Origin of the sequence: Devosia crocina (assembly GCF_900116545.1) — a bacterium.
Classification (GTDB): Bacteria; Pseudomonadota; Alphaproteobacteria; order Rhizobiales; family Devosiaceae; genus Devosia; species Devosia crocina.
This window is the reverse complement of the sequence record NZ_FPCK01000001.1, coordinates 625,048-740,390: the sequence shown is the minus strand read 5'-3', so window position 1 is coordinate 740,390 and position 115,343 is coordinate 625,048. Positions and strand designations below refer to the sequence as shown.

At 61.8% G+C, this 115,343-nt stretch carries 104 protein-coding genes, 1 pseudogene and 1 riboswitch (1 of these 106 running past the window's edge); of the genes and pseudogenes, 38 read left to right on the top strand and 67 right to left on the bottom strand.

From position 1 onward, the window contains the following. Positions 1 to 315 precede the first annotated feature (315 nt). The 4 genes from BM364_RS03395 to BM364_RS03385 all read left to right on the top strand — a co-directional run bounded on the left by BM364_RS03395 (position 316) and on the right by BM364_RS03385 (position 3,854). A complete protein-coding gene (locus BM364_RS03395) occupies positions 316 to 1,212 on the top strand; it encodes an aromatic ring-hydroxylating oxygenase subunit alpha (protein ID WP_092420912.1) in 897 nt (298 codons plus the stop codon). A gap of 160 nt (positions 1,213 to 1,372) precedes the next feature. After that, positions 1,373 to 3,082, top strand: a complete 1,710-nt coding sequence (locus BM364_RS03390; protein ID WP_092420909.1) for a Rieske 2Fe-2S domain-containing protein — start codon at positions 1,373 to 1,375, stop codon at positions 3,080 to 3,082. A 2-nt stretch (positions 3,083 to 3,084) separates the two neighbouring features. Beyond that, on the top strand, positions 3,085 to 3,216 hold the full coding sequence (locus tag BM364_RS18720; protein ID WP_280140615.1) for a hypothetical protein: 132 nt from the start codon (positions 3,085 to 3,087) through the stop codon (positions 3,214 to 3,216). Then, a complete protein-coding gene (locus tag BM364_RS03385; RefSeq protein WP_092423829.1) occupies positions 3,213 to 3,854 on the top strand; it encodes a glutathione S-transferase family protein in 642 nt (213 codons plus the stop codon). The genes BM364_RS18720 and BM364_RS03385 overlap by 4 nt, the downstream gene beginning before the upstream one ends. A gap of 216 nt (positions 3,855 to 4,070) precedes the next feature. Here BM364_RS03385 and BM364_RS03380 read toward each other — a convergent pair whose 3' ends face one another. From BM364_RS03380 to epmA, 3 genes are all read right to left on the bottom strand, one after another. Further along, on the bottom strand, positions 4,071 to 5,201 hold the full coding sequence (locus BM364_RS03380; protein ID WP_092420906.1) for a hypothetical protein: 1,131 nt from the start codon (positions 5,199 to 5,201) through the stop codon (positions 4,071 to 4,073). 104 nt (positions 5,202 to 5,305) lie between these two features. Then, a complete protein-coding gene (locus tag BM364_RS03375; RefSeq protein WP_244542756.1) occupies positions 5,306 to 6,346 on the bottom strand; it encodes a lysine-2,3-aminomutase-like protein in 1,041 nt (346 codons plus the stop codon). A gap of 167 nt (positions 6,347 to 6,513) precedes the next feature. After that, complete coding sequence (gene epmA / locus BM364_RS03370; RefSeq protein ID WP_092420900.1) at positions 6,514 to 7,572, bottom strand: EF-P lysine aminoacylase EpmA; 1,059 nt, start codon at positions 7,570 to 7,572, stop codon at positions 6,514 to 6,516. Positions 7,573 to 7,699: 127 nt separating this feature from the next. Between epmA and efp the strand changes: the two genes are divergently transcribed. Beyond that, the gene (gene efp, locus BM364_RS03365; protein ID WP_092420897.1) at positions 7,700 to 8,269 is read left to right on the top strand and encodes an elongation factor P; all 570 of its coding nucleotides are present in this window, start codon (positions 7,700 to 7,702) and stop codon (positions 8,267 to 8,269) included. 233 nt (positions 8,270 to 8,502) lie between these two features. Here efp and BM364_RS03360 read toward each other — a convergent pair whose 3' ends face one another. Both BM364_RS03360 and BM364_RS03355 read right to left on the bottom strand, forming a co-directional pair. Beyond that, positions 8,503 to 8,724, bottom strand: coding sequence for a DUF2934 domain-containing protein (locus tag BM364_RS03360; RefSeq protein WP_092420894.1), 222 nt, complete (start codon positions 8,722 to 8,724; stop codon positions 8,503 to 8,505). A 56-nt stretch (positions 8,725 to 8,780) separates the two neighbouring features. Continuing rightward, positions 8,781 to 9,269, bottom strand: coding sequence for a YciE/YciF ferroxidase family protein (locus BM364_RS03355; protein WP_092420892.1), 489 nt, complete (start codon positions 9,267 to 9,269; stop codon positions 8,781 to 8,783). 138 nt (positions 9,270 to 9,407) lie between these two features. On the opposite strand from BM364_RS03355, the gene BM364_RS03350 reads away from it, so the two are divergent. Then, positions 9,408 to 10,121, top strand: coding sequence for a class I SAM-dependent methyltransferase (locus BM364_RS03350; protein WP_092420889.1), 714 nt, complete (start codon positions 9,408 to 9,410; stop codon positions 10,119 to 10,121). A gap of 7 nt (positions 10,122 to 10,128) precedes the next feature. Here BM364_RS03350 and BM364_RS03345 read toward each other — a convergent pair whose 3' ends face one another. From BM364_RS03345 to BM364_RS03275, 15 genes are all read right to left on the bottom strand, one after another. Next, positions 10,129 to 10,776: a ThuA domain-containing protein gene (locus BM364_RS03345; RefSeq protein ID WP_092420886.1), complete on the bottom strand. Its 648-nt coding sequence runs from the start codon at positions 10,774 to 10,776 to the stop codon at positions 10,129 to 10,131. 149 nt (positions 10,777 to 10,925) lie between these two features. Further along, complete coding sequence (locus tag BM364_RS03340) at positions 10,926 to 12,560, bottom strand: acyltransferase (protein WP_092423827.1); 1,635 nt, start codon at positions 12,558 to 12,560, stop codon at positions 10,926 to 10,928. 86 nt (positions 12,561 to 12,646) lie between these two features. Then, the gene (locus BM364_RS03335) at positions 12,647 to 13,657 is read right to left on the bottom strand and encodes a hydroxyacid dehydrogenase (protein ID WP_092420883.1); all 1,011 of its coding nucleotides are present in this window, start codon (positions 13,655 to 13,657) and stop codon (positions 12,647 to 12,649) included. Beyond that, on the bottom strand, positions 13,654 to 15,504 hold the full coding sequence (locus BM364_RS03330; protein ID WP_092420880.1) for a DUF2264 domain-containing protein: 1,851 nt from the start codon (positions 15,502 to 15,504) through the stop codon (positions 13,654 to 13,656). The genes BM364_RS03335 and BM364_RS03330 overlap by 4 nt, the downstream gene beginning before the upstream one ends. After that, a complete protein-coding gene (locus BM364_RS03325) occupies positions 15,504 to 16,535 on the bottom strand; it encodes an ABC transporter ATP-binding protein (RefSeq protein ID WP_092420877.1) in 1,032 nt (343 codons plus the stop codon). The genes BM364_RS03330 and BM364_RS03325 overlap by 1 nt, the downstream gene beginning before the upstream one ends. Next, positions 16,532 to 17,548: an ABC transporter ATP-binding protein gene (locus BM364_RS03320; RefSeq protein WP_092420874.1), complete on the bottom strand. Its 1,017-nt coding sequence runs from the start codon at positions 17,546 to 17,548 to the stop codon at positions 16,532 to 16,534. Before BM364_RS03320 ends, BM364_RS03325 begins: the two co-directional genes overlap by 4 nt. Before the next feature lie 170 nt (positions 17,549 to 17,718). Beyond that, the gene (locus tag BM364_RS03315; protein WP_092420871.1) at positions 17,719 to 18,855 is read right to left on the bottom strand and encodes an ABC transporter permease; all 1,137 of its coding nucleotides are present in this window, start codon (positions 18,853 to 18,855) and stop codon (positions 17,719 to 17,721) included. Position 18,856: 1 nt separating this feature from the next. Beyond that, positions 18,857 to 19,849 (bottom strand): ABC transporter permease, encoded by a 993-nt coding sequence (locus tag BM364_RS03310; protein ID WP_092420868.1) that lies wholly within the window; start codon positions 19,847 to 19,849, stop codon positions 18,857 to 18,859. A gap of 223 nt (positions 19,850 to 20,072) precedes the next feature. After that, the gene (locus tag BM364_RS03305) at positions 20,073 to 21,980 is read right to left on the bottom strand and encodes an ABC transporter substrate-binding protein (RefSeq protein WP_175528442.1); all 1,908 of its coding nucleotides are present in this window, start codon (positions 21,978 to 21,980) and stop codon (positions 20,073 to 20,075) included. A 507-nt stretch (positions 21,981 to 22,487) separates the two neighbouring features. Beyond that, positions 22,488 to 23,489, bottom strand: coding sequence for a LacI family DNA-binding transcriptional regulator (locus tag BM364_RS03300; protein ID WP_092420862.1), 1,002 nt, complete (start codon positions 23,487 to 23,489; stop codon positions 22,488 to 22,490). Between the two features lie 136 nt (positions 23,490 to 23,625). Beyond that, complete coding sequence (locus BM364_RS03295) at positions 23,626 to 24,081, bottom strand: hypothetical protein (protein ID WP_092420859.1); 456 nt, start codon at positions 24,079 to 24,081, stop codon at positions 23,626 to 23,628. Positions 24,082 to 24,216: 135 nt separating this feature from the next. After that, positions 24,217 to 24,468, bottom strand: coding sequence for a GlsB/YeaQ/YmgE family stress response membrane protein (locus tag BM364_RS03290; protein ID WP_092420857.1), 252 nt, complete (start codon positions 24,466 to 24,468; stop codon positions 24,217 to 24,219). Positions 24,469 to 24,586: 118 nt separating this feature from the next. Next, positions 24,587 to 25,888, bottom strand: coding sequence for a TRAP transporter large permease (locus BM364_RS03285; RefSeq protein ID WP_092420855.1), 1,302 nt, complete (start codon positions 25,886 to 25,888; stop codon positions 24,587 to 24,589). Between the two features lie 18 nt (positions 25,889 to 25,906). Further along, positions 25,907 to 26,416, bottom strand: a complete 510-nt coding sequence (locus BM364_RS03280; RefSeq protein ID WP_210186382.1) for a TRAP transporter small permease — start codon at positions 26,414 to 26,416, stop codon at positions 25,907 to 25,909. Positions 26,417 to 26,419: 3 nt separating this feature from the next. After that, positions 26,420 to 27,415: a sialic acid TRAP transporter substrate-binding protein SiaP gene (locus BM364_RS03275; RefSeq protein ID WP_092420852.1), complete on the bottom strand. Its 996-nt coding sequence runs from the start codon at positions 27,413 to 27,415 to the stop codon at positions 26,420 to 26,422. Positions 27,416 to 27,577: 162 nt separating this feature from the next. On the opposite strand from BM364_RS03275, the gene BM364_RS03270 reads away from it, so the two are divergent. From BM364_RS03270 to BM364_RS03260, 3 genes are read left to right on the top strand one after another with little or no spacing between them, the layout of a single operon-like run. Further along, positions 27,578 to 28,477 carry a dihydrodipicolinate synthase family protein gene (locus BM364_RS03270; RefSeq protein ID WP_092420849.1) on the top strand — a complete coding sequence of 300 codons (900 nt, stop codon included), beginning with the start codon at positions 27,578 to 27,580 and terminating at the stop codon, positions 28,475 to 28,477. Positions 28,478 to 28,512: 35 nt separating this feature from the next. Beyond that, complete coding sequence (locus tag BM364_RS03265) at positions 28,513 to 29,196, top strand: GntR family transcriptional regulator (RefSeq protein ID WP_092423823.1); 684 nt, start codon at positions 28,513 to 28,515, stop codon at positions 29,194 to 29,196. 27 nt (positions 29,197 to 29,223) lie between these two features. Beyond that, a complete protein-coding gene (locus BM364_RS03260; RefSeq protein WP_092420846.1) occupies positions 29,224 to 31,872 on the top strand; it encodes an alpha-L-rhamnosidase in 2,649 nt (882 codons plus the stop codon). Between the two features lie 6 nt (positions 31,873 to 31,878). Here BM364_RS03260 and BM364_RS03255 read toward each other — a convergent pair whose 3' ends face one another. Beyond that, positions 31,879 to 32,196 (bottom strand): hypothetical protein, encoded by a 318-nt coding sequence (locus BM364_RS03255; RefSeq protein ID WP_139232465.1) that lies wholly within the window; start codon positions 32,194 to 32,196, stop codon positions 31,879 to 31,881. A 185-nt stretch (positions 32,197 to 32,381) separates the two neighbouring features. Here BM364_RS03255 and BM364_RS03250 point away from each other — a divergent pair, with 185 nt between their 5' ends. The 4 genes from BM364_RS03250 to BM364_RS03235 are packed head-to-tail and all read left to right on the top strand — an operon-like array spanning position 32,382 to position 36,145. Continuing rightward, positions 32,382 to 33,680 carry a PQQ-dependent sugar dehydrogenase gene (locus BM364_RS03250; RefSeq protein WP_092420840.1) on the top strand — a complete coding sequence of 433 codons (1,299 nt, stop codon included), beginning with the start codon at positions 32,382 to 32,384 and terminating at the stop codon, positions 33,678 to 33,680. Positions 33,681 to 33,690: 10 nt separating this feature from the next. Then, on the top strand, positions 33,691 to 34,671 hold the full coding sequence (locus BM364_RS03245; RefSeq protein WP_210186381.1) for an ABC transporter substrate-binding protein: 981 nt from the start codon (positions 33,691 to 33,693) through the stop codon (positions 34,669 to 34,671). 47 nt (positions 34,672 to 34,718) lie between these two features. Continuing rightward, positions 34,719 to 35,444: an ABC transporter permease gene (locus tag BM364_RS03240; protein WP_210186380.1), complete on the top strand. Its 726-nt coding sequence runs from the start codon at positions 34,719 to 34,721 to the stop codon at positions 35,442 to 35,444. Then, entirely contained in the window at positions 35,423 to 36,145 is a 723-nt protein-coding gene (locus BM364_RS03235) for an ABC transporter ATP-binding protein (protein ID WP_092420834.1), read from the top strand. Before BM364_RS03240 ends, BM364_RS03235 begins: the two co-directional genes overlap by 22 nt. Here BM364_RS03235 and BM364_RS18310 read toward each other — a convergent pair. From BM364_RS18310 to exbB, 3 genes are read right to left on the bottom strand one after another with little or no spacing between them, the layout of a single operon-like run. After that, the gene (locus BM364_RS18310; protein WP_175528441.1) at positions 36,133 to 37,221 is read right to left on the bottom strand and encodes an energy transducer TonB; all 1,089 of its coding nucleotides are present in this window, start codon (positions 37,219 to 37,221) and stop codon (positions 36,133 to 36,135) included. The genes BM364_RS03235 and BM364_RS18310 overlap by 13 nt on opposite strands. Next, positions 37,218 to 37,679, bottom strand: coding sequence for a TonB system transport protein ExbD (gene exbD / locus BM364_RS03220; protein WP_092420828.1), 462 nt, complete (start codon positions 37,677 to 37,679; stop codon positions 37,218 to 37,220). Before exbD ends, BM364_RS18310 begins: the two co-directional genes overlap by 4 nt. A gap of 3 nt (positions 37,680 to 37,682) precedes the next feature. After that, positions 37,683 to 38,600: a tonB-system energizer ExbB gene (exbB, locus tag BM364_RS03215; RefSeq protein ID WP_175528440.1), complete on the bottom strand. Its 918-nt coding sequence runs from the start codon at positions 38,598 to 38,600 to the stop codon at positions 37,683 to 37,685. A gap of 233 nt (positions 38,601 to 38,833) precedes the next feature. Between exbB and BM364_RS03210 the strand changes: the two genes are divergently transcribed. After that, entirely contained in the window at positions 38,834 to 39,367 is a 534-nt protein-coding gene (locus tag BM364_RS03210; protein WP_092420822.1) for a biliverdin-producing heme oxygenase, read from the top strand. Beyond that, positions 39,364 to 41,898 carry an HWE histidine kinase domain-containing protein gene (locus BM364_RS03205; RefSeq protein WP_092420819.1) on the top strand — a complete coding sequence of 845 codons (2,535 nt, stop codon included), beginning with the start codon at positions 39,364 to 39,366 and terminating at the stop codon, positions 41,896 to 41,898. The genes BM364_RS03210 and BM364_RS03205 overlap by 4 nt, the downstream gene beginning before the upstream one ends. Before the next feature lie 14 nt (positions 41,899 to 41,912). Here BM364_RS03205 and pbpC read toward each other — a convergent pair whose 3' ends face one another. The 9 genes from pbpC to BM364_RS03160 all read right to left on the bottom strand — a co-directional run bounded on the left by pbpC (position 41,913) and on the right by BM364_RS03160 (position 56,542). After that, positions 41,913 to 44,042, bottom strand: coding sequence for a penicillin-binding protein 1C (gene pbpC, locus BM364_RS03200; protein ID WP_092420816.1), 2,130 nt, complete (start codon positions 44,040 to 44,042; stop codon positions 41,913 to 41,915). Then, on the bottom strand, positions 44,039 to 49,531 hold the full coding sequence (locus BM364_RS03195; RefSeq protein WP_092420813.1) for an alpha-2-macroglobulin family protein: 5,493 nt from the start codon (positions 49,529 to 49,531) through the stop codon (positions 44,039 to 44,041). Before BM364_RS03195 ends, pbpC begins: the two co-directional genes overlap by 4 nt. A 113-nt stretch (positions 49,532 to 49,644) precedes the next feature. Further along, positions 49,645 to 50,586, bottom strand: a complete 942-nt coding sequence (locus tag BM364_RS03190; RefSeq protein ID WP_092420810.1) for an N-acetylglucosamine kinase — start codon at positions 50,584 to 50,586, stop codon at positions 49,645 to 49,647. Then, positions 50,583 to 51,254: an N-acetylmannosamine-6-phosphate 2-epimerase gene (locus BM364_RS03185; RefSeq protein ID WP_210186379.1), complete on the bottom strand. Its 672-nt coding sequence runs from the start codon at positions 51,252 to 51,254 to the stop codon at positions 50,583 to 50,585. The genes BM364_RS03190 and BM364_RS03185 overlap by 4 nt, the downstream gene beginning before the upstream one ends. Continuing rightward, positions 51,251 to 52,114: a carbohydrate ABC transporter permease gene (locus tag BM364_RS03180; protein ID WP_092420808.1), complete on the bottom strand. Its 864-nt coding sequence runs from the start codon at positions 52,112 to 52,114 to the stop codon at positions 51,251 to 51,253. Before BM364_RS03180 ends, BM364_RS03185 begins: the two co-directional genes overlap by 4 nt. Further along, positions 52,111 to 53,031: a carbohydrate ABC transporter permease gene (locus tag BM364_RS03175; RefSeq protein WP_244542755.1), complete on the bottom strand. Its 921-nt coding sequence runs from the start codon at positions 53,029 to 53,031 to the stop codon at positions 52,111 to 52,113. Before BM364_RS03175 ends, BM364_RS03180 begins: the two co-directional genes overlap by 4 nt. 172 nt (positions 53,032 to 53,203) lie before the next feature. Next, the gene (locus BM364_RS03170) at positions 53,204 to 54,445 is read right to left on the bottom strand and encodes an extracellular solute-binding protein (protein ID WP_092420802.1); all 1,242 of its coding nucleotides are present in this window, start codon (positions 54,443 to 54,445) and stop codon (positions 53,204 to 53,206) included. A 50-nt stretch (positions 54,446 to 54,495) separates the two neighbouring features. Then, on the bottom strand, positions 54,496 to 55,560 hold the full coding sequence (locus tag BM364_RS03165; protein ID WP_092420799.1) for an ABC transporter ATP-binding protein: 1,065 nt from the start codon (positions 55,558 to 55,560) through the stop codon (positions 54,496 to 54,498). Positions 55,561 to 55,690: 130 nt separating this feature from the next. Continuing rightward, positions 55,691 to 56,542 carry a MurR/RpiR family transcriptional regulator gene (locus BM364_RS03160; RefSeq protein WP_092420796.1) on the bottom strand — a complete coding sequence of 284 codons (852 nt, stop codon included), beginning with the start codon at positions 56,540 to 56,542 and terminating at the stop codon, positions 55,691 to 55,693. Between the two features lie 175 nt (positions 56,543 to 56,717). Here BM364_RS03160 and murQ point away from each other — a divergent pair, with 175 nt between their 5' ends. Further along, positions 56,718 to 57,653, top strand: coding sequence for an N-acetylmuramic acid 6-phosphate etherase (gene murQ / locus BM364_RS03155; RefSeq protein ID WP_092420793.1), 936 nt, complete (start codon positions 56,718 to 56,720; stop codon positions 57,651 to 57,653). Positions 57,654 to 57,681: 28 nt separating this feature from the next. Further along, a complete protein-coding gene (locus BM364_RS03150; protein ID WP_092420790.1) occupies positions 57,682 to 58,671 on the top strand; it encodes a serine hydrolase domain-containing protein in 990 nt (329 codons plus the stop codon). Between the two features lie 88 nt (positions 58,672 to 58,759). Here the strand turns inward: BM364_RS03150 and BM364_RS03145 are convergent, their stop codons facing one another. The 8 genes from BM364_RS03145 to BM364_RS03110 form a co-directional block, all read right to left on the bottom strand. Further along, positions 58,760 to 59,479 (bottom strand): Bax inhibitor-1/YccA family protein, encoded by a 720-nt coding sequence (locus BM364_RS03145; RefSeq protein ID WP_425284866.1) that lies wholly within the window; start codon positions 59,477 to 59,479, stop codon positions 58,760 to 58,762. An 11-nt stretch (positions 59,480 to 59,490) separates the two neighbouring features. Further along, on the bottom strand, positions 59,491 to 60,255 hold the full coding sequence (locus tag BM364_RS03140; protein ID WP_342028836.1) for an anti-sigma factor family protein: 765 nt from the start codon (positions 60,253 to 60,255) through the stop codon (positions 59,491 to 59,493). Then, positions 60,255 to 60,740: a sigma-70 family RNA polymerase sigma factor gene (locus tag BM364_RS03135; protein ID WP_244542754.1), complete on the bottom strand. Its 486-nt coding sequence runs from the start codon at positions 60,738 to 60,740 to the stop codon at positions 60,255 to 60,257. Before BM364_RS03135 ends, BM364_RS03140 begins: the two co-directional genes overlap by 1 nt. A 271-nt stretch (positions 60,741 to 61,011) precedes the next feature. Next, positions 61,012 to 61,620 carry a TetR/AcrR family transcriptional regulator gene (locus tag BM364_RS03130; protein WP_175528439.1) on the bottom strand — a complete coding sequence of 203 codons (609 nt, stop codon included), beginning with the start codon at positions 61,618 to 61,620 and terminating at the stop codon, positions 61,012 to 61,014. Positions 61,621 to 61,630: 10 nt separating this feature from the next. Next, positions 61,631 to 63,271, bottom strand: a complete 1,641-nt coding sequence (locus tag BM364_RS03125) for an ABC transporter ATP-binding protein (protein WP_092420778.1) — start codon at positions 63,269 to 63,271, stop codon at positions 61,631 to 61,633. Then, complete coding sequence (locus BM364_RS03120; RefSeq protein ID WP_092420775.1) at positions 63,271 to 64,230, bottom strand: ABC transporter permease; 960 nt, start codon at positions 64,228 to 64,230, stop codon at positions 63,271 to 63,273. Before BM364_RS03120 ends, BM364_RS03125 begins: the two co-directional genes overlap by 1 nt. 4 nt (positions 64,231 to 64,234) lie before the next feature. Then, a complete protein-coding gene (locus BM364_RS03115; protein WP_092420772.1) occupies positions 64,235 to 65,215 on the bottom strand; it encodes an ABC transporter permease in 981 nt (326 codons plus the stop codon). A 168-nt stretch (positions 65,216 to 65,383) separates the two neighbouring features. Beyond that, on the bottom strand, positions 65,384 to 66,961 hold the full coding sequence (locus BM364_RS03110) for an ABC transporter substrate-binding protein (protein ID WP_092420769.1): 1,578 nt from the start codon (positions 66,959 to 66,961) through the stop codon (positions 65,384 to 65,386). 390 nt (positions 66,962 to 67,351) lie between these two features. On the opposite strand from BM364_RS03110, the gene BM364_RS03105 reads away from it, so the two are divergent. The 4 genes from BM364_RS03105 (at position 67,352) to BM364_RS03090 (ending at position 72,943) form a co-directional block, all read left to right on the top strand. Continuing rightward, positions 67,352 to 68,413, top strand: coding sequence for a FecCD family ABC transporter permease (locus tag BM364_RS03105; RefSeq protein ID WP_092423815.1), 1,062 nt, complete (start codon positions 67,352 to 67,354; stop codon positions 68,411 to 68,413). Continuing rightward, on the top strand, positions 68,410 to 69,423 hold the full coding sequence (locus BM364_RS03100; RefSeq protein ID WP_092420766.1) for an ATP-binding cassette domain-containing protein: 1,014 nt from the start codon (positions 68,410 to 68,412) through the stop codon (positions 69,421 to 69,423). Before BM364_RS03105 ends, BM364_RS03100 begins: the two co-directional genes overlap by 4 nt. Beyond that, a complete protein-coding gene (locus BM364_RS03095; protein ID WP_092420763.1) occupies positions 69,420 to 70,604 on the top strand; it encodes an ABC transporter substrate-binding protein in 1,185 nt (394 codons plus the stop codon). The genes BM364_RS03100 and BM364_RS03095 overlap by 4 nt, the downstream gene beginning before the upstream one ends. 71 nt (positions 70,605 to 70,675) lie before the next feature. Then, positions 70,676 to 70,867, top strand: a riboswitch (cobalamin riboswitch). A gap of 165 nt (positions 70,868 to 71,032) precedes the next feature. Continuing rightward, positions 71,033 to 72,943: a TonB-dependent receptor plug domain-containing protein gene (locus BM364_RS03090; protein ID WP_092423813.1), complete on the top strand. Its 1,911-nt coding sequence runs from the start codon at positions 71,033 to 71,035 to the stop codon at positions 72,941 to 72,943. A 98-nt stretch (positions 72,944 to 73,041) separates the two neighbouring features. Here BM364_RS03090 and BM364_RS03085 read toward each other — a convergent pair whose 3' ends face one another. Further along, entirely contained in the window at positions 73,042 to 73,542 is a 501-nt protein-coding gene (locus BM364_RS03085; RefSeq protein ID WP_139232464.1) for a VOC family protein, read from the bottom strand. 3 nt (positions 73,543 to 73,545) lie between these two features. After that, positions 73,546 to 74,088: a TetR/AcrR family transcriptional regulator gene (locus BM364_RS03080; protein WP_244542753.1), complete on the bottom strand. Its 543-nt coding sequence runs from the start codon at positions 74,086 to 74,088 to the stop codon at positions 73,546 to 73,548. A gap of 116 nt (positions 74,089 to 74,204) precedes the next feature. On the opposite strand from BM364_RS03080, the gene BM364_RS03075 reads away from it, so the two are divergent. Beyond that, positions 74,205 to 74,618, top strand: coding sequence for a VOC family protein (locus BM364_RS03075; protein ID WP_092420754.1), 414 nt, complete (start codon positions 74,205 to 74,207; stop codon positions 74,616 to 74,618). A gap of 140 nt (positions 74,619 to 74,758) precedes the next feature. Further along, positions 74,759 to 78,486, top strand: a pseudogene (gene metH, locus BM364_RS03065) (methionine synthase). Here the strand turns inward: metH and BM364_RS03060 are convergent. From BM364_RS03060 to BM364_RS03045, 4 genes are all read right to left on the bottom strand, one after another. Further along, positions 78,467 to 79,006 carry a cob(I)yrinic acid a,c-diamide adenosyltransferase gene (locus BM364_RS03060; RefSeq protein WP_092423811.1) on the bottom strand — a complete coding sequence of 180 codons (540 nt, stop codon included), beginning with the start codon at positions 79,004 to 79,006 and terminating at the stop codon, positions 78,467 to 78,469. The pseudogene metH and the gene BM364_RS03060 overlap by 20 nt on opposite strands. Before the next feature lie 256 nt (positions 79,007 to 79,262). After that, positions 79,263 to 80,774 carry an arabinosylfuranosidase ArfA gene (arfA, locus tag BM364_RS03055; protein ID WP_092423809.1) on the bottom strand — a complete coding sequence of 504 codons (1,512 nt, stop codon included), beginning with the start codon at positions 80,772 to 80,774 and terminating at the stop codon, positions 79,263 to 79,265. 130 nt (positions 80,775 to 80,904) lie between these two features. Further along, positions 80,905 to 81,834 carry an ArsR/SmtB family transcription factor gene (locus tag BM364_RS03050; protein WP_092420745.1) on the bottom strand — a complete coding sequence of 310 codons (930 nt, stop codon included), beginning with the start codon at positions 81,832 to 81,834 and terminating at the stop codon, positions 80,905 to 80,907. A 48-nt stretch (positions 81,835 to 81,882) separates the two neighbouring features. Next, a complete protein-coding gene (locus BM364_RS03045; protein ID WP_139232463.1) occupies positions 81,883 to 82,893 on the bottom strand; it encodes a LacI family DNA-binding transcriptional regulator in 1,011 nt (336 codons plus the stop codon). 169 nt (positions 82,894 to 83,062) lie between these two features. On the opposite strand from BM364_RS03045, the gene BM364_RS03040 reads away from it, so the two are divergent. From BM364_RS03040 to BM364_RS03020, 5 genes are all read left to right on the top strand, one after another. Then, the gene (locus tag BM364_RS03040; protein WP_210186378.1) at positions 83,063 to 84,910 is read left to right on the top strand and encodes a glycoside hydrolase family 2 protein; all 1,848 of its coding nucleotides are present in this window, start codon (positions 83,063 to 83,065) and stop codon (positions 84,908 to 84,910) included. Between the two features lie 233 nt (positions 84,911 to 85,143). Beyond that, positions 85,144 to 86,226, top strand: a complete 1,083-nt coding sequence (locus BM364_RS03035; protein ID WP_092420737.1) for an ABC transporter ATP-binding protein — start codon at positions 85,144 to 85,146, stop codon at positions 86,224 to 86,226. A 123-nt stretch (positions 86,227 to 86,349) separates the two neighbouring features. After that, the gene (locus BM364_RS03030) at positions 86,350 to 87,633 is read left to right on the top strand and encodes an extracellular solute-binding protein (RefSeq protein ID WP_092420734.1); all 1,284 of its coding nucleotides are present in this window, start codon (positions 86,350 to 86,352) and stop codon (positions 87,631 to 87,633) included. A 59-nt stretch (positions 87,634 to 87,692) separates the two neighbouring features. Continuing rightward, positions 87,693 to 88,571 (top strand): carbohydrate ABC transporter permease, encoded by an 879-nt coding sequence (locus tag BM364_RS03025; protein ID WP_092420731.1) that lies wholly within the window; start codon positions 87,693 to 87,695, stop codon positions 88,569 to 88,571. Beyond that, positions 88,568 to 89,455: a carbohydrate ABC transporter permease gene (locus tag BM364_RS03020; RefSeq protein ID WP_092420728.1), complete on the top strand. Its 888-nt coding sequence runs from the start codon at positions 88,568 to 88,570 to the stop codon at positions 89,453 to 89,455. Before BM364_RS03025 ends, BM364_RS03020 begins: the two co-directional genes overlap by 4 nt. Before the next feature lie 54 nt (positions 89,456 to 89,509). On the opposite strand, the gene BM364_RS03015 is transcribed toward BM364_RS03020, so the two are convergent. The 6 genes from BM364_RS03015 to BM364_RS02990 form a co-directional block, all read right to left on the bottom strand. Then, the gene (locus BM364_RS03015; protein ID WP_092420725.1) at positions 89,510 to 90,850 is read right to left on the bottom strand and encodes a sensor histidine kinase; all 1,341 of its coding nucleotides are present in this window, start codon (positions 90,848 to 90,850) and stop codon (positions 89,510 to 89,512) included. Continuing rightward, positions 90,847 to 91,509: a response regulator transcription factor gene (locus tag BM364_RS03010; RefSeq protein WP_092420722.1), complete on the bottom strand. Its 663-nt coding sequence runs from the start codon at positions 91,507 to 91,509 to the stop codon at positions 90,847 to 90,849. Before BM364_RS03010 ends, BM364_RS03015 begins: the two co-directional genes overlap by 4 nt. Continuing rightward, positions 91,506 to 92,261, bottom strand: coding sequence for a PepSY domain-containing protein (locus tag BM364_RS18305; RefSeq protein ID WP_175528438.1), 756 nt, complete (start codon positions 92,259 to 92,261; stop codon positions 91,506 to 91,508). Before BM364_RS18305 ends, BM364_RS03010 begins: the two co-directional genes overlap by 4 nt. Positions 92,262 to 92,332: 71 nt before the next feature. Beyond that, positions 92,333 to 92,479: a hypothetical protein gene (locus tag BM364_RS18300; protein WP_175528437.1), complete on the bottom strand. Its 147-nt coding sequence runs from the start codon at positions 92,477 to 92,479 to the stop codon at positions 92,333 to 92,335. 10 nt (positions 92,480 to 92,489) lie between these two features. Then, a complete protein-coding gene (locus BM364_RS02995; RefSeq protein ID WP_092420711.1) occupies positions 92,490 to 92,648 on the bottom strand; it encodes a DUF3309 family protein in 159 nt (52 codons plus the stop codon). Between the two features lie 60 nt (positions 92,649 to 92,708). Further along, positions 92,709 to 93,302 (bottom strand): DUF1236 domain-containing protein, encoded by a 594-nt coding sequence (locus tag BM364_RS02990; RefSeq protein ID WP_244542752.1) that lies wholly within the window; start codon positions 93,300 to 93,302, stop codon positions 92,709 to 92,711. A 338-nt stretch (positions 93,303 to 93,640) separates the two neighbouring features. On the opposite strand from BM364_RS02990, the gene BM364_RS02985 reads away from it, so the two are divergent. Beyond that, positions 93,641 to 93,835, top strand: a complete 195-nt coding sequence (locus tag BM364_RS02985) for a hypothetical protein (RefSeq protein ID WP_092420705.1) — start codon at positions 93,641 to 93,643, stop codon at positions 93,833 to 93,835. A 5-nt stretch (positions 93,836 to 93,840) separates the two neighbouring features. Here BM364_RS02985 and BM364_RS02980 read toward each other — a convergent pair whose 3' ends face one another. Further along, a complete protein-coding gene (locus BM364_RS02980) occupies positions 93,841 to 94,296 on the bottom strand; it encodes a DUF305 domain-containing protein (RefSeq protein ID WP_175528436.1) in 456 nt (151 codons plus the stop codon). Positions 94,297 to 94,431: 135 nt separating this feature from the next. On the opposite strand from BM364_RS02980, the gene BM364_RS02975 reads away from it, so the two are divergent. After that, positions 94,432 to 95,613: a hypothetical protein gene (locus tag BM364_RS02975; RefSeq protein WP_244542751.1), complete on the top strand. Its 1,182-nt coding sequence runs from the start codon at positions 94,432 to 94,434 to the stop codon at positions 95,611 to 95,613. A gap of 44 nt (positions 95,614 to 95,657) precedes the next feature. Next, complete coding sequence (locus BM364_RS02970; RefSeq protein ID WP_092423806.1) at positions 95,658 to 96,065, top strand: RrF2 family transcriptional regulator; 408 nt, start codon at positions 95,658 to 95,660, stop codon at positions 96,063 to 96,065. Between the two features lie 9 nt (positions 96,066 to 96,074). On the opposite strand, the gene BM364_RS02965 is transcribed toward BM364_RS02970, so the two are convergent. The 5 genes from BM364_RS02965 to BM364_RS02945 form a co-directional block, all read right to left on the bottom strand. After that, positions 96,075 to 96,917 (bottom strand): ABC transporter ATP-binding protein, encoded by an 843-nt coding sequence (locus BM364_RS02965; protein ID WP_092420700.1) that lies wholly within the window; start codon positions 96,915 to 96,917, stop codon positions 96,075 to 96,077. Next, the gene (locus tag BM364_RS02960) at positions 96,914 to 97,903 is read right to left on the bottom strand and encodes an ABC transporter ATP-binding protein (protein WP_092420697.1); all 990 of its coding nucleotides are present in this window, start codon (positions 97,901 to 97,903) and stop codon (positions 96,914 to 96,916) included. Before BM364_RS02960 ends, BM364_RS02965 begins: the two co-directional genes overlap by 4 nt. A 163-nt stretch (positions 97,904 to 98,066) precedes the next feature. Further along, positions 98,067 to 98,924 carry an ABC transporter permease gene (locus BM364_RS02955; protein WP_092420694.1) on the bottom strand — a complete coding sequence of 286 codons (858 nt, stop codon included), beginning with the start codon at positions 98,922 to 98,924 and terminating at the stop codon, positions 98,067 to 98,069. Positions 98,925 to 98,926: 2 nt separating this feature from the next. Then, the gene (locus tag BM364_RS02950) at positions 98,927 to 99,931 is read right to left on the bottom strand and encodes an ABC transporter permease (RefSeq protein ID WP_092420691.1); all 1,005 of its coding nucleotides are present in this window, start codon (positions 99,929 to 99,931) and stop codon (positions 98,927 to 98,929) included. Between the two features lie 69 nt (positions 99,932 to 100,000). Then, positions 100,001 to 101,917 carry an ABC transporter substrate-binding protein gene (locus BM364_RS02945; RefSeq protein ID WP_092420688.1) on the bottom strand — a complete coding sequence of 639 codons (1,917 nt, stop codon included), beginning with the start codon at positions 101,915 to 101,917 and terminating at the stop codon, positions 100,001 to 100,003. A 326-nt stretch (positions 101,918 to 102,243) separates the two neighbouring features. Between BM364_RS02945 and BM364_RS02940 the strand changes: the two genes are divergently transcribed. Then, positions 102,244 to 103,845: a GH39 family glycosyl hydrolase gene (locus tag BM364_RS02940; protein WP_092420685.1), complete on the top strand. Its 1,602-nt coding sequence runs from the start codon at positions 102,244 to 102,246 to the stop codon at positions 103,843 to 103,845. Positions 103,846 to 103,937: 92 nt separating this feature from the next. On the opposite strand, the gene BM364_RS02935 is transcribed toward BM364_RS02940, so the two are convergent. From BM364_RS02935 to BM364_RS02925, 3 genes are all read right to left on the bottom strand, one after another. Next, complete coding sequence (locus BM364_RS02935) at positions 103,938 to 104,165, bottom strand: DUF3072 domain-containing protein (protein WP_092420682.1); 228 nt, start codon at positions 104,163 to 104,165, stop codon at positions 103,938 to 103,940. A 68-nt stretch (positions 104,166 to 104,233) separates the two neighbouring features. Beyond that, positions 104,234 to 104,890, bottom strand: a complete 657-nt coding sequence (locus BM364_RS02930) for a GntR family transcriptional regulator (protein WP_092420679.1) — start codon at positions 104,888 to 104,890, stop codon at positions 104,234 to 104,236. Between the two features lie 39 nt (positions 104,891 to 104,929). Further along, positions 104,930 to 105,931: a Gfo/Idh/MocA family protein gene (locus BM364_RS02925; protein ID WP_092420676.1), complete on the bottom strand. Its 1,002-nt coding sequence runs from the start codon at positions 105,929 to 105,931 to the stop codon at positions 104,930 to 104,932. 201 nt (positions 105,932 to 106,132) lie between these two features. On the opposite strand from BM364_RS02925, the gene BM364_RS02920 reads away from it, so the two are divergent. The 4 genes from BM364_RS02920 to BM364_RS02905 are packed head-to-tail and all read left to right on the top strand — an operon-like array spanning position 106,133 to position 110,413. Further along, the gene (locus tag BM364_RS02920; protein ID WP_092420672.1) at positions 106,133 to 107,830 is read left to right on the top strand and encodes an IlvD/Edd family dehydratase; all 1,698 of its coding nucleotides are present in this window, start codon (positions 106,133 to 106,135) and stop codon (positions 107,828 to 107,830) included. Further along, complete coding sequence (locus tag BM364_RS02915) at positions 107,823 to 108,683, top strand: amidohydrolase family protein (RefSeq protein ID WP_092420669.1); 861 nt, start codon at positions 107,823 to 107,825, stop codon at positions 108,681 to 108,683. The genes BM364_RS02920 and BM364_RS02915 overlap by 8 nt, the downstream gene beginning before the upstream one ends. Positions 108,684 to 108,704: 21 nt before the next feature. Next, positions 108,705 to 109,631, top strand: coding sequence for a dihydrodipicolinate synthase family protein (locus BM364_RS02910; protein WP_092420666.1), 927 nt, complete (start codon positions 108,705 to 108,707; stop codon positions 109,629 to 109,631). Next, positions 109,628 to 110,413, top strand: coding sequence for an SDR family oxidoreductase (locus tag BM364_RS02905; protein ID WP_092420662.1), 786 nt, complete (start codon positions 109,628 to 109,630; stop codon positions 110,411 to 110,413). Before BM364_RS02910 ends, BM364_RS02905 begins: the two co-directional genes overlap by 4 nt. A 10-nt stretch (positions 110,414 to 110,423) precedes the next feature. Here BM364_RS02905 and BM364_RS02900 read toward each other — a convergent pair whose 3' ends face one another. From BM364_RS02900 to BM364_RS02880, 5 genes are all read right to left on the bottom strand, one after another. Next, the gene (locus BM364_RS02900; protein ID WP_092420659.1) at positions 110,424 to 111,710 is read right to left on the bottom strand and encodes a glycosyltransferase; all 1,287 of its coding nucleotides are present in this window, start codon (positions 111,708 to 111,710) and stop codon (positions 110,424 to 110,426) included. 120 nt (positions 111,711 to 111,830) lie between these two features. Further along, positions 111,831 to 112,988 (bottom strand): glutathionylspermidine synthase family protein, encoded by a 1,158-nt coding sequence (locus tag BM364_RS02895; protein WP_092420657.1) that lies wholly within the window; start codon positions 112,986 to 112,988, stop codon positions 111,831 to 111,833. 3 nt (positions 112,989 to 112,991) lie between these two features. Continuing rightward, positions 112,992 to 113,573, bottom strand: coding sequence for a DUF1190 domain-containing protein (locus BM364_RS02890; RefSeq protein WP_092423804.1), 582 nt, complete (start codon positions 113,571 to 113,573; stop codon positions 112,992 to 112,994). An 11-nt stretch (positions 113,574 to 113,584) separates the two neighbouring features. Then, positions 113,585 to 113,986 (bottom strand): DUF350 domain-containing protein, encoded by a 402-nt coding sequence (locus BM364_RS02885; protein ID WP_092420654.1) that lies wholly within the window; start codon positions 113,984 to 113,986, stop codon positions 113,585 to 113,587. A gap of 43 nt (positions 113,987 to 114,029) precedes the next feature. Continuing rightward, positions 114,030 to 114,686: a DUF2491 family protein gene (locus BM364_RS02880; protein ID WP_092420651.1), complete on the bottom strand. Its 657-nt coding sequence runs from the start codon at positions 114,684 to 114,686 to the stop codon at positions 114,030 to 114,032. Between the two features lie 202 nt (positions 114,687 to 114,888). Between BM364_RS02880 and BM364_RS02875 the strand changes: the two genes are divergently transcribed. After that, complete coding sequence (locus tag BM364_RS02875) at positions 114,889 to 115,335, top strand: DUF2170 family protein (RefSeq protein WP_092423802.1); 447 nt, start codon at positions 114,889 to 114,891, stop codon at positions 115,333 to 115,335. Then, positions 115,332 to 115,343: the beginning of a PspA/IM30 family protein gene (locus BM364_RS02870; RefSeq protein ID WP_092420648.1), read on the top strand. It continues 717 nt past the right edge of the window; only the first 12 of its 729 coding nucleotides appear in the window; the start codon lies at positions 115,332 to 115,334; its stop codon lies off the right edge, out of view. Before BM364_RS02875 ends, BM364_RS02870 begins: the two co-directional genes overlap by 4 nt.

The following is a 115,343-nucleotide window of genomic DNA, read 5'->3' as shown; positions in this document are numbered from 1 at the left end:
GGGCCGTCCCGCACCAGAGACTGAGGAAAAAGCAGGATGCCTTGATCGCCCATGGGGTCCTCTCCTGACCAGTCCTGACACGGCGTCACGAGGCCGCTGAAATCTCCCCACCGTCATTGCCCCACTTGTTCGGGCAATCCATCTCTTTGCGCTCACCGGACTGCTGCATGGTTCACCAGGACAACCCCAGTGATGACGGCGTTGGGGAGAGCGGCATGCCCTGCCCATGCTTTGAGCGCGCACCACCCTTGCGCACTTTTTCTTGGCAGCGCGCAGGCGGCTCGTTATTCTTGAGCTCAAAGTTGAGACCGCCCCATGCCCAAAGCCCCCGATCCGATCACCCGCGACCTCTGGCACGTGGTAGCCGCCACCAATGAACTGCCCATCGGCCAGATCGAAACAACGCTCCTTCTCGACCGGCGCATAGCCCTGACGCGCGGCATTGATGGCGAGCCCGTCGCGTGGTTGGCGACCGGCGAAGAAAATGGCGACGAGATCGACAGCGAAACCGTGCTCGACCGGCTGCCGGTCCGCACAGCCTACGGCTATACCTGGACCTGTCTCGGCACGCCTTCGGCCGAGCTCTTCCCTATCCCCGAATTCGCCGAACCCGACCGCGTCAACATGAGTTGCGGCTCGATCGGCATCCACGTCTCGGCGCCCCGCGCCGTCGAGAATTTTCTCGACATGGGCCACTTCCCCTATGTCCACACCGACATTCTGGGCTCGGAACCGCATACCGAGGTCAAGGAATACGACGTCGAAGTCTCCGAAGAGCGCGACGAAGTTCTTGCCACCAAGTGCAAGTTCATGCAGCCGCGCGCCGCCAAGTCGGCGACCACGGCGATGGAAGTCGAATATGTCTATCGCGTGCCGCACCCCTTCTGCTCGGTGCTCTACAAGTCCTGCCCCGAGGACGAAAGCCGCCGCGACGTCATCGGCATCTTCCTTCAGCCCATGACCGAGGAAACCTGCCGGGCCCACCTCCTGCAGTCGATGATCGATTCCACCTCGACCATCACCGACCTCCGCCGCTTCCAGCAGACCATCTTCGGCCAGGACAAGCCGATCTTGGAAAACCAGTATCCCAAGAAACTGCCGCTCGACCCCCGTTCGGAAACCCCGATCCGCGCCGACAAGAGCGCCATCGCCTATCGCCGCTGGCTGAGCCAGAAGGGCATCACATACGGCGTGATCCCGCAGGCCTCGTAGTTTTTCACGGCGAGCCAGAGACGGACTGCCCCGTACGCCAGGGCAATTCGTGACTAAAAATTCGATCGTGGCGCGATCCCTCATAGCGTTTCCAGCAAAAGTGGCCTTCCGGTTTTGCGGTTCGGAAACGCGGCATAAAGAGAACAGGATCTGATCGACCATGCCCCTCAGTCTGTCCGACCCCACCTGGTACCCCATTGCTTCCAGCGAGGACCTGCCCTTCCGCCACGTCTATCAGGGCCAGCTGCTCGGCCGCGAACTCGCCGTCTGGCGCGCCGACGATGGCAATGTCAACGTCTGGGAAAACCGCTGTCTTCATCGCGGCGTCCGCCTTTCCATCGGCATCAACGAGGGCCAGGAGCTCAAGTGCCAGTATCACGGCTGGCGCTATGCCAATCAGTCCGCCGGCTGCACCTATATTCCGGCTCACCCCGCTGACGCCCCGTCCCGGCGCATCGAAAATCGCAAATACCCGGTGCGGGAAGCCTTTGGCCTTATCTGGTCCGCCGCCAATGACGATCAGCCTTTCGCTCCTTTTGACGGGGCCCAGGGCGAAGACTGGTTCCCGCTCCGACCAATGCCCGTCGATGCCGCGCCCGAAGACGTCGTGGCCGGCCTTGCGCGCCTCGCGCCCGATGATCAGCCCGCCGATCTCTTGCCCGGCATGGCCGTTCGCCTCGGCGCCGCTGTCTTTTTCGTCCAGCCGGTCGATGCCGGCCGTGCGGTCATCCGGGGCCTCCTGGCCGGCCAGCCTCACGACGCCATGGCCGCCCTGCGCCACCACAACGAGACCCTAACTAAGCTGCGCGACCGCCTCGAGCGCGCCGCCGCGAGAAAGCCCGCCCCCGAGCCGCTGCAGCCGGTCTTCGAAAAAGTCTCGGCCGAGCTTTCGACCATGCCCGACATCGCCGTCCCGCGCGGCAACACCATCACCGTCGTCGTCAAGCGCAAGTGGAAGAGCGCCGAGGGCGTGATCGGCTTCGAGCTTGCCGATCGTGACGGCAGGTATCTGCCCACCTTCCAGCCCGGCGCCCATATCGACGTGCACCTGCCCAATGGCCTCGTGCGCCAATATTCGCTCACCAACGGCCCCGGCGACCTCAACTCCTACGTTATCGGCGTCAAGCAGGAGAGCGCCTCCAAGGGCGGCTCTAAAGTGCTGGTCGAAACGGTGCGCGAAGGCGACGTGCTCGCAATTTCCGAGCCGCGCAACAATTTCCCGCTGCGCCGCGACGCCACCCGCACGGTGCTGATCGCCGGCGGCATCGGCATCACGCCACTCCTCTCCATGGCACGCTTCCTCGACAAGTCGAGCCTCAAGTACGAGCTGCACTATTTCACGCGCCAGAGCGAGCGCCTTGCCTTTTCAAGCGAACTCGACGTGCTCCATGGCAGCATCGACCGGCATGTCGGCCTCGGGCGCGAAGCCATCACGGCCAAGGTCGCCGAAGTGCTCGGCCCCTACCAATTCGCCAATCACGTCTATATCTGCGGCCCCGGCACCATGCTCGAAATGGTGCAGCAAACCGCGTCCGCCCTCGGATGGCCCGATGAAGCCATCCATTTCGAATATTTCCAGAACGACAAGGTCATCGACGCCTCCTCCGCCTTCGACGTCGAACTCGCCCGCTCGGCCATGACGCTGCACGTCCCCGCCGGCAGGACGATTCTCGAAACCATGCGCGAAGCCGGGCTCACCGTCCCCTCCTCCTGCGAGCAGGGCGCTTGCGGCACCTGCCTCACCGGCGTCATCGAGGGCGAAGTGGACCACCAGGACGTCTATCTCAACAAGACCGAAAAAGCCTCCAACACCTGCATAATGACCTGCGTCAGCCGCGCCAAAGGGCCAAGGCTCGTATTGGATATCTGATCATGATCACGTCCCCAACCACCACCGTCATCACCCGGCTTGTCCGGGTGATCCACCCTTCGATTACCGCTGCGGCATGGATTGCCCGGTCAAGCCGGGCAATGATGGCCAACAGAATTTTGGTGAACCCATGATCACCCTTTACGACTTCGAACTCTCGGGCAACTGCTACAAGCTGCGGCTCCTGATGAACATTCTCGATGTCGCCTATGGGATTCATCCCGTTGATTTTTTCCCCGGCCGCGAACACAAATCGGACTGGTTCCTGCGCCTTAATCCCTTCGGCCAATTGCCGGTCTTGCAGGACGGCGAACTGACCCTTTCGGACTCCGGCGCCATCCTCGCCTACCTCGCGAAAAAATACGACACGAGCGGACAGTGGTTCCCTGATGACCCCGCTGTCACCGCCGAGATCCTGCGCTGGCATGCCGTTGCCGATGACATCACGGCCACCTCTTCGGCCGCCCGCCTGGCGCTGGGCTATGGATACAATTTCGATATCGAAAAATCGCGAAAAGGCGCCCATCGCATTTTCCGGCTGATGGACGAACATCTCTGGTTCGGTGAAAAGTCCGGCCGCGACTGGCTCTGCGCGCCAAGCCATCCGACCACCGCCGACATTGCCTGCTTCCCCTATGTCATGCTGTCCGAAGAAGGCGGCATCTCGCGGCAGGATTACCCGGCCCTACGCCGCTGGACCGACCGCGTCCGGCGCGTGCCGGGCTTTGTGGTCATGTCGGGGATTTTTCCGGCAGGGCCGGCGAAGACTTAGACTCAGTTTGGGCGAGTGCGAACAATCCCCTTCACCGACTCGGCTCTGCCGAGCCACCTCTCCCCGAGAGGGAGAGGAACACCGGATTCGCAGGCTAAATCGGGTGAGCTCCGGGCTGAGGGAGGGACCCCTTATTCTTCTCCCTCTCGGGGAGAAGGTGGCGCGCAGCGCCGGATGAGGGGGAGGCTCCAGCGATCTTCAGTCTGTGTGAGCTGACTAACTCTTCACCTTCGTCTTCTCCCCCGCCACCTTCCAGCTTACGTAATCATCACCCACGCACCCGAACGGCGCGCTTTCGTCGCCAAAGCGGGCATAAAGCTGCTCGCAGCCCCAGGTGTTGAGCGGCCCGGGCATGACGTTGTTGATCTCGATGCCGACGGGGTCGAACGCGTCTGGCGCGGCCAGAACATAGTAAAGCCAGAACCCAAAGAAGGCGACGACGGCGAGCAGCAAGACACCGCCACCAGCCAGCAGTCCGCGTGCCCAGTTTGGTCCCTGCTTCTTGGGCTTCGCTGCCTCCCCCGGCACGACCCCGCGCCTTTGTTGCTCGGCCTCGAAAGCCGCAAGCGCCTGCTGGCGTTCGCTCTCGGAAAGGTCGAGGCGCGTGAGGCCACGATCGAGGATGACCGGCATCGACAGATGCTCCGGCTTAACCGCTACGCCATACCAGCCGCCATCGGCGCCGATGGCCATCATCGGCTGTTCGCCGGCGCGAAAATGCGTGCGGATGATACTGCCCTTGCGCTTGCCATTGTCGAGGCGGTGATAGGCGACATATTTGTCCGCCCGCTTTTCGTCGACACCAGCGATCCGGACGGGCACCACGTCCATGCGCCCTGGAGCCTTTGCTGCGCCATTGGCCTGGTTCGCCTTGATCGCACCCCAGATCATGGCCATCGCACCACCGCCAAACAGCAACATGAAGACGGCAAAGACCGCCATCCTGTTCCACAGCATGTCGAGGCCGAGGCTGATCGTAGCGAGCTCCGGATCATCGGCCGAGATCACGAGATCAACCAGATAATCGCCGCTCGCGAAATCGAGAAAGGCGAGCGAGATGTGTGTCCCGTAGCTGGTGCCCTGATAGCTATAGGTCACATCGGCTTCGCAATCGGTCAATCCACGGCGTGACGAACACTCGCCCTCGACCATGTCCCAGTCGTCGAGCGTGAGCGGGTTTTGGCTGATCTGCCAGTCGCGCCACAGGCCCGGCCCCTGCCAGATGGCAAGCCCAATCGCCATGGCCGAGAGGATGACGACGGTAAAGAGAAACGCTGCCGGCATCGCAAATGGGCGCCCCGTGATCTCGATCGAGCGACTGGGAAGGGGAAGCGTGACCTGGGACATGGATGACCTCTGCGGGTTGTCAGTATCGGGCCCGAATCGACTTGGATTTGACAGGATCACGCTGGTGTGAACCAGACATGGCATTTCCCGCGCTGTGGAAATCCCTACTCGGCGGGCGGATAGGCGTGTTCGCGCCCCTGCCAGTCCCGCACGGTGAAACAACCGTCTCCACCTGCAACAGTCCCCGCGCCGATATCGGCCTTGCCATGCCCGCCGGGGATATCGAGCACATAGGTCGGCTGGCACAGTCCCGAGATCCGCCCGCGCAGAGCTGCGACGAGCTTTTGCCCCTCTTCTATGCCGATGCGGAAATGGCTCGTTCCCGGCGCAAGGTCCGGGTGATGGAGGTAGTAGGGCTTGATCCGGTTCTCGACAAAGCCCCGCATCAGGGCCGCGAGCGTGTCCACATCGTCATTGACCCCGCGCAGCAGCACCGATTGACTGATCAGCACGACCCCACCATCGACCAAGCGCCTGAACGCAAGCCGCGCGTCCGGCGAAAACTCGCGCGGATGGTTGGCGTGGACGGCGAGATAGGTCGTCTTGCCGCTCGCCAAGAGCGCCGCGACCATCTCGTCATTAACGCGTTCCGGCTCGACCACGGGCACCCGCGTATGAAAGCGCACGATCCTGACATGCTCGATCGCCGCCAGCCGCTCCATCAGACTTTTGAGCCGCCGCGGCGAAAGCACCAGCGGGTCGCCCCCGGTCAGGATGACCTCCCAGATTTCCTCGTGGCTGGCGATATAGTCCATTGCCGCATCGAGTTCCGACCCCGTCAGGGTGCCCAATCCCTGCGGCCCGACCATCTCGCGCCGGAAACAGAACCGGCAATAAACCGGACAAACATGCACCGCCTTGAGCAGCACCCGATCGGGATAGCGATGCACGATCCCTTCCACGGGGGAATGGCACAAATCTCCAATCGGATCAGCCCGCTCCTCTGGAGTCGTCTGGAGTTCAGCCACGGTCGGCACGAACTGGCGCGCAATCGGGTCTGCTGGATCCGACCGATCCATGAGGTCGAGCACGGCGGGAGTGATGCCAATGGCGTACTTTTCTGCGACAGGGTCAAGACCACTCTCGGCCGGAACCAGGTTCACTGCCTCGAGGTCGGCGACCGTCTTGAGCGCAGCGCCCCTCACCCTGACCCTCTCCCCAGAGGGGCGAGGGGACGCAGGAACTGAAACCGCGGCACAGGAGGAAGACTCAACTTTGGAACTGCCTCCAACCCCATCGTCCCCTCGCCCCCCTGGGGAGAGGGTCAGGGTGAGGGGCTCTTCAGCCCGCGCAAATGCCCTTTCACGCTTGCTCATTCCGCCACCGGCGCCCAAAGCACCGCCTCGATCCGTGGCGCACCTGTGGCCAGCATCACCAGCCGATCAAACCCCAACGCCACCCCGCTCGCCTCCGGCATCAATTCGAGCGCGGCCAAAAAATCCTCGTCGATCCGGTAGCGCTCGCCATAAATGCGCTCCTTCTCATCCATTTCCGCGACGAACCGCTCTCTCTGCTCGGCCGCATCAGTCAATTCGCCGAAACCATTGGCCAGCTCGACGCCTGAAGCATAAACCTCGAACCGTTCGGCAACCCGCCGGTCCCCCGGCACACGCCGCGCCAGCGCCGCTTCGCAAGCCGGGTAGCGATCGAGCACGGTGACCCGCCCATTGCCCAACTCCGGCTCGACTTTTTCAACAAGGATCCGGCTGAAAAGATAGCTCCAGCTGGTGTCCTCGGGCACGGCGAGCCCCTGCGCCGCCATCTGCCCGGCCAGTGCCGCGCCATCAGGCACGCCATCCGCATCCATGCTCGCGAGGAGATCGATCCCGGCATGAGCGAGGAAAGCCTCGGCAACGCTGATGCGTTCGGCTTCGAGGCGCGGGTCACAGTCGCGGTCGCGAAAGCTGAACCGCGCAATACCGGTTGTGTCGGCGGCAAGCCGGATGAACCCCAGCGTATCGGCGATCACCACATCATAAGGCGCTCCTGCCCGATACCATTCGAGCATGGTGAATTCGGGATGGTGCAGCGCCGAGCGCTCGCGGTTGCGCCAGACGTGCTGCAGGCTCGCGATACGCGTCTCCCCCGCTGCCAGCAGCTTTTTCATGGTGAACTCGGGCGAGGTATGGAAAAACATCGTGTCCCCCACACCGTCATTGCCGATCATCGTTGTTTGAAAAGCATGCAGGTGCGTCTCGTTGCCCGGCGAGCGCTGCAGCCCAGGCGGATCGACCAGGAGAAAATCGTTCTCCGCCAGCCAGTTGCGGATCCTCGAATCGATGCGATTGCGCGCCAGCAGGATCGGCCGCCGGTCCATATGGCGCTCGGGCGCCCACCAGGGCGAGGAATGGACGGGGTTGATCGAACTCATGCGGGTTTTCTGCCGTCTAGGCTGGCGAAAGGGCGCGGAATAGGGTATCGGGCGCTCGACAATAGCTTATCGGCGTGCGGACGGCCCTGCCTCTATTACGCGCCTAGTGATCGAACAAGGAAGAAAAATGGTCAAGGTCATCGCCTCGTCCCTGCGCAAGGGCCACGTGGTCGAGCAGGACGGCAACCTCCACGTCGTGCTCACCGCCGAAAACGTTCACCCCGGCAAGGGCAATTCGGTGACCAACGTCACCATGCGCCGCATTTCCGATGGCGTGAAGGTGCTCGGCCGCTGGCGCACTGTGGAAATGGTCGAAAAGGCCGACGTCGATGATCGCGTCTACGACTATCTCTATTCCGATGGCGAAGGCCACCACTTCATGGAGCCGGAGACCTACGAGCAGCTCGTCGTCTCCGACGACGTCATCGGCGACCAGAAGGCCTATCTCTCGGATGGCATGAAGGTGCACCTCATGACCCATGAAGGCATCGCGCTCTCCATGGAACTGCCCCAGCGCATGACCTTCGAGATCGTCGAGACCGAGCCGGTCGTCAAGGGCCAGACCGCTTCCTCTTCCTATAAGCCCGCCGTGCTCAACAATGGCCTGCGCGTCATGGTCCCGCCCCATATCGACGCCGGCACCCGCATCGTCATCCTGACCGAAGACAATTCCTACGTCGAACGCGCCAAGGACTGATCGTCGGCCGCCTCTGGCGGCAAAATCTCCCCAGTGGGGCGTTTTGAGCAGCTCAGGCTCGCAGAGCTATGCTTGAAGGGCAGCGGCCACATGCTTTGATCGTTTCCTCTTGCCGTCATTGCCGGGCTCGTCCCGGCAATCCATCTCCCTCGGCAAGGACTACAGGGACCTGCCCCGTAGTGACGGATTAGAGGCAATCCCCTGACGCAAAACGGGCCCCACCGGGCCCGATTTCATTTCTCCTCGATTTCGCGCCCTGCCTCATGCCAGTGCAGGTCCGACTGATCTGGGGGCGTTCCGTCCGCCAGCCACCGGTCATAGGCCATTTGCCGCTGCAACATCTGCTTGGCTTTCAGCCAATAGTCCATGGCGCGGCCCTCGGGCCTGCCGTCCTGCTCCCAGAGAAAATAAGCCGTGTCGCGAATACGCGTGGCGAGATCGGGATTTCTGTGCATGGCATCCGCAAAAAGAGGAGAGGGTGGACGCTTGCCCGTCCACCCTGGAAGAAGGCCTATGCGGCCTTCTGATTGACGGTCTTGAGCGCCACCTGGCTCAGCTTCTTGTCGGTGGCTTCTTCTTCCTTGAGCGTTTCGGAAAGAAGCTGGGCGATCTCGGTGTGGCCGAGCTGCTTGGCCCAGGTCACGAGCGTGCCGTAGCGGGCGATCTCATAGTGCTCCACAGCCTGTGCTGCAGCCACCAGACCGGCATCGAGCGCCTGGGTGCCCTTGTATTCGTCCATGATTTCCTTGCCTTCCTCGATAATGCCGAGGATGGCGTCGCAGGTCTTGCCGCGGGCCGGCTTGCCCAGATGCTCGAACACTTGCTGCAAGCGCTCGACCTGGCCTTCCGTTTCCTGCTGGTGCTGTTCGAAACCTGCCTTGAGTTCGGGCGAGGTCGCAGCCTTCGCCATTTTCGGCAGAGCCTTCAGGATTTGCCGTTCTGCGTAGTAGATGTCTTTGAGCGTATCGAGAAACAGATCGTCGAGTTGCTTTTCAGCCATTTATCGTCTCCAGAATTTCATGAAGGGTGACGCTGCCCGAGCAACGGGCTGCCTTGCACAAGGTTCCGACTCCACCCATCAGGAACTCGCTTTGCCTGGCGCCCCTGGGGTAAGCTTTCTGCAAGGAGACCGGGCCACATGACCACCGCGCTATACCCCGCCGATTTCTACGCCAACCGCCGCCTTCACACCGCTCATGCGGCACGCGCCATCTTTGCCATCCTGCCCCCGAACCTGCCGCGCCGCCACGTTGCTGATATCGGCTGCGGCACCGGCACCTTTCTGTCCGCTTCCGGCGCGGAAAGCCGCTTCGGCATCGAGGGCAGCTGGGTTACGCCCGCCATGCTCGATGACCAGGCGATCGCTTTTCAAAACCATGATCTTGAAACGCCCTTCGCAGGCCCCCGGGTCGATCTCGCGCTTTCGCTCGAAGTCGCCGAGCACCTGTCCCCTGCCCGCGCCCCCGGTTTCGTAGCCGATCTCTCCCTCATGGCGCCCGCGATCCTGTTTTCCGCCGCCATTCCCGGCCAGGGCGGCGTCGGCCATGTGAACGAGCAATGGCCGAGCTACTGGGCCGTGCTTTTCGCCGCCCACGGCAAAAAAGCCTATGACGTCCTGCGCCCAAGGATCTGGACCGACGAAGCCATTCCCGCCTGGTACCGCCAGAACGCCATCCTCTTTCTCGACGACGCGCTTGCCGCAACCCTGGCGCTCGCCCCGACCGCCCCTGCCCTTCTCGACAAGGTCCACCCCGCCTTCTGGGCGCGCGCCAATCGCGAACTTCAATACGCCAATGCCTTGCCCGAGTCCGAAGTCTTGCGCAGGCAGGCCGAGGCCGCGCAGCAGCAATAAGAACCCCTCATCCCCGCGCCGCCCACACCAATCCGCGCTGCAAAATCGTCCGCACCTGCGGAATCTCCAGCTCGTCCGCCGTGTGCCCGAGCGAAGAATAAAACACCCGCCCCCGGTCATGCGTGGTGGTGAACACGACCGGCATCACCACATCCTTGCGCCAGGGGTGAAACTCGCCCGAAAACGTCGTCGTCGCCAAAACTTCGACCGCCGGATCGTAGTTGAGATAATACTGCTCCGAGGTGTGCTCGAAACTCTCGATCCCAGCCATGATGGGATGATCGCTGCGCGTCACATCGACCTTGTACGTGATGATATTGCCAGGGTGCTGCACCCAGTACACGCTGGCCGCATAGCGAAACGGCACGCTTGCGCGAAACGTCGTAGCCAACCCCATGTGGTAGCCCGCAAGCCCCGTCCCTGCCCTGATCGCGGCGATCAGATTGTTCATCTTTTCGGGCGCGAGCACCCCGTCGGTGATCACCGGCACCACAAGGTCATTGCTGCCGACATCCTCGGCCCCCAACGCATCGTAATCGGGCGTCACGGTTACCGCAAAACCCTCCTCCTCCAGAAGGTCACGCACCACATGCGCCCCGCGCTCTGGCGTATGCAGCTCCATTCCCCCCCAAACGACGAGTGCTCTTTTTGTCATAGTCCGATCCTTTCTATTCCTCTCCCTCTGGGGGAGAGGTGGCTCGGCCGCAGGCCGAGTCGGTGAGGGGGGATCTCTTCGCTCACACCAAAACATCCCCTCGTCCGGCGCATTGCGCCACCTTCTCCCGAGGGGGAGAAGAATAAGAGCTAAACTCCCAGCCCCACAGCCTCCGTCCGATGCACCCCCTTCGGCACGAACGCGAAAGCATCCTCGAGCCCCAGCAGCTTTGCAGCCAGATGCACCACCGAGAGCCACATCTCCGTGCCCTGCAGCCCCGGCTCCTGGCCATCGGCAAAGGCAAAACCCCGGTCATCCACCCAGCGCTCGCCTGCCCGGGCAATGACCGCCCGCGCAATTTCCTCGGTCTCGCCCCGCCGATGATCGGTCTGCATCAGGCACAAAAGCAGCGGATGGATCGTGTCGAGCAGGTTGCAGGCTGTATAGGTCGGGCCCGAAAAGCCGCCGAAATTGCGATAGTTGAGCAGCACCGAGTCGATCGCCGCCTCCGGCCGCGGCACGGCGAGGCCGAACTGGGCATAGGTGCCGCGCGTCAGCCGGTAAAAGCCGTTGACCGGTTGCAACAGGCCGTCCTCGGCCCGCGGCGAACCCCACAGACCCGAAGCGCGATCCTGCCTCAGCGCCAGCCAGCCGAACAGCGTCTCCCGCGAGGTCCCGGTCGAAAAATAGCGCGCATTGAAATAGAGCGCCGTTCCGATCGCATCGACCACCGCCCCGGAGCCCCAGGCCCGGCGCCGCCAGGCAAGGCCATCGAGCCAGGCGCAAAGCTCGGCCGCCGGCACTTCGACCGCTGCCACGGGGTAGCGAAGATGCGTGCCCAGCGTTTCCAGCGCATAGCCGACCGCCAGCACATTATAGAGTGCGAGACCGTCATCGCGCAGCGCCACACCATCCCGAGGCGTCTGGAAAGGGTCGGGCAGGAGTCCGGTTTCGCGGTCCTGCACGCTTTTGAGCCGCTCGATAGCAGCGTCGATGTCGAGCCCATCCGGCAGCGCGTCGAAACCTGCCGCAATCTCGATGGCATCGCAAAGGTGACGAATGCTGCGCCTGCCTTCTCCGCTCGCATCGCGCGACAAATAATCACCGCCATCCCGGTTCCCGGCAAGGATCGTCTGGAACTGGCGCGCCGCCCGCTCGCCAAGCACGGTCAGACGCTGGCGTGTCTCCGCATACCGCCCATGCTGTCCCCTCCGTCGCAGCACCTTTGCCGGCACCCCGCCGACGATGGCCATGGATGGCACATCCTTGCTGACCACCGCCCCTGCCGCGATGACCGCTCCACGTCCCACCCTCACCCCATCGACCAGCACCGCATTGGCGCCGATCCAGACATCGTCCTCGACCACGATGCCGCGGCTTTCGTGCTTTTGCAGGTAAATGGGCACATCCGGATCGTCGAAACCGTGATTGAAGCCGACGAGCGAAGCGTGACTCGCGATCCGTACGCCATCACCGCAACGCACCTTGCCCGAAATCATTGCATAGGAATTGACCGTGCAATGAGCGCCGAATTCCACATCGCCCCGCACCAGCGCATGCCCGCCGATCCAGCTTTTCTCCCCCATCACGAGGTGGGTGGTGAAAACGGCCGCATCTGCCGCCACATAGGCGTCGGGCGCAAAACTCGCCCCCGCGCGCAGCGCGAGCTCAGCCTGCCGCCCACGATGTTCCTGGCTCTCGATGTCCTCGGGCGTTCGGTCCCAGGTGAGATATTGAAGGCGCGCCTGATGCCAGCCCTCCTCACCCCTATCCCCGGCAGGCATGGGATCAGAAGCGGCCACTGGTTCATTCTTCTCCCGCTCGGGGAGAAGGTGGCGCGCAGCACCGGATGAGCGGGAATGCTCGTCCATCACGCCAATCTCTCCAGCAATTCCGGCTGCACCTCATGCCTCATGGGCTCGCCGCGCACGAACCGCTCAATTTCCTCGGTCGCCATCAGCCCCAGCCGCAGGCGTTCCGTGCCGATCGCGCCGGCCACATGCGGGGTCAGAAACACGTTGGGCAAGCTAAAGAGCGGAGACCCTGCGGGGGGAATTTCGGGATCGGTCACATCGATCACCCCAAAAATCCGTTCCGTCTGCAGTTCCCTGATCAGCGCTGCCTCATCGATCAGCGCACCCCGCGCGGTATTGATAAACGTGGCGCCGTCCTTCATCAGCTTGAGTTGCCGTGCCCCGATCATGCCTCTGGTCGAGGGCAGCGAAGGGGCGTGGATCGAAACGACGTCTGACCGTGCCATCAGGGCATCGAGTTCCACCAGTTCAACCCCGGCAAGCCCGGCATCGTCGCTGCGCGCAAACGGATCATAAAGCAGGACATCGAAATCAAACTGGCGCAACAGTTGGATCACCCGCCGGCCGATCCGAGACGCACCCACGATCCCGACCGTCTTGCGGAAGTTCCCGATCTCGCCATCGCACATGGCATAGCTCGTGCGGCGGGTGCGGTCGGCCCGATAGAGATCGCGCAACGTAAAGATGTTCTTGGCCGAAAACAGGATCGCGGCAAGCGTGAACTCGGCCACCGGCACCGCATTGGCATCGGCCGAATGCGTCACCCGGATTCCGGCGGCATAGGCGGAAGGATCGACCGTGAACTTCACCGTGCCCGCCGCATGCGCGATCAGCCGCAGCCTGGGTGCTGCCCGCAGGATATCCGGGCTCAGCATCGGACACCCCCACCCGGTCACGAGGATTTCCGCCTCCCCAAGGAGACGCCCTGCCTCAGGCTCGGCAAATCCTTCCACCGGCTCGCGCCGCAGGATTTCGCAACTTTGAGCAAGCCTCTCGATCGTTGCCGCATCGAAGACATGCCTTGTCTTGTCCGCCGCCATCGCAAAAAGGAGTTTGGGCCGCATCAGAACCGCTCCGGCACCAGAATGGCGCTGACATCGGTGCCCTCTCGCCCGAAAAGCGCTTCAAGCGCTTCGAGGTCGGGAGCCTTCGGCGGATTGGCCAAGGCATCTTCTGCCTCGCTTCCTGCCGGCAACGCCATCGCCGCCGTCATCAGCACCGTCGTCCCCGCCGCGACCTCCCCACGCAGCTGCGGCACGATCGTCTTGGCAACGATCAGGTTGGTGTTGGGCAAGGCCCTGAAGGCGCGGCCCTGCCGCTGCCCGCCGAGATCAAGGATCGCAGCCACATCGGTCTCTCCCTTTGCAAGAGCGCGGCCCGTCTCGTCCGTGCAGGTGTCGGCATTGAAGTCGGCACGCGGAATGGCAAAGCCCCCTTCCGTGGTATGCAGCGCCCGTGGCGTCGTAATCCGGTGCACCCGGATATGCCAGTGGCCGGCCGGCACGAGCCAGGTTTCCACCGTCACATCGCCCCAGGGCTTCCAGACGGCGAAGAGGCAGTTTTCCGCAATCTGCGCGGTTTCGTTGCTTTCGCGCACCCGGTAGTGCCGGTTGTCGTCCGAGAGGGCCAGCATGCCGTCGAAACACCCGGCATTATAGGCGCGCTCATCGGTTTCGACCGAAAAGCCATAGCGGCTCGAATAAACGAACTTGGCATATTTTTCCGACCCGGCCCGCATCTGCCAGTTTTGCTGGCCGCTCGAAAGCGCCACCACATTGCCCTTGCTGTGCTGCATCACCATGCCGGGATGTTTGAGCGGCACAGGCTTGGCGTCGAAGTCGGCCTCTACCTCTTCTGCCGTCCAGAAGGGGTGCTCGGCCGGCAGCGCCAGCGGCAGGAAGGCTTTGAGCGCCCAATAGGGCGAGCCGCCCGAGTTATAGTTTTCGGACATAAAGAGGTTGGGATAGCCGAAACCCACCGACAGCACGCCATTGCCATGCGCGATCGGCTTGTCCGCCCACCAGCGCAAGTGGCGCATATAGTGGCCTTTGATCACCCCCCAGGGCAGCGCTTCGAGATCGGCATAGGCCAGCGCGGCCCAAAACCCGCCGCAGGCAAACCGATAGGTCAGGCTGCGCCCGAAAGCGAGCGTGCCCCCGTCTTCGTCGAACCAGTGCTGGATATCCCGGGCAAACAGCGCCGCCCGCTCGCGGTAGGCCTCGGCCCGTTTCCGGTCCTTGCCCAGCCGGGCATAGATCAGGCCGTAGAAGTGCATGGCGAAAGGAATGTAGTGGTCGATCCGCCGTACATTGCCGTCCCGGTACCAGCCATCACCAAGGTAGAACCCGTCGAGTTCGTCGAGGAACTTCTCCGTCAATGTTTCGTCGAAGGGCACCCCGCATTGCTCAAGGCCCATATCGAGCAGGATGCGGAAGAACTTCCAGTTATTGTCCGCATAGTCGAACTTGCGGGCATGGGTCAGATAGGCGGCGATATTGTCCTTGGCCCCTTGAGGCTGCGGATCCCACACCAGATGCGGCAGCACCTTGAGCGTGAACCCGATTGCGGCCAGCTCCACCTGGCGCTGGTCGATCCCGTTCACCGTTCCCCAATATTCGGGATGATCGGGGTCCATGCCATTGGCAAGGCCCTCGCGGAACAGCGCCCAGTGCTCGAACTCTCCGCCTCCGGCAGCCAGCGGCGTCAGTCCCCAGAGCGGCCGGGCAAAACCTTCGAGATCCGCAGCGGCGCGGTCGAAATGGGCGGCCGCCCCGTCGACGCGCACCCGCGCGCTGCCTTCCGAGAAATAGGGGAGCAGCGGCGCAAACAGGTCGCGCAGCGCCTTTTCGATGTCCTGGCGCGACCGGAGGGGATTGCCAAAGAGCGGATTGGCGGCAGCTGGGTTATACGTCATCAAGCAAAGACCTTCTGCGGCGCCTCGTAAGCGCCCTTCAGTTCGAGTGTTTCGGCGAAGTGGCAGGCCGCCATCTGGGCCGTGCCGTTGATCGGGCGCAGGGCCGGCTTTTCGGCCCGGCACTTGTCCTGGGCGTAGCGGCAGCGCGTGTGAAAGGGGCAGCCTATGGGGCGGTTGCCGAGATAGGGGATCTCGCCGCGCAGTTCCTTGTTCTGCCCCTTGCGCCGGGTCGGGTCGGCGATGGGCAAGGCCTCGAGCAGCATCTCCGAATAGGGATGGCGCGGCCGCTCGAACAACTGCTCGGTCGGCGCGGTTTCCACCACATGCCCGAGATACATCACCATGACCCGGTCGGCGATATAGTTGACCACCCCAAGATCGTGGCTGATGAAAATATAGGTCAGCCCGAACTCGCGCTTGAGATCGTCAAGCAGATTAAGCACCTGCGCCTGGATCGAAACATCGAGCGCTGACACCGCTTCGTCGGCGATCACCAGCTTGGGGTCGAGCACCAGGGCCCTTGCAATACCGATGCGCTGGCGCTGCCCGCCGGAAAAGGCGTGCGGATAACGCCCGATGGCGTCGGCCGGTATGCCGACCTTGCCAAGGGTCGAAATGACCCTGTCTTCGAGCTCGCGCCCCTTGCAGATCCGATGCACCCGCAATGGTTCGGCCACAAGATCGAAGACCCGCATATTGGGGTTGAGCGAACTCATGGGATCCTGGAAGATCATGCGGATGTCGCGCCGCCAGGGCTTGATGGCACGCTTGTCGAGTTCGGTGAGTTCCACCTTCTGCCCATCCTTGGGATGGTAGAAGACCTTGCCTTCGCTCACCGGCTGCGCCTTGATGATGCAGCGTCCCAGCGTGGTCTTGCCGCAACCGCTTTCGCCCACGATGGCGAGCGTTTCACCGGCTTCAACGGTGAGGCTGATATCGTTGAGCGCCACGAGTTCGCGCCCGGGCTTGAACAGTCCGCCGCCGAGCGTGAAGACCTTGGAAAGATGTTCGACGGAAAGCAGCGTCGTCATGCGAGCGCCTCCTCGCGTACGTGGGTAAGAAGGTGGCAGCGCGCCACATGGCCGGGGCTGACCGGCGTGCGTTCCGGCCGCTGGCCTGGGCACGGGGCAAAGGCATGCGGGCAGCGGCTGGTAAAGGCGCAGCCCACCGGCCGGTCCTTGGGCGAAGGCACCGTCCCTTTGATCGGGGTCAGCCGCGTCCGCTCGGCCTTGCGCTGCAGCCTCGGCACCGAGTTCATCAGCGCTTGCGTATAAGGATGCTTGGGCGCCCGAAACACTTCGAACACATCGCCCTGCTCCACCACATCGCCCAGATACATCACAGCGATATCGTCGGCGATCTCGGCGACCACACCCAGGTCATGGGTGATAAACAGCATCGCCATGCCGAAATCGGCCTGCAACTGCCGCAGGAGATCGAGGATCTGCGCCTGCGTCGTCACATCGAGCGCCGTGGTCGGCTCGTCCGCGATCAGCAGCTTGGGCGTGCAGGCCAGCGCCATGGCAATCATGGCTCGCTGACGCAATCCGCCCGAAAGCTCGAACGGATAGGCATTAGACCGGTCGCGCGCACCGGGAATGCCCACCTGGTCGAGCAGCGAAATGGTGCGTTCACGCGCCTTTTTCGGGCTCAACCGCTGATGAAGGATGATAATTTCGTCGATCTGGTCACCGATCGTGTGCACCGGGGAAAGCGAACTCATCGGCTCCTGGAAGATCATCGAGATCTGGTTGCCGCGGATGGCGCGCATCGCCGTGCTATCGGGGTGAAGCCTGGCGATATCCACCCTGCCTCCTTCGGCATCGTAGAGTATCTCGCCTTTGGGAATTCGCGCATTCTTGTCGAGCAGCCGCAGCACGGCCCGCGCGGTCACCGACTTGCCGCAGCCGCTTTCCCCCACAAGGGCCAGCGTTTTGCCGGGCGTGAGCACCAGATCCACCTGCCGCACCGCCTCGATATCGGCCTCGTCGGGCGAGGAAAAAGTGATCGACATGTCTTTGATCGAGAGGAGAGGCTGGTTCATGCCGCAAGCTCCACTGAGATTGAGAAAACCCGCCTCATCCGGCGCTGTGCGCCATCTTCCCCCGAAAGGGAGAAGAACAAGAGAGGGCCACCATTCCTCTCCCACTCGGGGAGAGGGTGGATCGGGCAAAGCCCGGGACGGGTGAGGTTGTGCCTTTATCGAACATCGAACTACCGCCCATGAGGATCGGCTGCATCGCGCAGCCCGTCGCCGAAGAAGTTGAGCGCCAGGATCACCACCACCACGCACACGCCCGGCGCCAGCAGCCATGGAGCCGTTGCCAGCGTGCGGATGTTCTGGGCGTCCTGCAGCAGCGTGCCCCAGGAAACGATGGGCGCCTGCAGCCCCAGCCCGAGAAAGCTCAGCGCCGTTTCCGCCAGGATCATGCCGGGAATGGCGAGCGTTGCTGCCGCAATGATGTGGCTGGTGAAACTGGGCACCATGTGCCGGGTGATGATGCGCCAGTCGCTGGCCCCGTCGAGCTGGGCGGCGGTGACGAAATCCTCCGTTCGCAAGCTCAGGAAACGCCCGCGCACCACGCGCGCCAGCTCCGTCCAGCCGATCAGGCTGAGAATGATGGTGATGGCAAAATAAGTCTGGACCGCATTCCAGTCCTTGGGCATCGCGGCTGCCAGGCCCAGCCAAAGCGGAATGGTGGGCAGGGATCGGATGAACTCGATGACGCGCATCACCGCGCTATCGAACCAGCCACCATAATACCCGGCGAAGCCTCCGATCACGATGCCGAAGAAAAGGCTCAGCCCCACCCCGGCAAGCCCGATGCTGAGCGAAATGCGCGTACCATGAATGAGCCGGCTCAGCAGATCCCGCCCGAGCCGGTCCGCTCCAAGGACGTAGAATGGATCCCGAGCATTCTCGACCCCCATCAACTTGACCGACATCGGGATGATGCCGGCCAGCCGGTAGGGTTCGGCGGGCGCAAAGAACTGCACCGGAATGATTTCTTCGGGATCGATCACGAAGGTGCGGCGCATGGCGGCCTGATCGACCTCCGAGCGGTAGCCGTTCACATGAGGCTGGAACGACCAGCCCCCGTCCTCGCCTTGCACGAAGAAGTTGATCCCCTGCGGCGGCGCATAGGTATAGCGCGCGCTATAGGCGCCGGGATCGCTGGGTGCGAGAAACTCGGCAAAGGCGGCAACGAGATAGAATGCCACCACGATCCAGAGACTGATCACGGCCAGCTGATGCTGGCGGAACCGCCGCCACATCAACCGCATCTGGGATTCGCGCTGCGGCTTGGCCGGTGCCATCGCTTCGGCGGGTGTCAGGGTTTCCACAGCCATCTTACTTGCTCCCATAGCGGATGCGCGGATCAATCCAGGCCAGCAACAGGTCCGAGATCAGCGTGCCGATCACCGTCAGGACGCCCAGCAGCATGATGATCGCACCGGCCAGGTACATGTCCTGGCTGGTCAGCGAGCGCAGCAGGAGGGGGCCCGCCGTTGGCAGGTTGAGCACCACCGAAACGATCACCGAGCTCGAAACCAGCGCCGGCAAAAGCCAGCCGATGGTCGACACCAGTGGATTGAGTGCCACGCGCACCGGATATTTGAGGATGACCTTCCATTCCGGCAGCCCCTTGGCCCGCGCCGTGGTCACATAGGGCTTCTTGAGTTCATCGAGCAGATTGGCGCGCAGGATGCGGATCAGCTCCGCGGTCCCCGCCGTTGCCAGCACCAGCACCGGCGCCCAGGCATGGCTGAGGAAGTCCCAGAGCCTGGGCAGGCTCCAATGCGCACTTTCATATTGGGGCGAGAAGAGTCCCCCGATGGTGGTGCCGAAATAAACAAAGCTGAGATACATCAGCAGCAGCGCCATCAGGAAGTTTGGGATGGCAAGGCCGATGAAACCGGCAACGGTCGCGAGATAATCGCCCAGCGAATACTTTTTGACCGCAACGAAAATACCGATGGGCAGTGCGATCAGCCACATGACCACGACCGCCAGGCCTTCGAGCAGGATGGAATTGGCAAGCCGGCCCCAGATCAGCGTCGTCACCGGCGCCTTCCATTCGAAGCTCTGGCCGAAATCGCCCCGCGTCAGGATGCCGGTGATCCATTTCCAGTACTGGACCACGTAGGGTTCGCCAAAGCCGTATTGCTGTCGCAGCGCTTCGATGGCGCGCGGATCGACCCGCTCGCCCTGTGCCGCCAGCGTCGCCATATAGGTCGTCAGATAGTCGCCCGGCGGCAGCTGGATGATGGCGAACGCCACAAAGCTCACCGCCCAAAGGGTCAGCACCATGGCAATGAGACGATTCAATATGAAACGCAGCATCAGCGTCTCCCCGGAAGGTGGTTTCGTCCGTCCCCTGCCCTGCGGCTGAGTTGGACTGCCCGCACGCGGCGGAAAAGGAGATAGGGATCTCGTTCGGCGCATCGCTGATGCGTCGGGACGGTTCGTCGAGCCCCCAGGTCATTGGGGACAAATGAGTGCGGCTATCTGGGTCTCAGCCCTCCCGCGGCCCTCGTGTCGAGGGTCGCGGGCGGCCGGGAGGGACCTATTCCTGGGCGAAATACCACTGGAACGGGTCATAGGGGCCCGGGGTCGGGAAGAGGTAGGCGTGCAGCATGGGCTCGGCCACATTGCGCAGATTGTTTTTGGCGATGTAGTAGCCATTGCCGGGCAGGCTGACGCCGATCACCGGGAAGTTTTCCTTGGCGATGGCCAGGATCTGCTTCATCAGCTCATCGCGCTTGGCCGCATCGCCTTCGCTCTGCAGCGTGCGCATCAGCTCCATCTGCTCCCTTGCCCAATCGGCGGGCTCTTCGGCGATTTCGGGACGTGCGCCCTGATACCATTGGGCCCAGCGATAGGCCCACACGGACTCATCGCCGCTCGGCATATAGTAGCGAGGCTCCTGCACCACATCGAGGCCACCATCGCCCTGCCAGATCTGGGCATCGAAGTCCCCGGCCGGGCGCTTTTCGTAATAAAGCGTGCGGTCGATATTGTTCAGTTCGATGTCGAGCCCACCGGCACCCAGCTGCAGCTGCAGCAGCTCCATCATGTCCACCCATTCGGTGCGGAAGGTGGAGATCATGTCGATAGTGATGTTGAGCGGGGTGCCATCGGCGAAGGTGTAGAACTCGCCATTGCGCACAAGCCCTGCCGCTTCGAACGCGGCTGCCGCGGCATCCGGATCGAACTCGGTATATTGCTTGGCCATTTCCTCGTCGTAATAGGGCGATTCCGGACGCGGCGCAGCCTGGAAGGGTTCGCCCTGCCCCGTAAAGACCACGTCGATGATCTCCTCGCGGTCGAGCAGATGGCTCACTCCGATACGGAAGTCCTTGTTGGCAAAGAGCTCGCGCCGCTTCTCGTCCACATGATTGAGGTTGAACTGCAGGATCAGCGTGTTCATGCTCGACGGAATGTTGGCGCCGAGCCGATAGTCGCCCTGTTCCTGACCGTCAAAGAAGATCGGCTGGTTGATCACCGTAGCGATGTGGCGATCCTGGAAGTCGATCTCGCCATTGAGCGCCATCAGGGTGATTTCTTCCACCGAGTCCGAAACGCGCATCGTCAGCCGGTCGATATAGGGCAGCTGGTTCCCCTCGGTGTCCACTTTCCAGTAATAGGGATTGCGCACGAAGGTGGCGCGCGTCGCGGTGCCGGTCAGCGGCTCCTCGATCATCCACGCATTCATGAACGGCAGTTCGGGATTGGCCCAGCGGATGGTTTCCGTGGCCCAGCCGCAGCGGTCTTCCATCCACAATTCCCAGGTCTGGAACCCGGCGGCCTGCGCTTCTTCTGCCGCGCTTTCGTTGTATTTGGGATAGAACTGGCTGCAATAGTCCTTGCTCAGGGAAACAAGGGTTAGCCCGCCCACCCCGGCCAGCTCGTCCAAAATCACGCCATTTGGCTTCTCGAACACGAGGCTAAATGTGGTGTCGTCGATGACCTCCACCGAAACCGGGTTCTGCTCGCTCTTGATGAAGCTGCCAACGCCGTAACCAGGCTCGGAGAACAGCTCCACCGCGAAGGCGATGTCTTCGCTGGTAAAGGGCGTGCCGTTGTTCCACTTCAGCCCTTCGCGCAGCTTGAACGTATAGGTGCGCGAATCCTCGCTGATTTCCCAGCTCTCGGCGAGATTGGGAATGATCTCGTCCCATTCGCGATTGTAGCGGACCAAACCGTCATAGGCGACGGTTCGCGCGATCCAGGCATTGTCGAGCCCTCCGCGCAAGGCAGAGCGCCAGGTTCCGCCATAGGTGCCGATGCTCTCGACCGGCTCCACCACCAGCGGATTGCTCGGCAAGCGCTCCTCGAGCGGCGGCAGATCCCCGCTCGCCACCAGATCATCGAGCATCGGCGCCTGCTGCTGGGCCAGTGCAGGTCCCGCTCCGATGATGACGGCAGCCAGAGCGGCCGTGCTGACCCAACCTTTGAATAGGCCTATTCTCATCAAGTCCTCCCTTGTCCGGCAGCTCCCCACCGGCATCTGCGTCCGGCCCCGGCTGTTCCTCCCATCCGGCGCCCAATCATGTCGCCCAAAGGGCGCTGCTCCCCGCTCAGCTGAGCGGCAAGATTACATAGGCATGCGCCACCGGCACGGACTGGCTCCGGCTCCTGCAGAACACGCCTCTGTTTCCATTAGGGCCTGGCACACGCTCATGGCACGAGGCGCAAGCGCGTTGCAAAAGCTGACATTGAGATCACTGACAACCACTCGACTCATCCCAAGTGCTAACCAGATGCTAACCAAACCACATCCAATTCCGGCTCATTCGCCGAAGACGATAAAAGAAGGCTAAGCGCAAAATTACGCAAACTCAAGCTTTTTGCACAAACTACGCAATTTATGCAAGAATCGTGAAAGCTGTCGCCATCCCAATGGCTTAGGGCGCTTCAGCTAGTGAATAACGGACGTCGAGGCTTCGATCAGCCGATTTTTTTCAAACGTAGTTTTCGCTTACCCCCAAGGGTGAACCGTCTCGCCCTCCACCAGCGTCAGCCCGATTTCGAGGTGCTGATTGGCCACTTCGCCATCGAGTTTGGCGGCGAGCAGCCGCACCACGCCACGCCCGATCGCCTCGCGATCGACGCGCACCGTGCTTAGGCGCGGACTGGCCATGCCGGCAATGGGCAGGTCGTCGAAGCCGATCAGGGAAAACCCCTCGGGCATAGATGCATCCTCGCCCACCAGCGGCTCGATCATGTTGACCGCCATGGCATCGTTCCAGCAGAAAACCGCGGAAACGTCGTATTTTCCGGCCAAGAGGTCCTCGACCAGCTTGTGGGTCGAATGCTCGTTGGAAACAACCACCACGGCCTCGGCATCGGGGCAGTTCGCCATCGCCGCCTCGAACCCGCGCCGCCGCTGCCGGATGGTGACCCGGTGCTGGTACGTATAGTGCAGAATCCGGCGATGCCCCCGGTCCAGCAGGTGCTGGGTCGCCATATAGGCGCCAAAAAAATTGGCAGGCGCGACGGAACTGAACCGCATCAACTGATCGCAACCATTGGCCAGCACCAGCGCAATTCCGGCCTCTTCCACCCATTGCACCAGCGCATCGTCCGGGTCCATTCCGGCCAGGATCAGGGCATTGACGCCAGACTTAGCGACCTGCCGCCGCACGAAGTCGGCAGTCACCATTTCTTCACTGACCAGCCGGACATCGATCTCCATGCCGATTTCGGCCGCCTGAGCGCGCATCCCCTCGACAATGCCATGGTAAAAGCTGGCGAGATTGCCGATAGCGCCGTTGAGTGGCACAAGCGCCAGCGCCCGCTTGTCGGTATTTCCCAGCACCGATGGATGTTTGCTCTTGTAGCCCAGCATGCGCGCCACGCGCTGCACTTCGCTGCGCACGCCATCGCTGATGCCGATTTCATTGGCCAGGGCTCGCGAGACCGTAGAAACGGAGACCCCTAGCTTCTCGGCAATATCGGCTTGGCTGGCGCGCTTGGGCATGGGGAAGTTCCTGCTGACCCCCAACGCAATATTTGCGTTTCTTGCGAAATGCAAGATTTTCCGCTTCCTGTGCCGTCAGGCGGGGATAAGGACGCCAATAAGCTCGGGGATATCTTACGGAGACAGCTGGAGACCATCACCCGCGGCTATAACGCGCCACCACCATGCGGTGAAACTGGAAGTGTCTCGACGCCGGGCGGAACAAGGGATCGCTCGGCAGAAAAAGCGCACGCCGTTCAATGACTTGCCCGGAGAGCTCATCGCCCAGCTCGGCCCGATCAGCGATCACGACCCGATAGCCGTCATCCACGCAGATCCACCCCTTGGCGAAAGCATGCGCGATCCTCGATTCGAGAACCAGAACATTGCTGATCTCCAGCGGGCCCTCGGCCTCCCGCGGATGGATCGGCACCACCTCCAATCGATCATGCAGCGCGCCTTCCGTTGCCGGAAACTGCAAACCGCTGACAGCGCAACGAAAATCATAGACGACGAGGGCGAAGCGATGAAAGGCGACGCGGGATTCCAGCGACGGTTCGAACCCGGTCACCGGACGCTCGCCAAACCCGCGCTGTTCTTCTTCCTCGATCATGAAAACCCCCGTACAAGCGCATCTTACGGAGTTTTTACGATAGTGAAAACCGCTAAGGGCGGAATGACTTAGCCAAAATCGGCGCAGCAAAAAGGGCCGGATCTCGCCGGCCCTTCCGCAATTCTACATGAAGCTCTAGCGCCTCAATGCCCGAACCAGCGCAATCAAGATACACGCACCGATCAGCCCGGCGATCAGGTAGCCGATCCAGCCACCGAACGAGATGCCGATAAGCCCGAACAGGAAGCTCGCGATAGCGGCACCGATGATCCCCAGGATGATGTTGAGAAAGATCCCGGTATTGGTTTTCATGATGCTCGAAGCGATCCAGCCGGCCAGGCCGCCGATGATGATGGCTGCCAACCAGCCAATGCCTGCGTCACCCATGTTGATACCCCAAAATGTTGAAGAAGCGGCCCGACCCGAGCCGCTGGGGTAAAACGTGAAGCAGGGCGAAAGGGTTGCTCCCAAAGAAAAGTGGCGGCCTTTCGGCCGCCACCAGGCATCACTGCATCGCGCCTGCCTGTCGCGGCAGCCACAAGACGAGATCTGGCACATAGGTGATCAGGAACAGCACCCCGACCAGCAACAGCAGGTGCGGCCAGAGTTCCTTGATCATGGCGCTGATCGGAATGCCGTTCACCGCCTTGATCACAAAGAGCAACATGCCCATGGGCGGCGTGATCAGCCCGATCATCATGTTGAGCACCAGCACCACCCCCAGATGCACAAGGTCGATACCAAGCGCCAGGGCGGTCGGGATGAACAGGGGAACGATCACGAGCTGGATGGTCGAAACGTCGAGGAAACAACCCAGCAGCAGAAACAGGATGTTGAGCAAAAGCAGGAACATCCAGGCTTCGAACTGATAATAGGCGAAGAACTCGTAGACCATCTGCGGAATACGCTCGATCGCGATCACATAGTTGAACACGAATGCGCCGCAAAGGACGATGCTGACCACTGCAGTGGTCTTGACCGTTGAATAGACTACTGCCTTAAAGGTCTGGAAGTTGAGCGTGCGATAGGCAAAAAGAGCCAGCATCAGCGCGTAAAAAGCCGAAACTGCAGCTGCTTCCGTGGGCGTGAATACGCCCGTATAGATGCCGCCCAGAAGGATCACCGGCATCAGCAGCGCCGGCAGGGCGCGCAGGAAGATCATCGGAAACAAACGCCACGGAATGGCTTGTTCGACTGGGAAACCCCGGCGCTTGGCGGTGATGAACGCGGCCACGAACTGAAAGGCGACGATGATCAGGGCCGGTACGACGCCGCCCAGAAACAGGGCGCCGATCGAGGCCGACGAGACAAGTGCATAGTAAACCATCGGGATGGACGGCGGGAAAATCGGTCCGACAACAGCCGTGGCCGCCGTCAGCGCTCCGGCATATCCCTTGGGATACCGTCCCTCGCGCGTCATCATGTCGTTGACGACCTTGCCGACGCCGGCAGCGTCCGAGATAGCGCTGCCGCTCATGCCGGAAAACACAAGGCTCGTCATGATGTTGACCTGCGCCATGCCGCCCGGCAGACGCCCGACAAGCGCAAGGCAGAAATTGAGCAGCTTGTCCGATATCTTGCCCGCGTCCATGATGTTTGCGGCAAAGATGAACAAGGGCACGGCGACGGCGGCGAAGTTGCCGAATATGCCGTTGAGCACCATTTCGGCGCCCAGACCGACATCGCGACCCGAGATGAACAGATAAAGAACGCTCGAGGAGATCATGGCGATCCCCATCGGCAGGCCGGCAATGGTCGTGATGACCAGCACCGCGATCATGATGGGTAGGGCGTATTCAGCCAACATATTGAACCTCGCTCGGCGCTAGATCTGCTTGGCCCAATCGGGCGTGAACAGGCGCCAAAGCCGCACCGCGGCCTGGATAGTGAAATTGACCACGAACAGCAGATAGCAGGCATAGATCCAGGTCATCGGGATCCGCAGCACGGGACTGCGCCGGCGCAGCAGGAATTCGAGATAGTCCCAGGTGGCCGGCATCAGCAGAAGAAAGGTTCCGATCAGCACCACCATCGAGAAGATCGCCATCATCCGCTTCATCTGCGGAGAGACAACCTCGTAAACCACGTCGAAACTGACATGCTCGCGCAGGTTCACGATAAAGGCCGCCGACCAGAACACGGTCCAGACAAAGGCGATCATCGTCACTTCTTCGGTCCACAGGATGGGCCGGTTGACGACATAGCGGAAAAAGATCTGGACGATGAAGCCGAGAAAGGCTGTGGTGAAGAGAAGGACGCCGATCAGATCGGCGCCCTCCTTGAGTATCCGCAGCCATGTCGGCATCCGCCTTTCGGATGCGGTCAGTTCGTTCATGTTTTACTCGGCGGCAAGCGCGTTGATCTGGTCGACCCAGCCTTCCGGCCATGAGGCTGCACGATCGGAAGTGAGGTAGAAGTCCTGCACATGGGTGCGGAAGGCTTCGACGTCCGGCGTGGTGACCTCAAGCCCCTGCTCTGCGAAGAACGACACGAGGCGTTCTTCATCGGCAATGCGTTCTGCATTGTTCCAGTCGCAGGAGGCCACGGCAGCCTCGGTCATGGCCGTCTTTTCCTCGTCCGTCAGCTGATCCCAGGTCTGGTTGTTGACGGCCACGTTGATGGCGTCAACGAGGTGGCTGGTCAGCACGATCTGCTGGGTCACTTCGTAGAATTTGGCAGCTTCCACAGATGGCAGCGGATTGTCCTGGCCATCGATCGTGCCGGCCTGAAGGCCGAGATAGACTTCGCCGAACGGCAGCGGCGTTGGATTGGCGCCGAGCGCCTGGCCCAGGAACAGCCATGCATCGGAAGAAGGCATCCGCAGCTTCACGCCGGCCAGATCGGCAGGCGTCTGGACATCGCGCGCAGTGCGCAGGTTGATCTGGCGCGTGCCGAGATAGCAGGCATCGAGCAGCTGGATGTCCATCTCGTCCGAAACGCGCTGCTTGAACTCGGCACCGATGTCGCTGGCAAGGAATGCGCGATAGTGCTCCGGGCTCTGGAACAGGTAGCCGGCGGTCAGCAGACCATATTCGGGGATAGAGTCGGCGATAAGCTGGTAGGACACATAGGTCATCTCGGCATTGCCGCGCTGCAACGCATCAAGATCCGCCCCCTGAGCAAACAGCGACCCCGAATCGTAAAGCTGGATGTCGAAACGGCCGGGTGCGAGCTCTTCGAGCTTTTCGGCAAACACCTTCATGGCCTGGGTGTGCAGGTCGGTGGGAACGCTCGGAACCGTGTATTTCAGTTCGAGCTTGTCCTGCGCCAGGGCGGCGCCGGTGAGGGCGAGAACGGAAACGGCTGCGAGGGCGAGCGAGGTTGTGCGGGTCATGGATCCCTCCTCCAAGGGCAAATTGGACCTATGGCACCACGCCTCCCCAGACGATGGCGCCTTGAATGGTAGTAACTTGCATAAAGCCGGCGGTCATGTAAACAGTGATTTATCGATTGATGCTCTGACTGATCATATCAGTAGTCCAATGAGGAGGACTTTGTGGCTGCTTCTGACCTTAAAGGCGTGATCGCCGCCTCGATCACACCCTTCACACCCGATCTCGATGTCGACGTGAAACGTCTTGCTCATCATTGCGCCGATCTGCTTTCGGCCAGCTGCAGCTTCGTCTCCACTTTCGGAACAACCGGAGAAGGCGCTTCGCTCTCGACCCGAGAAAAACTCTCCGCCCTCAAGGCTCTGAAAGCAGAAGGCGCAGACATGTCGCGCCAGATTCCGGGGGTCATGACGCCCACTCTCGACGATGCGGCCGAAATGGTCGTTGGCATCGCCGAAGCCGGCTGCCGCGCAGCGCTGGTGCTCCCGCCCTATTACTACGGCACCAGCGAAGAGGGGATCGCAAGCTGGTACGACGCGCTGATCGAGCGCACGCAATCGGCCACCAGCATCGACATCCTTCTCTACAACATCCCGCAGCTGAGCCGTATCCGTTTCACTGCCGATCTCATCAAGACGATCGTGAGCCGCCATGGTTCGCGCATCGTAGGGGTCAAGGATTCGACCGGCGATGCGGATAACGGCGTCATGCTCGCGCGCACGTTTCCCGAACTCGCCATCTTCACCGGCGATGATCGTGTGCTCCCGACGCTTCTGAACAATGGCGGGGCCGGGATGATCGGCGGCATGCCGAACGTCTTCGCCCGCGATCTCGTCTCGCTCTACAACAATCCAGCCGACGCCGACACGCTTGCCAAGCAGACCCAGCGTATTCTGGCGGTGGACAAGGGCGGTTCGCTTGTCGCGCTCAAGGCGGCGCTGGCGCACTATTCGGGCGATCCCGAGCTTGCCCGCGTCCTGCCGCCGCTCAAGATGCTTGAGGGCCAGGGGCTCACCGAGCTTCTCGCAAGCTTCAGTCAGAGCGGCTTCAACGCCGCCTCATGAGGGAAGCGGCGGCGGAGAGAGGGGAGGACTCGATCATGCCGGTCAGTGACACGACCACCATCGAAGCGCCGGCTGAACGCAGTTCGGTCAAGAGCGCCGCATACGAGCGTTTCCGGCAGGCTTTATTCGATGGAAGGCTGCGGCCGGGCCAGTTCGTTTCGCAACGCGAACTCGTTGCCCTGCTCGGGCTTTCCATCGGCGCACTGCGCGAACTCTTGCCGCGGCTGCAATTCGAAGGCCTCCTGGTGGTGATGCCGCAGCGCGGCATCCAGATCACCCAGATCGACCTTTCCATGATCCGCCAGGCCTTTCAGATGCGGATGGCCTTTGAGCGCGAGGCGGTGCTGACCGCCGTGCGCAAGCTCGATGACGCGGCTCTCGATCAGCAGGAAAACCTCCATCGCGCGATCATGGAAGAGGTCAAGGTCAATCCGACGCCCGACCTTTTCGAGCGCGGGCAGCAGGTAGATGACGGGTTTCACGCCCTTCTGATCGCCACCACGCAAAACGACCTTCTCACCCAGGCCTATGCGGTCAATGCCATCCGCATCCGCCTGATCAAGCTTGATCGCGTAACCCTGTCGGCCGGCGTGTTGCCCGCCGCCTTTGCCGATCATCTGGCGGTCATCGCCGCCATTCGCGCCCGGGATGCCCATGCCGCCATCGATGCGATGGACCGGCACATGATGAATGCCCGCGAGCGCGCCCTCGAACTCTAGATCCGGCTTCGGCCACGAGGTTATTCCATGCCCCATTTGCGGCCCATCGACCTTCGCTGCGAACATCTTGCCACCGTCTCTGGCCTCAATGGTCCTATCCCCCGTTTCGGCTGGGCGCTCGCCGGAGATGGCATGGGACAGCAGCAGTTGGCCTATCGGCTGCGCGTCACCGACCAAGGCTCGGGCGAAGCAATGTGGGATACGGGCAAGGTCCTTTCGGGCGAGACGCAGCTTGTTCCTTATGGCGGTGAGCCGCTTGGCAGCGACCGGGTTCTGTCCTGGACCGTGCAGGTTTGGGACGAAGCCGACCGCCCCAGCGAGATTTCCGACCCTGCCCTGATCTTCACTGGCCTTCGCTCCGACGATTGGCAGGCCGAGTGGATCGCCCGCTATTTCGTTCTCCCGGCCGGCCGCGAAGTACCGGCGGACAATGCCTATGACAATCGCTGGCAGGCGCGCCCGGCAGATTATCTGCGCCGCAGCTTTGCAACGCCCGGCGAACCTGTTCGCGCCACGCTCTATGTCACCGCGCTCGGCCTTTACGAAGCCTATCTCAATGGCAAGCGCATCGGCGACCATGTGATGGCGCCGGGCTGGACCGATTATCACCAGCGCATCGAATATCAGGTCCATGATGTGACCGAGCATGTTGTCGAGGGAGACAACGTGCTGGGCGCCATCTTGGGCGAAGGCTGGTATTCGGGCCGCGTTGGACACAATCAACGCCGCGCCGGCAACCATTATGGTGGGCGCCCTGCCCTTTTCTGCCAGCTGCATCTGCACTTTGCCGATGGCTCGAGCATGATCGTGCGCTCGGACGAACATTGGCAAACCCGTCAGGGCCCCATCTGCTATTCCGACTTCCTGATGGGCGAAATGTACGATGCCCGGCTCGAGCGGCCCGATTGGGCGACGGCGCCTGGGGTGCAGTCCGGATGGCAGCCGGTGGAAGTGTTTACGCCCGATCCTCGTGCACCGCAGGTGGACGCGGCCCGTGTGCAGCCCGCCCGCGAAGTTGCAACCCTGCCCGCGACCTTCCTTCACCGAGCCCGCTGTGGCGCTGCGATCTTCGATCTCAAGCAGAATATTGCTGGTTATTGTGCGCTCACGGCTACCGGAACGGAAGGCGCCCGCTTCACTCTGCGTCATGCCGAAGTGCTCGATGGCGATGGCGAACTCTATGTCGCCAATCTGCGCCACGCCGTTGCGACCGACATCTTTATTGCTTCGGGCCGCGGCACGGAGACGTTCAAGCCCCGCTTCACCTTCCATGGCTTCCGCTATGTCGAGGTCACCCTGCCCGAGGGCATTTCCCCTGCGGAGATCGAACTCACGGGCATCGCCATCCAGACCGACACGCCGGTCACCGGCTCCATCGAAACCGGCCACCCGCAGGTCAACCAGCTCCTCTCCAACATCTTCTGGAGCCAGCGCGATAACTTCCTGTCCGTGCCCACCGACTGTCCGCAGCGCGACGAGCGCTATGGCTGGTCCGCGGATGCCCAGGTCTTCTGGCGCACCGCCGGCTATTTCATGGATGTCTCTGCCTTCCTGACCAAATGGATGCTGGACTTGCGGGATGGACAATCTTCCGATGGCGCCTTTCCCGATGTCGCGCCCACCAAGCCGCTCAACCCCTATCGTCTGACCCCGCAGCCCGGCGCTCCCGCCTGGGGAGATGGTCCCATCATCATGGCCTGGGATCACTGGCTCCGCTACGCCGACCGCGATCTCGTCGAGCGCTTCTTCCCTGCCTTCGAGGCCTGGATGGACCATATTGGCCGGCCCAATCCCGACTTCATCCGCCGCAACGCGGTCTACAACAATTATGGCGACTGGCTGAGTGTCGGCCCGACGTCCGATCGAACGCTGGTGGCCACAGCCTACTGGTATCGCGTTGCTGACCTGATGGCACGACTGGCAGAGGTCCTCGGCCGTACGACCGACAGCGCGCGTTATGCACAACTCTCGCGCTCGATCGCGCAGGCCTTCCATGCCGAGTTTGTGGGCGAAGATGGCCGGCTGTCCGGCGACACCCAGACCGCCTATCTCCTGGCCCTCGATTTCGGCATTCTCCCTGAAGCTAATCGCCAACAGGCGGCAAAGTGGCTCGTCGAATTGATCGAGGCGGCCGGCGGTCACCTCCAGACCGGTTTCCTCGGCGTGCGCCATCTCTGTCCGGTGCTGACCGATATCGGGGCGACCGACCTCGCGCTGGAATTGCTGCTCAAGGACACCTATCCCAGCTGGGGCTTTTCCATCGCTCAGGGCGCCACGACCATCTGGGAGCGCTGGGACGGCTGGACTCCCGAGCGCGGCTTCCAGAGCGTCAACATGAACTCGTTCAATCACTATGCCTATGGCGCTGTGGGAGAATGGATCTGGGCGCGCATCGCGGGAATCGATTGGGACGAGCGGGAGCCGGGCTATAAAAAGGTGCGCCTGCGCCCGATCTTCGATCAGCGACTCGGGCATTGCAAAGCGGAATACCGCGCCCATAGAGGCACCTTCGCCAGCCATTGGACCATGCTCGATTCCGAAACCGTCGAATGGACCGCAACCATTCCGCCCAATTGTACGGCCAGCATCGAGTTGCCTCAAGGTTGGACAGCACCGTCAATGCCCGCTGCGCTGGCCTCTGGCATCCACGCCTTCACTCTCGTGCGGCAGGGTTGATCCCGCTTAAAAGTCGAAGCTCCAGGTGTCCTGAGCCTTGGTGAACCGCCCCACGCTTGGGGCGGACCACCCCCGGCCCAGCGAGTAGAGCCTTACGTGGCAGGTGACGACGCCATTGGGGTGGCGGGCGCAGTCGGTGGCGTCGAGCCTCACATGATCCTCATTGATTGCCTGGTTCAGGTCGAGGATGCGGATATCGTCGAGCATGGCATCGATCGCCTCGGTCGGCGTCGGCCCGCCCGCGATCAACGGCTGTTCGCCGGCGCTGCATCCAGCAAGCGACAGAAGTCCCGCACAAAGGGCGGCAGCCAATGGCCATATCATGGAACCTCCCCGCTCCAGAGGGCACCATCATGCGCATCAAGGGGTAAATCCAAGGTTTCACAGGCCGAAGCATCACCACTTATCGCCTCATGGCGCTGAAAAGCCGGATTGGGAGCTTTCCCCTGGTCCGCAGCGTGTTAAGAAGGTGCTCTGCTCGCTTCCATACCTGCCGCCGAGATGTTTCCATGAACGCCAATTCTCTTTTCGCCCAGTTCGTTGCTGCTGTCGGTGCAGTAGCCGTAGCTGTCCGTCACGGCGGCGAGAACAAGTCGCCAGTCTATGGCTCCGCCCCCGCCATTCCCGCCCCGAAGGCGCAGGGCAGCATTCCCACCTTGAAAATGCCGACGGCCAAGGGCTGGGAAGGCGACCACAAGCCCACCGCGGCAGCCGGCCTCAAGGTCAATGCCTTCGCCAAGGGGCTCGATCATCCCCGGCAGGTCTATGTGTTGCCCAATGGCGATGTGCTGGTTGCTGAATCCATGGGGGAATCGGGCAAGCCCTCAAGCCTTTTCGATCACGCCATGTCCGTGACCATGCAGCGCGCCCGCGCCTCCGGCACGAGCCCCAATCGCGTCACCCTGCTTCGGGATGCCGATGGCGACGGCGTTGCCGAACAGCGCTTTGCCTATATCGAAAACGTTCGCCAGCCCTATGGTATGGCCCTGATCGGCGACACGCTCTATGTCGGCGCCAGCGACGCTCTGCTCGCCTATCCCTATGATCCCGCAGCGACACGGATCACCGCACCAGGCCGCAAGCTGATGGACCTTGTTCCCGGTGGCCATTGGACGCGAAACCTCATCGCCAGCAAGGACGGCAGCAAGATCTATGTCGCTGTCGGCTCGCTCAGCAATATCGGCGATGCCGGCATGGCAGCCGAAGAAAACCGCGCCTGCATCCATGAATACGATATCGCCTCCGGCACATCGCGCATCTATGGCGCGGGCCTGCGCAATCCCGTGGGCATGGCCTGGGAGCCGGCTACCGATACGCTCTGGACCGTGATCAACGAGCGCGACGGCCTCGGTGACGAAACCCCGCCGGATTATCTGACCTCAGTTCGCGATGGCGGCTTTTATGGCTGGCCCTATTCTTATTGGGGCGTGGTCGATGATCGCGTCGAACAAAGTCCCGCGCATCCAGCAGCATCGCAGGACCACCCTGATTTCGCTCTGGGTGGCCACACCGCCTCGCTTGGGCTTGCCTGGGTTCCAGAAGGCACGCTTCCCGGCTTCCCCGCCGGCATGGCCATCGGCCAGCATGGCTCGTGGAACCGCAGCAAGCTGAGCGGCTATAAATTAACCTTTGTGGCGTTCGAGAACGGCAAGCCTGTCGGCCTTCCACGTGACATTCTCACCGGCTTCCTCTCGGAAGACGAGAAGCATTCCTACGGACGTCCGGTCGGCGTTGCCGTGGCAAGCGATGGTGCGTTGTTGATGGCCGATGACGTCGGCGATGTCATCTGGCGCGTCACCGGCGCCTGAGACCATGCAGTTGTCTAAACCACTTTCCGGAGCCGCCTTCATGGCGGCGCTGGGCTTCGCCCATGCCTTGGCGGAAGGCTCGCTATCCCTGACGGTCGGCGTCCAGGAAAGCGGCACCGTGCAGTGGGAGATAGAGACCATCAAGACACTCGGCCTCGACGGGGACCGTGACCTTTTCCTCGACATCCGCTATGTCGCCGATAGCCGGGCCGGGCAGATTGCGCTCCAGACCGGAGCGGTCGACGTGATCCTGTCCGATTTCGTCTGGGTTTCGGCCCAACGCAGCCTTGGGAATATGCTGACTCTCGTACCGCACTCGCTGACGGTCGGAGGACTCATGGTGCCTGCAGACTCAAACATTGAGACGGTCGAGGATCTCGAGGGCGAAACCATCGGCGTTGCCGGTGGGCCCGCGGACAAGAGCTGGATCATTCTCCAGGCCCTCTACGAAAGCCGCACGGGTAAGAGCCTGACCGAAGATGCCGAAGCGCGTTTCGGCGCTCCGCCTCTTATCAATGAACTGCTCGGCTCAGGCGGCGTCGCGGCAGGATTGAACTTCTGGCAGTGGAATGCGCGCGCCAAGGCCGCGGAAATGGCCGAGATCATCTCCGTCAAAACCATGCTCGATGAGCTTGGCATAGCCGAACAGCCACCGCTCCTGGGTTGGACCTTTACCGAGGACACCGCCTCCGGCAAGACCGAAGCCATCACCGCATTTCTCGACGCCTCTTTCGCAGCCAAATCCGTGCTGCTTAACGAGGATGATGTCTGGACCGGTCTGCAGGAGCTGATGGGTGCTGCAGGCGATCAGCCGCTCTTTGTGCAACTGCGCGATGACTACCGCGAGGGCATCGTCACCTCCTACGATCCCGACGATGTCAGCGCTGCCGCAAAGACCTTCGCTCTCCTCGGCCAATATGGCGGCAACGATGTCGTGGGCGAGAGCCCCCATTTGGCGCCCGGCACGTTCTGGAAAGGATACCGCAAATAGCGGTCCAGCAAGGTGAGCGCCGCGTTGGCCTTCAATGGCTCGAGGCTTTGTCCTTTCCGCTGCTTCTTGCCGTTTGGCAGGCTCTCGCAATGGTGCTGGCCCACCGGCTCTTCCCCACCCCTCTTGCAGTGGGAAGCGAAATCGTCGATCTGGCGCAGAATGCCAATCTCCTGCCGGATCTGGGCAAAACGCTCTTCCGTGCAGGCGCTGCCTTCCTCTGCGCCATGGCTCTGGGCACCGCATTGGGGATCTGTCTCGGCCGATTGCCGGCGCTCGACCGGCTGCTCTCGAGCTGGCTGCTCGTTGGCCTCAACCTGCCGGCCATCGTCGTGGCCATTGTGCTCTATATCTGGCTCGGCCTCACCGAGATCGCACTCATATCGGCCGTGGTCATCAACAAACTGCCGCTCGTAGCTGCCACCATACGCGAAGGCGTGCGGGGCTTTTCCGCTGACTATGACGAACTGGGCCGCGCCATGCGCTGGTCGTTCACCAGGCGTTTGCGGCTTATCTTCGTGCCGCAACTCGTGCCCTTCATCCTCGCCGCAGCCCGCACGGGCCTGTCCCTGATCTGGAAGATCGTGCTGGTCTTCGAAGTGCTCGGCAGCGACGGCGGCGTAGGCTATCGCGTCAGCCTCATGTTCCAGTTCTTCGATATCACCGGCATTCTCGCCTATACGACAGCCTTTATCCTCGTCGTGCTGTGCTTTGAATATGCCGTGCTGCGTCCGGTAGAGAGGAGAGTGCTGCGATGGCGCCCGGCCCCGATCTGAACGTCACTGTCGCGATCAAGAGTTTTAGGAACGGCGAGCCAATCTTCCGCGACTTCAACGTCGCGATCGCAGCCGGGAGCGTCACCGCCATTCTTGGCCCCTCGGGCATCGGCAAATCGACCCTGCTGCGGCTCATTGCCGGCATCGACCCCGTGTTCGAGGGATCGATCCTCATCGATGGCACACAAGCCAAGCTGTCCCCGCCCCCAGGCTTCGTCTTTCAAGATCCACGTCTCCTCCCCTGGCTGACTGCGTTCGACAATGTGCAGACTGCGGGCCAGGAGATGTCCGGAAACGAGGCACGCGCGGCGCTGGCACGAACTGGCATGATCGACAGCGCCGATCTTTTCCCCCATCAGCTCTCGGGCGGCATGCAGCGCCGTGTGGCCCTCGCGCGCGCCATGGCGCTCAATTCCGGGCTATTGCTGCTCGATGAACCATTCGTGTCGCTCGACCGAGAGCTGGTCGAAGAAATGCATGACGTCCTGAGCACGCTTCTGGACCAAAGCGCCCCAACGACGCTGCTTGTGACCCATATCGCCGAAGACGCTGCGCGTCTTGCCGATCGTGTGCTGTTGCTTGCCGGCCGCCCGGCGACCATCGTGGCGGACATCGCGCTGCCGACACCCCGCCGCCAACGCACCGCTTCCGTTCTCGAAAACTACATAGCCCTTATCGGGGCATCCGCTCAGCGCTCGTAATCGATCGGCATGCCGATGGTTAGCCGAGACTGCGGCAGGCCTGCCGGTGGAACGGGCACGGGCGAACTGGCGATCACCAGGTCCCGTGCAGCCTGATCGAGCGCGGGATAGCCGCTCGAGCCGACCACTCTGACAGATTGCACCCGACCCGACGTATCGATGGTGAACTGGACCACGACCCGCCCCTCCTCCCCGCGCTGACGTGCGTCGGCCGGATAGCGACGGCGCTGGCCGATATGACGCAGAACGCTGCCTTCCCAGCGGCTGACCTGGGAACCGCTCGGTGCGGCAACAGCCGCAGGCTGCGGAGCGGCAGCAGTTTGCGATTGCACGGCGGCAGGACGCGGCGCCGAGGTCTGTGTCGAGGCCTTTTGTTCGGGCGGCGCCGTGCGGCGCGGTGGAGGATCCCATTTCGTCGGCGGCGTTTCCGCACGTCTTTCCGCAATCCGCTCCGGCATAGCAACCGGCATCGGCAGGTTAGGATCGATCGGCTCTGGCTCTGGCTCTGGCTCTGGCTCTGGCTCTGGCAGCTGCTGCTCCTCTTCCGGCTGAGGGGCAACCTTTTCCGGTATCGGAGGCAGAGTCACTTGAGGCTCGGGCACCTCGACCTCCGTCTCGTCGATGACGGGCTCCTCCGGCCTGGGCGCCGGCGGCACTTCAGCCACGGGTTCCGGCAGCTCGACCGGCTCCGGTGGCGCCGGCTCTTTTACTTCTTCGACGATTGGTTCCTGAGCTGGTGAAGGGTCTTCAGCCGGCGGCGGCTCCTTGATGGGCTCTGCGGCGTCATCCGGCTCAAGCTCAGTGGGCGGGGCAGCCTCAGCTGCAAGGCTCGCCAATCCTTCGGAAACGTCGAGCTCTTCCGTCACCGGCGAAGTTTCGAACTCAGCGAACTCCACCACAACGGCACCGGCGGTAGCACCCTCTGGAGCAGGCTCCGGCACATAGGTTTGATACGCCCAAGCGCCAGCCACAAGGCCGCTGAACACCACGACGCTTGCGGTGGTCCATAGGACCAGGTCCCCACGTCTGAGCCGCAGGAAATCTTCGGCAACAAAGCTGTCACCCCTGTCCGTCATGGCGAGACCTGGTTGCCTTGAGCTGGCGGAGGCACAGCATTGGCAGTTTCGAGCCCGACCAGGGCGATGCGCACATAGCCCGAGGACCGCAGGAGGTTCATCACCTCCATCAACTCTCCGTAGGCGACTGCAGCATCCGCCCGCACGAATACACGCGTTTCTCGGTCGCCTTCCGTTATCTGGTCTAGCGCCGCTGCGATGCCTTCGCGGGCCACGTCATCATTGCCGATTGCCAGTGTCAGGTCATCCCTGAGAGTAACGAACAGCGGCTCTTCCGGACGCGGCGCAGGCGTAGCGTTCGACACCGGCAGATCGACATTGACATCCACCGTTGCCAGCGGCGCAGCGACCATGAAGATGATCAGCAGCACCAGCATCACATCGATGAATGGGGTGACATTGATCTCGTGATTGACATCGAGTTCGTCACCCGAACTTTCGCGAATACCGCCAGCCATGATCTACTCCGCCGCACGCGCGAGGGGCGCCTGCCCTGCCAAGGCTAGCCGATCAAGGTCCCGGCTCACGAGGCGCTCGATCCCCGCTGAGACATCGGCAAGCAATTGCCGGTATCCCGTCACCGAGCGAGCAAAGGCGTTGTAGATGATGACGGCGGGGATAGCGGCCACCAGGCCCAGGGCCGTGGCTAGAAGTGCCTCCGCGATGCCGGGCGCGACCACTGCGAGATTCGTGGTCTGCGTCTCCGCTATGCCGACAAAGGCGTTCATGATGCCCCAGACGGTACCAAACAATCCGATGAACGGGCCGACTGAACCCACTGATGCCAAAACACCGAGGCTGCGTGACATGCGCCGCCCCGCGGCAACCTCGATGCGTGACAGGCGCGATGACACACGTTCCTTGATGCCCGATGGCGCAACGCGTCCAGCTAGGTCGGAGGACGATTCGATCTCTTCGGCGGCCGCCTTGACCAGCACCGCGCCGACACCGCGCCGCTTTTCCATGATGCCGGCAACCTCGGCGAGAGTTCTCGCTTTGACAACCTCGCGCAATGCCTTGTTCGCCTGAGCCCGCGCGCCCGACAGTTGCATGGTTTTGGCAACCCAGATGATCAGCGTTATGACGGACGCGGCAGCAAGGCCAATCATCACGCCCTTCACGACATAATCGGCCGCCATGAACATGCCCCAGGGCGACATGTCATGACCTTCTAGCCCCGTTTCAATCAAGGGCTGCTCGAGCTGCGGAGTTGGGATGGAAGTGTCTTCCGGCACGGAGGTGGAGAGAGGCGCTGCCTGTTCAACCGATTCGACCATCGTTTCGGGCGCCGAAGGAACAGCGTCCTGAGCGAAACTGGCTGTCGCAAGCGCAAGCGTTGCGCAGATCAACAAGATACCTGCCCGAGCAAAGGAAAACATAAGATCCGCCATTTCCAGCCACTGCAGCACTGTTGAAAGATCGAGCGCCGTGCTTAACCGTGTGCCGCTTCTCAATTAACTGCCGCAGCCCTATTTAAGGTGACGCAAGAAGTCAACATTATCTGCATCACTCACAGGCCGCACCGCGCTCTCACTCGCTAACGCTGCGTGTAAAATATTGAAATGACAAGGCAACGCGACGCAGCCTATGGTCACACCGAATTGGAGACAAAATGGCCCAAGCCTCTCTTCGCAGTGCCCTGAGGGCAGAAACGTCTGACCTGCACGACCAGTTGGATCAGCAAGTCGGCGAGTTTGCCAGCGAAGAGGGCTATGCGGACTACGTTGTTAACACTCACCGCTTCCGGTCCACTATTGAGCCTCGCCTGCCATCATCTGTACTCTGGCAGGTAACCCCGCTCACCCCAGCACTTGGCGAAGATCTCCGCGACCTCGGCCGCCTGCCTGACGTCCAAGCGGCGCCACCATTCGATTTTAGCGACGAAAATGGTGCCATAGGCGCTTTCTATGTGCTTGAAGGCTCAGGCGTCGGCGCGCGCATTCTTCTCAAGCGCGCCAGGGCGCTCGGCATGAGCGAAAACCATGGCGCGCGGCACCTGACACTCCAGGCTGGGGACACCGCACGTTGGCCGCAATTCCTTGCCATCCTAGAAAAAACGCCGCCTGAGCGGTACGACGCCATCATAGCTGCCAGCCTTGCGACTTTTCGGCTGGCGCTCGAAACCTACAGCCAGACCGCCTCATGACCGCTCATCAACACGTCGACCTGACAAACTGCGATCGCGAGCCGATCCACATTCCGGGAAGCATCCAGCCACACGGCAGTTTGCTAGCCTGCGATGCTTCGGCGGGTACAGTGCTGCGTCACTCACAGAATGTTGGGGCCATGCTCGGGATCGAAGGCGATCCCAATGGCCGCTCTCTCAGCGATCTGATCGGCAGTTCCGCCGCGCATGATATCCGTAATGCTTTGAGCCGGACGCCGGAGGGTGCTCGCTCATCGCTTCTGTTCGGGCAGCGGCTTGAGAATGGCCGCCGCTATGACGTCGCGGTCCATCGGTTCAAGGGTAATGCGGTGCTCGAATTCGAGCCGGCGAGTGAAGAGGTGGCGCAGCCACTCGAACTCGCCCGCGCCATGCTGGGCCGCATCTCCGCCATCGACACCCCCGAGCGCCTGATCCGCGATACCGCTCGCCTCGTTCAGGGCATGCTGGGCTATGACCGCGTCATGATCTACCAGTTTGGCCAGGACGGCGCAGGCAAGGTCATGGCCGAAGCCAAACGCGCCGATCTCGAGAGCTTTCTTGGCCAATATTTCCCCTCGAGCGACATCCCCCAGCAGGCACGTGCGCTCTATCTCAAGAATACGATCCGCATCATCTCTGATGCCAATTTCGAGCGCATCCCGGTGGTCCCGGCGCTTGATGCATCGGGCGAGCCGCTCGACCTCTCCTTTGCGCATTTGCGCAGCGTCTCCCCCATACACTGCGAATATCTGCGCAATATGGGTGTCGGCGCCTCCATGTCGATTTCGGTCATCGTCGATGGTGCCCTCTGGGGCATGATCGCTTGCCACCACTATGCGCCGCGCACCCTCTCGATGGCCCAACGGGTTGCCGCCGAAATGTTCGGCGAATTCTTCTCGCTCCATCTCAGTGCGCTGCGGCACCGCCGCTCGCTGGAAGTGGCGACTGCAGCCCGGGCGGCACTCGACTCCTTTCTCAGCGAAGCGGTGGGAGCTGCAGATATCAATCAGTTGATGCGCGATCGCGTCACCGATTTCGCCCAGCTGATTCCCGCCGATGGCGTCGTTCTCTGGATCAATGGAACAGCCACCAGTATCGGCACCACGGCACCCGATGCGGTGCTCCCCGGCCTCGCGCGCTTTGCCGAAACTGTTGCCGAAGGTCGCGTATGGGCAACGCACAAGCTCTCAAACGTCCTGGCAGGCGCCGAGGACTATGCCAGCCAGGTATCGGGCGTATTAATTGTTCCGATCTCTCAGCGGCCGCGCGACTTCCTGTTCTTCTTCCGCCGCGAGCTGGTGCAGACGCTCGACTGGGCCGGCAATCCCGATAAGACCTATGAAGTGGGCCCGCTCGGGGATCGCCTGACGCCGCGCAAGAGCTTTGCGATCTGGAAAGAAACCGTGCACCATCAGTCCGCGCCATGGACCGATCAGGAGCGCGAGTTCGCCGAGGCCACCCGTGCGGCCATGGTAGGCGTCATTCTCCAGCATTCCGAGCTTTTGGCTGACGAGCGGGCCAAGGCCGATGTTCGCCAGCGCATGCTCAACGAAGAGCTCAATCACCGGGTCAAGAACATCCTTGCTGTGATCAAGTCTCTCGTCACGAGCCCCAATCAGGACGGACAATCGCTTGCCGATTACGTCGACAGCCTCCGCGGCCGCATCCAGGCCCTATCGCTTGCTCATGATCAGGTCATTCGTGGCGATGGCGGCGGCAGCCTGCTGGATCTGCTCAATGCCGAACTCAGCCCCTATCAGACCAGCTCCGCTACGATCACGTTGACCGGTCCAAACACCTGGATGGATGCGCGCTCCTTTTCCATCATGGCGCTCGTGTTCCACGAACTGTCCACCAATGCGGCCAAATATGGCGCGCTCTCGCGGCCCGGTGGGGAGTTGAAGGTCGAGTGGAAGCTCGATGCGGTGGGAGCCTGTGATATTGTCTGGCAGGAACGCAAGGGCCCCGAAGTGCGTCCGCCGAGCCGTCGAGGGTTTGGAACCGTGCTGGTCGATCGCAGTATCCCGTTCGATCTGGGCGGGGAAAGCAATGTGGATTATCACTCCGATGGCGTGACTGCCCGTTTCCGCATCCCCCCGCGCTTTGTCAGCAACCGCGCACAGCTGGCAACGGTGACAAAGGTGCATCAGCCTGCCGCGGCCACCGACTTCTCCTCGCTCAAGGGCAAGAACGTTCTAATCGTTGAGGATCAGATGCTGATTGCGCTTGATCTTGAGCAGATCCTTACCGATTCCGGCATGAACGCGGCGGCTACGGCCACATCGCTGCGCGAGGCTCTGGTTTATCTCGGGCGCGAGCGGCCTGATTGCGCCGTGCTCGACGTCAATCTCGGCGAAGAATCTTCCGCCCCTATCGCCCGGCACCTCATCGAAGCCGGCATCCCTTTTATCTTCGCAACCGGTTATGGCGAGCGTGGCAGCATATCCGCCGAGTTTGAAGGGGTTCCCGTGGTGCGCAAGCCCTATGACACCGCCAGCATCCTGACCCAGCTGCGTCAGGTGTTGAGCTGAAGCCTTTCCTCCTGCTAGTTGAGGAACACGGTTACGCTGTCGCCCCGGCCTTCTGCGTCGACCACCGAGAGCGTGACATACCCAGGACCATCGGGTGACCACGCATCCTGTCTTGCGAAATGGGAGCGCCCAAACGGCGCCCCATTGGCAAAGAAGGTGAAGGGCGGAACACCATTGCGCACCTTCACCACCAGCGAAGCTTCGGCCCCGGAAACCAGTCCCAAATCGACATCGACCCCATCGGCGGGGAAAGCGATCTCTGGGGAAGCCACTCGCGCGACCATGTCCTGGTTGGGGTGTCTAAACCGCCGCAGCGGCAAAGGCAGATCGGGATTTGCCGCATGGAGCACACCCACCGGCGCTCTGGGTAAAGGCGATCGGCGCGCACCCAGGCGATCGAATGCCTCAAAAAGTATGGGAGCTGCCGCAGTGATGCCGGAGAGGCCCGGAACCGGCGCCCCATCCGGCCGCCCCACCCAAACGCCGATCACCGTCTTGCCGTCAAAGCCGATCGACCATGCGTCGCGATAGCCGTAGGACGTGCCGGTCTTGTAGGCGACACGCCCCGGTGAGCCGTTGAGCGGCGGCGGCACGTCGGCAAGAATATCGGCCACATACCAGGCGGAAACCGGATCAAGAACCGAGGCTGTCCGATCAGTCTCCATTGCTGGAGCGATGCCATCGTGCAGGCGGACCGATTCACCCCCATTGCCAATGGCGGCATACAGCGAGACGAGATCGCGCAGGCTGATGCCGACACCGCCCAGTCCCACGGCAAGGCTTGGCGCCGTATCGACCGGCAGGCGCGGGTTGGCATGAGCCCGGCGCAAACGGGAGACCAGCCGCGCGGGCCCAACTGCATCCAGCACCACTACCGCAGGGATATTGAGCGATTCCGTTAGCGCATCATGGATGGTGACCGTGCCGCGGTTGAAGCCATCGAAGTTGACGGGCACATAGCCGCCGAACGCGGTGGGCCGATCTTCGATGAGGCTCTGTGGATGAGCAAGGCCCAACTCGAACGCAAGCCCATAGATGAGCGGCTTGAGTGTCGAACCGGGCGAGCGGATCGCCGTTGTCATATCGACAAATCCCGCGCTTTCCCGTGCAAATAGTCCCGCCGAGCCAACCGAGGCCAGCACCTCGCCGGTTTCGATATCGGCCGCAAGGATTGCTACCGACACTCGAGGGTCGATCAGGCGCGAGCGCGCTGTGGCGAGCCGTTCGAGGGCCTCCTGCAGGCGCTTGTCGAGCGTCAGCGCGACCTCTGCCGTTCCGCGTTGACTGCGCACGGCAGCGTCAGCCATATGCGCCGCGAGCATCGGAAATTGGCGGCGCGCATCGGGAATCGGCTCAAGCTTTGCAGCACGCGCTTCTTCCGCGGCGATCGTGCCGGTAGCAACAAGCCGATCAAGCACCATATTGCGGCTTGCAAGGGCGGCTTCGGGGTCGCGATCGGGCCGGCGCGCCTCTGGAGATTGCGGCAGAGCGACCAGCAGGGCGGCCTCTGCCGTCGTCAACCGCGCTGGCTCCTTGCCGAAATAGGCAAGGCTTGCAGCGCGTATGCCCTCGATATTGCCGCCATAGGGCGCCAGCGTCAGATAAAGATCGAGGATCTCGTCCTTGCTCAGATCCGCTTCCAGCCGCTTCGCATGCACCATCTGGCGCAGCTTGCCCCAGGCGTTCCGCGTCGATTGCCCTTCCAGCAGGCGAGCAACCTGCATGGTAAGGGTCGACCCTCCGGAGACGACACGTCCTCCCGCGCCCAGGAATTGCCCTGCTGCCCGGACCATGGAGGACCAGGCGATGCCCTCATGGCTGCCAAATCCCCGATCCTCATAGGCGATCAGCATATCGATGAAACGCTTGTCGACGTCGGTGCGCTGAGCCGGCAGACGCCAGCGTCCATCTGCGGTGGTGAACGGCCGCAGAAGCAGCCCATCGCGGTCCACCACGGACACCGAAACAGGAATGCTCTGCAATTGAGGGGCGGGCGGCAAGCCCGCTTCGATGGTCGTGACCCATGAGACCAGCTGGATCACGCCAGCCAGCGTCAGGACGAAAATCGAAAAGGCAAGAAGCGTCAGCCGCGCCACCCAGGGGCGCGGCTGTTTGGGAGCGGATGGGACATCGATCCGGCTCATCGGCCAGACGCGGTGATCTCGACGGTGCCGGCGGCCGTATTGGCCCGCAACTCTGGACGATACATGTCTTCCACCGTCGCCCCTGGCAAGACGAAGCGTCCTGGGGTCACCGCGCGCACGAGATAGGCAGTCTTGATCGTTCCCACTTCAGACCAGAACCGGAACGCCGCCACATATTGATCGGTGCGCGATTCCACATGTGCGGGCGTATCAAGCGTGAGCCAGGAAAAATCCGAAGCCCCCTCGCCCGCCGACAGGTTCGGGTTTTCGATCTCAAAGCCGGCAGGCAGCGGATCGGCCACCACATATTGCCCGGAGCCAAGCGTTGCCGGACGCATGGTCAGCACAACCACAAGACGATCGTTTTGTGCCAGCGTACCATCGGTCGGATCGATCGCTGTACCATCGGGCAAGAAGTATTCTCGGGTGAGCGTGAACCCTTCTGAAGCTTCAACTGGGGCAGCCGTTGGATAGCCGGTCACGGTCACCTTGGCTTCGGTGTCAGCTGTGCCGTTGTTGGCGATGGCGACGGTTTCAAAACCTTCGCGCTCATAGCGGCGATAAACTTGACCCGTCAGCTCTTCACCATCGAGCGTGATTGATCCATCACTGCTGCCAGCCCCCAGGGCCGCGGCGGCGAGAAGGCTCCACGTGTCCTCCTGGGTCGAGGTGTAGCGCGCCCGATCACGCATCTTTGCCAGTTGCGCGGCGAGTGCACTGAGATCGACGCCAGCTTGCTTGAACTCGGCCGCTAGCGCCAGCACCCCTGCCGTATCGCGCAGCTTGCTGCCATAATCGTCGCGATAACCGTTCCACTGTCCGCTCTCTGCAAGACGAGCAACCGCTGACTCGAAAGCCTCTTGCGCCCGTGTTGCGTCGCCATAGAGCGAGAGGGCGGCACCAAGCTGAGCTTGAGCCAGGGGCGACCCAAAGGCATCGAGACGCGCCTCGAAATAATAGCGCAGGTCACCCATGGCGACCCGGCCCGCACGGGCAAGATCGTAAAGTGCATAGGCGATGTCTTCCCCACCATTCTCGAAGTCCGAAGCGTAGGAGAGCTGGTTGGAGAGATTATCGAGCGCCCGGCCCAGCGCCTGTTCAGGCACGGCATAGCCGGCCGATTGCGCCCGCAGGAGGAAGTCGGTAACGAACCCGTCGAGCCAGAAGTCGCCGCCATCAAACGGCCCCCACAGGCCAAATCCGCCGGCGGATGTCTGCTTGGCGAGAACGCTGGCGATGGCATCGACCACCACCTGGTTCAGTCCTTCGTCCTCGGCAACGCCGATCATCCGGGCAACGTCGTTGAGGTACAAGAGCGGCAGGGCGCGGCTCGATGTCTGTTCGGCGCATCCATAGGGATAGCGATCGAGCGATAGTAACAAGCCCGGCACATCCAGCCGTGCAATTGGTCCGACGGCAAGCGTCAGCGACCCCGTTCCGGCCAGCAGACCCTTGAACGAGCGTGCCGTGATCTCGGCTGAGCCGCCGGCTTTGATCGGTACGAGGTGGCTGGTCGTGATCGGCGCGCTAACAGGGCGCACCCCGAGCAGCAATTGCTTGGTCTGGGCCGATCCGTCGGGCGCCGTGAGCGTGAGCACCACCGGCCAGTCCCCGATCCGCATACCGGTCAGCGGCAACTCAAGCGCTGTCCGCTCGCCCTCCGCGAGCTCCAGTTCGGCGCTCTGGTCAGGCGTTGCAACGCCTTCGCCGGTCGCGAGCGACATACCATAGGTGCCCGAAGGGCCACCGACATTGTTGATCTCGACAAGAAGACGCGTTTCATCGCCGATCCGCAGGAACCGCGGCGGGCTGAGCGTGACGACCACCGGATCGCGCACGATCACATCGGTAGAGGCGTGCCCCACCGCGCTCGCAGTCCAGGCCATGGCCATCACGCGAACGGTGCCGGTGAAGTCGGGCAGGTCGAAAGTCACGGTTGCGTTGCCATCGGCATCGATCTCGACGATACCCGAATGAAGCGCCACGAGCACCGAGGTCGGCGGCGGCGTGCCTGTGCGGGCAGAGCCGCCATCGCCCCCCGAGCGGATCGCACCGGCGAGCCCTTGGGTCGGATCGATCAGGGAGCCGTAAAGATCCCGGATTTCCATGCCCAGCTGCCGCTGCCCGAAAAACCACTCTTCGGGCGCCGGCACCTTGAAATTGGTCAGGTTCAGAATGCCGAGGTCCACGGCGGCCACGGCCACATAGGCAGTCTCGCCTGCCGCAAGATTGCCGAGCGAAACCTGGGCGGTAAAGCTCTGGCGCGGCAGTGTCTCGTCCGGCGTTTCTAGGGACACGTCGAGCTTTCGATCACCTGGCTCGACATCGGCAAAGGCAAGCCCGAGTGCTCGCGCCGGCATCCGCTTTTCGCCAGCGTCCGAAGGGCGGTAGAGCACGGCGGTGACATAAGCGCCCGGCCCCCATTCCTCCGTCACTTCAAGCGGCACCGTCGCACCCTCGGCGGGCACATCGACCGCCTCCATGGCGATGATGCGGTTGTCGACCACCATCACCAGCGCCGTGCCGGCAAATTGCGGATCGAGCTTGAGATTGGCCGTGTCGCCGACCCTATAGCTTTCCCGGTCAAGCGCGACCTGCAGCGTGTCCGGCGTGTCTGAGCCAGCTTCCGGGTAATAGTAGCCGGCATAGAATTCGTAGCTTGAGGCACTGGCGTTGGGGCCCGGCGTTTCCACTTCGAGACGATACCGACCCCAATCGACGCGCGCGCCTAGGGTGACTGTACCACCGGCCTGAGTTTCGGCTGTGCCATTGGCGACTTCTCGCGTTGTGGTGATGGCTTCCCACTGCCAGCCCGCACCGCCGCGATACCACTGATAGGTGGTCTCGACGCGCGACAGGGTCCAGCCGATTTCGCTTTGCGCAACAGCCTCGCCATCGGGTGAAACCACTACCAGTTCAAACTGCGCCTCGCTGCCCTCTTCGAGCCCTGATGCGTCCGAAAAGAGTGGCCTGATGCCGATAAGGTCGGTTTGTGCCAGAACGGGCCGGACTATGCTGCGCTCGATGGCGCGGCCGCTGGTGTCGACAAGCCGCAGGAGGATTTGCGCCTCGAGCGGTTTCGTCGTCACCGGCGCTTCGGGCAGGCTCACTTCGGCAACGGCATCGCCGTCCGCATCGGTCCGCCCCACTGTCCCCAGCGGCTCTCGGCTTGTTTCGATAGTGTCGTCGATGCGCCCGAAAGTGTAACCCGGAAAATCCGGCAGCGTCGTGCGTGGCCGCACGATGGCATCGGCTTCGACCGCAAGATCCGGTGCTGTTGCGCCATAAAGATAGCGCGCGGCAACGTTGATCTCATTGACCTCGCCAGGCGCGAACGGCGCGTCGGTTGGCGTGCTGACATCGAACGCCAGGCGCTCGGGTTCGAAATCCTCCACCAAGAATGTGGTGCTCGCCAGAGCGTCCGCATTGGGGTCGGAATAGAGGCGCAAAGTCCATGAGCCGCGCATGGCTTCGCTCGCCATGGGCAGGGCTGCGTGGTACGCGCCGGCGCCCTCGTCATTGATCACCTGGCTTGAAGCGACGACACCGTCAGGCCGCTCGATCTCGAGCGTCAGCGGCAGGTCTGTCACCGCATCGGCGCGCGGGTCACGCAAGAGCGCGGTGAGGAACACGGTCTCGCCGGGTCGGTAGACGCCCCGCTCGGTTGTCGCGAAAAGATCGAGTGGGCCCGGCGAAGGCCGCCCCTCGACCCCGCGGTCGGTCAGATCGAAAGCGGGCCGCGAAAGATCGAGAAACGCGTAGTCTCCGCCTTCGGTCTCGGCGACCAGGAGTTGTGGCGCCCGGCCACCCTGCCCACGGGCAAGGCCCGGCGCAAACACGGCACGGCCCTCGCTATTGCTCTGCGCTTCACCCAAAATCTCGTTGTTCTTGGCCACCAACCGCACTGTGGTACCGGCGACGGGTTGAGCCGTATCGAGACTGCGGACAAAGGCGTGGATGCCGTCATCGCCTGCAAGGGTGGTGATCCCGAGATCGGTCACGATGAACCACTGGGTGGCCATGTCCTGCCAATATTCGCCTGTGGCCTTCCCCTTGATCCGCGCAGTAATCACATAGGCGCCAGCCTCGATCTCCCCAACTGTGTCGGCAATAGGAATAGCGGTGGTCGTGATGGCGTTGTTTTCGCCGCGGGCAAGGTCCACTTCGCCAGCCCACACCTGTTCCCCCACGCGATCGGCAACGTCTTCCGCGTCATATTCGGATAGGTTGCCCTGGAAAACATTGTCACGCACCGCGATGGCAATGCTCCGGTCGCCTATGCGGTAGATCATGACCTCGGCCGTGTCGGCATTCACCGAGGTGATCGGCAGCCCGCCGCCAAGGCCGGAGGGCATGACATAGGCAGTGTTGGCAAAGCCGACGAAAGGCGCCCGATCGGGCACGTAGACATCGAGATCGACATCCTTGCCGAGTTCTTCGCCGTCTGCCGATTCAATCCCGGCGCGTAGCCTGATGCTGTAGCGGCCACCATGCTGCACGCCTTCGATGCAGACCTGATCTGTCTCGGTTTCGACTGAAGTCTGCTGTGCATCGGCCACCGAAACGAAAGCGGAAAGATCGGTGCTGGCGAGTGGCTCGGAGAAAACGGCGCAGATGCGCGGGGCTGCAGCCTCGGCATCGACCACATGATTGGTGACCCGGAACCCGTACTGAGCGACAACGGTATCGAGATAGGTTTCAAGTTCGCCATTGGCGACAAGGTTAAGGCTTGCGCGGTAGGTGGCGATCACCTCCCGCCACATGTCCCGATATTCCATGCTGTTGGCGAGCGCACGCAAGGCCGCAGCCCTGGCCTCGACCGATGTTGAGCGTAAAAAGGCGTTCAGGGCCGCGTTTGTCGCAAGAACCGACAGATCATAGCTGTCATCGCCGGTTTCCTGCCCCTTGACCGCGTCCGCGCGCCTCAGGGCAGCTTCGGCCAGTGCCTGCCACACCGCGGGATCGTTGGCGTTGAGCGCCAGCGCCTGACGATAGCTGACCATGGCCGCCGGGTAGTTCTCGCCGTTCGTAGCGTCCTCGGCAGAAGCCACGAGATCGGCATAAACCGACTTCGGCGCAGGCGCATCGGTATCTGGCAACTGCTCGGCAAAAGCGCGCGCCGCTTCGATCAGAGTTTGTGCGGGGAACGGCAGTTCCGCCTGACGAACCGCCTCAGTGACAGCGAGCGACGGCGTGCGCGAGATCTTGCCCGAGGTTGCGCCGGAAAACGCGGTCTGCTCCCCCGCGCTTGCCTTGAGAAAGCACCAGTCGCTGCGATCGTTGAAGGTAAAGGCGTAGCAGATATCGTCGTCCCTGCACGCAGCCTCGCAAGCGTCGAGGTCGGTATCCCTGACGATCTTGTAGTCAAGCCCCGGCAGATCAGTGTCGCGCAGCAGGTCGACACTGGTTTCAGCTTGCGCCGCCCCCGCAGCCCCAAGCAGTGCGAGTGCTGCAAAGACGGAAACGAGTGCACGGCGTCCACCAAGCATGCGGGCCTCCCAAGCGCGGCATGGCACATATCAATGCCAAGGGCCGTCAGAAAGCAAGAGGCAGCGCTTATGTGCCCGTCAGGCGCGCGAGAATAGGCACAGCGCCGGCGATCTCAGGCGCGTGTCGCGACCAGCGGCAGCAGCTTGGCCCAGGCGCCATTTCGGCCCGTGTGAAGCCGTGCCGCAGTCAGCGCCGCATCCGCAGTCGCCGATTGGATTTCGGCATCAGGAAGGCGGCGGATGATCTCGTCGAGAATAACAGGATGCAGCTTGATGACGCCCCCGGTGAAGGCAAGCGCGGTCGTGCCGACCCTCGCGCTCAGCGCCTTGGCGAGTTGGGCGAGTTCGGCGCCCGCGCTGCGCAGGATCGAAAGCGCCGCGACATCGCCGGCATGCGCCGCGCGCGCCACGGCAAGCGACAGCGTACCGATGCGCCCCCGATCACTGCCGTAGACGAACTGGCGAACATCGCTCCAGCTCGCGCCGCCGATATCAGCAAAAAGCGCGTCGGCGAGGTGCTGAACTCCGGCAAATGAACCGGAATGATCGAGCACGCGATACATGTGGTCGAGGGCCTGGAGCGCGATCCAGCTACCCGAGCCGGCATCGTCGATCAGAATGCCGCGGCCACCGACGCGGATCAGTTCGCCTCCTGCCGTCACATGCACACCGATGGAGCCAGTGCCTGCGGCAATGACATGCCCCTCTCCCGGCGCGAAATTGGCCGCGTAAGCCAGGACGATGTCATCGGCCAGAACGATATCGGGCACAGAAAGACCCAGTGCGGTGTGCGCCAGCGCCTTCACCTCCTCGCCTGCGGCCGATCCATAGCCGGTAATCCCCGCGGTCAACGTCTTTGCTGTAAGGTGCTGTTCGCCTAAACTCGAAGCAATGGTTTGGAGTGCCGCAGCAAGCCGTGCCTGTTCGCTGGGGTTGAAGACATGGCCCGTCGCACCTGCCGTTTGCCCGCGCGCAAGGACAGCGCCTGTCTCGTCGCAGGCCACCCAGCGGCTGCCGGTGCCGCCGATATCAAGGCCAATATGAGCCGCAGTCATCCGGGCACGCCGCTCCGTACGAACGCCCTGGTGATCTCGCGCGGATTGGTGATCATCGTGCCCACCACAACAGCATGTGCACCGGCCGCGAACCCCTGCCTAACCCAGTCCGGCGAATTGTATCGCCCCTCCGCAACGACTGGAACCGAGAGACGCGCGGCCAGCCTCTCGACAAGTGCAAGATCGGGATGATCCGGCTTGGGCTCTGTCTCCTCAGTATAGCCGGACAAGGTCGTTGCGACATAAGTGGCGCCCCAATCGGCTGCCGCAAGACCTTCTTCGAAGGTCGATATGTCGGCAAAGACTTCGGCGCCGAGTTCTTCGCGAATGCGTCGGATCAGGATCTGCGGCGCCTCCCCGTTCCGCGCACGGGGCGTGCAATCGAGCGCGACGATGCCGGCACCGGCTTCGACTATAGAAGCTGCGGCGGCAAAATCAGGGGTGATGTAGACTGGATGCGTCTCCGAAAATACTTTCTGGATACCGATGACCGGCAAGCCAGCGGCTTTGACGGCGCGGACGTCCGCAGGGCCATTGGCACGAACACCGACAGCACCGCCATCCCGGGCGGCAAGCGCCATGGCGCCCATGAATGAGGGGCCATGAAGCGGGTTGTCTGCTCGCGCCTGACAGGAGACGATCAGGCCGCGCGGAAGGGTCGTAATCACTTGACCGCACCCGACGTCATGCCGGCGATGAACTGTTTCGAGAGCACGATGTAGATGATGATGATCGGCGCCGCCGACAGCGTCAGTCCGGAAAACAATACGCCCCAATCCGTCGTGTATTCGCCCATGAAGGTCGTCAGCCCCTGCGGCAGGGTTTTAAGATTGTCGTTCTGGATAAAGACCAGCGGGAAGAAGAAATCGTTCCAGATAGGCACGACATTCTGGATGCCGGCGATCACCATGGCCGGACGCACCAGCGGCAGCATGATCGACCACATGATCCGCGCTTCGCTTGCCCCATCCATGCGCGCAGCATCCTCGAGTTCATTGGGCAGGCTGCGGATGAAGCCGGTCATGATGAAGACGGTCGTCGGCAGCCCCATCGCCGTATAAACAAAGATCAGCGAAAGCTGGTTGTTCAGGATCGACAGATCCCGCATCAGCATGAAGAGCGGAATGATCGCAAGCTTGAGCGGCAGCGTCAGCCCGGCAAGAAAGAACATCAGAATGAAATTGCTGCCGGTAAAGGCATAGCGGCCGATCGCATAGGCAGCCATGGTCCCAAGCGTCAGGATCAAGACCATCGACGCGCCGGTGACGATGAAGGAATTGAGCAGATACCGGAGGAAGTTCGTTTCGCTCCAGATTTTTACGAAGTTCGCAACCTGGGTGAAATCGGGAATGGCAAAAGGCGCCCTAAAAATCTCCGGCGTCGTCTTGAAGGCCGAAAAGACCATGATGATGATCGGGGCCAGCATGATGATGGTGTTGGCGATCAGGATGATCTGCAAAAGCCCGTCGCGCCCGAGCGTCGCGAACAGTCCCCTGCGATCATAGTAATTCGTCGCTGCCGCACTCATAGCTGGATCTCCCGGGCGCGCAGCCGTGTGGTGATGACGCCGGCAACCAAAGCGATGAAGATGAAGATCAGAACCGCCAGGGCTGAGCCAAGGCCGAAATCCTGCTGCCCGGCCGATACGTTGCCAAAGGCCGTCCGATAGAAATAGAGCCCGAGGACGTCGGTCGAGCCGAAGGGCGATCCATCGAGCCCGCCCATGATATAGGGCAGCTCAAACCAGTTGAATGCGCCCACGAACAGCAGCGTGAAAACGATGGTGGCGCTGGGCGCCACGAGCGGCCAGACGATCTTGGTGATCTTGACCCATTCGCTCTCGGTTTCCATGCGCACGGCATCGAGGATTTCACTCGGAATACGCTGCATGCCGGCAAGGAAAACCAGCGTTGGGAACCCTACCATGTGCCAGGCCTGGGCAATGATGATGCTCCAGAGCGCCGTGCCGCTTTGTCCCAGCCAGGGTTGTGCCAACCAGTCGAGACCGATGCCGCGAAGGCTGATGTTCACGACGCCGAAAAGCGGATGATAGAAGAGCTTGAAAAGGTAGGCGACGATGATGGTCGAAAGCACCACCGGCAGGAAAACGGCAATGCGGTGGAAACGCGCGCCCGGCAATTCCCGCCAGAGTGCATAGGCGAGGATGAAGCCCAGACCGTTCTGCAGCACCATCAGCGCGAAGAAGACGATGACGTTGTTTTTGAAGGCGTTGATCGTCCAGGAGCGGTAGGGCTCGACGAACAGCACGGTGTGGAAGTTTTCAAGACCCACGAAGTCGCCTCGACGCAGGCCTTGCCAGTCGAAGAAGGCGTAGGCGAACGCCGAGATGATCGGATAAACGATGAACAGCGCCACGAATGCCAGCGGCGGCATGATAAGCGCAGTGATCCAGAGGCCGCGGCCTGTCATCCGAAGTTTGGGCAATTGGGGCTCGCTTGATTTTCAAGGGGTGGCCTCTGTCGGCACCCCCACCCAGCCTCCCCCTCCAAAAGGGGGAGGAGCAGGGTTGTGTGTTTGACAGTCTCCCTCCAGGCCCACCGTCTTATCCCTCCCCCTTCTGGAGGGGGAGGCTAGGAGGGGGTGCGCGGAATGGGTCTTACTGCTTGAATGGCTCGTACCAGGCAGCCAAACCGGTGGTCAGAGCTTCGCCGATCGCTTCAGGCGTCGTTTCGCCGGCAAAGAGCTTTTGCATCTCGCTCTGGATCAATACCGACCCCGATGGTTCGCCATAGCGGAAATGGGCGAGCATCAGGTAGGGGATGGAGGACTGGTTCAACTCGTTGACTTCAGCAAGCAGCGGATCGTTGAAGGTGACGCCTGGAATGGTCGAGATATTGCTCAACGTGTCGGCGAAGGCCTGACCGAATTCGGCGCTCGCCAGATAGTTGACGAAGGTAATCGCCGCTTCCTTGTTCGGCGAGGCCGCATTTACCGCATAGCCACCATCGAAATAGAGGCCCACGAGCTTTTCGTCCTCTGCGGTTTCACCGGGCGCGGCGAATAAGCCGAGCTGGATGTCCGGGTTCTGCGCCTTGAAGTTGGCGATCTCATAGGAGCCGCCCACGAACATGCCGGCCATGCCCGAGGCAAAGAGCTGCTGGGCAGAAGGATAGTCGAGGCCGATGAACCCGTCGGGGAAATAGTCTGCTGCCACTTCCGCCACCTGGCTCAATGCACCGGTGAAGCGCTCGTCGGTGAAGTCCGTGCTACCGGCCATCAGTTCGTCGTAGAACGCCTTGCCCATCAGCGAGGAGCCGAGGCCGAAGGTGACCGTCTCGTTCTGCCAGGCCGTGGCCGTGCCGTTGGCAAAGGGGATGACGCCGGCATCCTTGAGCGTCTGGCTTGCCGCTACGAGCTCGTCCCAGCTCTGCGGCTCTTCGATGCCATTGGCCGCAAAGATCTCCGCGTTGTAGATCACGAGCTGTGTCTGGCTGGCAAAGGGCACGGCATAGATCTTGTTGTCGGCGCGCACGCTTTCGGCAGCGAGTGCCGGCGCGGCAAACTCTGCGAGAGCCGGAACGCTGTCATTGGTCAGCTCTTCGAGATAGCCGGCCACCGCGACATTTTCGAGCCCGCCATAGGCGCGCACCATCATCACATCCGGACCCGTACCGCCTGCAAGCGCCGTGGAAAGGATCGTGTTGTAGTTGGCCGCTTCAAACGTCTCGAACTTGACGGTGATGCCGGGGTTGGCGGCTTCGAACGTGTCGATGAACTGCTCGTAGGCCGCGCGGTCTTCCTGGCGCCAACTCCAGAATGTTAGATCCTGGGCAAAGGCTGGCGCTGCAACAAGCACGGCGGCCAGTGCGGCTCCCGTGCGGATCGTAGTCTTCTTCATGTCTGTTCCCTTCCCTTGAAACGTCGCGTGGTATGGACTGATCGACCCCCTCAGGTGGTCAGCCGCCGGCCATCCTCGGCGGAAAAATAATGCGCAGAACCAGGCTCGACGCTGACGGTCACTGCCTCGTCCGGCGCATAAAGATCGTTCGGCGCAGTCCGCGCCGAGATCAGCGTGCCATCGGCCAGGCGCGCATAGACATAGGCGTTGTCACCCAGATACTCGGTGTAGACGACGCTGGCAGAGAGCCCCTCGCTTCCCTGCCCCCGATGAAGGCGCACGGCATCCGGCCGCAGGCCGAGCTTGAGTTTGGGTGCATCCGGCACGGCACCGGTCGCGACCGATCCACCGTTGGCAACGGCCAACCGTTCGCCGTCCCGCGTCACGTCCACAAGTGTCATGCGGGGAGAGCCGATAAAGGTGGCGACAAAGGTATTGGCGGGAGTTTCGAACAATTCGCGAGGCGAACCCACCTGTTCGATGCGCCCGCTATTCATTACCACGATCTTGTCGGCCAGCGTCATCGCTTCGACCTGATCATGGGTGACGTAGATCATCGTGCCGCCGATATCGCGGTGCAGCTTGGCGATCTCGAGCCGGACCTCCGAGCGTAGCGCGGCATCAAGGTTGGACAATGGCTCGTCGAGCAGAAACACTTCAGGCTTGCGCACCAGCGCCCGGCCGATAGCGACGCGCTGACGCTGCCCGCCCGAGAGTTCACGCGGCTTGCGCTGCAAGAGCGGCTCGAGCCGCAACATGCGGGCCGCTTCGGCGATCCGGCTCTCAACCTCCGCCTTGGTCAGCCCCATGAGCCGCGCGCCGAACGCCATGTTCTCGTAGACATCCATATGCGGATAAAGCGCATAGGACTGGAACACCATGGCAATGCCGCGCCGCGAGGGCGGCACCTCGTTCATCCGCTGGTCGTTGAGAAAGAACTCGCCCTCCGATATCGGATCGAGACCGGCGATCAGGCGCAAGAGCGTAGACTTGCCGCATCCGGAAGGACCGACAAACACCACGAATTCGCGATCTCCGATCTCGAGATCGATGCCGTGCAGCACATCGGTGGTCTTGAAACGCTTCTTGATGCCGCGCAGCGAAAGTCGAGCCAAGGCGCTCCTCCAGGTCTGGCCCTACCGGGCCTGATCAGCCAATCCCTCTGCCGATCGATGTTGGAATACTAAATTCCAAATTTTAAGTGTGTCAAGAATATGAAATTACAACAATGGAGATACCACGAGTTCAGAGTGCCTTGAGCACCGTCACCGCCGCTTCGCTGTTGTGGATATAGTCGTGAGCATCCGTCTGGCGGCGGATCAACAGGATGAACAGCATATCCATCAGCATGAGCTGAGCATCGCGCGACGTAATGGCAGAAGAGCGCACACGCTCTTCGTCCGCCACGGTGAAAAGGTGGATATCGGCCAGCTCAAGTAGCGGATTGGGTTGCAATCCTGTCATCGAGACAACTTTCGCCCCCCGTGATCTGGCCACCTCTGCGATACGCAGCGTTTCAAGGCTGCGGCCCGAGTGCGAGAGGGCAAAAAGCACATCCAGGTCTCCAAGACCCGACGCGTTTGACACCTGGATATGGCTATCGCTGTCGATCAGCGCGGTGCGCCCGAGCTTGAGCAGCTTGTAGGAGAAATCCTTGGCGACGAGCGATGACGCACCCACGCCGGCCAACTGGATCTTTCGTGCTCCCACCAGGGCGTCCAGAGCGAGATCGATCGTCTCCTCGTTGTTCGCCGCCAGTGTCTCGCGCATCGAGAGCAGCTTGCTGCCGATCAGCTTCTGGAGAATCGTGACATAACTGTCGCTGGCATCGATCGTGCCGTGGATGACGCCGCCCGGCGCGTGTCCTTCCAGTGCCTTCGCCTTGTTCACTGCCAGTTTGAGCTGCTGATAGCCGCCATAGCCGAGCTTTTGGCTGAACTTGACGACGCTCGACTGGCTGCGGCCCGTCTCTTCGGCCAATTGCGCCGAGGACAAGTCCAGCATCCTTTCGGGATGATCGATGATGAACTGGGCGATCTCGCGATCGGCCTGCGTCATGGTCTCGAGTTTGGCTCCCAAAACCTTCAAGATCGACATGTTTGCTTTCAGCCTCCGCTCCCCGACAGGGCTATCCTATCCCCTGCGGCAGCCGCTTGGTCGCCTAACGCCTTCCGCACTACGCGACTAGGAATACAATATTCCGGCTGTCGTTGACACACGGAATATTCACTTCTAGCATTTACTCAGATTCAGAGCATGCATTTGGGTTTCCATGGCACACACTTCCCTGATGGCGGAACTAGGGCAACTCGTTTCCGAAGCCCGCAATCCCGACACCATGCAGATCGACCTGATGTCGAGCGAGCAGATTGTTGCTGCCATGAATGCTGAAGATGCTCGCGTTGCAGGCGCCGTCAAGGCCGAACTGCCTCATGTTGCCCGCGCGGTAGATCGCATCGTTGAAGCATTTCGCGCGGGTGGCCGTCTGATCTATATCGGCGCGGGTACTAGCGGCCGGCTCGGCGTGCTCGATGCTTCCGAATGCCCCCCGACCTTCGGCGTCCCGGGCGAAATGGTGGTTGGCTTGATCGCTGGGGGTGATCGCGCCCTGCGCCACCCGGTCGAAGGCGCTGAGGACGATCCCAGCGAGGGGCGCAAGGATCTGGAGCGGATCGAGACAACGGCACAGGACGTGGTCGTCGGCATCGCAGTCAGCGGGCGCACCCCCTATGTCATCGGCGCACTTGAGCATGCCCGCACTGTCGGCGCGACAACCGTGGCTCTGTCCTGCAATCCCGACTCCACGATCGCGAAAATGGCCGACATCGCCATTTCACCCCTGGTCGGTCCTGAGGCACTGACCGGCTCGACCCGGCTGAAATCAGGTACGGCGCAGAAACTCGTGCTTAACATGCTCACCACCGCCAGTATGATCCGCATCGGCAAGTCCTATGAAAATCTCATGGTCGACCTCTCGGTCAGCAACGAGAAGCTGATGGCCCGCGCCACCCGCATTCTGGTCGATGTCACCGGTTGCTCGGCCGAAGAGGCACGAACCTATCTTGCCCAGAGCCGCAACAATGTGAAACTGGCACTGCTGATGGCGCTCACCGGACTATCGGCCGCCAAGGGCGAAGCGGTGCTGGCCCACAATGGCGGTTTGCTCCGCCGTGCCGTCACCGAAAGCCTGTCGGCGCAACGGGCCTGACCTCGCCCACTAGCCTCGGGGAGGCACCATGCCGGCTCAAGCCAAGCTCGACCGCGCCTTCGCGGCTTTGGCCGCCGCCATCGTAGCTGGGAAGATTCCCGGCGCTGTCCTGGGCGTGGTCGATAGCGATGGCCACCGCGCCATAGGCGCGATGGGCGCGGCTCAACTCGTTCCAGAGTACCGGCCGATAGCCGCGGGCACCTGGTTCGATCTCGCCTCTCTCACCAAGGTCCTGTTCACCACCGAACGCATCCTCGCCCTTGCCGAAGCTGGCACGATCGACCTTGATGCGCCCATCACCGCCGTCTTGCCCGATTTTGCGCATCACACACCCGACAACTGGCAACGCAAGGTGACCTTTCGCCAGTGCCTTGGCCACCAGACCGCCTTTCCCGCTGTTTTTCCGCTTTATACCTATGGCCGCGATCCCGATCTCCTTCGCACCTTCTTGCTCCAGCACGATTGGCAGGCAGGGCCCTCGGTCTATTCGGACATCAACTATCTGCTTCTTGGCCTCGCGCTCGAACGGCTCGAAAGGCGCTGGATCCGCCAGATGGATCCGGGCCCCGGCTTTGCCTGGTCCGCCGATCCGCAGCATGCGGCTGCGACAGAAGATTGTTACTGGCGCCATCGTGTGCTGGTCGGCGAAGTGCACGACGACAACTGCGCCGCGCTCGAGGGCGCAGGCCATGCCGGGCTTTTCGGCACCGCTGAGGCCATCCTTGATTTCGCCGAACAGAAGTTGCGGGACGCTGGCCCCGACGCGCTGATCCGTATGCCCTTGTCAGGCCGCCGCACCCATGGCTGGGAGCGCCCCTATGAGGGTTGGCCGGGCGGTGATCGAGCCTCGCCCGAAACGATCGGCCACACCGGCTTCACCGGCACCGGACTCTGGATCGATTTCGCCCGTGGTCACGCCTGGACACTTCTGACCAACCGGGTGCATCCCACCCGGCATTTCGACAGCGGCATTTTCGCGCTGCGCCGCACTGTGGGCGACCTCATCAATCGAGACTGACCGGAAGCTATGGCGCTGAGGACCCGTGTGCCTCTCGACGCAAGTGCCACCGGGACAAGCCCGATGGCTTATGGACAAGTTAGCAGGCTTATTCCTGCTGGCCAGTCAGGTTGAGCAGCAACTGGAAGATGTTGATGAAGCTCAGGTAAAGCGAAAGTGCGCCCATCACGGCGAGCTTCTGGTTGCCCTCCGCGCCATTGTTCTCGGCGAACTGCTCCTTGATCGTCTGGGTGTCCCAGGCAGTCAGGCCAAGGAACACCAGAATGCCGATCACCGACACGGCGAACTGCAGCATCGTCGAACCAAGGAAGATATTGACGATTGAGGCGATGACGACCCCGATCAGACCCATGATCAGGAACGAGCCGAACTTGGTCAGGTCGGTCTTGGTCGTATAGCCGTAAAGGCTCATCACGCCAAACATCGCGGCCGAGATGAAGAAGGTACGGGCGATGCTGGCACCGGTAAAGACCAGGAAGATCGAGGCCATCGAAAGGCCCATGATCGCGCAAAACGCCCAGAACATGGTCTGCGCGGCACCGGCCGAAATCGAGTTGATCTTGAACGAGAAGAACAGCACGAAGGCGAGCGGGGCGAACATCACCACCCACTGGAGCGGCGAGGAAAAGATTGGCACGTAAAGCGCCGGTGTCGTTCCCACGAAATAGGCCACGAGCCCCGTGATCACGAGCCCCAGACCCATATAGTTGTAGACGCGCAGCATGTGCTTGCGCAGGCCCTCGTCGAGGGCCGCACCAGACATGGTGGACGCAGGATTGCTCCAGCGGGATTGCGGCTGGATGGCCATAAGAGTCTCCGTCAGTAAAGGGAATTGAAGAGGGTATCGGCCGATCGGGCGACCGCGCCCGGCGGCGCATTGGCGACCAGTGCATAGGCGATGTCGCCGAATTGCCAATAAGCGGTGGTGGTGTCGTCCACATGCCGCGTGGACGGATGCATGACGACGAATTGCCCGGGCCGCGCCGCGAACACCGAGACCGAGCCGAGTTCCTCCGTTTCCACTGCCAGCTCGACGCTGGGCCCGAAATCGGAGGGATAGACCTGAACGTCGGTCACGCGCCATCCACCGGGCAGGCTTGGCATGCGGATTGCGGTTTCGGCGAGAAGCTCGGCCGGATCATAGTCGGTGATGCCTGGCTGCGAATGCATGCCAGCACGTAAGGCGGTGATATGATGGGCCTCGACGGCAGCCGTCACATAGTCGGGCACCGAGCTCGACGCATGGGCCAGCGACGTGCCCGCCAGCTGCGCATGGGCAACCCAGCCGGCAGCAAGAAGAAAGGACGCGGCAGCCAGGGGCCGCACCCGGCGAAACACTTGCCCACGCTGCAGCCGTCCTTCCAGCCGCCGCGCCATGTCCGTTGTGGCGGGCTTGGGCGAAACCTCATCGCCGGCAAGCGCAAGCCGCAACTCGTCGCGCATACGCAGATCGCTCATGACCTGCGCAGCCGTCTCGGGATGAAGCGACAGCCAGTGCTCGATTTCGATGCGCCGCGACACATCGAGCTGGTCATCGACATAAGCCGCCAGTTCCAGGGGATCGACAGGGTCAATTCGGCGCATCATTCGCCTCCTTTGATCAATCTGAGCGCTGGAGCGCTTTCCCAGCGCCGCAAAGCTTCCCGTCCACGCGACACACGCGACATCACCGTGCCCGAAGGCACGCCGAGCACTGCGGCGGCCTCGTCATAACTCAGCCCCTCGATGGTCACGAGATGCATCGCCTCGCGCTGCTCGTCAGGCAAAAGATCGAAGGCGCGCCGCACCTGTTGCAGGCGCACGCTGTCAAGTTGGCTGGGCGCAAGGTTCTCCGGCGACTGGGCGGCATAATCGCGATCGCGCCCGGCTGCGCTCTTGCCCGATCGCACCCGATCGATATGCAGATTATGGACGATCGACATCAACCAGCCCCGCAGGTTTCCCGCGGGGTCATAGCTGGCGCTGCGCTCCATGGCCCTCACCAGGGCATCATGCACCAGATCCTCCGCATTGCCCGGATCGCGCGTCAAACTGAGCGCGTAGCGGCGCAGGGCCGGCAACTCGCTCATGACATCTGCCTTGCGGGGCTTTTTCGGGTTCATGCACTATATACGGAAGGAATGGCGAGAAGCTTCCAGAAAGCATCGCACTTTTTGCTTTCTGAGCGCCTTAACGGCGCCTTGGCCCCTGAAATGACGAAGAAGTCAGAAGGCATGGCGCTTCAGGCCCCATCGCTTGCCTCCCGCCACGCGCGATCCGCCTTCTGTTCTTCTCTCTCATGGGAAGAAGGTGGCGCATCGCGCCGGATCAGGGGGTGCTTCCTGCCAGGTTGGGATGACCTCAAGCAAACCTTCGCTCATCGAGCGCTTCACAGATCCCCGGCTCGAAAAGGTCAAGCAATTGCCGCGCATAGCGGTCGAGATCGAGTGCCGGATTGTGTGCCCATTGCAATAGCCCGCTTTCCAGAGCACCTGAAATTGCGGTCGCAACCACGACCGTATCGAAGGACCGGAAGGCGCCGCTCTCCTGACCCTCGGTCAGCGTTGCGGCAAGCCAGGCTTTTTGTTCGCGCCACACTGCCAGGTGATCAGACACTTCCGAGCCTCCGGCACGCGTTGCGGCGAGGTGCCGCAGGGCTAGGAGGCCGGCGCGGTGGCGCCGCACATAGCGCAAATGCGCCGTGACGAAGGTGCAGATACGCTGCCACGGATCATCCAACGCTTCCGCGTCGGCCAGCACGGCGTTCACCATGCGCTCCCGGACACTGGCAAGCACGGCATCATAGAGGCCGTCCTTGCTCGAGAAGTAGTAGCAGATGATGCCCTTGGCCACCCCTGCCTCACCCGCTACGCGCGAGAGCGAAGTGCCCTCCACCCCGTCGCGCACGAGAACCGCGATGGTGCTGTCGATGATGTGCCGGCGCCGTTGTGCTTCGGTGGGCTTCATCATCGACACCTCCTCAGGCGACCTTGGAAATGTCGGGCACCGCATCGAGCAGCATCTTCGTGTAATCCGCCTGCGGATTGTCGAAGATGGCGTCGGTGGGGCCGTTTTCCACCAGGACACCGTTGTGCAGCACACCGACCGCGCTCGACATCTGCCGCACCACTGCAAGGTTGTGGCTGATCAGGAGATAAGTCAGCCCATATTCGGCCTGCAGTTCGCTCATCAGATCCAGCACCTGCGCCTGCACCGAAACGTCGAGCGCCGATGTCGGCTCGTCGCAGACGATAAAGGCCGGTTGACTCGATAGGGCGCGCGCGATGGCGATGCGCTGGCGCTGCCCGCCCGAAAACTCGTGCGGAAACTTGCGCATGACGCTCGGATCGAGCCGCACCTTGCGCAGCAGTTCGGCAACGCGCTGCTCGACCTCGGTCCTATTGCGGGCAATGCCCAGCGTCCGCATCGGTTCGGCAATGATGTCGCGCACCCGCCAGCGCGGGTTGAGGCTTGCATAAGGGTCCTGGAAGATCATCTGCACGCGCTTGCGGCGTTCCTGATGCCCCGCACCGCCCGCCCAGATATCATGACCATCGACCAGGATCTGGCCCGAGGTTGGTCGCGTGAGCCCGACGATCATCTTGGCGCAGGTGGATTTGCCCGAGCCCGATTCCCCCACAAGCCCAAAGGTCTTGCCCCTGGGAATGGTGAAGCTCACCTCGTTGACGGCGCGAAACACCTCGACCTTGCCTGGCAGGAGCTTGGTGAAACTGCCGCGCCCGATCTCGAAATCGCGCACCAGCTGGTTGACCGTGACGTAAGCCCCTTCGTCATTAGCCGCAGGTGCGGCGATGATCTCGCCCTCTCCCCGCTTGATGGTCGGGATCGAGTCGATCAGCTTGATCGTATAGGGCTCGCGCGGGCGGCGGATGATGTCGCCCACAGTGCCGGTTTCGACAACCGTGCCGTGATGCATCACCACCAGCCGGTCGGCCGTCTGTGCGATCACGCCCATGTCGTGCGTGATCAGCATCACCGCCGCGCCATGATTGGAGCAGAGCTTTTTCAGAACCTTGATGACCTGAGCCTGCACCGAGACGTCGAGCGCCGAAGTCGGCTCGTCGGCAATGATCAGCTCAGGCTCGGCCGCTATGGCGAGAGCGATCACCACGCGCTGCCGCATGCCGCCTGAAAACTGATGCGGATAGGAGTCGATGCGTTCCCCCGCCTTGGGAATCCCGGCTTCGGAAAGCAGGTCGATCGCCTTTTGCCGCGCTTGCGCTTCGCTGAGCGGCAAATGCGTGCGAATGGTTTCGATCAGCTGCTGCCCCACCGTGTAGAGTGGGTTGAGGCTGGTCAGCGGATCCTGGAACACCATGCCGATCCGCTTGCCGCGCAGCCTGGCGCGATCCGCTTCGGGCAAATTGTCGATGCGCTCGCCCTTGAGGCGGATTTCCCCGCTCGCAATGTGACCCGGCCGCTCGATGAGCCCGATCACGGCCGAGCCGGTCATGGACTTGCCTGCGCCCGATTCACCGACCACCCCGACGACCTCGCCCGGCATGATGTCGATAGACACACCATCCACGGCCCGGAAGGTTTCGTCATGAAAAGGAAACTCGACGACGAGATTCCTGATGGAAAGAACAGGTTCGGTCATCAGCGCAACTTCGGGTTGAGGGCATCGCGCAGCCAGTCACCGAGGAGGTTGACCGAAAGTGCGAGCAGCACCAGCGTGATGGCGGGAAAGAGCAGGATCCACCACTCGCCGGAAAACAGGAACTGCTGGCCAATACGGATCAGCGTTCCGAGCGAAGGCTGGGTCGGAGGCACGCCGACGCCGAGATAGGACAGCGTTGCTTCCTCGATAATGGCGAGCGCCAGCCCGATCGTGCCGATCACCAGCACCGGACCCACCACATTGGGCAGCACATGGCGCAACAGGATGATGAACGGATTGACGCCCAGGATACGGGCAGCTGCCACATAGTCCTTTTGCCGCTCGACCATGGTTGCACCGCGCACCGTGCGGGCGAACTGGGCCCAATTGGCAAGCCCGATGGCGATGATCAGGACCCAGATGGCCGCGCCTTCCTGCTGGTTCGGCGGAATGATGCCCCGCGCGACCCCGAAGATCAGGAGCGCGATCAGGATGGCCGGAAACGAAAGCTGCACGTCGCAGACGCGCATGATCACCGCGTCCCAGATGCCACCGACATAGCCGGCAACAAGACCGAGCCCGACCCCCATCACCATGGCAAACAGCGTCGCCATTGCGCCGACGAACAGGGACACGCGCGAACCATGCATAATGGTGGAGAGCACGTCACGCCCCTGACTATCGGTGCCGAGCACGAAATAGCGCCCGCCCATCGAGTTCGAATTGGGCGGCGTAAAGCCATCCATCAGGTTCAGGGTTGCTGGATTGAACGGATTATAGGGCGCGATCCAGGGCGCAAAGATCGCCATGAACACAAGCAGCAGGGCGACGATGGAGGCAGTGATCGTCACCGGCGAGCGGCGGTAGGACCAGACGATATCGGACCGGATAAAGGTCTTCCAGCGCGAGGCCTTGGCAGCAGGAACCGGCTGCTCGGGGGAATGGGGTAGATCGGTCACGACCTTACCTCCCAGATCTGGCGCCGTCGCGCAGCCGCGGATCGACGATGAAGTACAAGATGTCTACGACGAGATTGATGATCACAAAGACCAGCGCGACGAAGACGAGATAGGCGGCCATCACGGGCACATCGACAGCAGCCACCGAATTGACGAAGAGCGAGCCCACGCCCGGCCACTGGAACACCGTTTCGGTGATGATGGCGAAGGCGATCACCGAACCGAGCTGCAAGCCGGTGATGGTGATGACGGGCACCATGGTGTTCTTGAGCGCATGGCCGAAATTGATTGCCCTCTTGCTCAGGCCGCGGGCCTTGGCGAAGCGGATATAGTCGGTGCGCATGACCTCGAGCATCTCGGCCCGCACGAGGCGCATGATCAGCGTGAGCTGAAACAGCGACAGGGTGATGGCGGGCAGGATCAGCGAGCGCAATCCCGATTGGGTAAGCAGACCCGTTCGCCACCAGCCGATCTGCACCACGTCGCCGCGCCCGAAGGAGGGCAGCCATTTGAGCTCGACTGCAAACACATAGATGAGCCCGATGCCGATCAGAAATGTCGGCAAGGAAACCCCGATCAGCGACAGCGTCATGATCACGCCCGTCGAAAAGGCGCGCTGGCGCAGGGCTGTGTAGATGCCGAGCATGACACCGAAAACGAGAGCGATGATCGAGGAGGCGACGGCAAGCTCGATGGTTGCGGGCAAACGCTCGAGGATCAATTGGCTGACCGGCTGCTGCAGGCGATAGGACACGCCGAACTGGCCCTGCAGGGCATTGATCACGAAGTTGAAGAACTGGATATAGAACGGCTGGTTGAGCCCGAGACGTTCGCGTGCCTGCTCATAGTCGGCCATCGTGGCATCCTGGCTGAGCAGGTTGGCCAAGGGATCGCCGACATAGCGGAAGACGAGGAAGGCGATAAACGCCACGACAAGCATGACGATGACGGATTGCAGTAGCCGTCGTGCAATAAAGGCGAGCATGGGCGCCCCTTACAGCGTGCCTCCCGAAGCGATTGCGGTTTTCAGGATAAGGTCACGCGCCAGAAATAACCAAAGCGCGGCCGGCCGGTCACGAAGATCGGATGGCGCTTAGGATGGCAGGCCGCCGCAAAACTCTGACGTCGTGCGGCGGCCCGGGATTTCAGCCTGTTAGTCGAATGTGACCGAAGTCATATGCGGCTGGTTCTCCGGTTGCACCGGCAGGGTCACGCCTTCGCGCATGGCATAGGCGAGCACCTGGTTATGCACCGGCAGCAGCACGCGGTCGGCCTTCACCACTTCCCAGATTTCGGCAACGGTCGCATCGCGGGTCGCCTGGTCGCTTTCGACGTTGAGCGAAACGATCTTCTCGTCCAGTTCCGGGTTGGAATAGAGCCCGACATTATAGGTGCCGAGTTCGTCGGTCTTGGTATGGACCAGGTCGTTGAAGACATAGGCGCTGTCAAAGGTCGGAACGCCCCAGCCGAGCAGATAGAAATCGGACTGGTTAGCCAGGATCAGCGGGCTGTGCTCGGCAACCGGGCGGGACGCCAGCGTCACGTTGATGCCGATCTGCCCGAGCATGCCCACATAAGCGGTCGAGATCGCTTCATCGTTGATATAGCGATTGTTCGGCGTGTCGAGCGTCACCGAGAAGCCATCGGGATAGCCGGCTTCGGCCATCAGTTCGCGGGCACGTTCCACATCGGGAGCCGGATAGGCGTCGAGCTCTTCGGTCCAGCCAGCCACGAAAGGCGGGTTGGGGATACCCGTCGGAATCGACTGGCCACGCATCACCACCTGCTGGATGGCGTCGCGGTCGAGCACCAGTTCCATGGCTTCGCGGACCAGCGGGTTGTTGAAGGGATTGCTGTCGGTGATGTTGGACGAGGCCAGCGGCTCGTCGCCGAACTTGTAGCCGAAATGGATGAAGCGGTTTTCCGGACCCGTTTCGATCTTGAAGCCTTCGGTGTTGGACAGGCGCTGAATATCCTGCGGCGGCACGTCCTGGACGATATCGACTTCACCCGAAAGCAGGGCCGAGATCCGAGTCTGTGCATCGGCGATGGTGAGATAGTGTATCTCGGTCACCGCCGGGGTCTCGCCCCACCAGCCTTCGTTGAGCGCCAGCACTGTCCGCACGTCCACTTCGCGCGATTCGAGCGTGTAGGGGCCGGTGCCATTGGTGTTGAGAACGGCGTGGTTGGTCGCGCCGCTGGCAAAATCCTGGACCGTCGCCAGATCGTTTTCGTCCGACCAGGTCTTGTCCATGATGAAAGTGTTGGTCAGGTTGTTCGGATAGATGAGCGAGGGCCCTTCCATCTGGAACTCGACGGTATAGTCGTCGACCGCGGTCACCGATTCCACTTCGGCATGCAGCTGGCGCATGTTCGAGAACTCGCTCTTGGCGCGCTCGATGGAATACACCACGTCTTCGGCGGTGAAGTCGTTGCCGTTGTGGAATTTCACGCCTTCGCGCAGCTTGAACACCCACACGGTGTCATCGCCTTCCTTGAGCGCCCATTCAGTGGCGAGGCGCGGCTGCAGATTACCGTCATTGTCGCGCTCGAGCAGCGTTTCATAGATGTGGTGAGCGAGTGTGTGGGTGTTACCCTGGTTCTGCGAGTGCGGATCAAGGGTAAGGGCATCCGAGGAGCGAGCCCAGCGAATGGTCTCGGCATTGGCCACACCGGCGAGCATGGTCGACGCGACGAGCGCAGCGGCAATGCGAGTCAGTGAAGTGTGCATTAACGTTCTCTCCGTTCCTGAATAGGCGCCTTCTCACAAATCCCTCGGAAGGCTTGGGCCACACAAAAGCCCAGTTTTTTCAGGAGCGCAATTGTCCAGAACGCTCGGAATAGTCACACAAGCTCGACAAAGCTGTGACAAACACCTTGCCGAACGGATTTTAGTGAATCAGTTCGGCACATAAACTGCCCTGCTGCTCTGAAATACATGACGTGCTCCATCGCACGTCATGTATACGTTGACCAGCCGGGTTTTCTTCCAATAAGGCGCGAAAAAACGTGTCGCGGTTCTGAAAAGTGCGCGTTCAGACCGCCTGTAGCTCGTCCGCCGGTTTGCTTCTCTGCGCAATCTCGGCCATAGACCTAGGTGATCAAGCGCGGCAAATGGACAATGTCTTTGGAGCACCATGAGTTCGGCCTTCGCCCGGAAGTGATCCTTGGCCTTTGCGCGGCGTTGCTGGTGCTTACCCTCCTTGCCGCCATTGCGCTTGGCTCGACTGCGATTCCCTTTTCTTCCGTCTTCGATGCCGTCCTTGGCCAATTGCCGCCGGGCCATCCGGATCACGACATCATCCTCGGCATCCGGCTCCCCCGCGCCCTGACCGCCTGCCTTGCGGGCGCCGCGCTGGGCGTTGCCGGACTGCAGATGCAGACCCTTCTTCGCAATCCGCTCGCCGATCCCTTTGTTCTGGGCGTCACCTCCGGAGCGAGCCTTGGGGTTGCCTTGGTCGTGCTTGCCTCGGGCAGCGCCATCGGCACGTTTCTCGCCAGCGGCATGGGCTGGAGCGACGGCTTCATTGTCGTGGGAGCGGCCACCCTCGGCGGCCTCCTTGTTCTTGTCCCGACCCTTGCCATTGCCGCGCGCCTCAAAAGCGCTGCCACCGTTCTCATCTTCGGCCTGATGGTCGGCTATGCCATCTCCGCCTTCGTTACCGTTCTTATTGCCGGCGCTGCGCCCTATCAGCTCGAACGCTGGACGGCCTGGGGATTTGGCTCCTTTAGCGCTGTCACCTGGACCCAGCTTCAGGTTCTCGTGCCCGTCATCGCTCTTGGCCTCGGCATTGGCCTGCTCTCGATCAAGCAGCTCAACGCCCTGCTTCTAGGCGAAAACTACGCGCGCTCCATGGGCCTAAACACAGCCCTCATGAGGCTCGTCACCATGGGCAGCGCCTCGCTTCTTGCCGGAGCCGTCACCGCCTTTTGCGGCCCCATAGGGTTTCTGGGCATTGCCATACCGCACACGGCCCGCGCGCTTTTCAGAACCTCCGACCATCGGCTCCTTGTTCCCGCAACCATTGTCCTGGGCGCCGAAATCGCGCTTCTGGCCCAGCTCATTTCCCTCCTGCCCGGCCAATTCGGCGTTCTGCCGCTCAATGCCATCACCGCCCTTATTGGCGCTCCCATAGTGCTGCTGGTCATCCTGCGCTCGCGCCGTGGAGTTTTCTCCGGATGATACCGGCCCTCCAAACGCGCGCACTCACCATCGGCTATCGCCGCCATGGCAAGGCTCAGGCCCTGCTCGACCAACTCGATCTCGCCGTCGCGCCAGGCGAGCTGGTCTCGCTGCTGGGGCGGAACGGGGCAGGCAAGTCGACCCTCCTGCGCACCCTTGCCCGCAGCCAGCCCCCACTTTTCGGCTCGGTGCTGATCCGCGGCCAGGATGCAGCGCGCCTCTCCGCATACGATCTTGCACGCGCTGTGGGCGTGCTCCTGACCGAACGCCTCGCTTTCGCAGCCATGCCGGCCCTGCGTCTGGTCGAGCTGGGCCGCTATCCACATACCGGCTGGTCAGGCAGCCTCTCTCAGGGAGATCGCACTATCGTTGCCGAAGCCATTGCCGCCGTGGGCGCGCAGCACCTTGCCCAGCGCGACATGGCCGAACTCTCCGATGGCGAGCGGCAGCGCATCATGATCGCGCGAGCCCTTGCGCAGCGTCCCGCGGTCCTGCTGCTCGATGAACCCACCGCCTATCTCGATGTGTCAGCGCGGGTCGAAATGTTTGCTATGCTCCGGCACCTGGCGCGCGAACAGAATGTCGCAATCATTCTTTCCAGCCACGATCTCGATCTCTCGCTTCGCCTCTCCGACACCGTGTGGCTGATCGATAAAGCAAACCGCCTTATCCACGGAGCGCCCGAAGACCTCCTGAGCGGCACCGCGCTTTCAGCAGCATTTTCGAGCAATGCCATCGACTTCTCCCTAACCGAGCGCAGCTTCCGCATCCTCTCCCGGCTGCGTGGCGAAGTCTTCGTTTCGGCAACAGGGGCGGAACGCGACTTGCTCCGCACCGTATTGGAGCGGGAAGGCTATGGCCTGACCGACGAGCCGAACCGCGCTTCCTTCTCCGTTTTGGCGACCGCCGAGGGCTGGACCCTCCGAACGACCCAGGGCACAAGCGGCGGCAGCAGCTATGCCGACCTCGCCCACACCGTGCGCAGTCTCGACGAAAACCCCGTGCCATGAGCCCTGTTCTTGCAGCCCTCCTCGCCCTTCTTGCTGCCGCACCCGCCGCGGCCGCATCCCCCCTTTTGGATGCTGAAGGCTGCGCTGCAGATTATGCGCCGGGTACCAGCTACTTCCCCGAGCAGTCGCACCCCGATTACGCCGAGGGCTTTTCCGTCGCCTACTTAGATCACTACAAGATCCTGACGGTCACTCCGCCCGATACCACTGAACCGAGCGCCACCTATGTTCTCGTCCAGTGCGGCACGCCGGACCCGGAACTGGGTCCTGAGCTTGCCGGCGCGCCACGCATTCAGATTCCTATCCGGTCGCTTTTCGTGGGCAGCACATCGGCCAATCCCGCGCTCGTCGCCATCTCCGCGGTCCCCGCGATCACAGGCGTCGCGCAGCGCGATTTCATTGCCACCGCCGAGGTGATCGACCATATCCACACCAAACCGGTCGTTGAATATGCCCCGTCCGGAATCGCCAATATCGAGGCAGCGCTCGCCAACCGGCCAGACCTTTTGCTGGCGGCCGGTGGCGACGAAACCGAGTTGCAGCGCATTGCCGGGGCCGGCATTCCCGTCGCCGGCTTCGCCGATTGGCAGGAAACATCCCCCCTCGGCCGGGCCGAATGGGTCAAGTTTGTCGGGCTCTTCTTTAATGCCGAAGCCAAGGCCAATGCGGCCTTCGACGAAGTGGCCCGCAGCTACCAGACGGCAACCGCCCGCGTCGCCGGTATTCCCCAAAGCGAGCGGCCGCTCGTGCTCAGCGGCCAGGCCTTCAACGGCGTCTTCTTTGCCGCCGGTGGCCGGTCCTTCATGGCACAACTGATCGGCGACGCCGGCGGCCGCTATGTCTTTGCCGAAAACACCAGTACCGGCAGTTTCCAGATCCGCGATCTCGAGCTGCTGGTCTCCCGCGCCCGGTCCGCCCGTGTCTGGATCCAGGCCTCGATGAACTACCTCACGCTTGCCGATATCCAAGCCGAAGATCCTCGACTCGCGGCCCTGCCCGCTGCTAAGGCTGGCCAGGTCTGGATACCCGACGCCCTTAAGGGTCCCAATGGCGGCGTGCAGTTCTACGAACTGGGCAGCATGCGGCCCGACCTTGTGCTGATGGACCTGATCTCCATCCTCCACCCCGATCGCACGCCTGGCTATCGCCGCGTTTTCAACCGGTCGATCGCCATCGACTGAGCGCGGCCAAGCCGCTGTTGATATGCATATAAGGAAATCCTTATGTCATTGACACGGCAGGCGGCCTTCGCCATTCTCGCGCGGTCCATGGTCCCTGCAAGGGGATAATAGGGAAGCCGGTGCGGGAGCCATCCCCAGTCCGGCGCTGCCCCCGCAACTGTCAGCGGAAACGAGGTCTCATTGTCCACTGGCCACCTGGCTGGGAAGGCGAGATTTCGGCCTGATCCGCAAGCCAGGAGACCTGCCGTGGAAGTGAACTCCATTTCGGGCCGATCGGGCGGATCGGCGAGAGGACCCAAATCGATGATTGCTCATCGCCTCCCTGTGCTGCCGGCGCGCTGATCGCCTCCCCCAGTTTCCTTCGTCTGCCCCTGCGCTGGCCGCTGCCGCTCCGTGCCGCGCTGATTTCGCCTCAAGAAAGCCCTTCCATGCGTTCCTCGTCCCTTGCCATTCTTGCAGCCATGCTTGCCACGACGCTGCCCGCTGCCGCACAGCAGACCACCCTTGCCCCCCTCGTGATCAATGCCGCAGGCCTCACTCCCTTCGAAGAACAGCAACTGGGCCGCTCCTATACCGTGATCGATAGTGAAACGATCGCGCTCACCAAGCCCGCCTATGTCACCGATATCCTGCGCACCGTCCCCGGCTTCGCCGTGTCGCAGAGCGGCTCCCCCGGCAATCTGACCCAGCTGCGCGTGCGGGGCGCCGAGGCCAACCACGTGCTGGTGCTGATCGACGGCATTCCGGCCAGCGAGACCTCGACCGGTGAGTTTGATTTCGGTCGCCTCGCCGTTTCCAATATCGAGCGCATCGAAGTTCTGCGCGGCCCGCAAAGCGCCTTCTGGGGCTCGAACGCCATGGCCGGCGTCATCAATATCGTCACCAGGTCGGCAAGTGCAGATGGTTTCAGCGGCAGCGTTGCGACCGAATTCGGTACCGATGGCACGAGGATGACGGGCGGCTCGCTGGCCTATGGGCAGGATAATTTCCGCGCCTCGGGCGGGCTGACCCTGCGCCACACGGATGGCTTCAACATCTCGTCCCTCGGCGACGAACTCGATGGGTCCGACCATATCGACGCCAATGCCCGCTTCAGCGCCGACATCACCCCTTCCCTGACGCTGGATGGCACGCTGCGCTATGGCCGCGTTTTCGCCGAGAGCGACTGGCAGGATTTTTCAAGCATCGTCCAGGACACTTCGGATACGACGCGCCTTCATGAACTCTTCGGCTCTTTGGGGCTCAAGTGGGTCAGCGAAGACGGGCTCTGGTTCCAGAATGCGCGGGTCAGCGCCGGCTCGACCGACCGTTTATCGACCGACCGCTTTGGCGCCATCGCCGATTCTTCGGTTGGCGACCGCTATACTGGCTCCTACCAAGTCGGGCGCCATTTCGACACGCCCGACTTCCTCGACAGCACGCATACGGTGACCCTCGGCTACGATTTCGTGCACGAAACCTTCCAGCGCCTCGGCTCCACCGCGATAACCGATCCGAGCATGCTCGACCCCAAGGCACGCACGAGCCATTCGCTGGTCGGCGAATATCGCGGCACCTATTATGATCAGGTCTTTCTCACCGCCGCCCTGCGCCACGATTTCAACGATGCCTTTGCCGATAGCACCACCTATAGCTTGAGCGGCGCATGGCAGATCCCCGATACTGGCACCAAGCTGCACGCCTCTGCCGGCACCGGCTCGACCAATCCGACCTTTTTCGAACAGTTCGGCTATATCCCGAACTCGTTTATCCCCAACCCGAACCTTGTGCCGGAAACCGGCTTCGGCTGGGATGCCGGGGTACAGCAGAGCCTGTTCGACGGCATGCTCGTGCTCGATGCGACCTATTTCAATCTCACGCTCGACAACGAGATCGCGACCCAAGGCTTCAATCCCGGCACCGTGGTCAACTCGCCCGGCACCAGCACCCGCCAGGGTGTGGAACTGACCGCCAATCTTGACTTCTTCAACGGCTTCACCGCCGGGGTGAGCTACACCTATGTCGATGCGCGCAATGCCGACGACACCCGCGAAATCCGCCGCCCAGAGCATTCCGGCGCCCTCAATCTCGCCTATGCCTTCGCGGACATCCCGCTTTCGGTCCATGGTCAACTGGTGATGACCGGCGATACGCTCGACACCGATTTCGCCACTTGGCCGGCAACCGACGTGATCCTGCCCGCCCACGCCGTGGTCAATGGCGGCGTCAACTACCAGCTCAGCGACCAAGTCGAACTCTATGGCCGCGTGCACAACCTTTTCGACACCCAGTATCAGGACGTTCTCGGCTACAACACCCAGGGCCGCACCTTCTACGCCGGCGCCAAGGCCAGCTTCTAGATAAAGCCGATCCCCGCCTCTGGCCGTGGCCTGAGGCGGGGATTGTGCCAAGCAAGAAGCGGCTTTTCAGGAAGGTTGGGGGATTCGGAACCGCCATTCTATCTGTTCACGAAGTTCTTGGGCGGTTCGCTCAGATTGATCCGATTGCCTTCGGGATCAAAAACCTGAGCAACAGCGCCGAAATCGCCGCTGAACTCATTCTCCATACGAATGCCAACTTCGGCCAGGCGTTGTTTTTCCTGCTGCAAATCTTTGACAACGATGGTCATTATGGACCGGCCAGCCCGTTGCTCGTCCTGCCAAACTTGCAAGCCGGCAGCACCCATATTGCGCCACTGCGCCATTCCCGGGATTGGTAGATCATCGGCTTTGCGCCCCATCAAGGCTGCATACCACGCAAGTGCTGCCTCGAAATCCTTCACGACCGCAGCCGCGTAGATGCCTTGTACGTCAACTGTTCTGCTCATCCCTGATCTCACGCTTTCAAAACCGTCACATTCAGCCATTGTTGCTGTACCGATATGACGATCCAACCGGCCCTGACGCGACAGCCTCTGCAAAAAACCGGAAATAATAAGCAGCAGGCGGCAAAGCGGCACGCCTCAGTCCGCGCTTAAGCGCTCAGCGACCGTCTCGATGAGCTCGATCACTGCAGCTTCGTAGACATCCTTAGCTCCACCCTGGTCGATCGCAAGTGCAGCTCTGTCGAAAGCAGCGGACAACAAGTCCGCGGAGGCAGCAAGCCTGTCGATGTCGGCACCGGGTGCAATTTCGCGCAAGCCGTTGACGAGCGTCGTGGCTCCGCTCTGCCCGTCTATCGATCTCATTTGGGCAGGCCCGAGAACAGTCGGACCGTCTACCAAAAGCAGTCTGCACCGCCCCTCTTTGCCCATGGCCTGCAGATAAGCTTGCGCACCGGTGATCAAGTGCGCATTGCCGTTATTATGTTCCGGCGTAGCTCTTTCGATCTCCCAGGCAACCGCCTCGGCTTCGCTTGTAATCACAGCTTCAAAGAGTGCCCGTTTATCGGCGAACTGATGATAAAGCGCGCCCCGGGAAACCCCTGCTTCTTCAGAGATGTCAGGCGTCGAGGTGTCCGCATAACCGTGTGCGATGAACAGCCGGCGCGCTGCTGCGACCAACATGCTGCGTGTGGCTTCGCTCCGTTGGATATTGGTGCGTCTTTTCTCTTGCATACAAACAGCCTGTATATTTTTATAAACAGACAGACTGTACGATTTTTCAGAGGACAATGCCAGCTATGAAGATCACCAGCTACTACCCCGTAATTATGACCGATGCCGTAGACACAACATCGGCTTTCTGGCGAACGCACTTTGATTTTGCGCCAGTTTTCGAAAGCGACTGGTACGTTCACCTGCAGCACTCCACGCACGCTGACGTGAACATTGCCGTGCTGCACCGCGATCACCAGACCATCCCGGTCCCAGGTCGAGGCTCCACTGCCGCCGGACTTCTCATCAACTTCGAAGTGGAGGACGTGGACGCGTTCTACTCCTACGCTCAGTCAGCAAAGCTGCCTATCCTGCTGGACCTGCGAGATGAAGCGTTTGGGCAGCGGCACTTCATAACCAATGACCCCAATGGCGTCATGATCGACATCATCAAGCCGATAGCCCCCAGCGAAGAATTCCTGGCGCAATATCAGAGTTGACCGGCAGACATCTCACGGTGGACGTGGCGACCTGCTCCTATCGCCACCCTTCACACCCTCGCCCTTGTACACCACATGCCGCTTGGCTTCCCTTTAGGGGCAGCAATCGCTAAAAGCCCCTCTGAAAACACGAGGTCGTCATGTCGGTAGTCCCGTCTCCCAGCCGGAAGGTTCTGGAGAAACTCGCGCGGGAGCGCATTCTCATTCTTGATGGAGCCATGGGTACGCAGATCCAGGGCCTTGGTCTGAACGAGGACGACTTCGTGGGCCATGGCTCCGGTCATGCCTGCCGGCACCATTCCGATCATCCGCAGAAGGGTAATAACGACCTCCTGATCCTGACCCAGCCCGAGGCGATCGAAGAGATCCACTTCAAATACGCCATGGCCGGTGCCGACATCGTCGAGACCAACACCTTCTCGGCAACGACAATCGCCCAGGCCGATTACGGGATGGAATCCGCCGTGCACGACCTCAACGTCGAGGGTGCACGCGTCGTCCGTCGTGCGCTCGACCGCGCGACGGCCATCGACGGCAAGCCGCGCTTCGTCGCCGGTGCAGTGGGCCCCACCAATCGCACCGCTTCGATCAGTCCGGATGTGAATAATCCCGGCTATCGCGCCGTGACCTTCGAAGATTTGCGCCAGGCCTATTCCGAACAGGTCAATGGCCTTATCGCCGGTGGCGCCGATGTCATCCTGATCGAGACCATCTTCGATACCCTCAACGCCAAGGCCGCCATCTTTGCCTGCATGGAAGCATTCGAAAAAACCGGCGTGGCCCTGCCGATGATGATCTCGGGCACCATCACCGACGCGTCCGGCCGCACCCTGACTGGCCAGACCCCGACTGCTTTCTGGCATTCGGTGCGCCATTCGCGTCCCTTTACCATCGGCCTCAATTGCGCCCTCGGCGCCGAGGCAATGCGGCCGCACATGGCCGAGATCGCTGCGGTGGCCGATACCTTCACCTGCGCCTACCCCAATGCGGGCCTCCCCAATGCGTTCGGTCAATATGACGAAGGTCCGGAAGACACGGCGCGGCAAATCCGCGAATTCGCGAAAGAAGGTCTCGTCAATGTCGTGGGCGGATGCTGCGGCACCACCCCTGATCATATCCGCGCCATTTCCGAAGCCGTCGCCGGCATCAAGCCAAGGACCGTGAATTGAACCGCTATCTCCGGCTCTCCGGCCTCGAACCCTTCGTCCTCACGCCCGATATTCCCTTCGTCAATATCGGCGAACGCACCAACGTCACCGGCAGCGCCCGCTTCCGCAAGCTCATCACCGCCCGCGATTATCCGGCCGCGCTTGCGGTGGCGCGTGACCAGGTCGAGAACGGTGCCCAGGTCATCGACATCAACATGGACGAGGGCCTGATCGACTCCAAGGCCGCCATGGTCGAGTTCCTCAACCTGATCGCCTCCGAGCCCGAGATCGCCCGTGTCCCGGTGATGATCGACTCGTCCAAATGGGAGGTGATCGAGGCGGGCCTGCAATGCGTTCAGGGCAAGCCCATCGTCAATTCGATCAGCCTTAAGGAAGGCGAGGACCAGTTCCGCCATTATGCGGGCCTTTGCCTTGCCTACGGTGCTGCCGTTGTCGTCATGGCGTTTGACGAAGTCGGCCAGGCCGACACCTATCAGCGCAAGATCGATATCTGCGCCCGGGCCTACAAGATCCTCGTCGAGGACATGGGCTTTCCGCCAGAAGACATCATCTTCGACCCCAACGTCTTTGCGGTCGCCACCGGTATCGAAGAGCACGACAATTACGGCGTCGACTTCATAGAAGCGACGCGCTGGATCCGCCAGAACCTGCCACACGCGCACATTTCGGGCGGCGTTTCCAACCTCTCCTTCAGCTTCCGCGGCAATGAGCCGGTGCGCGAAGCCATGCACGCCGTATTCCTCTACCACGCCATCAAGGCGGGCATGGATATGGGCATCGTCAATGCCGGACAGCTCGCCGTCTATGACCAGATCGACCCTGAGCTACGCGAAGCCTGCGAAGACGTCGTGCTCAACCGCAAGCCCAAGGCCGGCGGCACCGCGACCGAGCGCATGCTGGAAATCGCCGAGCGCTTCAAGGGCGGCGCGCGCGAAGAAAAGGTCCGCGACCTCGCCTGGCGCGAATGGCCCGTGGCCAAGCGCATCGAGCATGCCTTGGTCAATGGCATCACCGAATTCATCGAAGCCGATACCGAGGAAGCCCGCCAGAGCGCCGAGCGCCCGCTGCACGTGATCGAAGGCCCGCTGATGGCCGGCATGAACGTGGTCGGCGACCTATTTGGCGCGGGAAAAATGTTCCTGCCCCAGGTGGTGAAATCTGCGCGTGTCATGAAGCAGGCTGTCGCCGTGCTGCTGCCCTATATGGAAGCCGAAAAGGAGGCCAATGGCGGGTCGGATCGTCAGTCGGCAGGCAAAATCCTGATGGCGACGGTCAAGGGCGACGTTCACGACATCGGCAAGAACATCGTCGGCGTCGTGCTCGCCTGCAACAATTACGAGATCATCGACCTCGGCGTCATGGTGCCGCCACAGAAAATTCTGGAAACGGCGCGGGCCGAAAACGTCGATGTCATCGGCCTTTCAGGGCTTATAACGCCCTCCCTTGATGAGATGGTGCATCTCGCCTCGGAAATGGAGCGCGAGGGTTTTGACCTTCCCCTGCTTATCGGTGGCGCCACCACCTCGCGCGTCCATACGGCAGTGAAGATTGCGCCGCGATACACGCGCGGCCAAGCGATTTACGTCACCGATGCCAGCCGTGCGGTCGGCGTTGTCGGGCAATTGCTCTCGCCGACCGCCAAGGCCGATTACGTCGCGAACATCCGCTCCGAATATGTCGAGGTTGCCGAAAAGCACGAACGCGCGGAGCTCGCCAAGCAGCGGCTGCCGCTGAGCGCGGCGCGTGCTAACGCCTTCAAGGTCGACTGGGCGGATTACAATGTCCCTGCCCCGCAGTTCTTCGGGCCCCGCGTCATCGAAAACTGGGATCTCGCCGAGATCGCACGCTATATCGACTGGACACCTTTCTTCCAGACCTGGGAATTGAAGGGCGTCTATCCGCGCATTCTCGAAGACGAAAAGCAGGGCGAAGTGGCCCGCCAGCTCTTTGCCGATGCGCAGGACATGCTCAAGCGCATCATCGATGAAAATTGGTTCAAGCCGCGAGCTGTGGTTGGCTTCTGGCCAGCCAATGCCGTGGGCGATGATATCAGGCTCTTCACCTCCGAAGAGCGCAGCGACGAGCTGGCGACGTTGTTCACATTGCGCCAGCAGACATCCAAGCGCGAGAACCGGCCCAATGTTGCCCTCGCAGACTTTGTCGCACCGCTTGGCACACCTGATTATGTCGGCGGCTTCGTCGTCACCGCAGGCCCCGAGGAGGGCGAGATCGCCGATCGCTTCGAGCGCGCCAATGACGACTTTGGCTCCATCATGGTCAAGGCGCTGGCCGATCGCTATGCCGAGGCCATGGCCGAAATGCTGCACGAGCGTGCGCGCAAGAACCTCTGGGGCTATGGTGCAGACGAGACATTCGCGCCCAATGAACTGATCGGCGAACCCTATCGCGGCATCCGCCCCGCGCCCGGCTATCCGGCTCAGCCCGATCACACCGAGAAGCTGACGCTGTTCCGCCTTCTGGATGCCGAAGCCAATACCGGCGTCACGCTGACCGAAAGCATGGCCATGTGGCCGGGATCATCCGTCTCCGGCATCTATATCGGCCATCCCGACGCCTATTATTTCGGCGTCGCCAAGGTCGAACGCGATCAGGTGATCGACTACGCCCAGCGCAAGGGCATGGACATTGCCGAAGTCGAACGCTGGCTCGCCCCGATCCTCAACTATTCCGCCGGTTAGGCGACCACAGCCGCTCCTGCCCTTCCGCTGCAAGGCGCGCCGCAACAAACAACAAGTCCGATAGGCGATTGAGATAAATCCGCCCATCGGCCGTTCGCGCATCCTCGATCGCAATCAACCGCCGTTCGGCGCGGCGACACACGGTGCGGGCCATATGGAGCGACGCAACGGCCGGCGTACCGCCGGGCAAAATGAAATCCTTGAGGGGCGGCAAGGTGGCATTCCAGCGCGACACCGTCTCATCGATCTCCTCGATATGCTTGTCCGTCAGGACAGGATGCCCCGGCATCGATAGCGCTCCGCCAAGATCGAAGAGATCATGCTGGATCGCCACCAGCGCCTCGCGCAGAACCGGATTGGTCTGCTGACTTTCGGCAAAGCCCACGACACTGTTGAGTTCATCGACCGTCCCCATCGCCTCGATCAGGGCGTCGGTCTTGGGAAGGCGCGATCCATCGGACAGCCCGGTCGTGCCGTCATCGCCCGTCCGCGTAACGATTTTCGAGAGGCGATTGCCCATGATTTTCTCCGGTCCGGCTGTGTGGTGTTGGCCTTGGGCATACATCATTCCACCACCAAAGGAACGGTCTTACGCTCGTTCCCGGCTCACCGTCATTGCCCGGCCCGTCCGGGAATCCATCTCGCCTCCGCATGGACCACCCGGAGAGCCTTGTGGTGACGGGAAGGTGTGGCCGTCGCCGTTAAACAGCTCTCCAGACAAACAAAAACGGAGGCGCCCGCGACGCCTCCGCTTCAACATTCCAAATGCTGACGCCTTAGATCTTCACGCGCACCATCTGGTACGAGTAAGGCGGCAGGGTCACGCTCAGCTTGCCATCGACCACTGTTGCGCCTTCGCCCTTGCGCGGCTTGACCTCGTCCTGGTTCTTGGCGGTGTTTGTCGCTTCCAGGTTCGGATGCGTCATCACCTGGTGGTCGATCACGGAGCCCGTGGCAAAACCCTGCAGGCTCAGTTCAACATCCGCATTTTCCGTGCCGTGACGGTTGACGAGGAAGAAAGTCAGCGTGCTGCCCTCTTCGTCATGAACGCCCGAGATATCGACATAGGCAGCATTGTCGCCATAGCGCCCGTCATAGGTCGGGCTGTCCACCTTGAGATCGAGCGCTGTGCCGCGCCCGAAGATCGAGGCGAAATAATAGGGGTAGTAAATCGTCTGAGCCCAGGCCGGACCACCCTTTTCCGTCATGATCGGCGCGATGACGTTCACAAGCTGGGCAATACAGGCGATCTTGACCACGTCCGAGCGGCGGATGAAGGTGTTGAGGATCAACCCCACCATCAGCACGTCTTCGAAATTGTAGACGTCTTCGAGAAGCCCGGGCGCATGCGGCCAGCCGCTATTGCCGCCCAGCAGCTTCTTGTCCTGCTCCTTGGAGTGGTACCAGACGTTCCACTCGTCAAAGCAAATATAGACGTCGTGCTTGGAGCGCTTCTTGGCCTTCACCTGCTTGATGGTGGCGGCAACGGTCTCGATATAAGTGTCGAGCTTCTCCGCCATCGTGAGGAAGTTGGCCGTCTCCTTCTCCGGATTGAAGAAGTACATGTGGAGCGAAATGAAATCCACATGGTCATAGGTGTGCTCGAGCACGATGCGTTCCCAATCGGGATAGCTCGGCATATCGGCATTGGAGGAACCGCAGACGATCAGTTCGAGGCTCTTGTCGAACATGCGCATGGCGCGGGCGGTGTTGGCAGCGAGCTTGCCATATTCGGCAGCGTCCTTGTGGCCCACCTGCCAGGGGCCGTCCATCTCGTTGCCGAGGCACCAGAGCTTGACGTTCCACGGCTCCTTGCGCCCGTTCTTGATGCGCAGGTCGCTCCAGTAGGAGCCGCCGGGGTGATTGACATATTCGAGGAAGTTGCGTGCCTCGTCAACGCCGCGCGAACCGAGGTTCACCGCCAGCATCATCTCGGTGCCGACAGTCGCGCACCAGTCGGCGAACTCATGGATACCAACGTGATTGCTTTCGGAGGTATGCCAGGCAAGGTCCAGCCGCACTGGGCGCTCCTCGCGCGGGCCGATACCGTCTTCCCAGTTATAGGCGGAAACGAAATTGCCGCCGGGATAGCGCACCACAGGAACGTTGAGGTCCTTGACGAGCTTGGCCACGTCGCCGCGCATGCCGTTCTCGTCGGCAGTCGGATGATCCGGCTCGTAGATGCCTTCATAAATGGCGCGGCCGAGATGCTCGAGAAACGCTCCATAGACACGATCATCGATCTTGGCGATCGTGAATTCCTTGTTCGCGACAGCAGACGCCTTCACCGTTTCCTCCAATAGGTTCTGATTTTATGATTTACATCATTAAATCGGTTGTACAGACGGCGCTTCCGATACGCAACCCGATCAGAAGCCCTTTTGTATGATTTTTACCGCGTACGAAACCCAACACCCCTTAGCGCGAGGTTTGCAACCGCATGATGATATCCTGGTCGTAATTGCCAAAACCTCGGCCGAAAATATTGATCCCACCTGGATGCTTGGCATCTGGCTTAACCGCTATCCGTAGCCGGATCGAGTGCCGGCTGGAGAGATCGAGATCGATCAGCGAAACCGGCGAAATCTTCACCCCGTCGACATAGGTGCCCTCCTGGGTCACCCGCCAGCTCTTGAGCTTGCCATATTGGCTCCCCTTGAGCTTCCACCAGTCCGGGGTATAGACGCCCCGCTGATCGCCGAAATCGCCCGGTGAGGTCCAGGTGCCGATCTCGGTACCGTTGACCGAAAGCGTGATATCGCTCGGCCAATCTGCGGAAGTCCCCGGCACTTCCGAGCTCAGTTCCAGTGCAAATTCGAGCACTTCGATCGTGTTCTGCGCTAATTTGGCATTGTTGGGAAACTGGTATTCGAGGTAGCCGCGAGTGAACCAGATCAGCCCCGCCTTCATGCGGTCGGGCTCGAGATAGGTCTCCGGCACATCGAGAAGCCCGATGATCCCTTCGGTCGAACACAGCCCGCAGGGCGCCGAAACCTCGCAGCTGGTATAAAGCCCGAGCGGCATTGCTACTTCAATGCTGTTGGATCTGAGCGGAGTGATATCCTCCTTGAACATCACCAGCACTTCATCGAACGTCGAGTGGCAAATCTTCTGATTGCCCTTGCGCGCCTTCTGCGTCTCCGTGCGGATCAGCCCCGCCGTTTCCAGGATTTGGATATTGGTTGATACCGTCGATTGCGGCAGATCGAGCCGGTCGGCGATATCATTGCCGTTGAGCGGCCCCTCGACATGCAGAAGCTTGAGAATCCGCACCCGAACCGGCGAAGCGAGCCCCTTGAGAACCTCGATATTCTCCTCGGGATCGACAACTAGAAAATTCCGGCTCATGGCGCCCCAGCTTCAGTTTTGATTGTCGTATCAAAAAACGTGATACAATCAAGCGCTCTGGGCTTGATTCCGCGCGGTGCTCGCCCTTTCCATGAGCTTTCCTGATACAAAAATCGTGCGATCGACGAGATCGGCCGCAGAAGTCAGCGCGGCAAACGCCCGCTCCGCCATCTCGAGATACGGCAGGGTTACACTCGAAATCCCGAGATCCCGCGCGAATTCCCGGTCGTCATAGCCGATGATCGCCACATCGCCGGGCACATTCACGCCCTGCTCCCTTGCCGCTTCGAGCGCGCCGCGCGCCACGATGTCGTTCTGACAAAAGATCCCATCGGGCGGGTTTGGTAGGGCGAAGAGCTGCAGTGCTGCCTCATAGCCGCTGCGATGCCCCCAATCGCTGCTCTGCTCATAGCCGGATAAGGCCACGAGGCCAGCCTTGTTGAGCGTCCGGTGATACCCCGCCAGCCGCTCGCGACTTGCGAACTGCCACGGATCCCCCGTGATAGTCGCGATTTTTTGGCAGCCGATCTCGACCAGATGGTGTGTCGCCAAAGCACCGCCATGCCGCTCCGCCGGCAGTATCGAAAACCCCGTCCGGTCCTCGCGCCGGCAGTTGAGCAACACGTGACGGAACCGCGCCAGAAGCGCTGGCGGCGACACAATGGCCGAAAACGTGCTCGCATAAACGATGCCGGTCACCCCGACCCGGTCGAACAGTTCTAGCGCGGCGACCTCGCGGTCCGCAGCCCCATCGCTGACCTGGATCAACACCTGCACGCCCTGCGCATCGGCCCAGTTCTGCAGCCCATAGATGAGGTCGACGGGATAGGCCGACGAAATCTCGTTGATCAGCACCCCGAAAACCCGCGTCCGCGCCGGTTCGAGATCGCTCAAAAGCGGCCCCGGCGTATAGCCGAGCTCGCGCGCGACTTGCAGCACGCGTTGCCGCGTTGCTTCCGCGATCCGGACGCCAGGCACCTTGTTGAGGATCAACGACACCGATGTGCGCGAGACCTCTGCGGCCCGGGCGATGTCGACCATTTTTACGCGCTTTTTCACTGCCCACAGTCCAATATCTGAGCATTCTTGACAAGCTAACAGCGGTGACGCAGTTTGCTAAACAAATTTAGCAAACGCCTTTGGACTGAGGAGACGGCGAGCCAGCCGGACTGTCCAAAGCGCCTTCAAGCTAATGCGTTATCATAATTCATGCGCAGACGAGGAAATCTTGACCAGCCCTAACACCACGATTGCACCCAATCCGCAGTTCCGCCGCGATGGCTGGATCGATCTCTGCGGCGAATGGGGTTTTGCTCATGACGATGCCGATCAGGGCATCAAGGAAAGCTGGTGGAACAAGACTGACGCCTTCGATCGCCGCATCACCGTTCCCTACCCGCCTGAAAGCAAGCTTTCGGGCCTGCGCGAAACCGGCTTTCACCCGGTCATCTGGTATCGCCGCACCTTCCCCGCGCCCACTTTGGCACCTGGCGAAAAGCTTCTCCTCAATTTTGGGGCCGTCGATTATGCCGCCACCGTCTGGCTCAATGGCCACTGCGTCGGCAGCCATGAAGGCGGTCACGTCCCATTCTCGCTCGATGTCACCCATGCGCTGATCGAGGGCGATCAGGTGCTGGTGGTCCGCGCCGAGGATCAGCCGGAAGACGTGCGCATTCCCCGTGGCAAGCAGGATTGGCTCGAAGCCCCGCATGCCATCTGGTATCATCGCACGAGCGGCATCTGGCAGCCGGTGTGGCTCAGCGTTGTGCCCGATCTGCACCTGACCGACATTCATTTCGTTCCTGATCTCGCCAATTACCGCGTCCGGTGCGAGGTGCGTCTCAATACTGTCCCCACCGAGCCGGTGGCGCTCACCATCAAGCTCACGGCCCACGCCAAGCTCCTGGCTCAGCAGACCGTCGTGATGGCCGAAAGCGAGATGCGCATCGATATCGCCGTGCCCCAGCTCGAGAACGGGGTTCACCGCGATTATCTCCTTTGGACCCCCGAGCGCCCCAATCTCATCGACGCCGAGATCGTGTTCGATGGCGCCAAACAGGATAAGGTCGCCTCATATCTGGGCCTCCGCAGCGTCGGCGTCGGCGCCCAGCGGTTCCTCCTTAATGGCCTGCCCTATTATTTGCGCATGGTTCTCGGCCAGAACTACTGGCCTGAATCCCACCTTGCTGCGCCCAGCCCCGAGGCACTCAAGCGCGAAGTCGAGCTCATCAAGGAGATGGGTTTCAACGGCGTTCGCATCCACCAGAAGATCGAGGATCCGCGCTTTCTTTACTGGTGCGACGTGCTCGGCCTTATCGTCTGGGAGGAAATGCCCAGCGCCTATGGCTTTTCCAACTCGGCCATCGAGCGTCTCTCGAAGGAATGGATGGCCGCCATTCGCCGCGACAAGAGCCATCCCTGCATCGTCGCCTGGGTGCCGCTCAACGAGAGCTGGGGCGTGTCCCAGATCGCCGACCGCCCGGACCAGGCCCACTATGCCAGCGCCCTGTATCACCTGACCAAGGCGCTCGACCCAAGCCGCCCTGCCATCTCCAACGATGGCTGGGAGCTGGTGGAAAGCGATATCTGGTCGGTGCATGACTACGCGCCCGACGGCGCAGGGCTTGCGAGCCGCTTCCACGAAACCGCCGATCTCAAGGCGATGCTCGAGGGCATGGGCCCTGCCCGGCGCCGCATCGTGCTCGACGGTCGCGATCTCGGCGACAAGCCCATCATGCTCACCGAATTCGGCGGCCTGAGCTACCTGCCCAAGCAGGGCGAAAAGTGGCACGGCTACTCCACCGTCGACGATCCCAAGGACTTCGAAGCCCGCCTGCGCGACATCTTCTCCGCCATCGCGGCTATGCCGCATGTGGCGGGCTACTGCTACACTCAGGTCACCGACACCGAGCAGGAGGTCAATGGGCTTTTGACAGAAGGGCGCACGCCCAAACTGCCCTTCGAAACGCTGCGTGACATCACCACCATGCCCGCGGCATCCCTGCCGCACGAGCAGATCGACAATGCCCGCCGAAAAGCCCGCGCTGCCGCCGAGGATGCCGAGCCGATCGACTGACGGGCCGTCCGGCAGCTCCAATCGGCAAGGCATGACCCAGCGCCCTCGGAGGCGCTGGCGCCACAGCGCCGTCACGCGCATGTTGATACCTATCAAAAATAATGATCCAAAAATCACGTGACGGTATTGACTGCGCCTGAGATCCATCTGAAAAATAATACAAATGATTGGGCGCCTCACGTGCGGGACGCTCGACAAGTGGCGCTGCTTAGGCGTTTCGGGGAGAGAGCGATATGTCCGACATTGTTCTGAAAGAGGTCAGCAAGTCCTTTGGCGCCGTCAGCGTCCTAGACAAGGTGTCGATGCATATCTCCTCGGGCGAGTTCATCGTTTTCCTTGGACCCTCGGGCTGCGGCAAATCCACCCTCCTGCGCATGATTGCTGGTCTCGAACAGGTTTCGGGCGGCGAGATTCACCTTGGCGGCCAGCGTGTCGATCAGCTCCCGCCCAATGAGCGTGGCGTCGCCATGGTGTTCCAGAACTACGCGCTCTATCCGCACATGACGGTGCGGGACAACATGTCCTTCGGCCTCCAGAATGTCGGCACGCCCAAGGAAGAGATCAAGCGCCGCGTGGAAGACGCCGCGCGCATGCTCGAAATTTCCCAACTGCTCGATCGCAAGCCCGCGCAGCTCTCCGGCGGTCAGCGCCAGCGCGTCGCCATCGGCCGCGCCATCGTGCGCGACCCCAAGGCGTTCCTCCTCGACGAGCCGCTATCCAACCTCGACGCTGGCCTGCGCGTCCGCACCCGTCTGGAACTGGCCCAGCTTCATCATCGCATCAAGGCGACGATGATCTTCGTGACCCACGACCAGACTGAGGCCATGACCCTGGCGACACGCATCGTGGTGATGAACAACAAGCGCGTCGAACAGATCGGCACGCCCATGGAGGTTTATACGCGGCCCGCTACACGCTTTGTTGCCGGCTTTGTCGGCTCGCCCGCGATGAATTTCCTGCCGATCGCTTCGGTCAGCGACAGCAATGGTAAGGCCTCGGTGGGCCTGCCCGGCCAGACAATTGAAACTGCGGTGCCAATGGCCGGCCTGCCAAAGGACAAGCTCACCTTCGGCATTCGCCCCGAAGCTGTTCGCATCGCAGCCGAGGGCCAGGGGCTCAAAGGCGAAGCCGACGTCGTCGAGCGCCTGGGTGAAAGAACGCTGGTTTATACTCGCCTCGCCGATGGCTCGACCATCATTGCCGAAGACAAGGGCATCAGCGCCGTCCAGCCCGGCGACACGGTTTATCTGGCCATCGATGGCAACGCCGCCATGGTCTTTGACGAGGCAGGCAAAGCCTATCACGCTGCCGCCTGAGGAGAGCGGCAGAACCAATTCAGGGCCGCTCAGCGGCGACCTGGACAAAGGCCCGATCCGCTTCGCCAGCGATCGATTGGCCTGAAGCAGTGGCGAGGGGCCAAGCCCCAAGGGAGGTTAGACGTGAACAAGTTTTTCAAGGTAGCCATGCTGTCCAGTGTGGCGGCACTGACCCTGGGCACTGTGGCGCAGGCGCAGGAAACCGTGGTCTGGTGGGATTTCCTCAGCGGCGGCGACGGGGTGCGCATGAAGGCGCTGATCGAGCGCTTCAACACCGAGCATGAGGGCGAGATCGTCATCCAGCCCACCACGCTGGAATGGGGCACCCCCTTCTATACGCGCGTCCAGACCGCTGCCGCCATCGGCGAAGGTCCCGATGTGATGACCTACCACCTTTCTCGCGTTCCGCTTGGCGTTGAATCTGGCGCTATTGCCCAGCTCGACCCGGCAGACCTGGAAAGCGTTGGCCTGACCGCCGACACCTTTGCCGCCGCCAACTGGGAAGCCGGCCAGATCGACGGCAACCAGTACGCTGTACCTTTCGACATCCACTCCATCATTCTCTATTACAACAAGGACAAGCTCGAAGAAGCCGGCCTTCTGGGCGAAGATGGCCTGCCGACCGGCCTTGATGGTGCCGACAACTTCATGGCCGCGCTTGAAAAGCTGCAGCCGAATTCGGAATATGCTTTGTCGCTGCAGACCTCGGGCGATGGCACGCCCTGGCGCGTGTTCTATTCCCTCTTCAACCAGGCCGGCGGCACGTTCCTCGGCGAAGATGGCACCTTCTTCCCAGACGAGAGCATTCCGGCTGCCGTCCAGACCGTCGAGACCATGGCCAGCTGGGTCGAGGGCGGCTACGCCCCGCGTCTGACCGAATATGAAGGCAGCGTTGCACTCTTCACCTCCGGCGCAGCAGCCCTGCACATGAACGGTGTGTGGGAAGTGCCCACTATGACCGACCTTGCCGCCTCGGGCGAACTGGGCTTCGAGTGGGGCGCCATCGCCATCCCCACTTTCTTCGACCAGACCGCCACCTGGGCTGACTCGCACGGCTTTGCCATCCCGAACAATGCTGGCCGTGAAATGACCCCGGAAAAGAAGGCTGCCGTTCTCGAAGTCATCTCCTGGATGAACCAGAATTCGCTCTCCTGGGCGGAAGCGGGCCATATCCCGGCCTATGCCCCGACCCGTGAAAGCGAAGAGTTCCGGACCATGCAGCCCAACGCGACCTATTCGGTTCTCGCCGATACCGCTGTCTTCGATCCCAAGTCGGTTCTGGCTGGCGTCGCTTCCCCCGTCTACGACGCTGTGGCCAACTATATTAGCCCGGCCATGAACGGCGAAATGAGCGCCGACGAAGCCATCGAGGAAATGAAGGCCGACCTTCAGGACCAGGCTGACTGACACACCCAACCGGCCCGGCCGCCCCTGCGGCCGGGTCTTCTTATCGGGGCTGGAGCATCATGATCCGGAATCATCGCCGCGAAGTCGTGGCAGCATATCTGTTTATCCTGCCGTTCGTTTTGTCCTACGGCGTGCTGTTCTTCTGGCCCACCCTGCAGATGATCTATCTCAGCTTCACGGACGCGCCCCTGATTGGGCCCGGCCAGTGGATCGGCCTTGAAAACTACATCGAGATGTTCGACGACCGGCGGTTCTGGACCGCGGTGCGCAACACCTCCTACTTCGTTGCCCTGACCGTCATTCCAAATACGCTGATCGGTCTTGCGATCGCCATGATGGTGTCGCGCCTCAAAGGCTGGCAGCAAAGCGTCATCCTGGCGATGTTCTTTCTGCCCTATATTCTGCCGGTATCGGTCGTCTATCGCATCTGGAACTGGATGTTCAACGTTCAGTTCGGCATCATGCAATATCCGCTGACCTGGATCTTCGGCGAGCCGACGCCGGTCTTCCGCGTGCAGTGGATGTTTATGCCCACGGTTGCTTTCGTCACCATCTGGTGGACCTGCGGCTTCAATATCCTCCTCTTCTTGGCAGGCCTGCGCTCGATCCCGAGCGACATCTACGAAGCCGCCGCCCTCGACAATGCCAATCGCTGGACCATCTTCCGCCGCATCACCTGGCCGCTGATCTGGCCGGTCACGGCTCTCGTTCTGACCATCCAGCTCATCCTGCAGCTGAAAATCTTCGATCAGGTCTATCTGTTCGTCCAGGGCGGGCGACCGGACCCATCCATGGTCATGGTCCAATATATCTACAACATGGCGTTCCAGCGGAACGAGGGCGGCTATGCCGCGGCCATTGCGGTTGCCCTTTTCGCCATCGTCATCGTCTTTTCCGTGTTGCAGTTCCAGCTGCTCCGTTCCCGAGGTGAGAAATGAGCGCGCTCGACACAGCCCCTGCCGCGTCCGTGGCCACAGCCGATCAGGGCCACAAGCGCAGATCCTTTGACATCGGCGGCGCCATTCTGACGCTGGTCACCGTCATCTTCGCCGTGCTCTGGGCCTTCCCCATATACTGGGGCGTCATCACCTCGCTCAAGCCCGAGTCACAGGTGATCTCGCGCACCGTTGAATTCCTGCCGCGCACCTGGACCATCGACGCTTATTGGCATGTGCTGGTCAACACCATGATCGGGCGTTGGTACATCAATTCCCTCGTCACCTCGGTTTCGGTCACGGTGCTGACCCTGATCATCAGCGCGACCACCGCTTATGCGCTGTCCCAGCTCCGCTTTCCCGGCCGCACGGTCATCTGGTACCTGATCCTTGCCAGCTTCATGGTGCCGATCGCAGCTCTGATCGTGAACCACTTCATCCTCATGGCCCAGTTTGGCCTCATCAACAATTGGCTCGGCGTGATCCTGCCGCAGCTGATCCATCCGGTCGTGATCATCGTCTACAAGAACTTCTTCGACTCCGTGCCCAAGGAATATCGGGAAGCCGCCAAGATGGATTCGGCCAGCGAGTGGCGCATCTTCTCGCGCATCTACGTTCCCATGAACTGGGGGGTCACCACCGCTCTGGCGATCGTCACCTTTATCGGCGCCTGGAACAACTTCCTCTGGCCGTTCCTGGCCGTGTCGCGCACCGAGATGATGAATGTGGCCGTAGGCATCACCCAGGTCAATGACGCGTTCGGCGTGCAATATGCCCGCGAACTCGCCGCAGCCATCCTGGCCGCCCTCGTCGTCGCCATCCTCTACCTGATCTTCCAGCGTCGCGTGACCCAGGCCATCATGCTCTCGGCCGGCGTAAAGGGTTGATCGCCCAGCGGCGGCGGACCCCGATCCGCCGCCCCGCCTTCGAGCGGCATCCCCTCACTCCGTCCGTGCCAGCACCAGGCGCATCTCAACCAGGAGCCCGCCCAGATCTGCCTTGGCATAGTGGATCGAGCCGCCATTGAGTTCGATGATCTCCTGGGCAATGGCGAGGCCGAGGCCCGTCCCCGGCACGCTTTCGTCGAGCCGCGTCCCGCGATGACCCAGCCGGCCCACAAGATCGGCCTTGATCCCCGGACCATCGTCGCTGATCCGCAGGCACGCCATGCCGCCTTCCGCCCGGGTTTGGATCACGACAGTGCTCGCCGCCCACTTGGCCGCATTTTCCAGCGTCACCCCCACCAGCTCCATCAGGTCCTGGCGATGGATATTGACCGCGAGTTCTTCCCCGAGCTCGGCCTGCCAATGGAGGCGCTCGCCGCGCTCGGTCTTGCGCAGCACCCCCAGCGTGCGCACGATCACCGCCTGAAGCGAGCTGTTTTCCTGGCGGTCGAGCGAGCGGGTGCGCAAAGCCGCGAGCCGCATTTGATAGTCGACGCGCGCCGACATCTCGAGCGCCAGCTCGTCGAGCGCATCGGCGTCCTGCCTCTCTTCCCGGTCCCGCAGCCGCATGGCGATTCCGTGGACGGCCGCAAGCGGCGTCTTGAGCCCGTGCGCCAGGTCCGATGCCCTGCGCTTTGCTTGCTGCGACACCGCCTCGCGCTCGGCCAGGAGCCCATTGACCTCTTCGACCAGCGGCTGCACTTCGCTTGGAAAGCGCCCCTCGAGCCGCTGGGTCTCGCCCCGGCGCACCGCATCAACCGCATCGCGCAAACGGCTGAGCGGCAACAGTCCGAGCTGTAGCTGCGCCCAGCCGCCGCAAATGATGGCAATGCCCAAAAGAGCGAACAGCTTGGCAATGTCCCAGCCATATTGCGCACCCGCCGCGTGGATCGGATCGTGATCCTCCCCCACCGTCACCCGAAAGGCGCGCCCCTCGATCGTAACGGCGCGGCTGATCAGAATCAGGTGCAGCCCCCCTTCGCCCACCTGGTGAAAGGTTTCGCCATCGGCGGAATGGCCCTCTTCCAGCTCCTGTTCGAAGAGCGAGCGGCTGCGCGTGCTCTGCCCGTTGTCGAGCGCCTTGACCTGCCAGTAGCGCCCGCCGAGCGGGGTTTCATAGCGTGGATCGGGCAAGGGGGCGCGCAGCGTGGGCCTGGCCGGAGCGGGATCGATCAGCGCCACGATGCGCGATAGTGCCGCGTCCAGATCGGCCCGGGCACTCCGTTCAAGATTGAGCACGAACAGCCCGTGCAGCGCCAATCCGGCAAGGATCAGCGATCCCACCACCATGATCGAGGCTAGCGCCATCAGCCGCAGGCGCAGCGAGTTGGCCCTCACGTCTCCTCGCCCAGAGTGTAGCCGAAGCCGCGCCTTGTTTTGACCACGTCCCGCCCGAGCCGCTTGCGCAGCCTCGCCACCAGCACCTCAACCGCGTTGGACTCGCGCTCGAAATCCTGCTGGTAAATATGTTCGGTGATTTCCAACTGCGACACCACCCGGCCCCGATTGTGCACGAGATAGGTGATCAGACGAAACTCCTGCGGCGTCAGGTCCATCGGCAGTCCGTCTTCGGTCACCTGCATGGTGCGCATGTCGAGTTCATATTTGCCAAAAGGAACGCGCGGCGTCGCCACGCCCTTGGATCTGCGGATCAGCGCCCGGATACGCGCCACGATTTCGAGCGCGTGGAACGGCTTGACCACATAGTCGTCCGCCCCGGCCTCGATCCCTTCGACCCGTTCTTCCCATTGTCCGCGCGCCGTCAGGATCAGCACCGGCGTTGCAAGGCCCGAGCGCCGCCAGCGCTTGAGCACGGTCAAGCCGTCCATCTGCGGCAGGCCGAGATCAAGAATAATGGCTTCGAAACTTTCGCTGTCAGCGCGAAACCATGTCGCTTCACCCTCGCTTTCCCGGCAGACCTCGAAACCCGAGCGGCTTAGCGCCGACTGCAATACATCGGCAATGCGATCGTCATCTTCGCCAACAAGGATTCTCATGGCTCGCTCCCGATGAAGCGACCCGATTGCGCATAGTAATATTCAGTGGTGACCAGCCCATCGCTGCGCAAAGCACGGATGGCATAGACCAGAAAGCCTCGTACATCGAGCAGTTCGGCGTCAATGATCTCGCCCGCGCCCCGCGCCTTAAGATCGGGCAGGAGACTGGCAATGGTCACGGCGCGTCCGGCATTTACCGTATCGCGCGCATGATCGGGCGTATGGTGAATAGTTTCACCGGGCACCGAGCCCGGAGGCGAGCCGAGGGGCGCGCTGTTTCCGGGCGAACCATCAGAACCGCGGCCATTGCCGCCCCCCTGCCCGTGATTGCCGCCCCCGCCCGCATTGGGGTTGTTGTTGCCACCGCCGCCGTTGGCATTGCCGCTATTGTTGCCGCTACCGGCATTGGCGTTGCCGCTATTGCCACTACCGCCGCCATTGCCATTGCCGCTATTGTTGCCGCTGCTGGCATTGGCGTTGCCGCTATTGCCACCGCCGCCGCCGTTGCCATTGCCGCTATTGTTGCCGCTGCTGGCATTGGCGTTGCCGCTATTGCCACCACCGCCGCCGTTGCCATTGCCGCTATTATTGCCGCTGCCGGCATTGGCGTTGCCGCTATTGCCACCGCCGTCGCTGCTGACGCTGGCGTTTTCGGACGCATTGCCGCCCCCGCCATTCCCCGGCCCGTTGCCCTGGGCCAAGGATGGCAGCGTCAAAAGGCTGGCAAAAAGGAAGGCGAGAGCTGTTCGCATGGCAAAAGCATACCCCGCTCAAGCTGACAAAACGCTTACATTTTGCATAGCGGCACGCGCTTTCAGCAGCTCTAGACTGTAGGCTTGCCAGTTGTCTCGGCCAAGCCGGTCTCTGCACTGGCGATCGGATTGCCGACCCCTTCAGCGCTCAGGATCAGGCCTGCGCTTGCCACAACGGCAAGTGCCAGTATGCCAAGAAAGATCAAGACAATGGACATCGTGTCCTCCCTAGAATGTACCCATCAGGACCAGCACGATGACCACGACCAGCACGACACCCAATATGCCTGACGGTCCATAGCCGAAGCCGCGCGAATAGCCCCAGGTCGGCAACGCGCCGATCAGCAGCAGAATGAGGATGATGATAAGAATAGTACCCAAGCCCATGATGTTCTCCAGTTTTCTTGATTGATTGAGGCGAGCCCGGCAGTGCCGGGCTCGGCCTGTTTAGCTGTTGATGATCAGCACGATCTGCAGGCTGTCCGGATCAACGATGACGATGCGGCCATCATCGAGGCGGAAGAACAGGAAGCCTTGATACTGCGGAACGATCTCGACGATCCGAACCGGCAGCGGTTCGAGAACCACGGTCTGCGGCACGGCGACGCCCACCGACAGATCGAAGTCGAGATCGGCTGCAACCACAGGAGCGACGTTCACCTCGGTGATGACGGTGCGGATCTCCGTCTGTTGTTCGCTCGACAGCTCGACACTGGTGCTGGTCCCCGCATCGACATCGGTCTGCACCGATGTGCCGGTCGTCCCAGTGGTCGAAGGGCCGTCAGTGGTTGTCGTCTCGGTTGTCGTAGTTGTTCCCGTACCGCCCGTAGCGTCTGCTCCGCCAGCGGCTCCGCTCTGGTCGGTAGCACCGGCGCCGGTTGTGCCCTGCACTTCCGTGGTCGCGCCCGCATTGGTGCCCGTCGAAGTCTGGGTGGAAGTGCTTCCGCTGACACCGCTATTGGTCGAGGCGTCTTGTGCGATTGCCATGGAGCTGGAAAGAGCCAGGACCAGCGCAACGGCTGTAGAGAGTTTCTGTGTCATGGTCATGCGGCCCCAAAGGACCGTCCCTCTTGTTGGACAGGGACATAACCGCAGAAGACACACGAAGTTCCTGCTAAGTAACTGATTTTATTAGTATTTTTTCAGTACAGTCACTGTAAGCCTTTTGTCAGTTTCCCAAGTCCGCTGAGAGGGCCTGCATAATTCCACAGCCTCACCCACCCCGCTCAAGTGCGGTTCCCCAAAAAGCCCTGCACCGGAGTGAAGCCCGCTGGCACCTGCCCGCCGGCAAAAACCTGTACAAGCGCGCAATATTTCTCTGACCAATCCGGTCCTTGCGTTAAGTTGCCAGCCTCCGTAATCCACCATCGAGGTGCGCCTTGGATATCATGTGGGTCGCCATCGCCACCGATATGACGCTTTATGCCCTGGTGGGCATGCTCCTTGTGCGCCTGGGCCGCCGCCGCCTGCCCGAGCCGTGGAACCGCGCCTCCTTCACCGTCCCCATCGTGCTCGTTGCCGGAGCGCTTGTCACGCTCACCACCTTCCCCCACTGGCTGGTGTTTCAGCGCTAGCCGCCTCATTGCATCGATGCAGCCGGAGCGCGCGCCAGCCACGCCTGCATCTCCGCGATTTCCACCTGCTGGGCGGTGATGATCTCCTGCGCAAACATCTTGATCCAGGGATCGCTCGCATAGCGCTGCGCTACCTGGGCCATTTCTACCGCCCCCTGATGATGCGGGATCATGCTGCACACAAAGGCGGTCTGGAAGTCGGCGGCCGTCATGCCGCGCATCATGTCCGAATGCATCGGCTCCATCGTCTGGATCAGGGCCGCATGGGCATCCCCGCTATGTGCGGCCATCATGTCGATATGGGCCTGCATGCTGGCGCCGCCATGGTCGGCCTGCGCATCCCCGCAGATCTCGGGCAAGGGCAGGCTCGCCAGCGCGCTCGCGGGTTGATCCCGCACGATCAGCGCACCGGCAAAGGCGGCGGCGAGCACGGCCGCGGCGCCCCATTGAAGAACATTCATCGTCATCACCTTTTCTGTTGCCCTCACTATGGGCCACACAAAGGCTGACCTGTTTGACCCAGGTCAAAGATGCATGTGCGATGCATGTTTAAGTGCTCCCGACTGCAAGACATGCAGAAACCGATGGAGCTAGAAGTGACTGACCATCCCAAAGGCGATGCGAAAGGCAAAACCTGGAACCGCCTGAGCCGCGCGGCTCTTTGCGCGCCGATCGCCGCCTTGCTGGCAGGGTTCGGCCTTGCCACGCCAGCTTATGCCCATGTGAAGTGGTTTGCCCCCTATGTGGTGGGCGCCGCCCCGGCCCCGATGACCGAAACCCTCGGCAATGGCTGGTTCTGGACGGGCATCGTCCTGGTACTCGCCTTTTTCGCCGCAACCGTGTTCGTGGAACGCAGCAAGGCGGGCCCAGCCATCAGTGGCGGCCTCGACCGCTTGACCGCTCCCATCTGGACCCGGTCGGACGACTTCATGCGCGCAATCATCGGCGCCTTCTTTGTCGCCATCTTCGCGGTGGGCGGGGTTTACCTCACCCCGGATCTGCAGACCCCAAACGAGTGGGTGTCGTGGCTGCAGCTGCTGATCGCGCTCCTTGTGTTTTCGCGCCGCACCATGCCGCTGGCCGCGGCCGGCATCATCGGACTCTGGGTTATCGCCCTGCGTGACTACGATCTTTTCCACCTGCTCGATTATCTGGCGCTTGGCGTCGGTGTAGCCGGCTATCTGTGGCTTGCGGCCAATCCCGAAGGCAAATGGTACCGCCACCGGTTCGCCGTCCTGCGCTGGGGCGTCGCCATTGCCCTGATGTGGTCGAGCCTTGAAAAGTTCGCCTATGCCGAGTGGTTCTATCCGCTTGTGGAAGAACGCCCGTTCCTAACCTTCGGCATGCCGCGCGATACCTTCATTCCCATGGCCGGTGTTGCCGAATTCACCATGGGCTTTGGCCTACTCTGGACCCCGTTGATCCGCCGGCTGTCGGCCCTTGCCCTGATCGTGATCTTCACGGCTGCCGTTTATCCTTTCGGACGCATCGACCTCGTCGGACACGCCCTGATCATGGGCACCCTGTTCCTGATCGCGGCTGACCCCACCCCGTCGGGCTTCAACCTCAAGGGCCTCGTGCCGGCAGTCGGCAGCGTTCCCGCTGGCCTTTTCGCCGCCATGGTGATCATCGCCGGCAGCTATTGGGGATTGCACGCCACCTTCTACGACTACGACCCCACGGCGGTCACCGTCGCACCCGATGGCCAGCGCCTGACCCACGTGCCCAATGCCGAGCATCCGCATGGCATGAGCGTCCCGCCGGTCCAGCAACCCTGATGAAAGCCGGGGCGGTCCTTCAGCGGCCGCCCCGCCCATCCAAGATGCGCCTGACCCAATTCACAGATTATGCCCTGCGGCTCATGCTCTATGTCGCTGCGCAACACCAGACCCGCACCACCATTGCCGAAGCGGCACGCTTCCATGCCATCTCGCCCAACCACCTGATGAAGGTGAGTCAGCGCCTCGCCGCCGCCGGCCTCCTCAAAGCCAGTCGCGGCCGCAATGGTGGCCTTGCCCTGGCCCGCCCGGCCCACAATATCACGGTCGGCGACATCGTCCGCGCCACGGAGGAATTTTGCCTTGTCGGCTGCATGGAAGGCCAGCCCTGCGCCATCGCCCGAAACTGTCGGCTCCCCCAGGCGCTCACCACCGCCACCACCGCTTTTCTCCAAACGCTCGACCGGTGCAGCCTTGCCCAGCTTCAGGCCACAGCCGCGCCTCCCGCTTAACCTCCATGCCTAGACGGCACCTGCCATGCGCCTTTCGATGATCTGCCGCGCTTCCTCGGGATCAGGTGGCAGAACCGCTCCGCTCAGCGCCCGCGAATACTCATGCTGCGGATTGCCCAAAACGCTTTGCGCATCCCCCGCCTCCACCACATCCCCCCGATGCATGATGATCACGCGGTCGGAAATATAGTAGGCCGTCGACAGGTCATGAGTAATATAGATGATCGAAACGCCCAGCGTGTCGCGCAGCTCGCGGAAAAGGTTGACGATCGACATGCGCAGCGAGGCATCCACCATCGACACCGGCTCATCGGCCACGATCAGCCTCGGCCCCGGGATCAGCGCCCGCGCCACAGCGATGCGCTGCAATTGCCCGCCCGAAAGCTCATGCGAATAGCGCCCTCGCACTTCCGCCAGGCTCAGTCCCACATGGTTGAGCGCCTTGTCCGTTGCCGCCTCCACCCCGCCGCGGTCCTTGATCCCGAGAAACCGCCGCGCCGTCGAATAAAGATAGTAGTCGAGCGTCGTCAGCGGATTGAACGCCTCGAACGGGTTCTGAAAGATCGGCTGCGCCTTGGCCATGAACTTGAGCCGATCGGCGCGGCTGCGGATACCGGCAATATCCTGCCCCATGAAGCGCAGCGTACCGCTGGTGGGCGTTTCATTGCCCAGGATCATCCGCGCCGTCGTCGTCTTGCCGCTTCCCGATTCCCCCACGATAGTGAAAATCTCCGGCTTTTCGGCCGAGAGGGTGAAGCTGACATTCTTGACCGCATGGAGAATGGAGGAATCCAGAAATCCGCCAATGCGATAGTCCTTGTTGACGCGGTCGAGTTCAAGCAGCGCACTCATGCGGCCTCCACCTCCCCTGCCCGCCAGCAGGCCACGCGTCCGGTCTGGCGCGGCAGCAGGGCTGGATTGTCGGTCTTGCACTTGTCGATGGCGAGCGGGCAGCGCGGATGAAAGCGGCAGCCGCTCGGCGGATCGGCCAGATTGGGCGGCTTGCCCGGCAGGGCGCTGCGCTTGCGGCTATCCCCGATCCGCGGCAGGCTCCCGATCAGATGCGCGGTATAGGGATGCTGGGGCCGCCTGAACACATCGAGCGTCGGCCCCTCCTCGACAAGCCGCCCGGCATAAACGATGCCGATCCGGTCTGCGATGGCCGCATGCACGGTCATGTCATGAGTGACGAAGATGATCGAGGCGCCCATGCGCCGCTGCACATCCTTGATCAGCGCCAGCACATCCTGCTGCACCAGCACATCGAGCGCCGTGGTCGGCTCGTCGGCGATAATGAAATCAGGCTCGCACACGGTCGCCAGGGCGATGGTCAGGCGCTGCCGCATGCCACCCGAAAGCTGGTGCGGATAGGACTCGAGAACCCGTGGATCGAGCCCGATCCTTTGAAGATGCTGCTCCACCTTCGCCCAGAAATCGCGTTCTGAAAGTCCCATATGCTTGAAGGCGAAGTCATGAAACGCATGCTTTACCTTCCGCACCGGGTTGAGCACGTTCATCGAGCCTTGCATGATATAGGAGAGGTTCTGCCATCGCGCGCCCTTCATCGCCTGCGGCTCCGCATAGACGTCGAGCGTCCGCCCGTCGAAATCGAACTTCACTGATCCATCGACCACCCGCAGCGGCGGCGTGATCGCCCCCGCAATGGTCTTTATCAGCGAAGACTTGCCTGACGACGATTCCCCGGCAATCCCGTAGATTTCGTTGCGCCTGATGGTCAGGCTGACATCGTCGACGGCACGCACCTCGCGCCGCACGCCGAAATAGTTCATCTGGTAATAGGCCTTAAGGCCCTCGACCTTCAGCACATCGGCATTCATTCGCACTCTCCCCATGCACTGACTTCTCGCAGTCCACCACCTCTCCCTCTGGGGAAGAGGTCGGACCCCAGGTCCGGGTAAGGGGACCTCCCCGCAAAAGCGGTTCCCAAAGCACCCTCACCTGGCCCAATACGCATTTCCGCAACGAGACTGAGGCCCATCCTCACGCTCCCATCCGGCTGAGGCGGCTGCGCGGATCGATATATTCGTTGACCGAGATCGCGAGCAGGAAGAGCCCGAGAAACAGCAGCACGATGGCGATGATGGGAAAGGCGATCCACCACCAGATGCCGGCGATGATGGCCTGGTGCTGATTGGCCCAATAGATCATGCCCCCGATGGTGGGCCGGTTGATGTCGGAAAAGCCGAGCACCGACAGCGTCACCTCGAGCCCGATAGCCCAGATCAGGTTGTTCATGGCCGTAAAGAAGATGACTGGCATCACATAGGGCAGATGCTGGCGCATCAGGATCTGCGGCACGCTCATTCCGGCAAATACGGCGTGACGCGTGAATTCCCGGTTCCTCAGGCTCAGGGTCACGGAGCGGATGAGGCGCGCATCGTAGTTCCACCCGAGCAGTGCCGCCGTTGCGGCCAGCACCGGCCAGCTCATGGAATCGCGCATAACGAAATAGACGAGCAGCAGGATCGGGATATTGGGTAGCGCGATCATCGTGTCGTTGATCGTCATCAGGATCTGGTCCCACTTGCCGCCGAGATAACCCGAAAGCATGCCCACCGCCACTGCAAGGAGCCGGCTGAGAATGGTCACGGTCAGCCCGAAGAGCATCGTGTTCCAGATGGCCGCGCTCATCTGCCAGAGCACGTCCTGCCCGCGTGATGTCGTGCCCAGCCAATATTGGGCCGAAGGCGGCATGTCGGGCGGCAGGAGATAGATGGCCTCGGCCGGCAGGGGGGCCCAGAAATGGGCCAGCGCGAACAGGAAAATCGCAAGCGTCAGCACAAAGCCGATGGTGAATTCGATATTGTAGCGCAGGAGATCGCGTAAAATCTTGAACATGGTCAGCCCAGCCTCACGCGCGGATCGATCAGGGGATAGATCAGGTCGATGATGAACACGGCCACGGCTACAGCCACGATCGACATGGTGGTGACACCCAGCACCAGCGAATAGTCGCCGCGATAGATGCCCTGGATCAGCAGCCGGCCGACGCCGGGATAATTGTACAAGAACTCGGTGATCACCGCCCCGCCGAAGACGCTGCCCAGGCTGAGTGCCAGGCCCGTCAGCTGCGGCAGAAGCGCATTTCGCGCCACGTATTGGGAGAAGATCTTGCCCGAAGACACTCCGCCGAGTTCGGCGTAAACCACATGGTCGTCGGTCACGATGTTGGAAACGAGCGAGCGCATGGAGATGAACCAGCTGCCGATGCCGACGAGCACGAGTGTCAGCGCGGGCAAGGTGCCGTGCTGGATCAGCGAGCGGATATAGTCGAGCGACAGGCCCGGCTGCAGGTTCATCTGCGCTCCGCCTGAAATCGGCAGCACCGGGAAGATGAAGCCGAAAACCAGCAGCAGCACGAGGCCCACGATATAGGCTGGCACCGGATGGAGCGCCATCACGACGGCTCCGGACAGCTTGAGCAGCGTATTGGTGCGATAGTAGCCGGCCAGCGCCCCGAGAAGATTGCCCAGCGTCCAGGTGATGATCAGCGCCAGCGTCAGCAGGCCCACCGTCCAGGGCAAGGCGCTCATGATCAGCGACATGACCGGCGTCGGAAACGAGGACAGCGATGGTCCGAAATCGCCGCGCAGCACGCGGCCCCAAAAGGCGAGATATTGCTCGAAGATCGAGCCCTGTAGTCCATAAAGTTCAGCCAGTGCCTGGCGCATCAGCTCGACCGCGCGGGGATCGGTCGCGCCGAAATTCGTCATCAGCGAGAGGGACTGTTCCACCGGATCGACGGGTGACAGTTTGGTGATAAAGAACGTGCCGGACACGCCCAGAAAGATCACCAGGAAAAACTGCAGCAGCCGCCGCAGCAGGTATTTGGGAAAACCGTCCATCACGTGTCCACTGGAACTGGCTGGGTTCGGGGACCGGGCGGGACCTGAGCCTCGCCCGGGACGAAGACGTTACTGGGCGGCCTGAGCGCCCGGAGCATTGGGATTGGCCTCGAGATTGACCACCATGTAGCGCGTGTTGGACCAGAACGGGCCAGAAGCCGAATATGGGTTCTCCGCGCTTGGGTAGCCGGTCCAGTAGGTGGTGTCGAACGGGGCGAACTTATTGTAGGCCATCAGCGGAATGAACGGCATCTCTTCGACTGCAAGCTTGAGATAGTCCATTCCCAGTTGCACCACTTCGGGGCTGTCAAAGCTTACCGTGCGGTTCTCTTCGATGATCGCATCGAGCCGTTCGTCCTGCCAGCGCTGCAGGTTGCGCGGCGGCTGGACCGCACCGGGTTCTACGATGAAGTCGGAATGGTAGCTTTCAAGGAAGAAGCTGAGATCAGGGTGACCACCCCAGGTTTCCACGGTCCAGTAGACCGCTGCCTCGAAGTCACCGGCACCGAGCCGCTGGCCATTGGTGGGTCCGGCAACGTCGACCGTCGTCTGAATACCCTGCATGGACCACTGCTGCGCCAGGATCGTGCCGGCACGGGCCAGGGTGGGGATTGCATCGCCTTCCACCATCAGGCGAATGGTGAAGGGCGTACCGTCGGGCAGTAGCCACTGATTGCCGTTCTTGGTGAGCCCGGCTTTCTCCAGCAGCTCGTTGGCAGCCTCGATGTCCTGCTTCCACCAGCCATGGCCGAACATGGCCGCCAGCTGTGCCGGATCGTCCGGAATGTCGTCGCCCCATTGCGGTTTGACGAGCGCGGCGATCTGCTGAGCCACGGTCGGATCATAGGGCGCAATGGTGCGGGCGCCGGTATCGATCTCAAAGCTCGTCAGCCATTCCTGCATCGGCTCGTAGTAATCGACGACGGCCGTACCGGTAGGCGGAACCGACAGCGCGGCGAGATTGGCCGCACCGCGATAGGAGCCCATGGCCACTGCACGGATATCGATCATCAGGGCAAGCGCCCAGCGGACATCCTTATCCTGGAACTTGCTGTTCTGGTGGTTGAACAGAACCGACGGCAGCGTCGGATCGGGATGGGCGAACGGGTAGCCAGGGAACCAATAGGCGCTGTTCTCGCCGGCATCGCGCGCGATGGTGAACATGCCTTCGGGCGCGATGTCGTTGATCACGTCCAGATTGTGGTTCATCTGCTCGATGACGCGGGCGTCCGGATTGCCAGCATTGCGATAGACCACATATTTCACGTCCGGCTCGGATTCGAGATCCATGCCGATCGAGGTACGCTCCCAGTCTTCGCGCAGCTTCCAGATCACCCAGTTGCCGGCGCTGTCATAGCTGTGCATCTCGTAGGCCGAGAGCGAAACCGGGGGATTGTTGGCATAGGTCAGCGGATCGTCCACGGTCTCGAACACGTGCTTGGGCATGATCCAGGCCGCGTTCCAGCGCACGGTGAAAAGCGTGTGGAAGCGTGAATTGGGCTCCTTGAGGTTGAACACGACCGTATAGGGGTCGGTCGCCTCGACACTGTCCACATTGATCGTGAACGGCGCGCTCCAGTTCATGCCGGGATTGGCGATCTGGGTTTCGACCGTATAAACGACGTCCTCGGCCGTGAACTCGACCCCATCGCTCCAGTAGATCCCCTGCTTGAGCGGCACGGTCATCTCTGTGAAATCGTCATTATATTGCGGGCGGTCGGCAGCCAGCGCATTGGTCCAGGCCGCATCGCCCGTCCCCTCGGGATTGACGAACCAGAACGTGTCCGCGGTCAGCTGCTGCAGCCCGTTATTGCTCGCGCCACCGCCCGGCGCCCACAGGTTGAACCATTCCGCGTTCTGCGCTGCCGGCCCCTGGATGATCAGCGCTTCGTTGCGCGGGATGCCGGCAATGAAATCTTGGGCGGCAGCCGGCATCACCGAGGCGGCGATGGCAAGTGCGGCTGCGGCCAGCTTCTTGATAAGCATGGTCGTTCCTCCTGATGCCCGCGCGTGGCGGGCTGGCGATCGACCGGCCCAGAGGGTCCGGATCCTCGCCTCCCTCGTCTCAAGCCCGCACTGCTTGCAGTCCTCCCGCAGTCCGGCTCACATCTTTATCGACAATTTTTTGGGCAAGAGCAACAGGATTATCGACAAAAACACCAGTATCATCACTCACATGCCGTGCATTTCCAGCTTCTATGCCAAAACATCCACACTATTATTGACAAAACAGCCATGACCGGTAGGGTATCGCGAGGATCTGCGCACTGCGCGGTCACGAGGGAATACAGCAACAGGGTTGGAGAATTCAGATGACAGCGACTTACGACGTCCGCATCGCGGTCGATGCAGGCGTGAGCCGCGGCGCTTACAGGCCATTGTGGAACTGGTGGGGCTATGATGAACCCAATTACACCAACACCGCCAACGGCAAGAAGCTATTGAAGGAATTCACCGCGCTTAGCCCCGAACCGCCGCGCATCCGCACCCACAACCTGCTGACCTCGGGCGATGGCCAATATGCCCTCAAATGGGGTTCGACCAACGCCTATACCGAGGACGAGAACGGCAATCCCGTTTATGACTGGACCATCATGGACCAGATCTTCGACGCCTATGTCGAGGCCGGCAATATCCCGCTGATCCAGGTCGGCTTCATGCCCGAGGCGCTCTCCGACGATCCCGGCGAATACCGCCACCACTGGAGCCCCACCGATCCCTACGCCACCATCATGACCGGCTGGGCCAATCCGCCCAACGATCTCAAGAAATGGGGCGATCTCGTCCACGCCTGGGCGCGCCATCTGGCTGATCGCTACGGCGAAGAGCAGGTGCTCACCTGGCCCTGGGAGGTCTGGAACGAGCCGGACGGGCTCTACTGGAAGGGCACCATCCCCGAATTCTGCGCGATGTACGATGTCACCGCCAAGGCCATCAAGGCGGCCTTGCCCGGCGCGCGCGTCGGCGGACCCCATACCTGCGGCGCCTTCAACAATCCCAAGGCGCAGAAATTCCTGCGCGAATTTCTCCAGCACGTGGTCGACAACGATTCACCCATCGACTTCATCGCCTTCCACGCCAAGGGCAATCCGGTGATCTGGAAGGACCATGTCCGCATGGGCCTCCACAAGCAACTGCGCGACATCGAAACCAATCTCGCCATCGTCAACGAATTCCCGACCCTGAGGCACCTGCCAACCGTTATCGGCGAATCCGATCCTGAAGGCTGCGCCGCCTGTTCGGCCCGCGTCCATCCCCAGAACGGCTATCGCAACGGCCCGCTCTATGGCGCCTATATCGTGGAAAGCATGATCCGCACCTATGAGCTGAGCCAGCGCGCCGGCATCGAGATCGAGGGCGCCGTCACCTGGGCCTTCCTGTTCGAAGACCAGCCCTGGTATGACGGTTTCCGCGACATGGCGACCAATGGCGTCGACAAGGCCGTGCTCAACGGCTTCCGCATGCTGGGCAAGCTGCGCGGCGAATGGGTCGAGGCCCGGTCCGATCACGCGCTCGATATCGACACCATCATGGAGCATGGCGTCCGCGACCAGCCCGACGTCAATGCGGTCGCGACGCGCGACGATACAGGCGTTTCCATTCTCGTCTGGAACTACCATGACGACGATGTCGAGGACGGCCTTGCCAATGTCACGCTGGCGCTCGAAAACCTCAAGCCCGGCGCGCACAAGCTGACCCATTATCGCATGGACAAGGATCACTCGAACTCGTTCGCGGTGTGGAAGGAGATGGGATCGCCCCAGACCGTCACCGGCGAGGACTATCGCAAGCTCGAAGCCTCTGGCCAGCTCGCCGTGCTCGAAACCGGCACGGTTGAAGCCCAGTCAGGCTCCGCCAGCCTGAGCATGACCCTGCCGCGCCAGGGCGTATCCCTCCTCCGCATCGATTACTGACACCCGATCGGCTCTGCCCTGCCGGGCCGATCGCGCACCCCGCCGTCCTCCCTGCGGCGGGGTGCTTTTTCTGCGACGGTTTCGCAAAGACCTCACGACCCCAGACCAAGCTCCTGCCGCAGCGCATCGATCCGCTCAGAGGCTTCCGCCTTGCTCAGGTCCTCGGCAAACCGGTCCGGCTGATGCGCCTGCTCAGACAGCGTCTTGAGATAAGACGCCTGCGCATCCGTCATCGGATCATCGCCTGTGGTCCAATCGCTTGGGTCCTTTTCGAGATTGGAATGCGGCCCCGGCTCGACTTTTGAATTGGTGGTGGACATCTGGAAACTCCTTGTCTGTTCCCTAAACGTTCCTTGTCTCGTCGAGTTCCAACTCAGCGCCGATGCGCCTACCCCTCGACCAGCCCGATATACCGCTTCTTGGACGGCTGCAGATGATCGACGCAGAGCTGCGCCAGCACCCAGTTGTCGCGCCCGCTCAGCATCTCGATCATCAGCCGGTGCTGGCCATGGGACACATCGAGCGCCGTGCGATCCGCCATGGAATTGGCGCGCACGGGCAGACTGTAGCGCATGTAGAGCTCGATGGTTTGCACGAGATACTTATTGCCGCAGGCGCCGAACAGGGTCAGGTGAAACCGGTCATTGGTTTCGTGCACGCCGCGCAGATAACCGCTTTCGATATGCTCGCCATGCTCCTTGTGGATCAGCAGCAAATCCTGGATCAGCTTCTCGGAAGCCGGCAATGGGATCATCAGCGCCGCCTGGCGCTGCACCAGTTCGCGCACCGCATAAATCTGCTCCACTTCCGCCGGGGTCAGCGAGCGCACCGTTGCGCCCTTGTTGCGCTCGCGCACGATGATGCCCATCTGCTCGAGCTGCACCAGCGCCTGCCGCACGAAATGCCGGGTCACCGGGAAGCGCGACAACAGCGAATCTTCGGTCAGCCGCGCACCTGGCGCCAGCCGCCCAAAAATAATGTCTTCCTCCAGCGCCCGCACGATGCGCACATCGTCCAGTTCGTCCTCGATGATCTGATCAGCCATGGCAAAAGGTCCGGGCGCGAGAAGCGGTCATTGTCTTTATCAGATTGTGTCCGCCGGTTTAAATCCACTGCTTTGATAGGCAGCCTCGACAAGGCGCAGCGTTTCGAGATTGTCCGCGGCCGACGTCTCAAATGCTCCACCGCTGCGCAATTGCCCCACGAAGTGAGCGATCGCACCATCATAGGCTGCCTGATAACTCTCGGCGGGGTCGAACGAAGCCTCACCTCCCTCTCGGCCCCATAGCCGCAGCACCGTGCCATCAAGATGCACCGTGCCGGCTGATCCATAGATCCAGAGCTGGTCGCTCGGCGCGGGTGGCGCACCATGCACAGCCAGATTGCCCGAAACCGCCAGAGGCACCCCATTGCCTCGCCGCTTCAGCCAGAGCGTAGCCCTGTCTTCACCAAGGATTTCGTCATTGCTTCGGCCCAGCCATGCACGCAGCAGCTCGAACTCGCCAAAGAGATAGCGCAGCGTATCGAGATGATGGATCAGCACTTCCATCACGAGGAGCCGCGTTTCGTCCCGGAAAAACGGCTGGCGCACCAGTGCAGGCCTATCCCCGTCGACCCCCAAGATCATGCCGCTCGAATGGAAATCGAGCCGGATCGAGCTGATCTCGCCCACCCGCCCTTCGACGAGCCACTGCCGCAATTGGCGATAATAGGGGCGAAAGCGCCAGTTCTCGTGCACCATCAGCGGCACACCCGCTGCAAGCTCGCGGACCAGCGCCTCGGCCTCGGCAAGATCGATTCCAAGCGGCTTCTGGCAAAGCATCGGCAAGCCGGCTCGCGCCCCTTCCCGCACATTTTCAGCGTGGAATCGCCGGGGCGTCGCGATATCGAGCGCATCGAGCCGTTCGGCTGCCAGCATTTCGGCCAGGCTCCCGTAGCGCCCTGCAACGCCATAGGCGTCGGCCCGGTGCGCCAGCGCCACCGGGTCCGGATCGCAGATCGCAACGACCTCCGCACCCTCGACACGCGCCCAGGCCGGCAGATGATATTGCGTCACCCATCCCGCTCCAACCAGTCCGACCCGCATAGCCACCTCTTGTCAATAATTAAACCCACACAGGGCGCAGCTCACCCGATCCACCACGGGGCATCACCCGCAATTTAAGCGCGAATACGCGACTATCGCAATTGCTCGCTTGGTTTTCGCCGCTCTTATTATTGACAATCTTCTGATTGGTTGTAGGAATGAGGCAAAAGGGTCGCAGATGCAGCGACGGGGAGGATAGCGGTGACGCGCGGGCTTCGCAGAAGATTAACGAGCTATGGCGACCAGGATTTTTCCCTCTTCCTGCGCAAGGCATTCATCAAAGCCATGGGCTATTCCGATGATGCTCTCGACCGCCCGATCGTGGGCATTTCCAACACCTATTCGGACTACAATCCCTGCCACGGCAACGTTCCGCAGTTGATCGAGGCAGCCAAGCGCGGGGTCATGCTCGCCGGCGGCATGCCCATGGTGTTTCCCACCATGTCGATACACGAGAGTTTCGCCTCGCCCACCTCTATGTTCCTGCGCAATCTGATGGCCATGGAAACCGAGGAAATGGTGCGCGCCCAACCCATGGATGCAGTGATCCTGATCGGCGGCTGCGACAAGACGATCCCCGCCCAAGTCATGGCTGCCGCATCGAGCGAAGTGCCCGCCATCATCTTGCCCACTGGCCCCATGGATACCGGCAATCATCGCGGCGAACGCCTCGGGGCCTGCACCGATTGCCGCCGCCTTTGGGCGCAATACCGTGCCGATGCGATCAGTGGCGAAGAGATCGCCGAGATCAATGGCCGCCTTGCCAGTTCCGTGGGCACATGCACCGTCATGGGCACGGCCTCGACCATGGCCGCAATGGTTGAAGCCATGGGCCTTACCTTGCCCATGTCGGGTTCAGCGCCCGCAACATCTTCCGAGCGCGCAAGGCTCGCCGAGGAAACCGGACGCGCCGCTGTGGCGATGACCGAAACCGGTCTCACCACCGCCCAGGTGCTGAGCACGAACGCTTTGCGCAACGGCCTTGTCACCCTCCAGGCGCTCGGCGGCTCCACCAATGCCGTGGTGCATCTTGCCGCCATCTATGGCCGGCTCGGCATGAAGCTCGATCTAGCCGAGTTCGACCGTATCGGCCGTCAGGTGCCGGTTCTGGTCGATCTGAAACCCTCCGGCAGCGGCTATATGGGCGAGTTCCATGCTGCCGGCGGCGTCCCGCGCCTCCTTTCGGAATTGACCGATCTGCTCGATCTGTCCGCGCCGCGCGCCTTTGGCGGCACCCTGGGCGATGCCATTGCCGGCCTGCCGGTGCGCTTCGAAGAACAGGTCATTCGTCCACGCGCCAACCCCATCTCCCGGTCGGGCGCCATTGCGGTTCTTTCGGGTAATCTTGCTCCGCGCGGCGCCGTCATCAAGCATTCCGCGGCCGATCCAAACCTGCAGGTGCATGAGGGGCGCGCCGTTGTCTTCGAATCCGTCGAAGACATGACCCAGCGGCTCGAAGACACCAGTCTCGATATTGCCGCCGACGACGTCCTCGTCTTGCGCAATGCCGGGCCCAAGGGGGCACCGGGCATGCCCGAGGCAGGCTATATCCCCATTCCCCGCCACCTGGCGCGCCAGGGCGTCAAGGACATGGTCCGCATATCCGATGCCCGCATGAGCGGCACGGCCTTCGGCACTGTGGTGCTCCACATCACGCCCGAAGCAGCCGACGGCGGCCCGCTCGCCGCCGTGCGCACAGGGGACCGCATCCGCCTTGACGTTCCCAACCGGCAGCTCGAACTCCTGGTCGATGCTGCCGAGCTCGAAAACCGCATGAAGGCCCTGCCCCCGCCGCCACCTGCCCCGGAACGCGGCTATGCCCAGCTTTACGACCGCCACGTCACCCAGGCAGATGATGGCGTGGATTTCGATTTCCTGATGGCATCCGCCCGTGGCTGAGGTTCTCGACGCGCCCTTGTGCCTGCCGCCGTGCCCCCTGCGCAACCCTTCTGGCATCCGGCTGCCGGACAACACCTGTGACACCCATTTCCACGTCTTTGCGCACCAGGCGCCTCTGGCCTCTCCGCGCAGCTATACGCCGCACATCCGGACCATCGACGATTGGCTCGCCCTGGCCGAATGCTTCAACATCGGCCGCGGCGTTCTGGTGCAACCGAGCGTCTATGGCCTCGACAACCGCGTCCTCCTTTCGGCCCTCGCCGCGCACGGCGATCGCCTGCGCGGCATCATCGTGGTACCGCCCGAAACACCCGACGCGGACCTTCGCCGGTTCGATGCACTCGGCGTCCGGGGCATCCGCTTCAATCTGCGCAACAAGTCGGGCATCGGTTTCGACGCGCTCGACGCGCTCGCACCCCGCATGCGCGCCCTCGGCTGGCACGCCCAGTTCCAGGTCGGGCCCGAAGCCATCAGAGCCGTCGCCGAATTGACCGGTCGCCACGACCTCCTCGGCGTCATCGACCATCTGGCATTCATGCGGCTCGATGCACCAGGTCCTGCACTCGACGACCTCATGCGAGCGCTCGATACGGGGCGGGTCTATGTCAAGATTTCCGCGCCCTATCGACTGACGGACGCACTTGGTCAGCAAAAACTCGAAAACACCCTCGAAGTGCTGGCCAGATGCTATCCAAACCGCCTCTTATGGGCCACCGATTGGCCCCATACCGAGCTTTATAGTGCGGTCCCGGAAGACGATGATCTCATCGCCCTCACCTGCGCCGCCTTGCCGGAAAAAACCCATGCGGCCACCTTCGTCGACAATGCCCAAGCCCTCTATTTCTCGCACTGACCACTCACCCGGAGAAGCCCGATGCCCTTGTTGAACGAAGCCGCCAAAGGCGTCTATGTCATTGCAGTTACTCCATTTTCCGATGCGGGCGAAGTCGATTGGGCAAGCGTTGACCGCATGGTTGATTTCTACGAGGAAAAAGGCGTGACCGGCCTCACCATTCTCGGTCAGCTCGGCGAAGCCCCCAAACTCACCTCCGAGGAATCTCGCGAAATCGCCCGCCGGGTCATCGCCCGCGCCAATGTCCCCGTCGTCGTCGGCGTCACCGCCCCCGGCCTCGCCCCGATGCGCGAACTCGCTGATTCGGTTATGGAAATGGGCGCTGCCGGCGTCATGGTCGCCCCACCATGGACCACAAAAACCGACGACCAAGCCTACGCCTTCTACCTCTCCGTCGGCGAAGCCCTCGGCCAAACCCCCTGGGTGCTGCAGGATTACCCGCTGACCACCAATGTCACCATCGCTCCCAAGGTTATCGATCGCATCATCCGCGACGTCCCCACCTGCGTTATGCTTAAGCACGAGGATTGGCCGGGTCTTGCCAAGATCACGGCGCTGCGCGCCTCGAGCGACAAGGGTGAAACGCGAAGAATTTCAATTCTTTGCGGGAATGGCGGACTATTCCTCCCGGAGGAAATGGGTCGCGGTGCCGACGGTGCGATGACCGGTTTCTGCTTTCCAGAAATGATGGTCGGCGTGGTGGAAAACTACGGCAAGGGCGAGATCGAACGGGCCCATGACCTCTTCGACGCCTACCTCCCTCTTGCCCGCTACGAACAGCAGCAAGGCATTGGTCTTGCTGCAAGAAAATACGTCCTCGCCAAACGCGGCGTCATCGCCTCGGCCGCTTTGCGCAAACCTGGTGCCGCGCTTTCTCCCGGGGATATCGCCGATGTCGAACGCCTCCTCGCGCGCCAGAGCAAGCGCCTCGCGGAGATCAGCGCATGAAGCTCGGTCTTGAAAATCGCCGCGCCGTTGTCCTCGGCGCCAGCAAGGGCCTCGGCGCCGCCATCGCGGTCGCTCTCGCCAACGAAGGCGCAACCGTCATCGGCGGCGCTCGCACCACCGACGCCATTCTCGCGCTCAACGATCAGCTGACGCCCGGCGCCGGCGGCAGCATTTCGGCGCAGAGTCTCGATCTGGCAGACCGCATGTCGGTAGGGTCGTTCACCAAGGCCATCCTCGCTGAAGGCGGCGCCGATATTCTCATCGGCAATTCGGGCGGCCCGCCTCCCGGCGAAGCGGCAAGTCTGGCGCCTGAGGATTTCCTCCGCCAGTTCGAGATCATGGTTACGCCGCTGATCTCGATTGCACAGGCTCTCTTGCCCGCAATGCGGGAGAAAAAATGGGGCCGCCTGATTACCCTGACCTCGTCCGGTGTCGAAGCTCCCATCCCGCGTCTTGCTATCTCCAATGCCCTTCGTCAGTCGCTCCTGGGCTGGAACAAGACCCTTGCAGCCGAAGTCGCGGCCGACAACATCACCGTCAACACCATCGTTCAGGGCCGCATTCATACCGACCGGGTCGACCAATTGGACGAGGCCACTGCCAAGCGTCTGGGCAAAAGTGTTGAAGAGGTCCGCGCGCAATCGATTGCCACCATCCCAGCCGGCCGCTATGGGCGCCCCGAAGAACTGGCCGACGCCGTCGCTTTCCTTGCCAGCGAGCGCGCGTCCTACATCACGGGCAGCCTGATCCGCATCGATGGCGGGATGATCAGATCGATCTGATCATGACGACCTAGAGCGAACAAGCCGGACTGGCTTGCTTTATCGCGTCATCATGACCGTGCCGGCTACGAGCATCCATGATCGCGCACTCGACGATGCCGGCAGCTTTAGCGGCACCGCCCGACAGCCGGATATGAGCCGCCATGGTTTCTGCTGCGGTACGATACCGCGGGTCAGTCAGCAATTCGCCAAGCGCCGAGGCGACGTGGTTCGTACTGGCCGAAGCGCGGAGGACCTTGCCCACCCCTGCCCTTTCGAGCCGCGCTCCAACCCCGGGCTGCTCGAAGGCAAGCGGGATGCAGAGGATCGGCAAGCCGACTGCCAGCGCATCAAGCACGGTATTGAGGCCGCCATGGGTAATCACGGCGTCAGCCTGGGAAAGAATCTGCTCCTGGTCTACCCAGGGAACAACCTCGTCAGCATCGATGCTCGCCGCCTGTCGTGGTGAAAGCCCATTGGCATGCGACAGGATCAGGCGCACTCCGTTAGCGCGGCACGCCTTCGCAATCCGCTGAAAAAGGCGCAATCGGTGGTTTTGGAGCGTACCGAGGGATGCAAACACCAGTGGCTGGGTGCCTGGTGCCTTCTTGACCCGCTTCTGCGGCGGACGACCCCCGCGTATAGGGCCCACATAGTGGAAAGTCGGCGGCAAGGCGCGGCGTGGGAAATCGAGTTGCCGCACCAGTTGCGTGATATCAGCCAGAGGCGAAAGGCAGTCCACCACGTTACTGCGTCCGGGCAGGTTCCACCGCTCTGCCCATGCCCTGACAACCTGATCATGTCCGGCCGTCAGCTTGTCGGCAATCCAGGCACCCACTCTGTTGCGTTCGATTGCTTTATCGCTGTCCTCATACGGCCAGTCGAGCACCGGCAGCGGCACCAGGGGTTCGCGATTGATGGGGTGAGCGGCCGCAAGCGTAATAAAGGGAAGCTGCAGATGACCGGCCACCAGCGCACCGGCCGGTTCGAGCTGGTCTGACACCACAGCATCGATACCGTGAGCCCGCAAGAGATCGGGGCCAAGCCGGCACAGCGTGTCCGTCATTGCTGCCATATCGCGGACGAGGCGCAGAACGCCAAATGGCAGGCCAGATGATCGCGCGTGGCGAATGTAACCCGCCGGCGTCCAGTTCGCCTCCGTGGAATCTATTGCAATGGACCTGAATACATCGTCGGGCACAATATCAGGATGATGCACGAGGAAGCACTCATGCCCGCGTGCCACCAGCGCTGCCGCGAGATGCGTCGCTGGCCCGAGATGCCCCTGCAAGGGCTGGATAAAAAACGCGATGCGCAAGAAGTGCCCTCAGGACGTGTGGGAAATGCAGGGCAAGTACTACCCTGCAGGTGAGAAACGGTTCCCGAGCCCCGCCGGTTTCATGCTGCACTTGCAGGGGGAAAGCCAACCTCTTTCTTGTCAGTCGAGAATGACATGAGGAACGAAGCGGGAAAGATTGGCCGTGATGCGGGAGCGATCCTCGCGCACGCCAAGGCCGCAGGCGCGATCCCCTACGATCCAGCTGCCCAGAACGGCAAAGCCACCATCGCTTCGAAACAGCGGCGCATATTGCTGGATCACATATCCCTCTGCACCATAGTGTCCCGGCGCTGTAGCCAACTCGGCTCCCTCCGCGAAGATCGTGACATTCTCGCCTTCCCGCGACAGAAGCGGCTTGCGAACATAGCTCGTCAGTGTCGAGGCCGCGTCATCGCCATCAAAGAAAGCCGGGAGCAGATTGGGGTGGCCCTTGTAGCGCTCCCAAAGCAGCGGCAGCAGGCCCTTGTTGGACAAAACTGACTTCCAGGCCGGCTCGACGAAAACACGCCCGGACCTTGGCAGATAAGGCGCGAAGGTCTCGCGCAGCATGAACTCCCAAGGATAGAGCTTGAAGCAGCGATCGATCACGCGATCCCCGAGATCAGTGAAGCGCCCAAGCGCATCGATCCCGATATCCTTGATATCCAGCAGTTCGACGCGATGCCCGGCCTGGGTAGCGCAATCCATGAGATAGACCGTGGTACCGCGATCTTCTTCATTCTCGGTCATTGCCGCAAAATGAAAGATCGGCCCCTGGGAGAAGCTGGAAAACGCCTCGACCAGGCTTTCCTGCACCGAGTTGAACTGGTCTGCGTCTTGGGGGAGCACGCCAGCCTCGATCTGATCGGTCAGCCAGTTGTACTGGAAGTAGGCGGTCTCGAAGATCGACGTCGGTGTGTCGGCATTGTATTCAAGAAGCTTGGCCGGACCCGTGCCGTCATAGGCAAGATCGAAGCGGCCATAAAGGTGCCTGTCGCCCCGCCGCCAGGAATCGCGCACCAGGTCCCGCAGTTCCGCCGGTACGGCAAGGCGCTCGAGCTTTTCCTCGCTCTCCACGATATCGCCCACCAGGTCCATGCACATTTCGTGCAGTTCCTGGCTAGGCTCTTCTATGGCCTGTTCGATCTCGTCGAGAGCAAAGACATAGGCAGCATCATCAAGCCAATAGGGCTCGCCATACATCTCGTGAAAGCCAAATCCAACGGTCCGGGCCTTGTCGCGCCAGTCCGGCCGCTCGGCGCAGGTGATGCGCTTCATCGCTTAGCCACCAAAGCCGTAATTGCCACCGCCACCAAAGCCCTGCCGGACCACGGTGCGGGTGTTGACGTTGACCGGCTGCATCGTCTGGCGCGACGGCGCCGCCATGTCTCCTCCGCCGGGTCGCGTGCCCGGGGTCAGCGTCTGGCCACTGCGATTGCGATAGATCGGGGTCGAGCCATAGCTGTTGCCGTTGTTGATCTGGGTCCGCCGATAATTATTGTAGTCGCCGATATTGTTTAGTGTCGAGGACAGCAGATAGCCGGCAAGGAATGGCGTAAAGAAGCTGCCGCCGCCACCGGTCGCAGCTGCTGGCTGCTGGGTGCATTGCCCTGCTCCATATTCGGCTTCGCAGGCCGCCAGCCCGTCAAAGCGTGGTGCATTGGCCAGATGGGACTGCATGGCATCCTGATAGCCGGCCTGACAGACCTGAGCATCCATGCCTGCCGAAATACACTGGTCCACCGAAGAGAAAAGCACTTCGCCCGGCGGTTCGCCTGCGCAACCGGCCAGTGCCATGGAGGATATTGCAATGGTGCCCAGCGAGAGAAGCGGCGGCCTGCTGCCGCGAAGACGTCTACGCATCTGCTCCTCCTTCAATAGGTCATGCAGGCAGCATTGAGGATACCCACGGCAAGAGCGATGCCGCCTCCCCAGAGCCCCGCCGCCACATCGCCATTCGTGATCTTTTCGTGCAGGTTCTTCAGCGTAAAATTGGCGAGATAGTAGGCGAGCAATTGCGCCAGAATCGCGATCGCTGCCCATATGATATAGTCGATAACGCTGACCGAATTGGCGGCCGCTGAAGCCAGAGGCAGGCTGAAGCCGAGGATGGCGCCAAGAAACGCAGTGACTGCCGCCATATTGCCGGCGCGGATCAGCTCCACTTCGCGATGCGGGGTGATGGTGGTGTAGACAAGGCCGAAGACGCCATAGGCGCCAAGGCCGATCGCAAAGTAACCGAGGAAGGCCGGCAGGCCCGCCATATAGTCAAGCATGTCGAAACTCCATGGGTAAGCAGTTGATAAGCAGTTGAATTGATCACACGCGCCGGACATCGGCAGGCGAAAGACCATAGCCGATCAGAAATTCGACCGAGCTGCCGGTCTGGCTCTGCACGCCGCCCAGATCGCGCTCGACATTGATCAGCAGCATTTCGCGCGATTGGCCCAGCGGGCGGTAATAGAGCATGCAGCTTTGGTGAATGGAACGGGTGGTTTCCCCGTCATCGACGGTCTCCACAAACTCGACCAGCGGCGCTCGCTCATCGCCTTCTCCCCAAAACCGCTCGAAGAGGATGCCATCTGCATCATAGCGCGGCAGCCCGATCAAGCCCTGAGGTCCTGTCCAACGCGACCAGGCCTGCGCACCCGAAGGCACGACGCTGTCCCAGGGATGATAGAAACTGATGTCGTCGATGGCATCGCCTGGCTTGCCGCCGGACATGGTCTGGATCATGCGATGCTCATCGTCATAATAACGCGAGAGAACACTGGTCGCATCGAGTTGCGCCTGCCCATAGGCTGCAACGATAAACGGCCCGCTCAAAGGCAAGGCCATGGATGGATCGCCTCCAAGGGCATTGGCTTCAAGCGAAAGGAAATCGATGTCTATAGCGCCGCCGATACCGACCGCGAGCGGTCCTCGCTCTTCCGGCAATGGCTTGTCTTCGCCTTTGCGGCCGAACCAGCCGATCATCCGCCTCTCCCTTCGCCAACGGCACTTGCGCGCCCCGGCCCAATCAGTGAACCCGCATGCTAATCGTGCAACAAGACGCTGAGAAGGCAAACTAAACCGTTTTGCGGCGACAAGTCGCCACAGCCATAATGTCGTTGCAGCGACAAGATGATAGTACCATATGCGCAAGAACCAACACGAGCCGGTCAGCATCGGCAATCCTATGGAGGACCTTTTGGATACCTGGAACCTCACGACCCTGACGCGCCTCTTCGCGTCTGATCCCGAGGCACTTGGCGATGTCGATGTGCATGTTCCGCCAGAGGGCAATGTGCTCTATGTAACCATCAAGGAGATGGGCGACCTTGATGTGTTCGTGACCATCAGCGGAGACCGGGACATTCTCGCCAGCGTTGTCCTCGCGCCGTGCAAGGAAATACCGAACCGGGAAGCCTTCGAGCGCATGGTGCTGAGGACGCACAAGCTCGTGCCGCTTTCAAGCTTTGGCATCACCCAGATCGATGGCGAAGAGTGGTATGAGCTGTTTGGCTCGCTTTCGGCTCGTTCGAGCGCAGAAGCCGTCGTCGAAGAAGTGGCGGTCCTTGCCGCCAATGCGGTCGATGCTGCCGACATGATCAATGAATGGAAAAACGGGGAGTTCGCAGCGTGAGCGCCTGG

Bases quoted from the DNA above. Each gene is read 5' to 3' on its own strand.
- pbpC (WP_092420816.1), bottom strand. From the start codon at position 44,042: ATGAGCCGGATCGATGTCCCATCCGCTCCCAAACAGCCGCGCCCCTGG.
- BM364_RS02960 (WP_092420697.1), bottom strand. From the start codon at position 97,903: ATGAATGCCGATGTGCTGAAGGTCGAGGGCCTTAAGGCCTATTACCAG.
- BM364_RS03020 (WP_092420728.1), top strand. From the start codon at position 88,568: ATGAGCGCGCTCGACACAGCCCCTGCCGCGTCCGTGGCCACAGCCGAT.
- BM364_RS03390 (WP_092420909.1), top strand. From the start codon at position 1,373: ATGCCCCTCAGTCTGTCCGACCCCACCTGGTACCCCATTGCTTCCAGC.
- BM364_RS03160 (WP_092420796.1), bottom strand. From the start codon at position 56,542: ATGTCGATCTTGAAGGTTTTGGGAGCCAAACTCGAGACCATGACGCAG.
- BM364_RS02910 (WP_092420666.1), top strand. From the start codon at position 108,705: ATGCCCTTGTTGAACGAAGCCGCCAAAGGCGTCTATGTCATTGCAGTT.
- BM364_RS02995 (WP_092420711.1), bottom strand. From the start codon at position 92,648: ATGGGCTTGGGTACTATTCTTATCATCATCCTCATTCTGCTGCTGATC.
- BM364_RS03320 (WP_092420874.1), bottom strand. From the start codon at position 17,548: ATGAACCAGCCTCTCCTCTCGATCAAAGACATGTCGATCACTTTTTCC.
- BM364_RS02970 (WP_092423806.1), top strand. From the start codon at position 95,658: ATGCGCCTGACCCAATTCACAGATTATGCCCTGCGGCTCATGCTCTAT.
- BM364_RS03210 (WP_092420822.1), top strand. From the start codon at position 38,834: ATGGCCCAAGCCTCTCTTCGCAGTGCCCTGAGGGCAGAAACGTCTGAC.
- BM364_RS03265 (WP_092423823.1), top strand. From the start codon at position 28,513: ATGCCGGTCAGTGACACGACCACCATCGAAGCGCCGGCTGAACGCAGT.
- BM364_RS03170 (WP_092420802.1), bottom strand. From the start codon at position 54,445: ATGAAGAAGACTACGATCCGCACGGGAGCCGCACTGGCCGCCGTGCTT.
- BM364_RS03205 (WP_092420819.1), top strand. From the start codon at position 39,364: ATGACCGCTCATCAACACGTCGACCTGACAAACTGCGATCGCGAGCCG.
- BM364_RS03330 (WP_092420880.1), bottom strand. From the start codon at position 15,504: ATGACGTATAACCCAGCTGCCGCCAATCCGCTCTTTGGCAATCCCCTC.
- BM364_RS03250 (WP_092420840.1), top strand. From the start codon at position 32,382: ATGAACGCCAATTCTCTTTTCGCCCAGTTCGTTGCTGCTGTCGGTGCA.
- BM364_RS03315 (WP_092420871.1), bottom strand. From the start codon at position 18,855: ATGGCTGTGGAAACCCTGACACCCGCCGAAGCGATGGCACCGGCCAAG.
- BM364_RS03100 (WP_092420766.1), top strand. From the start codon at position 68,410: ATGATACCGGCCCTCCAAACGCGCGCACTCACCATCGGCTATCGCCGC.
- BM364_RS02895 (WP_092420657.1), bottom strand. From the start codon at position 112,988: ATGAAGCGCATCACCTGCGCCGAGCGGCCGGACTGGCGCGACAAGGCC.
- BM364_RS03360 (WP_092420894.1), bottom strand. From the start codon at position 8,724: ATGCACAGAAATCCCGATCTCGCCACGCGTATTCGCGACACGGCTTAT.
- BM364_RS03035 (WP_092420737.1), top strand. From the start codon at position 85,144: ATGTCCGACATTGTTCTGAAAGAGGTCAGCAAGTCCTTTGGCGCCGTC.
- BM364_RS03140 (WP_342028836.1), bottom strand. From the start codon at position 60,255: ATGCGCCGAATTGACCCTGTCGATCCCCTGGAACTGGCGGCTTATGTC.
- BM364_RS02885 (WP_092420654.1), bottom strand. From the start codon at position 113,986: ATGCTTGACTATATGGCGGGCCTGCCGGCCTTCCTCGGTTACTTTGCG.
- BM364_RS03255 (WP_139232465.1), bottom strand. From the start codon at position 32,196: ATGATATGGCCATTGGCTGCCGCCCTTTGTGCGGGACTTCTGTCGCTT.
- BM364_RS03290 (WP_092420857.1), bottom strand. From the start codon at position 24,468: ATGGGTGACGCAGGCATTGGCTGGTTGGCAGCCATCATCATCGGCGGC.
- BM364_RS02965 (WP_092420700.1), bottom strand. From the start codon at position 96,917: ATGAGTGCGCTGCTTGAACTCGACCGCGTCAACAAGGACTATCGCATT.
- BM364_RS03280 (WP_210186382.1), bottom strand. From the start codon at position 26,416: ATGAACGAACTGACCGCATCCGAAAGGCGGATGCCGACATGGCTGCGG.
- BM364_RS03345 (WP_092420886.1), bottom strand. From the start codon at position 10,776: ATGACAAAAAGAGCACTCGTCGTTTGGGGGGGAATGGAGCTGCATACG.
- BM364_RS02880 (WP_092420651.1), bottom strand. From the start codon at position 114,686: ATGATCGGCTGGTTCGGCCGCAAAGGCGAAGACAAGCCATTGCCGGAA.
- BM364_RS03130 (WP_175528439.1), bottom strand. From the start codon at position 61,620: ATGATGAAGCCCACCGAAGCACAACGGCGCCGGCACATCATCGACAGC.
- BM364_RS02955 (WP_092420694.1), bottom strand. From the start codon at position 98,924: ATGTTCAAGATTTTACGCGATCTCCTGCGCTACAATATCGAATTCACC.
- BM364_RS03285 (WP_092420855.1), bottom strand. From the start codon at position 25,888: ATGTTGGCTGAATACGCCCTACCCATCATGATCGCGGTGCTGGTCATC.
- BM364_RS18300 (WP_175528437.1), bottom strand. From the start codon at position 92,479: ATGTCCATTGTCTTGATCTTTCTTGGCATACTGGCACTTGCCGTTGTG.
- BM364_RS03105 (WP_092423815.1), top strand. From the start codon at position 67,352: ATGTCTTTGGAGCACCATGAGTTCGGCCTTCGCCCGGAAGTGATCCTT.
- BM364_RS18720 (WP_280140615.1), top strand. From the start codon at position 3,085: ATGATCACGTCCCCAACCACCACCGTCATCACCCGGCTTGTCCGGGTG.
- BM364_RS02905 (WP_092420662.1), top strand. From the start codon at position 109,628: ATGAAGCTCGGTCTTGAAAATCGCCGCGCCGTTGTCCTCGGCGCCAGC.
- BM364_RS03355 (WP_092420892.1), bottom strand. From the start codon at position 9,269: ATGGCTGAAAAGCAACTCGACGATCTGTTTCTCGATACGCTCAAAGAC.
- BM364_RS03050 (WP_092420745.1), bottom strand. From the start codon at position 81,834: ATGAGCCGGAATTTTCTAGTTGTCGATCCCGAGGAGAATATCGAGGTT.
- BM364_RS02925 (WP_092420676.1), bottom strand. From the start codon at position 105,931: ATGCGGGTCGGACTGGTTGGAGCGGGATGGGTGACGCAATATCATCTG.
- BM364_RS03195 (WP_092420813.1), bottom strand. From the start codon at position 49,531: ATGCTTGGTGGACGCCGTGCACTCGTTTCCGTCTTTGCAGCACTCGCA.
- BM364_RS02930 (WP_092420679.1), bottom strand. From the start codon at position 104,890: ATGGCTGATCAGATCATCGAGGACGAACTGGACGATGTGCGCATCGTG.
- exbB (WP_175528440.1), bottom strand. From the start codon at position 38,600: ATGTTTTCCTTTGCTCGGGCAGGTATCTTGTTGATCTGCGCAACGCTT.
- BM364_RS03075 (WP_092420754.1), top strand. From the start codon at position 74,205: ATGAAGATCACCAGCTACTACCCCGTAATTATGACCGATGCCGTAGAC.
- BM364_RS03300 (WP_092420862.1), bottom strand. From the start codon at position 23,489: ATGCCCAAGCGCGCCAGCCAAGCCGATATTGCCGAGAAGCTAGGGGTC.
- BM364_RS03025 (WP_092420731.1), top strand. From the start codon at position 87,693: ATGATCCGGAATCATCGCCGCGAAGTCGTGGCAGCATATCTGTTTATC.
- BM364_RS03260 (WP_092420846.1), top strand. From the start codon at position 29,224: ATGCCCCATTTGCGGCCCATCGACCTTCGCTGCGAACATCTTGCCACC.
- BM364_RS18305 (WP_175528438.1), bottom strand. From the start codon at position 92,261: ATGCGAACAGCTCTCGCCTTCCTTTTTGCCAGCCTTTTGACGCTGCCA.
- BM364_RS03350 (WP_092420889.1), top strand. From the start codon at position 9,408: ATGACCACCGCGCTATACCCCGCCGATTTCTACGCCAACCGCCGCCTT.
- BM364_RS03380 (WP_092420906.1), bottom strand. From the start codon at position 5,201: ATGTCCCAGGTCACGCTTCCCCTTCCCAGTCGCTCGATCGAGATCACG.
- BM364_RS02890 (WP_092423804.1), bottom strand. From the start codon at position 113,573: ATGCGTAGACGTCTTCGCGGCAGCAGGCCGCCGCTTCTCTCGCTGGGC.
- BM364_RS03340 (WP_092423827.1), bottom strand. From the start codon at position 12,560: ATGCCTGCCGGGGATAGGGGTGAGGAGGGCTGGCATCAGGCGCGCCTT.
- BM364_RS02990 (WP_244542752.1), bottom strand. From the start codon at position 93,302: ATGACACAGAAACTCTCTACAGCCGTTGCGCTGGTCCTGGCTCTTTCC.
- BM364_RS03190 (WP_092420810.1), bottom strand. From the start codon at position 50,586: ATGACTGCGGCTCATATTGGCCTTGATATCGGCGGCACCGGCAGCCGC.
- efp (WP_092420897.1), top strand. From the start codon at position 7,700: ATGGTCAAGGTCATCGCCTCGTCCCTGCGCAAGGGCCACGTGGTCGAG.
- BM364_RS03080 (WP_244542753.1), bottom strand. From the start codon at position 74,088: ATGTTGGTCGCAGCAGCGCGCCGGCTGTTCATCGCACACGGTTATGCG.
- BM364_RS02875 (WP_092423802.1), top strand. From the start codon at position 114,889: ATGGAGGACCTTTTGGATACCTGGAACCTCACGACCCTGACGCGCCTC.
- BM364_RS03235 (WP_092420834.1), top strand. From the start codon at position 35,423: ATGGCGCCCGGCCCCGATCTGAACGTCACTGTCGCGATCAAGAGTTTT.
- BM364_RS03010 (WP_092420722.1), bottom strand. From the start codon at position 91,509: ATGAGAATCCTTGTTGGCGAAGATGACGATCGCATTGCCGATGTATTG.
- BM364_RS02940 (WP_092420685.1), top strand. From the start codon at position 102,244: ATGACAGCGACTTACGACGTCCGCATCGCGGTCGATGCAGGCGTGAGC.
- BM364_RS03135 (WP_244542754.1), bottom strand. From the start codon at position 60,740: ATGAGCGAGTTGCCGGCCCTGCGCCGCTACGCGCTCAGTTTGACGCGC.
- BM364_RS03295 (WP_092420859.1), bottom strand. From the start codon at position 24,081: ATGATCGAGGAAGAAGAACAGCGCGGGTTTGGCGAGCGTCCGGTGACC.
- BM364_RS03275 (WP_092420852.1), bottom strand. From the start codon at position 27,415: ATGACCCGCACAACCTCGCTCGCCCTCGCAGCCGTTTCCGTTCTCGCC.
- BM364_RS02945 (WP_092420688.1), bottom strand. From the start codon at position 101,917: ATGCTTATCAAGAAGCTGGCCGCAGCCGCACTTGCCATCGCCGCCTCG.
- BM364_RS03310 (WP_092420868.1), bottom strand. From the start codon at position 19,849: ATGCTGCGTTTCATATTGAATCGTCTCATTGCCATGGTGCTGACCCTT.
- BM364_RS03095 (WP_092420763.1), top strand. From the start codon at position 69,420: ATGAGCCCTGTTCTTGCAGCCCTCCTCGCCCTTCTTGCTGCCGCACCC.
- BM364_RS03395 (WP_092420912.1), top strand. From the start codon at position 316: ATGCCCAAAGCCCCCGATCCGATCACCCGCGACCTCTGGCACGTGGTA.
- BM364_RS18310 (WP_175528441.1), bottom strand. From the start codon at position 37,221: ATGACGGACAGGGGTGACAGCTTTGTTGCCGAAGATTTCCTGCGGCTC.
- exbD (WP_092420828.1), bottom strand. From the start codon at position 37,679: ATGGCTGGCGGTATTCGCGAAAGTTCGGGTGACGAACTCGATGTCAAT.
- BM364_RS03325 (WP_092420877.1), bottom strand. From the start codon at position 16,535: ATGACGACGCTGCTTTCCGTCGAACATCTTTCCAAGGTCTTCACGCTC.
- BM364_RS03060 (WP_092423811.1), bottom strand. From the start codon at position 79,006: ATGGGCAATCGCCTCTCGAAAATCGTTACGCGGACGGGCGATGACGGC.
- BM364_RS02935 (WP_092420682.1), bottom strand. From the start codon at position 104,165: ATGTCCACCACCAATTCAAAAGTCGAGCCGGGGCCGCATTCCAATCTC.
- BM364_RS03125 (WP_092420778.1), bottom strand. From the start codon at position 63,271: ATGACCGAACCTGTTCTTTCCATCAGGAATCTCGTCGTCGAGTTTCCT.
- BM364_RS03150 (WP_092420790.1), top strand. From the start codon at position 57,682: ATGCCGGCTCAAGCCAAGCTCGACCGCGCCTTCGCGGCTTTGGCCGCC.
- murQ (WP_092420793.1), top strand. From the start codon at position 56,718: ATGGCACACACTTCCCTGATGGCGGAACTAGGGCAACTCGTTTCCGAA.
- BM364_RS03180 (WP_092420808.1), bottom strand. From the start codon at position 52,114: ATGAGTGCGGCAGCGACGAATTACTATGATCGCAGGGGACTGTTCGCG.
- BM364_RS03115 (WP_092420772.1), bottom strand. From the start codon at position 65,215: ATGCTCGCCTTTATTGCACGACGGCTACTGCAATCCGTCATCGTCATG.
- BM364_RS02980 (WP_175528436.1), bottom strand. From the start codon at position 94,296: ATGAATGTTCTTCAATGGGGCGCCGCGGCCGTGCTCGCCGCCGCCTTT.
- BM364_RS02950 (WP_092420691.1), bottom strand. From the start codon at position 99,931: ATGGACGGTTTTCCCAAATACCTGCTGCGGCGGCTGCTGCAGTTTTTC.
- epmA (WP_092420900.1), bottom strand. From the start codon at position 7,572: ATGAGTTCGATCAACCCCGTCCATTCCTCGCCCTGGTGGGCGCCCGAG.
- BM364_RS03090 (WP_092423813.1), top strand. From the start codon at position 71,033: ATGCGTTCCTCGTCCCTTGCCATTCTTGCAGCCATGCTTGCCACGACG.
- BM364_RS03110 (WP_092420769.1), bottom strand. From the start codon at position 66,961: ATGCACACTTCACTGACTCGCATTGCCGCTGCGCTCGTCGCGTCGACC.
- BM364_RS03305 (WP_175528442.1), bottom strand. From the start codon at position 21,980: ATGAGAATAGGCCTATTCAAAGGTTGGGTCAGCACGGCCGCTCTGGCT.
- BM364_RS03385 (WP_092423829.1), top strand. From the start codon at position 3,213: ATGATCACCCTTTACGACTTCGAACTCTCGGGCAACTGCTACAAGCTG.
- BM364_RS03145 (WP_425284866.1), bottom strand. From the start codon at position 59,479: ATGGCCATCCAGCCGCAATCCCGCTGGAGCAATCCTGCGTCCACCATG.